Source organism: Pandoraea sp. CB10b_02, assembly GCF_002216225.1.
In the GTDB taxonomy this organism is placed as follows: Bacteria; Pseudomonadota; Gammaproteobacteria; order Burkholderiales; family Burkholderiaceae; genus Pandoraea; species Pandoraea nosoerga.
This window is the reverse complement of record NZ_NJGW02000006.1, coordinates 113942-229284: the sequence shown is the minus strand read 5'-3', so window position 1 is coordinate 229284 and position 115343 is coordinate 113942. Positions and strand designations below refer to the sequence as shown.

Genomic DNA, 115343 nt, shown 5'->3' with positions numbered 1-115343 from the left:
CGCGAGGGCGTCCGACGTGCAACTGCGCGCACGGCGCCGACGCGTTATTGCTCAACGCCCGGCGAATCTTCGCGCAGCGCGGCTTCTATGCAAGCAGCGTTCGGCAGATCGCGGAGGCGTCCGGCGTCGATGCGGCCCTGATCTCGCATCACTTCGGGTCGAAGGAGGCGTTGTGGGTCGCCGTGGTCGACCAGATCGCCACGCTCACGCGCGGGCTCATCGAGCAGACCCACGAATTGCGGCGCAGCGAGATGGAACCGGCCGAGCGTGTCGAGCAGGCCGTGCGCCTGTTCGTCGAAGCCGTGTTTGCCAATCCCGACGTCGGCATGTTTTTCTCGACCGCGGCGACCGAGGAGGGCGAACGGCTCGACATTCTCACGCAGCGGCTCGTGCGTCCGTATCGCGACGCGATGGTGCCGCTCGTGGCCGACTGGCTCGAGTCGCAGAACCGTCCCGCGCAGGATGCGGACGTGATGTACTTCATGCTCACCTCGGCCATCAGCAAGACCGTCTCGTATCGCCACATGATGGGGCCGTTCCTGCCGCCCGAAGGCATGGCCGACCTCAAGCGCACGGTGCTCGATTGCGCGATGGCGCTCATCCGGCAGTGACCGCGTGGCGGGGTGCGGACTGGTAGCAGTACGCACGCGTCGTATAAGATGGCGGCACCCGGGCCGACTCGCGGCCCGTCTCTCACTTCCCCTCTTTTTACGGTGCCCCCCATGTCGAACGAAATCAAGCGTCTGCACACCAACGCCCGCATGAGCCAGATCGTGATCGCCAATGGCGTCGTGTACCTGGCCGGTCAGGTGCCCGATACGGCCAACGTATCGGTGACGCAGCAAACCACCGAGATCCTCGCGCGTATCGATTCGCTGCTCAAGGAAGCGGGCGTCGACAAGACGCGTTTGCTCACGGCCAATATCTGGCTCTCGGACGCGAAGCACTTTGCCGAATTCAACGCCGTGTGGGACGCCTGGGTGCCGCAAGGCCACGCTCCCACGCGCGCCTGCGTGCAATCGCCGCTCATGCGCGCCGGCCTCGAGGTCGAAATCGCCGTGACCGCGCTGGCGTAACGCCACCCCCCGCGGCGGCGCACGCGCGCGACGGATGACGCCCTGGCGTGATCGCGCGCGCTGCGCTGTCCCCTCGTGCGCCCCCTCTCTCCGACGCAAGGCTCATGACGTTCGACGCACTCGTTCTCGGCGCCGGTATCGTTGGCGTGTCGGTCGCCGTGCATCTGCAGCGGCGCGGCATGTCGGTCGCATTGGTCGAGCGCAAGGCGCCGGGCCAAGAAACCTCGTTCGGCAACGCCGGACTGATTCAGCGCGAGGGCGTCTACCCTTACGCGTTCCCGCGCGATCTGGCCACGCTGCTCCGCTATGCGCGCAACGATTCGACCGACGTGCGGTATCACGTGCGCGCAATGCCCGCCATCGCGCCCTTCCTCGCGCGCTACTGGCGCCACTCCGAACCCTCGCGGCATGCGCGCATCGCGCGCGACTACAGCACGCTGATCGCCCATTGCGTGACGGAGCACCGGGCGCTGATCGAGGCGTCGGGCGCCGGAGCGCTGTTGCGCGAGGGCGGCTGGGTGAAGGTGTTTCGCACGGCCGGCGCGTTGGAGGCGGCGCGTCGCGACGCCGAGCGCTGGCAGCGGGAATACGGCGTGCCGTTCGAAGTGCTCGACGCCGAGCGGTTGCGGGCCGACGAGCCGTCGCTCTCGCATGCGCTCGTGGGCGGACTGCGCTATACGGCGTCGGCGTCGGTGAGCGATCCGGGCGCACTCGTGGCCGCGTATGCGCGCTACTTCGAATCGCTGGGCGGGCGCGTGTTGACGGCGGACGCCACGACGCTGCGGCCGCATTGGTCCGTGCAGACGGCCCAGGGTCGTGTCCAGGCGTCGCGTGCGGTCATCGCGCTCGGTCCGTGGGCCGACACCGTGACGCGCGCGTTGGGCTACCGCCTGCCGCTTGCCGTCAAGCGCGGCTATCACATGCACTATCGCGCCCGACCGGGCGCCACGCTGAACCAGCCGGTGCTCGACGCGGAACCCGGCTATCTGATCACGCCGATGACGCGCGGCATCCGGCTGACGACCGGCGTTGAGCTGGGCCTGCGCGACACCCCGCCCACGCCGGTGCAACTGGCGGCGGTCGAGCCGATGGCGCGGGAGACGTTCCCGCTCGGCGAGCGCGTCGACGACACGCCGTGGCTCGGCTGTCGCCCATGCACGCCTGACATGATGCCGGTGATCGGCCCCGCGCCGCGCCATCGCGATCTGTGGTTCGCATTCGGCCACGCGCACCACGGCCTCACGCTGGGGCCGGTGACGGGACGGCTGGTGGCCGAGATGATGACGGGCGAAGCGCCAATCGTCGATCCGCGGCCTTTCAGTCCGCAACGCTTCTGAGCGGGCGAACGACCGCCCGCGCGCCGCGGCTACTGCGGCATGTCTTCCGGCGTATCGGCCGCAGGCGCGTGTTCTGCATCGCCGCCGCCTGTGGGCGCTTCCGCGTCGCTATCGCCGATCACGCTGATCTCGAACAGTGGCTTGGCCGCGAGCGAGCGCGCCTGCGGATCTTCCGGATACGTCTTGAGCAGCGGCAGGATCACCGCGCCGCCGATCACGTTGCGGCGGCTGTTGTCGGCCGGCGACAGTCCCCACACGTTCTGATAGGTCATCGGCACGCTCTCGCCGTTGCGCTGCGCGTTGCCGAGATACAGCATGATATGTCCGTTGATGTGGACGAGCGTCATCAGCGGACGGCCGCGCTCGGCCAGCGTGCGCAGGCGCGTGTCGATGTCGGCGTCGCGCAGATCGGTGCGGCGCCCGGCGCGCAGCTGGTCCGACGAGTGGCGCGGCAGCCACACGCCGAACGGCGCGAACAGGCTGCGCGTCTCGGCGGAGCAATCGTTGTAGAACAGCGTGTTGCCCCAGCCGTAGGGGCGCCCGATCTGCTGCTTCATGACTTGCGCGAGATGGCGCGGCGTGAGGCTCCACGGCATGGCCACGAGGCTCGATGCGTCCAGTGTGGCGGTGCGGATGTGCGCCTGGCCGCGAAGGTCGGCGATCGGAAACAGGGCTGCCGGGCGCCCGTCGCGCGAGCGTGTCATCGGCAGCACCGTGCCGATCGGAGCGAACGTGCGGTAGCGCGGCGCGCTCGCACCCGGCGGCGTGTCGGCCAGCGGCACGTTGGCGCGAATGATGGCGCCGAGCTCCCGCTGCGCGGCGGCCCGCCACGTTGCGACGAACCGTTCGTCGACCGCGGCCACGGTACGCGCGTCGACCCATCCGATCAGATCGGGCGAATAGACGAGCAGCCACGCGCCATCGGCGCTGCGCGCGAGCGTGTACACGGGCGTGCCGGGGCGCAGCGCGGAATCCTGCAAGGCATCGAACGGATACCCCTCGCCCGCTTCGCGGAAGTCATAGAACGCCGGGTCGTGCGTGGGCAGCAGCCGGACGAGGGCATTGTCGACGGTGATGCCGCGACGTTGCGCATCGTAAGGCCAACCGGCGTGACTGGCGTCGAGCTGGGCCAGCGCCATGTTCGCTTCGATGGTCCGGATCCACGCGCTCGTGTGCGGCTGGAAGTTCTCGCCGTAGGTCTTGCGCACGCCCGACGCACCATTGTCGAAGCGCCGCACGCGTCGCGCCTGCGAGTCGGCGATCTGCCGCGCGCCGGCGGCGTTGAGCAGCGACGCGGCGAGCCAGGTGCCGTTCCATGGCGACGGATCGCGAGCGCCGGTGCCGAAGTAGCGGGCGCGCAGCGCGTCGAAGCGGCGGGCCTGCTCCTGCGCCCCGAGCAACGGCCGGTCGTAGTCCGCGGCATCGGGACGGATCCAGTGATCGACGTCCTGATCGTAATGCTCGATGGGAAACCGGGCGACGTTGTAGCGCGTGGCGGGCGCGCTGGCCGTGGCGGGCACGGCAGCCGGGGGCTTTTCCGGGACGCTCGCGCACGCGGCGAGCACGACGAGCACGACGAGCATGACCAGCACGGCGGGCACGGGGCGCACCGGGCGCACGGCAGGTGGGAAAAGCGAGGCGAGAACGGGAATGCGGACCGCGAAACGTGCGCCCATGTTCTGCGAAAGAAAGCCGGAATGCCGCCATGCTACTCCCGCTGATGAAACGTTGAAAACCGGCGCCCCGCATTAGGAATGCCGGCATTAGGGGAATCGGGGTAACTGTACAAACATACAGTACAATCGAGCGCGTGCCGAGCGAAGCCTGGGTACTCTCAGCGACTGTCGTATCGGCCTGATACAGTAGTTTTCCCGAGGCGCGTGCGCGCGCTGCCAGACGTCAACCAAGCGGCTATTCAATTGGATAATTCGTCCTCGAAACCCGATCCGTCGGCCGGCCACGCCATTCGTATCCGTGGCGCCCGCCAGCACAACCTCAAGAATCTCGACGTCGATCTGCAGACCGGCGAGATGACCGTCGTGACCGGCCCGTCCGGTTCCGGCAAGTCGAGCCTCGTCTTCGACACGCTGTTCGCCGAAGGCCAGCGGCGCTACGTCGAGACGTTCAGCGCCTACGCACGCCAGTTCCTCGATCGCATGGACCGACCGCAGGTCGACCACGTGGAAGGCGTGCCGCCGGCCATCGCCATCGACCAGACGAACCCCGTGCGCAGCTCGCGCTCGACGGTCGGCACGATGACCGAGCTCAACGACCACCTCAAGCTCCTGTTCGCCCGGGCGGCGGCGCTGTTCGATCGCGAGAGCGCACAGCCGGTGCGTCACGACACCCCCGAGACGATCTACGCCGACCTCATGGCGCGCAGCGCCCAGGGCGGCGACCCGCGCCTGGCCGTGACCTTCCCCGTGGAGCTGCCAGGCAGCGTGACGGCCGACGAAGTCGAACAGTGGCTCTCCGCCTCCGGCTACACGCGCGTGCAGGCCGAGCGCGAAGTGGCGAGCGCCGAGGGCACCCGCAAGGTGCTCGACGTCGTGGCCGACCGCTTCCGCCTCCAGAACACCGAGAAGGCGCGCGCAATGGAGGCCATCGAGTCGTCGCTCAAGCGCGGCCGCGGGCGCGTGAACGTCTACGTCCTTGCCGACGAAGGCGAGCCCGATATCTGGCGCTATTCGCAGGACCTGCACTGCCCCGAGAGCGACCTGCACTACGCCGATCCGCAACCGGCGCTGTTCTCGTTCAACTCGGCCTACGGCGCGTGCGAAGCATGCCGCGGCTTCGGGCGCGTGATCGGCGTCGATCTCGGGCTGGTGATCCCGGACGAGCGCAAGACGTTGCGCGGCGGCGCGATCAAGACGATCCAGACGCCGGCGTGGAAGGAGATCCAGGACGATCTGCTCGAGTACGCAGGCAAGGCGGGCATTCCGCGCGACACACCCTGGTCGAAGCTCCCGCCGGAGCACCGCGAATGGGTCATCGAAGGCGATCCGGACTGGAAGGGCGAGTGGAACAAGCAGTGGTACGGCATCCGGCGCTTCTTCGGCTATCTGGAGTCGAAGGCCTACAAGATGCATATCCGCGTGCTGCTCTCGAAGTACCGCAGCTACACCACCTGCGAGACGTGCGGCGGCGCGCGCCTGAAGACGGAAGGCCTGCTCTGGCGCATCGGCACGAAGGAAAACGCCGACGCCGTGCTGCCGCCGTCGCAGCGCTTCATGCCGCGCGGCGTGTCGTGGACGCGCGAGCAACTCGAAGCGCTGCCCGGGCTCACGATGCACGACCTGATGCTCATGCCGATTTCGCGCGTGCGCCAGTTCTTCGATTCGCTCACACTGCCGTCGAGCCTGCTCGACGACGCGCTCAAGCTGTTGCAGGAAGAGGTCGGCACGCGTCTGAAGTACCTGTGCGACGTCGGCATCGGATACCTCACCCTCGATCGCCAGAGCCGCACGCTCTCGGGCGGCGAGGTGCAGCGGATCAACCTGACGACGGCGCTGGGCACCTCGCTCGTGAACACGCTGTTCGTGCTCGACGAGCCCAGCATCGGCCTGCACCCGCGCGACATGGATCGCATCGTGGCCGCCATGCATCGCCTGCGCGACGCGGGCAACACGCTCGTCGTCGTCGAGCACGACCCGGCCGTGATGCTCGCGGCCGATCGCGTCATCGACATGGGTCCGGGGCCCGGCGAGCGCGGCGGCCAGATCGTTTTCGACGGCACGCCCGACGAAGTGCGCCAGGCCGACACGCTCACCGGCAGCTATCTCGGCGGGCGCAAGCACGTGGCGAACGCGTCGAACTGGCGTGCGCGCGCGGTGGCCGCCGACACGCCGCGCCTGAGGCTCTGCGGCGCGCGCGAGCACAACCTCAAGAACGTCGACGTCGAGATTCCGCTCGGCCGCCTCGTGTGCGTGACCGGCGTGTCCGGTTCGGGCAAATCGACGCTCGTGCAGGACATCCTCAGCCCCGCGCTCGCACGGCACTTCGGCGATCCGACCGAAGCGCCCGGTGCGCACGACGAGCTCACCGGCGCGGAACAGCTCTGCGGCGTGGTGTTCGTCGACCAGTCGCCCATCGGCAAGACGGCCCGCTCGAATCCCGCGAGCTATGTCGGTGCATTCGACGAGATCCGCAAGCTTTTCGCAGCCGAGCCCGTTGCGCTGCAGCGCGGCTATACCGCGAGCACGTTCAGCTTCAACTCCGGCAACGGGCGTTGCCCGACGTGCGGCGGCTCGGGCTTCGAGCATGTGGAGATGCAGTTCCTGAGCGACGTGTACCTGCGCTGCCCGGATTGCGACGGCAAGCGCTACCGCGCCGAAGTGCTGGATGTGAAGATTCAGCGCGCCGTGCCGGGCGAGGCCATGCGTGAGCTGAGCGTGTCGGACGTGCTGGAGCTGACCGTCAATGAAGCGGTGAAGCTGTTCTCGTCGGATCGCGACGTGCTGCGCGTGTTGCAGCCGATCGTGGACGTCGGTCTGGAATACGTGAAGCTGGGCCAGCCGGTGCCCACGCTCTCGGGCGGCGAGGCGCAGCGTCTGAAGCTCGCCGGCTTTCTCGCGGAAGCGGCGCAGAAGAAGACGGCCAGCGGGCAGAAGGTGGCGCATCGCGGCCGCCTGTTCATCTTCGACGAGCCCACGACGGGGCTGCACTTCGACGACATCGCCAAGCTGATGCGCGCGTTCGGCAAACTGCTCGACGGCGGCAACTCGCTGCTGGTCATCGAACACAATCTCGACGTGGTGCGCGCCGCCGACTGGATCATCGATCTCGGTCCCGAGGGTGGCGAGGGGGGAGGCCAGGTGCTGTGCGCCGGCACGCTGGCCGATGTCGTGGCGTGCGAAGGTTCGCACACGGGGCGCGCGCTCGCCGAGTACGAGCGAACGGTGCTTGCGCCGGCACGCGCGGCCGACGCGGGCGTGCCGCTGCAGACGGCGTTGCGCGCCGCGCGGGCGCATCGCACGCCGGCCGGCGGCGGCGACATTCGCATCGTCAACGCGCGCGAGCACAACCTCAAGTCGCTCGACGTGGCGATTCCGCGCGGCAAGTTCAGCGTGATCACGGGCGTATCGGGGTCGGGCAAGTCGACGCTCGCCTTCGACATCCTGTTCAACGAGGGACAGCGCCGCTATCTGGAATCGCTCAACGCCTATGCGCGCTCCATCGTACAGCCGGCGGGGCGTCCCGAGGTGGACGCCGTGTACGGCATTCCGCCGACGGTCGCCATCGAGCAGCGCCTGTCGCGCGGCGGTCGCAAGAGTACGGTCGCGACGACGACCGAAGTCTGGCACTTCCTGCGCCTGCTGTACGTGAAGCTCGGCATTCAGCATTGCATTCACGATGGCGCGCCGGTTACGGCGCAAAGCCCGGATTCCATCGTCGCGCAATTGCTGCGCGACCGTCGCGGGCAGCACGTCGGATTGCTCGCGCCGCTCGTCGTCGGCCGCAAGGGCATTTACACCGATCTGGCCAAGTGGGCGAAAGCGCGGGGGCATTCACATCTGCGCGTGGACGGCGTATTCCTGCCGGTCGATCCGTGGCCGAAGCTCGACCGTTTCCGGGAGCACACCATTGAGCTGCCGGTCGGCGACGTCGTGGTCACGCCCGAGAACGAGGGGCTGCTGCGCACGCTGCTTGCAGCCGCGCTCGAACAGGGCAAGGGCGTGATGCATCTGCTCGCGCCGCTCGACGGGCTTGGCGACACGATGCACAGCGAACAGCCGGGCGAAGGCGTGGGCGAGATCGAGGTGTTTTCGGTCAAGCGCGCGTGCCCGGTGTGCGGCACCAGCTATCCGGATCTCGATCCGCGCATGTTCTCGTTCAACAGCAAGCATGGCTGGTGCGCCACCTGCGTGGGCACGGGCCTCGCGCTCACGCGCGAACAGCGCGAGGCGTTCGACGACACGGTACTCAATCAGGACAATCGCGGACGCGAGCATTCGCTGCCGTCGCAGGAACAGGAGCCCGAGGACGTGGGCGATCAACCGTGTCCGGACTGTCATGGCGCGCGCCTTAACCCCGTGGCGCGTGCGGTGACGTTCGACGAACACGCGATCTCCGATGTTGCGCAGTGGACGGTCACCGACGTGCGGGAGTGGATTCAGCGTCTCGCGCTGCACGGGCGCGAGGCGAGCATCGCGCGCGATCTGATCAGCGAGATTCAGGGGCGCCTGGCGTTCCTGGAGGAAGTCGGCCTCGGCTACCTCACGCTCGAGCGCGCGGCGCCCACGCTCTCGGGCGGCGAGTCGCAGCGCATTCGCCTCGCGGCGCAGCTCGGCAGCAATCTGCAAGGCGTGTGCTACGTGCTCGACGAACCGACCATCGGTTTGCACCCGCGCGACAACGGCATCCTGCTCGGCGCGTTGCGCAAGCTCGGCGATCAGGGCAACACGCTGGTGGTGGTCGAGCACGACGAAGACACGATCCGTCGCGCCGACCACATCATCGATATCGGCCCGGGCGCAGGCAAGCGCGGCGGCACGCTCGTCGCGCAGGGCAGCGTGAGCGAGCTCGCCGCGCACCCCGAATCGCTGACGGGCAAGTTTCTCGCGCATCCGCTGCAGCATCCGATCCAGCCGCGTCGTGAAGTGATCGCGCCCGCCAAGGGTGTGCAAGCGGTGCCGCCGCACTGGCTCACCGTGCATGGCGCCACGCTGCATAACCTGAAGAACGTGACGGCGTCGTTGCCGCTCTCGCGCCTCACGGCAATCACGGGTGTTTCCGGATCCGGCAAATCGACGCTGGCGCGCGACGTGCTGATGACGAACCTGCTCGACGCCGTAGGCCGCTCGGTGCTGTCGTCACCGGCCGAGCGACGCGCGCGCAAAGGCGCCGTGCGCCACGTCGTGAAGGCCGACGGCAAGCCGCGCGCCACGAGCGAAGCGCCGGCCGAGCCGCGTCGTCCGGTGGTGCACGCGTGGCATGGCTGCGAATCAGTAACCGGTTGGGAGACGATCGATCGCGTGCTCGAAGTCGACCAGACGCCGATCGGCAAGACACCGCGCTCATGCCCGGCAACCTACATCGGCTTCTGGGACACCATTCGCCGGCTGTTCGCCGACACGCTCGAAGCGCGTGCGCGCGGCTATTCCGCGTCGCGCTTCTCGTTCAACACCGGCGAAGGGCGTTGTCCGGCGTGCGAGGGACAAGGCGTGCGCACCATCGGCATGAGCTTCCTCGCGGACGTGAAGGTGCTGTGCGACGTCTGCCACGGTCAACGCTTCAATGCTGAGACCCTGGCCGTGACCTGGCGCGGCAAGAGCATCGGCGACGTGCTCACGATGGAAGTGGACGAGGCCGTCGAGTTCTTCGCGTCGATGCCCAGCATTGCGCATCCATTGCAACTCATGAAGGACGTGGGGCTCGGCTATCTCACGCTGGGGCAACCGTCGCCGACGCTCTCGGGCGGGGAAGCGCAGCGCATCAAGCTCGTTACCGAGCTCACGAAGGTGCGCGACGACATCACGCGCCGCGGCCAGAAGTCGCCGCACACGCTGTACGTGCTCGACGAGCCGACGGTCGGACTGCACATGGCTGACGTGGCGCGGCTCATCAACGTGCTGCACCGCCTGGTCAACGGCGGCCACACGGTGGTGGTGATCGAGCACAACCTCGACGTGATCGCGGAGGCCGACTGGATCGTCGACATGGGGCCGGAAGGCGGCAAGGACGGCGGTACGGTGGTCGCGGCCGCGTCGCCGGATGCGCTGACGAAGGTCCGTGCGAGCCATACCGGCGAAGCGCTCAAGCCGGTGCTGGCGCCCCCGATGCCGTCGTCTGCCGCACCCCGCCCGCGGACGGCTGCCGCGAAGTAACGGCTAGAGAGTCAAGGCTCGAGAGTCAAGGCCAGAGAGTCAACGGCCCGAGGGTCCGGCAAGCCCGGCCCTCGCCGCCCTCTGCAGGGACGCCATCCGGCGTCCCTTTTTTTCGTTTTCGATGCCCGAAAGGGCTGACGTTCGTTCTTATTATTTCCAAAACTGCAATTTAAAATTGGCAATTATCGTATTTATTGCAATAGACGCGGGTAATAGACTGCATCTGTCGACGATGAATTGAACATCGCCTCGTTTCAAACAGACAGGAGAAATACCATGAAGCGCACACTTATCACCTCTGCCCTGATTTCCGCGATGCTGGCTGTCTCGGCCGGTTCGGCTTTCGCCAGCGACGCTTTCGACGGTCCGTCGGAATTCTCGTGGGTCCCGCAGACCAGCGTGCTCTCGCGCGCCCAGGTTCGTGAAGAACTGGCGCAGGCGCAGCGAGCCGGCCTGGTGCAACAACACGACGCCGTTTATCCGAAGTCGGTCGCGACCGTTGGCGGTGCGACTTCGGCGGTGACGCCGGGTTCGGTCGGCCAGATGGTCGCTGCCGGTTCGACGTACTTCGGCAACTGATCCCGCTTCACTGCAGGTCGGCCGCCCTTTGGCGGCCGATTTTGTTTTGTGCGGCCAATTCGCGCGTCAACACGGGGATTTACGTTACGCGCCGATCTTGTGGACAAGTCTGTCGATAAGGCTGTGAACAAGCACCGTTTTGCCTGTGGGCAACCTTGTGGATGACGGCGGGATAACCGGTGGACAGTCGAGGGAAAAGTCGTCGATTCGACGGGGATAACCGGTGAATATCGTGGGGATAGTCGGTGGATATGTCCTGAAAAAACGGGGATAAAGCAGTGGATTTCCTGTGGGAATCCCGGGCTTTTCCTGTGCATAACCTTGTGGAATGCCGGTGCAAAACGCCCTGACCGATCCGTGGAAACACCCGCCAACCGGGGCTTTTGGGGTTACCACCGCAAAAGAAGTGCAACATTTCGATCGCGATTTCCGGGTGCGGGAGTCCGGACGGGAGCCGGTACGTCGCGAAGCCGGCACGGCGACTTGGGACGATGCGATGGACGCCGTGCGAATCGGCGCTCGCTCGGCGCAGCCCTGCGGTGAACGGTTGCGCTCGGTGCGCTGAGCGTGTTGCTAAGCATGTGCCAATCGAAGCTAAAGCGGCGGCAAGCCGGCCCTTAGAATGGGCATCCGAGACCGAACCAACCGTTCCCGCGATGGAGCGTCCTGTTTATCCGGAGACATTCGACATGAGCGACAAGGCCGAAGCCACGCAAGACCCGCAAACCCCGCAATGGCGTCTCGAGACGCTGGCGGTCCACGGCGGCTACCAGCCCGACCCGACCACGCGGGCCGTGGCGGTGCCGATCTATCAGACGGTGGCCTACGCCTTCGACGACACGCAGCATGGCGCCGACCTGTTCGACCTCAAGGTGCCGGGCAACATCTACACGCGCATCATGAACCCGACGCAGGACGTGCTCGAGCAGCGCGTCGCCGCGCTCGAAGGCGGCGTGGCCGCGCTGGCGCTCGCGTCCGGCCAGGCTGCCGTGACCTACGCCATCCAGACCATCGCCGAGGCCGGCGACAACATCGTGGCGGCCAGCACGTTGTACGGCGGCACTTACAACCTGCTCGCACACACGCTGCCGCTCTCGGGCATCGCCACGCGCTTTGCCGACCCGCGCGAGCCCGAGTCGTTCGAGCCGCTCATCGATGCCAACACGAAGGCGATCTTCGCCGAGTCGGTCGGCAACCCGCTGGGCAACATCACCGACATCGCGAAGCTGGCCGATATTGCGCACCGGCACGGCATTGCGCTCATCATCGACAACACCGTGCCCACGCCGTATCTGCTGCGCCCGTTCGAGCATGGCGCGGATATCGTCGTGCATTCGCTCACGAAGTACCTCGGCGGCCATGGCACGAGCCTGGGCGGTGCGATCGTCGACTCCGGAAAATTCCCCTGGGCGGACCACAAGGCGCGCTTCAGGCGCCTGAACGAGCCCGACGTGAGCTATCACGGCGTGGTGTACACGGAGGCGTTCGGCCCGGCGGCCTACATCGGACGCGCGCGCGTGGTGCCGCTGCGCAATACCGGCGCGGCGATCTCGCCGTTCAACGCCTTCCAGATCCTGCAAGGCATCGAGACGCTTGCGTTGCGCCTGGACCGCATCACGGACAACGCGTTGAAGGTCGCGCAGTTCCTGAACTCGCATCCGAAGGTCGAATGGGTGAACTACGCCGGCCTGCCGACGCACCCGGATCACGCGCTCGTGCAAAAGTACCTGTCGGGGCGCGGGCCCGGCATTCTCACGTTCGGCGTGAAGGGCGGGCGCGCGGCGGGTGCGGCGTTCCAGGATGCGCTGCGGCTCTTCACGCGCCTCGTCAACATTGGCGACGCGAAGTCGCTCGCCACGCATCCGGCGTCGACCACGCATCGCCAGCTCTCGCCCGAGGAATTGCGCAAGGCCGGCGTGAGCGAGGAGACGGTGCGCCTGTCCATCGGTATCGAGCACATCGACGATCTGCTCGCCGATCTGGATCAGGCGCTGGGACGCTGAACGGTCGCTGAATGCGGGACACGCCGGCCGATCCCTCATTCGGCGCCAATTCTGGCGGAGTATCATGCGCGGCAACGGGTCGGGGGCAGGCGCCCGGACTGCTGTCATGTGACTGTCACCAGATCGTCACCTGCGCGGCGTAGTGTCCTTGCCCGTCTCTCGAGGAGTGCGCATGGATTATCTGCAAGTACTGGTGCTCGCGATCGTGCAGGGCATTGCGGAGCTGCTTCCCGTGTCGAGTTCGGCACACGTCATCATGGCCGAGAAGCTCATGGGGCTCGACCCGTCGGCGCCGGCCATGACCCTGTTGCTGGTAATGCTCCACACGGGCACGATGCTCGCGGTCATCGTCTACTTCTGGAAGTCGTGGCGAGCGCGCTACTTCTCGTCGAAGCACGCCTTCGTCCACAACGCCAAGCAGGTCGTCATCGCCACCGCCTTCACAGGCGTGATCGGTCTCGCGCTGATGCTGTTCATCGAGAAGGGGCTCATGCGCGGCAGCGAGCACGCCGAGATCGAACATCTCTTCGGCAACCTCTACATCACCAGCGCCGGTCTCGCGATGGCGGGTCTCCTGATCCTGATTTCCGGCCGCAAGCGTGCGCCGACGGACGATCGCCCCATATGTGCTGAGATGACCGCTGAGATGCGCGCTGCGGACTCGGCCTGGATCGGCGCGGTGCAGGGGCTGTGCCTGCCGCTGCGCGGATTCTCGCGCTCGGGCTCCACCATTTCGACGGGCATGCTGCGCGGGCTCGACAGGGTTCGCGTGGAGGAATTCAGCTTCGCGCTCGCCGTGGTGCTCACGCCGCCGGTGATCGTCAAGGAGGCCTATCGGCTGTACAGCTCGGGCGGTGCGCACACGCTCTCGGGGCACTTCGCCACGGTGCTCGCGCCGTGCCTCGCCGGCATGGTCTTCAGCTTTCTCGCGGGCCTGATCGCGCTGCGCTGGCTCTCGCGCTGGCTCGAACATGGCCGTTGGTACCTGTTCGGCATTTATTGCCTGGCGGCGTCCGCCGCCGTGCTCGCCGCCAGCCAGGTGATGTGACGCGCACCGGGGCGCCGCCGGGATCGGCCTTCATCGCACCCGGTGGCGGGCCGTCACACCAGCGCGGCGACCACCTCCAGAAACGACGCGATCACGCGCGCCTCGCGGCGCTCCGCCAGACACACGACGACGGTCGTGGTCTCGACGCGGGCGTCGCCGATCGCCACCGTGGCCAGCCGCTTGTCGGGCGTATGCTCGCGCGCGGACACGGCCGCAACGCCCAGCCCGAGAATCACCGCCTCGCGAATCGCTTCGCGGCTGCCGATCTCCATGACCACGTTCGGCGAGACGCCCGCGTCCTGCATCGCGGCTTCGAGCGCGTGACGCGTGGTCGATCCCGGCTCGCGCATGAGCATCGGCTCGTCGGCCAATTCGGCGAGCGTCACGCTGCGGCGCTTCGCGAACCGGTGCGTGCCCGGCACCAGCAGGACGACCGGGTGCGTGCGATACGGGACCGCGTGCAGGCGCGCGTCGTCGTGGTATCGGGCGAGGACCGCGACGTCCGTGCGGTACGCCAGCAGACTTTCGATCATCTCCTCCGAGTTGCCGGGACGCATCGAGATGCGGATGCCCGGATACCGCGGCTGGAACGCGGCCACGATCTCCATGGCGTGATGCGGGCCCACCGCGCCGATGCGCAGCTCCCCCGTGCGCAGACCGCCGTGCTCCCTGAGCAGGCCGAGCGCCTCGGCTTCATCCGCGAAGATGCGCAGGCTCACCGCGTATAGCGCCTTGCCGGTCGGCGTGAGCGTGAGGCCGCGCCCATGCCGGTAGAACAACTCCACACCATAGGTCTCCTCCAGCGCGCGAATCTGCGTGGTCATCGTGGGCTGGCTCACATGCAACGCCTGCGCCGCGCGCGTCACGCTGCCGTGCCGTGCGACCGCGTGGAACGAGCGCAATTGGGTTATCCGCATCGATGACGCTCCCGTGACGAGGTATAGATTGGACGAATAGGTCGTGGAAAAAATGTGAATTGGAAGTATAGGTCGTCGCTCACCATAATCCAGCTCAATCTTCCTCGATCGGCTGCCGGCGCCCACGCGCGGCGGCACCGCCCACGCCATGACTGCACGCTCACGCTTTCACAATCCGGTCGACGTTCATTTCGGCGCAGGAGCGCTCGCGCATTTGCCCGCGCTCGTCGGCGAACGCCGCGCGGTACTCGTCACCATGCCGGAAGCGCGCGCGCTCGGTATGACCGGACAGGTCGAGGCGTTGCTCGGGCGACGTCTGGCCGGGGTGATCGATCAGGTGAGCCCGAACCCGGACGTGCGCGAACTCGCACCCATGTACGGCCAGTTCTGGCGCGAGTACGCGCATTGCGAAGTGATCGTGGCGCTGGGTGGCGGCAGCGCGCTCGACACGGCCAAGCTGCTGATGGTCGCCGGAGATGACGAGCGCTTCGGCACGCTCGTCGATGCGCTCGAGGCGCGCGAGGCCGGCGGCAGCTTCCGCCCCACGCGCACCAAGCGTCTGATTACCATCCCCACGACGGCCGGCACGGGCAGCGAAGTCACGCCGTGGGCCACGCTGTGGGACCGCCATGTGAAGCGCAGGAAGTACTCGCTGCATCTGCCGCAGACGTGGCCGGAAGCGGCGATCGTCGACCCGCGGCTCACACGCTCGCTGCCGGGCGCCATCACGTTGCAAAGCGGGCTCGACGCGCTCTCGCATGCGCTCGAAGCGATCTGGAACGTCAACGCCAATCCGATCTCCGACACGTTCGCCGTGGCGGCGGCGCGCGACATGATGCACGTGCTGCCGCAACTCATGGCGGCGCTCGACGACGAGGCGCTGCGCAGCCGCGCCGCGCTCGCCGCGTTGCAGGCGGGACTGGCGTTCTCGAACACGAAGACCGCGCTCGCGCACTCGATTTCCTACGACATGACGATCCGTCACGGGCTGCCGCACGGCATTGCCTGTTCGTTCACGCTGCCTGCCGTGATGCGGCTGGCCATCGGACGCCGCCCGGACCGCGACGCCGTGCTCGCGCAAGTGTTCGACGGCGATATCGCCAGTGCGCCGGCGCGGCTCACCGCGTTTCTGAACGGCCTGGGCGTCGCGACGGAGTTCGCGGCGTATGGCGTGAGCGAACCCGAGTCGAGCGCCATGATCGCCGCCGCGCTGGACGGCCCGCGCGGGCGCAACTTCATCGGCGCAGCGGCCTGACCGATCGACGGCTGCCCCGGCCCGGCGGTCCACGGTCGTGCATGCGTGGTTTCGAGCCTTACCAGCAGTCCCCGCAGCTCCAGCATCACCCATCATCAAGAAGAACCGCCGCGCGCCAGCGGCGCGGCATCGAGACATCACAGGAGACAGACGCCCGGCGCAGACCGTGCGTCGCAGCGCGCCGCCACGGCGCGGCGCATCAACAGGAGGCGCAATGGAACAGGTTCTCTCCGGCGTGAGCGGCAGCGATGCGGCGTCCGCCGAAAAAGCGGTGCGCACGGTCGCGCTTGCCAGCCTGATCGGTACGACCGTCGAGTGGTACGACTTCTTCCTGTACGGCACCGTCACAGGACTCGTTTTCAACAAGCTTTTCTTTCCGAGCGGCGACGCATTCGTGGCCACGGCGCTCGCTTACACCGTCTACGCCGTGGGCTTCGCGACCCGGCCGCTCGGCGGCATTCTGTTCGGCCACTTCGGCGACCGGCTCGGGCGCAAGCCCTTGCTCATCGTCACGCTCACTATCATGGGCGTGTCCACGTTCCTGATCGGCCTGGTGCCGACGTACCAGAGCATTGGCATCGCGGCGCCCCTGATCCTGCTGTTCCTGCGTCTGTTGCAGGGCATCGGTCTGGGCGGCGAATGGGGCGGCGCGGTGCTCATGGCGTTCGAGTACGCACCGCGCGACAGGCGCGGGCAGTTCGCGGCGTACCCGCAGATCGGGCTGGCGGTCGGACTGTGCCTGTCGACGGGCGTCGTCGCCCTGCTCTCGTCGACCCTGACTGATGCCCAGTTCATGTCGTGGGGATGGCGCGTGGCGTTCATGCTCAGCCTGTTGCTCGTGGCCGTCGGCATGTTCATCCGGCTGCGGGTGCTGGAGACGCCGGAGTTCGCCCGTATCAGGGACAGTCAGCGCGTGGCGCACGTGCCGCTCTCGGAGATCGCGCGCGACTATCGGCGCAACGTACTGCTGGGCTGGGGTGCGCGCTACATCGACGGCGTGGTGTTCAACGTCTATGCCGTGTTCGCGATCTCGTATCTCGTGGGCACGCTGCATTTCCCGAAAACGCCGATTCTCGTGGCCGTCACGCTCGCCGCGCTGGTGCTCGTGGCGGCCATTCCCTATGCGTCGAAGCTCTCCGATCGCGCGGGCCGTCGCCGCGTGTTCGGCTGGGGGGCGCTCGCCTGCGGCGTGGCCTCGGTGCCGGCGCTCGCGGTAATGCACTACGCATCGAACATCTGGGCCGTATCGCTTGCGGTGATCGTGCCGCTCGGCGTGATCTACGCGTTCGTGTACGGGCCGGAGGCGTCGATGTTCTGCGAGCTTTTCGACACGCGCGTGCGGTACACGGGTATTTCGGTGGTGTACCAGGTCTCGGGCATCGTCTCGAGCTCGATCACGCCGCTGGTGGCCGCGACGCTGCTCGAATACGGCGGCGGCAAGCCGTGGTGGATTGCGGTGTATGTGTTGGCGGTGGGATGCCTGTCCGCGGCGTGCGCGGCGGCGATGAAGCGGACCTACTGAGGGAGGCGATCGACGAAGGGGGTCGAGCGGACGGGGGAAGAGAACGGGGAAAGAGAACGGGAAGAGGACGGAGGTGAAGGGTCCCGGGCCGCGGGAACACGGCAGGCCGGCGGATGGCTCCCCGGCTTGCCGTTCTTTTTGCGCCGCGTCAGAACCGGCGGCGCCGGATGTTGCCGCCGACGCTCATTGGCCGAAGTAGATCGAGCCGGCGCGGTTCACGCGGCCCGGGACTTCGTAGACCGGGGCGACCGTGGTGGTCTGCGGTGCCGCCACCGGGCCCGGCTGGGCCTGCGCCGGCTGCCGGGGCTGCGTTTGCTGAGCCTGCTGCGGCGCGGGGGCGGGTTGCGTGTTTTCGGCGGCGGTCACGGCGCCCGTGCTCAACAAGGCGGCGGCGAAGGCCGAGGCGATCAGCGCTTGCTTCATGTTCGTTTCTCCTGTCTGGCGAGACGTCCACCATGGGCGTCGTCATTGCTGCCAATCTACGCCGGCGAAACAAGGAGAAAAATGCGCGCTCGGAGAAGGGCGCATTGCTGAAAACGAAATAATGACTTGCCGATGACGGCGATAGCGCCGTTTCGTGGTCTGAACGAGCCGCCGCCTCGCCGTCGGGCTCAGCGGCGCGTTACGCGGGCTTCCTGACGGCGCGAGCGGGCGGCACGGCTGCGCAGATACGAGGCCGTGAGCACCGAAGCGCTCGCCAGCAAAAGGAAAGAACCGAGGGCGGCCATTGTCTTGCTCCTGTCTTTGTTGCCGTCGTCGCCGCGGTGCGGCGCACCCTGCGAGCCATGACGACGGGGGACTTCACGATGTCACTCTACTGCTGACGCTCTGTGCAACAAACCCCGTCCGATCAAACAAGCTGTTGCGCGCAGCGGCGTTTGCGGTCGATTTCGCGCCCGAACCCCGCCATTGACCTGCCATATGCCCGTTTCAACGGCGTTAAACGCCTGATTTTCAATAGTTTTTTCGAATCGGACGATCGGTCGCGTTTTGTAGACGATCGGTTGCGAAAAAACCACGGGTTTTCCCTAGGATTCATCCATGCCAACGCGACGGACACCGCGACCCAGCAAAAACGCGGCAGGTGCCCCGAACGCTAGCTGACCACGAAAGTACACAACCATTGACAGGAGTATCACCATGAACACCCGTATCCTTGCTGCTGTTGTCGCTGCTGCCTCGTTCGTGTCGGCCTCTGCATTCGCCGACGCTCGTTACAACGACAACACCCCCGACATCCAGGTCCAGGCCAGCCAGTTGACTCGTGCCGAAGTGCGCAGCGAACTGGCGCAGGCCGCCGCGGCCGGCCAACTGAACCAGGTCGAGACCGGCACGCCGCTGATCGCTGCCTCGCAAGCGCAAAAGGCCGTGCCGGCCAACGCGCTGACGCGTGCGGACGTGCGCGCCCAACTGAGCGAGCGCGCCCTGCTCGACCGGGACAGCCGTTCGTGAGTCGAAGCCGCGGCGCCAGCCCGCGACGCGAAGCCGCCGGCCTTTCGAGGCCGGCGGTTTTTTCACAAGGGGCTCAAACTTTCGACGTCTCGCCCGTCGGTCAGCGCGCGTACAGCTCCGGCGCCTGCGCGATGAGATAGAGCACCGCGCCGATCAGTCCGCCGACGAGGGTGCCGTTGATGCGGATGTACTGCAGGTCCTGGCCGACGCTCAGCCGGATTTGCCGAGACAGATGTTCGGCGTTCCAGCCGTGCACGGTGGCGCGGATGTGTTCCGTCACGAAGTCGGCGAAGCCGGGCGCCATGCGCTCGGCGGCATCGAGCAGTTGCGCGTCGAGCGCCCGGCGCAGCGATTCGCTGCGTGCGAGTTCCTGTCCGATCCACGCTGCCGCGCCGGTGATTTTCGCGCCGATCACCGAATCCTTTTGCGCGAGGTCGCGCTTCACCCAACCGCGCCACTCGTTCCACAGGCCGCCCACGTATGCGTTGAGCGCCGTGTCGCCCTTGAGCTGCGCCTTGAACGCGTCGAGCCTCGACTGCAGTTCGGCGTCATGCTTCAGACGATCGATCAGGCCCGCCACCGCGCGATCGAAGGCCTGACGCAGTTGATGCGACTCGTCCGCCTCCATTTGCGCGAGCAGGCGCATGAGCGCTGCCGAAATCATCTCCGCGCCCTTGTCGCCGATCCACTCCGATGGCAGCACCTTCTCCTTTCTCGGATGATCGGTCTTGAGCCATTCGACGATGCGCGCCGAAATGAACTCGCGCGTGTCCGGCTCGTTGAGCAGCGCGACGAGGTAATCGAGCGCTTCGTCGAGAAGCGCCTGATGGCGGCCGTCGCGCGTGAGCGTGTCGAGGATGGCCGCGGCAGAGCGCGACATGTCGAGCCGGTCGATCATCGTGTCGAGGGCGCGCCGTATGAAGGCCTGCACGTTGCGCTCGTCCATCACGTCGAGCACGCCGGCGGCGACCTTCACCATCACGGCGCTCAACTGACGCGTGTTTTCGTAGGAGCCCAGCCAGTGCGATACCGCGTCGGCCGGGTTCTGCTGCCGGATCAGGCGCACGACCGAGGGGGTATCGAGAAATTTCTCGCGCACGAAGCGCGCGAGGCCGTCGCCCAACGCATCCTTTTTGCGGATGAGGATGTTGGTGTGCCGTGAGAGGCCCGGAATCGGAATACGGCGGAAAAGCGCCTCGACCGCGAACCAGTCGGCGAGCCCGCCCACCATCGCGGCTTCGGCGGCGGCGCGGATCCAGCCGGTGACGAAGTGCGGGGGCATGAACAGCGTGGCAATGAAAACGACCAGCGCCACGAGAAGAAAGGACAGGGCGCGCCGTTCGGCGCGTTGCAGGGCGATGGCGGGGTCCATGCGCGACCGGCTCCTGAAGAAACGAGGACGCCCGACAGGTTACCCCGTCGGGCGCCCGATGATAAGGGCCGCATCGGCCGACGTGCCGACGGGCAGACGGACCGGCGGCATCGTCGCGCGCGATGCCGCCGCCCTCGAGGCGATGCTTACCCGCGTTGCTTTGCCTTCAGCTCCAGGCGGTACTTGTGCAGCAGCGGCTCGGTGTAGCCGTTGGGCTGCGTGAGCCCTTCGAACACCAGCGCGCTTGCCGCCCGGAAGGCCAGCGAGTCGTCGAAGTTCGGCGCCATCGGACGATAGGCCTTGTCGCCGGCGTTCTGCTTGTCGACCACAACCGCCATGCGCTTTAGCGTCTGTTCGACCTGTTCGCGCGTGATCACGCCATGGCGCAGCCAGTTCGCCAGGTGCTGGCTCGAGATGCGCAGCGTGGCGCGGTCTTCCATCAGGCCAACGTCGTTGATGTCCGGCACCTTCGAGCAACCCACGCCCTGGTCGATCCAGCGCACCACGTAGCCCAGGATGCCCTGCGCATTGTTTTCGATCTCCTTGCGGATCTCCTCGGCGCTCCACTCGGCCTTGGCTACCACCGGCACGCTCAGCAGACCAGTGAGAAGGGCGTCGCGCTCTTTCGCGTAGTCGATTTGCTCGAGTGCCTGCTGCACGGCCTGCACGTCCACCATGTGATAGTGCAGCGCGTGCAGCGTGGCCGCGGTCGGCGACGGCACCCATGCGGTGTTCGCCCCCGCCTTCGGATGCGCGATCTTCTGCTCGAGCATGGCGTGCATCAGGTCCGGCATGGCCCACATGCCCTTGCCGATCTGGGCGCGGCCGCGCAGACCCGCGGCCAGGCCCACGAGCACGTTGCTCTTCTCATACGCGGCGATCCACGCCGAGGACTTCATGTCGCCCTTGCGCATCATCGGGCCCGCTTCCATCGCGGTGTGCATTTCGTCGCCCGTGCGATCGAGGAAGCCGGTGTTGATGAACGCCACGCGCGCGGCGGCGGCCGCGATACAGGCCGAGAGGTTCACCGACGTGCGGCGCTCTTCGTCCATGATGCCCATCTTGAGCGTGTTGCGCGGCAGCGCGTAGAGGTCCTCGATGCGGGCAAACAGCTCGTCGGCGAACGCGACCTCGGCCGGGCCGTGCATCTTTGGCTTGACGATGTAGATCGAGCCGGTGCGCGAGTTCAGTCGCAGCTTGCGGTCGTGCAGCGCCGCGAGCACCGTCACCACGCCGTCGAGAATGCCTTCCGGAATTTCGCGGCCCTCGCGATCGAGGACCGCCGGGTTGGTCATCAGGTGACCCACGTTGCGGATGAACAGCAGCGAGCGGCCATGCAGCTTCACGGGCTTGCCGTCGGCGCCGGTGTACTCGCGATCGGCGTTCAGGCGACGCGTGAACGTCTTGCCGCCCTTGCTCACCTCTTCCGTGAGCGTGCCTTGCATCAGGCCGAGCCAGTTGCGGTAGAGCTCGACCTTGTCATCGGCGTCCACGGCGGCGACCGAGTCTTCACAGTCGATGATGGTCGTGACGGCTGCTTCGACGAGCACGTCCTTGACATGGGCGGCGTCCGTCTTGCCGATCGGATGGTTCGCGTCGAACTGGATCTCGAAGTGCAGACCGTTGTGCTTGAGCAGCACGGCCACCGGCGACGCCGCGTCGCCCTGATGGCCGATGAACTGCGCCGGCGTGGCGAGCCCGGTCTGGCCGCCCCTGGTGGTGACGACGAGCTTGCCGCCTTCCACGCGATAGCCGGTGGCATCCTTGTGCGAGCCCTGCGCAAGCGGCGCCGCCTGGTCGAGGAAGCCGCGCGCGAAGGCGATCACGAGTTCGCCGCGCTTCGGGTTGTAGCCGGTGCCCTTCTCGGCGCCGTTGGTTTCGGGAATGGCGTCCGTGCCATAGAGCGCGTCGTACAGGCTGCCCCAGCGCGCGTTGGCGGCGTTGAGCGCATAGCGCGCGTTCGAGAGCGGCACGACGAGTTGCGGGCCGGCCTGCTCGGCGATTTCGTAATCGACATTGGCCGTGGTGGCCTTCACTTCGGCCGGAGCGGGCAGCAGGTAGCCGATCTTTTCCAGGAAGGCCCGATAGGCGGGCGCGTCGGTGATCGGGCCCGGGTTGGCGCGGTGCCAGGCGTCGAGTTCGGCCTGCAGACGGTCGCGCTCGGCGAGCAAGGCGCGGTTCTTCGGGGCGAGGTCGTGGACGATGGCGTCGAAACCGCGCCAGAACGCGTCGACATCGACGCCGGTGCCCGGCAGGGCTTCCTTTTCGATGAACGCGATCAGATTGTCTGCGACCGTCAGGCCGCCACGCAGGGAAGTGGAAGTCATGATGCTGTACTCGAGTTTGAAAACCAGGTTGACGCGACTTCGTCCGCCGATTCGCCGCAGGCCCGGGTCCCGATGCGGGTCACGCCGGCAGTACGACTGACGATAAGGGGCAGTCTTATATAAGACTCTGAGTGTAATCCTTCTGGCGGCGCTCGAAAACCCGGGATTTCGAGTCGCGACACGCCCCCGGGTTATAGGTGGCATAAGGGTTTGCGTATGACGTCCACCCCGCAAGGCTCCGCGCCTGCCGGCCATTTTTCCGTGTGCAATTGCAGCATTCGGTACGGCGTTTCATCTTGTGAGAAATGGCGTCGAGAGATGGCGAAGGGCGGCCCACGAGAGGTCCGGAGAATTTTGACGATGCTCGTTGGCACGGGCGCACGGGTTACGCTATGCGGTTGCATGACGACCCATGCGTGAGCCAACATCCCGGACACCCCGGAAAAGCGCCTGCCGAGGAGGCATGAATCGTGAAACAAATACTGATGATGAGCAGTTCCCGCAAGGGCAACCTCGCCTACATGGAGCACGCCGACGACCAACTCCACGCCGTGCTCAGGGCACGCGCGGGCCGGGTGCTGTTCGTGCCCTACGCCGGCGGCATCACCTTCAGCTACGACGACTACGAGGCGCGTGTGAAGCCGGTGTTCGAGCGTCTCGGATATGAGCTCGAGTCGATCCATCGCCATCGCGATCCGCGAGCGGCCGTGGAGCGGGCGCAAGCCATCGCCGTGGGCGGCGGCAACACGTTTGCCCTACTCGAGCGCATGTACGATGCGGGCATCGTGGACCTGATTCGCGAGCGCGTGAGCGCCGGCGTGCCGTACATCGGCTGGAGCGCCGGTTCGAACGTCGCGTGCCCGACGATTCGCACCACCAACGACATGCCCATCGTGGAGCCGCCCACGTTCAAGGCGCTCGGCCTGATCCCGTTCCAGGTCAATCCGCACTTCATCGGCGGCAAGCCGGCCGGTCACAACGGCGAATCGCGCGAGGAACGCCTGGCCGAGTATCTCGCCATCCATCCGGGCGAGTCCGTGGTCGGTCTTCCGGAGGGCACCGCGCTGCACGTCCAGGGGGAGAACGCCACGGTGCTCGGCGAGTTCGACGTGCTTCACTTCAAGCAGGGCGGCGTCATCGACAGGATCGCGACGGGCAGCACTTTCGCGCTCGCGTCCCTCTAGTACGTGCTGGCGGCGCCGCTTCCGAACGGGACGATCGGCGTCTTCACGCGCATTGGCCTCGAAGCAGGCGCAACGCCCGGGTCGATAGCGTTCTGGAAGTGCTTCGTCGCATTTCCGCTGGTGCTGTCGTACTGTGTGGCGAATCACGAGCTTCACGTGCAAACGTCGAAGCTTGCGCCTCGCTGGCCGCGACTCGTCCGGCGGTTCGGGTTCGGCAGCGTGTTCCATCGAAACCGGCGATCCGCTATTCGCGACATTGTTCGGATTCGCCGTCTTCAGCGAGTCTCTCGGCGTTGCGGGCATTGCAGGGGCGGGCTGCAACATGGCAGGACGCCTGATCGCCATTCGACCACAGTAGACGCGTCGGCGTCGCCGTAAAACGACGCCGCCGCCCGGGCGTGAACCACGGGCGGCGGTCGGACAATGTTGACGGCAGGCGGCGCGCTGCGCAGCCGCTGTCGTGAGTGGCGGCGGCGGTGGCGGCGATCAGGCGTCGTCGTCGAGCCAGGGCACTTCGACGTCGGTCAGGAAGGCGACCATCGCGAGCGGACGCGCCTCGTGGCGGCCCATCTTGCCATCGGCGCGATGCCACTCCACGCGGAACGTCTCGGGGTACCGGTCGGCGATCAGCTGCACGGTACGCAGTTCCTCTTCGTCGGCTTCCTCGATCGGGCCGTCGAAGGACAGCACCAGCGACTGCGGCCATACGCCGTCTTCCGGATCGTAGACCTTGTCGCCGTTCGGCACGTCTACCACCGCTTCGACGCCGATCGTCGCCGAGGCTGCCACGATCATCTCGCCAAGCGCGCGCAGTAGCGCCGTCGCACGTGCGGAGTTGATCTGACGCATGGCGAGGTCGCCGCGCGTCAGGGCTTGTTCCAGCTTGGGATCGGTTTTTTGTTTGGACATGCGGTTCCTCGGTAAAACGTTGACCACCGCGCGGGCGCGGCGCCATGTCACTGCGACACCGCCGTCATGCGCGGGGTTCCGATGCTACCACCGTCGCGCACGCTGGGGCGCATTACAATGCGGTTTTCGTTATCTGCCGCTGCCGGATGCCAGCCGCCCGCCGGTCTGTTCCGCCCGGAGCCCGCCTCGCCATGAATTCGCGCAAGCCCGCCCAGCCTCCCCAAGCGCCTGAAACCTCTGGAGTCCCGAAAGCCGCGGAGGTCCCGGAAGTCCCGGAAGTCCCGAACGTCCCCCATGCCGCGCCGACGGGCGCGAGCGACGTCTATTTGCGGCTGCTCGGCGAGACCGCCAGGATCGACTGGAAGGATCTGGAATCGTTCTTTGCGCGCGGCGTGCTGCTGCACGTGGCGCCCGGCGTGGATCTGGTATCGGTGGCCGAGGCCGTGGCCAACGACGACACGGCTGCCGTCTCGCAATGGCTCTCGTCCGGCATGGTGCAACGCATGCAGGCCGAACAGGCGAGCGATTTCACCGCGCGTAAGCCCGAATTGTGGGCGGTCGTCGTCGCGCCCTGGGTGCTCGTGCAGGAGCGCGGCGCCGTCGCCTGAAACAGCGCGCTTCGTCTTATTCCGTGATGCCGGCTTCGACGAGACGACGCGTGCAATCCTCCAGCAAGTCCTGCGCCACGACTGACGCATACGCGTAGTCCGCGTCGAGCGACTCCATCATTTCATGTGCCGTGTAGAGGCCGGCTTCGCGCGACAGCGCGCCGGCGAGCTCACGCGCGAAGTCGTCGCTCAACGACGACAGCAGGCGGCGCTCCTCCAGCGGCAATTGCAGCCGGGAACGCGATAGCCACATCTGCGCGAGCGTCGCCCCCTGCTTGTCCGTCATCCACTGGCCGTGTTCGTAATACGCCGACAGACGCTCGGCCGTGAGCGCGAAGAGCAGCGCGCGGCGGGTGTTGAAATTCAGACGAATCGGTGAGGCTTCCGGCATGGCGGCAACCGCAAAATGCGGGCAAAAACGGGACGAGGGGGTCGAGGGGGCAAAGGTATCACGCAAAGAGCCGCAGCAGCGCATTGCGCGCGTGGCGGATGAGTTCGGTCTCGTCGGCGCGTCCGGGCAGCAAATGGAATTCGGCACGCGGCAGCGGCGGCAGCCCGAGCGAGGGCGGACACACCACGAGATCCGGCGTAAGCGCCGACTCGTTCAGACACGAGATGCCGAGGCCCGCGCCGAGCGCCAGTTGCATGCCGGCCACGCCGGCGGCAGAGTGCGAAACGCGGTACGGCACCTTGTGTTTTTCCAGCACGGCGAGCACCAGGCTTTGCAGCGCGCATGACGGCGGCAGCGTGACCAGCGGCAACGGTTCGCCGATCGGTTCGGCCAGCGTCGACGACATCGCCCACACGAGGCGCTCGCGGCGCACCAGCGTGCCGGGCGTGCGGTAGCCGAGCGCTTTTGCGCCCTTGCCGACATCTCCGTTCATCAGCCGCAACGCCAATCCCACATCGAAATGCTCGCCGGTGAGCGCGGTGCGCTCGATCTGGGCGCTTTGCATGGCACTCACGTGCAGGCGCAGGCGCGGATACAGACTCGTGAAGCGCTTGAGCACGCGGCCCACGTCGTGCGGACGGTAGTAATCGGTAATGGCGATGCGCAACTCGCCGTCGAGCAGCACGCCTTGCAGGTCCTCGAATGCGGCTTCTGACAACGCCGCAATCTGACGCGCGTAAGCGAGCAGACGTGTCCCGGCCGGCGTGGCGCGCATCCCTTTGCGCGAGCGCACGAGCAGCGGCTGTCCGGCGCGTTCCTCCAGCTTCTTGAGTTGTTCGCTTACCGTCGATTGCGACAGAAAGATCTGCTCTGCCGCCGCCGAAATGCTGCCGGCGTCGTGGATGGCGATGAAGGTACGCAACTGTGTGAGGTCGAACGCGCGAACGGTCATGGCGAGTCTCAGAGGATGCGCCGCGCGAGCGGGCGGGTGGCCGGGCGGCCGAACGGCATTAATCCGGAAAACACGATATAAGGCATCGAATTTTCCCGCTTTTCCGATGGATTGTCCATCGGTACGATGCGCAAGCATGGCGTCGGACCTGTCCGCTGACGGTGTCGCGGCGCCCCCGATCCTCCTTATTGCGCCGCGCGCCCGCGCACCGTGTCACTCATGAGCGAACGACTCTCCTGCACCGCGACCGTCCCGTCTGCCGTCGTCACGGCGACCTCCCCCGTCCTTGACCGCAGTCATCGCTGGAAAGTGCTTGGCGTTGGGGTGGCGGCCAATGCCAGTTTCGCCGCCGCGCTGGGCGGCATTCCCGCGACGGCCGTCCAGATGCGCGCGGCCTACGCGCTGGCGAACGCGGATCTCGGCATCGTGCTCGGCATGATCGGCCTGGGCATTGCCGTCTCGGAACTGCCCTGGGGCATGCTCACCGATCGCTGGGGCGACCGGCGCGTGCTGCTCGCCGGCTTGCTGGCGAGCGCGGCAGCGCTCGTCGCACTCGGTCTGTGGGGCGCGCCTGCGCCGCACTACGTGCCGTCGATGCCGATGCTTGCGGCCGGCATGCTTGCCGTCGGCGTGCTGGGCGGCAGCGTGAACGGATCGAGCGGACGCGCCGTCATGCGCTGGTTTCACGACAACGAGCGGGGGCTGGCCATGAGCGTGCGCCAGTGCGCCGTGCCGCTCGGGGGCGGCATCGGCGCATTGCTGCTGCCGGGAGTCGCGCTGCATCTGGGCTTCGGCGCGGTGTACGGCGGGCTCGCGGCCGCCTGTTTCGCGGCGGCCTTCATGGCGTGGTTGTGGTTGCGCGAGCCGCCCGAGGCGCCGCATGAGACGCGGCGCGACGCGCATGGGTGCGCGGCCTCGGGCTATTCGCCGCTGCGCGACCGCAAGCTGCTCGGCACTGCCCTCGGCATGGCCGTGCTGGCGATGCCGCAGGTGGCGGTGCTCACCTTCGGCACGGTGTTTCTGCACGACTTTGCGCATGTCGACGTGGCCACGATCTCGCTCGCGCTCGGCGTGGTGCAGGGCGGGGCCGCCATCACGCGCGTGTGGAGCGGACGCTATACGGACAAGCGCCGCAACCGTCCTCAGTACCTTCGTGCGTGCACGATTGCCGTGGGCGCGGTCTTTGCCGCGCTGGCCGTGCTCGTCGCGTGGCTGGGGCACCATCCTGAATGGCTGGCGCACGGCACGCCGGCGATGATCGCGCTGCTCGCCGCGGGCGGTGTGATCGCGTCGGCTTGGCACGGCGTGGCGTTTACCGAATTGGCGACGATGGCGGGCGCTTCACGCGCGGGCACGGCGCTGGGCATTGGCAACACCGGCGTATTTCTCACGATGTTCCTCACGCCGCTGTCGATTCCGCTGCTGCTCGCGCTCGGCGGTTGGGGACTGGTGTGGGCCGGCGGCCTGATGTGCGCCGCGCTGGCGTGGCCGCTTTTCGTGTGGTCGCATCGACGCTGAGCCGCGCGCCGCGGTTCAGCGTGGGGTCAGGGCAGACGAATGTTGGCGACGAGAAAGTCGAGGAACGCCCGTACACGGGCGGGCAAGTGTCCGCCCTGTCCGATGTAGACGGCGTGCACCGGCTCGAGATCGCCCGGATTGTAGTCCTCGAGCACGGTGACGAGCCGTCCGGCGCGCAAGTCGGCGTCGACGTGATAGCGCGAATGGCGGGCGAGTCCCAGCCCTTCGACGGCCAGCTGGCGCATCATCTCGCCGTTGCTCACGACCATGTTGCCGATCTGCGGGTAGTGCGTGACGCCGCCGGCGCCGTCGAGAAAAGGCCAGCCCTGCACCTGGCGGTCGAAATTGAACGCCATCACGTTGTGGTGGATCAGGTCGGCCGGCGTGCGCAACGGGCCGTTGCGCGCCAGATACTCGGGCGAGGCCACCACGTGCACGCGGCTCTCGCCGAGCTTGCGGGCCACCAGCCGCGAGTCGCGCAGCGGACCGGCGCGTACCGCGACGTCGGCACGTTGTTCGAGCAGGTCGACGACGGTGTCGGTCAGTGTGAGATCGAGCCGGATCTCCGGATATTGCGCGAGAAATGCGGGGATGACCGGCAGCAGATAGTGCGTGCCGATCGGCACGCTCGAATTGACACGCAGCAGCCCGCGCGGCACGGCGCCTGCCGCCGCCTCGCGCTCGGCCGCCTCGATGTCGGCCAGCACGAGCACCGCCCGCTCGTGAAAGGCCGTCCCCTCGGGCGTGAGCTGCAGACGGCGCGTGGAACGATTGAAGAGCCGGGTGCCCAGGCGCGCCTCGAGCCGCGCAATCAGCTTGCTCACGGCGGACGGCGTCATGTGCAGTGCCCGCGCCGCCGCCGAGAAGCCGCCCAGCTCCACGACGCGCGTGAACACTTCCATATCGCCCGAGCGATTGACGTCCTGTCGACCCATCGGCTGTGCCCTCGACCCTTGCAGTGACTGATTGCGCGCGATCCTGTGACGTTGAGTCACAAATGATTTTCCTTCGCGCAGTCTATTTCATCAATGCGAGGACGTCTATATTCCGCTCATCGGTCGGCCGCCGTCACCCGGCGGGCGTGAACCGTTCCCAACATCAGACAGGAGTTTTTCCGTGCCCATCGCCCTTTACGCCCTGACCGCCGGTGCCTTCGGCATCGGCGTGACGGAATTCGTCATCATGGGTCTGCTGCTCAACGTCGGCGCCGATTTCGGCGTGTCGATCGCGGCGGCGGGCCTGCTGATCTCCGGTTACGCGCTCGGTGTCGTCGTCGGCGCCCCGCTCATGACGACCGCCACCGCCCGCTGGCCGCGCAAGACCGTGCTGCTCGTGCTCATGGCCATCTTCACCATCGGCAACGCGGCATGTGCGCTCGCGCCGAACTACGCGGCGCTCATGGCTGCGCGTGTGCTGACGTCGTTCGCGCACGGCACGTTCTTCGGCGTCGGCTCGGTCGTGGCGACCGGCCTCGTGTCGCGCGAACGCCGCGCCTCGGCCATCGCCGTGATGTTTACCGGCCTGACCGTGGCCAACATTCTGGGGGTGCCGTTCGGCACGTGGCTCGGCCAGCACTTCGGCTGGCGCGCGAGCTTCTGGGCCGTCACGCTCATCGGCGCGCTTGCGTTCCTCGTGATTGCGTGGTTCGTGCCGAAGATCGCCGCGCCCAAGGACGCCGGCGACTGGCGTGCCGACCTGCGTGCGCTGGCCCGCCGTCCTGTGCTGCTCGGTCTCCTGACCACCGTGCTTGGCTGGGTGGGCGTGTTCGGCGTATTCACCTACATCGCGCCGCTGCTCACGGAAGTGACGGGTTTCTCCGAAGGCGCCGTCTCGCCGATCCTGCTGATCTTCGGCGGCGGTCTGGTCGTCGGCAACCTGCTCGGCGGCAAGCTGGCCGATCGGCGCGTGGTGCCGACGGTGCTCGGCAGCCTGCTCACCCTGTCCGTCGTACTCGGCCTGATGACGTTCGCCCTGCACTCGCACTGGCTCGCCATCGTCTTCGTGGCGCTGCTCGGCGCGGCCGCCTTCGCGACCGTCGCGCCGCTGCAGCTGTGGGTAATGGAGAAGGCGTCGGGCGCCGGCGAGAGCCTCGCGTCGAGCTTCAATATTGCCGCGTTCAATCTCGGCAACGCGATCGGTGCGTGGCTCGGCGGCTTCGTCATCGAACACGGCCCGGGCCTGACGGCCGTGCCGTGGGTGGCGGCGCTCGTGCCGCTGGCCGGCGTTGGCGTGGCAGTGCTGAGCCTGCGACTGGATCGCCGCGACGCGCAGACGCTCACGCCGGTTTGCGAGAACCCGGCGTCGTGACCTTCCGCCCGGCCTGATGCGCTCGCGTCAGGCCAGCACCCCGATGATCACACTGGCGGCCGCGAATGCGGCCGTGGCGTCGGCTCCGGGGGCCAGGCCCCGCGCGCTCACCGTCTCGTGCGGCACGACCGCGGCGAGCCGGCTGCCGCCGGGCAAGGCGAGGAGGATCTCGGCCTGACCCCCCTCGTCGGTGATCGCGTCGATCGTGCCCGCCAGACGGTTTGCCGCGGGCAATCCCGCGAGATCGGCGTCGCGCGCCACGTCGATCCACGGCGCCTTGACGAGCGCGAACGCTTCGCCGCCCACCGCCAGGCCGAGCGTCTGCGTGCTGTGATGGGTGAGCGACGCGGTAATCGTCTCGCCGCCAGGCAGTGCAAGCGTTACCTCGTCGTTCACGCCGCACGACCGGATGCCGGAGATCGTGCCGTGCAGCTGGTTGCGTGCGCTCGTCTGAAGGGCGAGTCGCGAAATGAGCGGCCATTGCTCGCCGAACGGCTCCAGGTCGCCGGCCACGCGGGCGAGGAATTGTTGCTGTGCCGCTTCGACGGCACGGAACGCGGCGACCAGCTTCGCGCCGCGCGCGGTGAGCCGGGTGCCGCCGCCGCCGCGCCCGCCCGTGCTGCGCTCCACGAGCGGCTCGCCGGCGAGCTGATTCATGGCATCTACCGCGTCCCAGGCGGCCTTGTAGCTCATGCCGGCCGCCCGTGCCGCCGCCGTAATCGAACCCTGCGCGGCAATGTGCTCGAGCAGCGCGATACGCGCCTGCCCGCCCAGCGACGCGTTGCCCCGATGCAGCCAGAGCGAGCCGCTCACTTGCAAGTTGTCGGTCATTTCGTTGTGTAAAACATCATCCGGCGTTGAGGAAGGTTCGGAAACCATAACGTTTTTATCGTTTCAATACAGCAGGTCGTCGCATCCGAAAGGGCTGGCAAACCGTTCGGACGATCGTGCGGTTTGCCGGTCAGTGCGTCGCCCGGAGCGTATCGCCGCACGAGGCCGGATCGGAAAGTGTTGCGGCGCACCAACGAAGCGCGCTTCGGGCGTCACGGTGGGGGACGAATGGGGGACGTTTCTCCTCTACATTCAATTTGCCGCATGCCCCCCCAGTGCCGGTAATGCCGCATCGGACGGACGTTTCAGTCTCGCGTGCAACCGGGAATGCGACGTTTACCGAAGTGCCCACTCACCTGACACAACAGAAACGGGGTGAAATGATGCGCGTCAGGAATATCAAGGAAACGGTTGACGGGGCCCGATACTATCGTCTGGTTCGCACGCTGCCCAACGGCAAGCGACATCAGATGCAGATTTCTTTTTCCGCCGGTGAAATGCGCTTCAGGCGCTTCGTCGCGCAACGCTTGTGGTTGCTGCGTGCCGAAATGCGAGACAGTACGCGGGCGGCCGCCATGCCCGCGCCACGCAACCATCTGCCGCAACTGGTCTTCTAGTCCAAACCTGGCCTCGCACGCCACCGCCCGGCGGCCTTCGCCGGGCGGTGGCGTTCGTCCGCGACCGCTGCCCGCACGGGGGCCGGAAGGCCCGAGAGGTTCGGAAGGCGCGGGGGACGGCCGGCGACCGGAGGGCGCTCAGCCCGCCAGACGCGGCGTCCTCGCGGAGATCGACGTGACCGAGGCCGAGGGCGGCGACTTGCCGGCGGCAAGGCCCGTGCCGGCGTGCGCGATGGCGAACTGCACGAGTTCGTCGAATGCGATCGGGCGTGCGAACAGATACCCCTGCGCATAGGCCACGTTGCGCTCGCGCAGGTACGCCGCCTGCATTTCGTTTTCCACGCCCTCGGCCACGATGGTCATCTCGAGGCGCTCGGCCAGATGGATGATCGAGTCGCAGATGTTGCGCGTGACGACGTCGTCCGCGGTCACGGGCAGGAATTCCTTGTCGATCTTCAGGTAATTGAAGTCGTAGCGCTTGAGGTAGCCGATGGAATTGTTCTCGGCGCCGAAGTCGTCGAGCGCGGTTTCGATGCCGCGCCGCTGGAGTTCGGCCATCACGTTGCGCGCCGCGGCCGTGTCGCGGATCACGTAACGCTCGGTGATCTCGGCGACGAGCGGATAGGTGTCGTTGAGCGAGCCGTAGTAGCGCTCGATATCGTTGACGATCGTGGTGTCGCGCAAGTGCCTTTCGGCCAGGTTGATGCCGATGTGGAAGCCGGTCGGCAAGGCGCCTTTCGAGACGTCGTTGCGGATCTGGCGCAGCAACGCGCGCGTGAGCTCGATGATGAGCCCGTTGCCTTCGGCGATCGGGATGAAGGCGTCCGGACGAACGAGGCCCGCGACCGGATGGTGCCAGCGCACGAGCGCTTCGCAGCCTGCGCAACGGCCGGTGGCGAGCTCCATCACGGGCTGGTAATACACCTTGAATTCGTTACGCCGGATGCCGTGCGCGATCTGCCGCCGCATGAACTGCGCAGGCCCGAGATGGCGGAACGTCATGATCCCTAGCAGGCACGCGACCACGCTGCCGAACGCCAGGAAGATCGGCGCCTGATTGGCGGCGAGCGATCGCATGAGCGACGGGCTGCCGGCGAGCGACGTCACGAAATGCTCCGACGCGAGCGTGACCTGCGCGCCGCGCGTGGCGACGCCCGCCGACTCGAGGCGGGGGCCTTCCGACGTGAGGGCGACGTTGCCCACGGACATTGCCGTCCATGCGAGATCGCTGCTCTTTACGCTGTGCAGCGTCTCGGTGAGGTACACCCCGTCGACGAAGCCGAGCACGCCGTCGGTGGCCGACGTCGGCACGTAGATCGCCAGCGCCGGCGAATCGCTGACATAGGGCGTCCCGCCCACGAGCAGCGTGCGCGTGCCCGTGAGCATGGGCACGAGGTCGGCGGGCAGCGGCATGTTGATGGCCTCGTGGGTGCGAATGACCGACGAGCAATAGAGCTGGCCGCGCGAGACGAGCCAGATGGAACGGAAGTAGGGACTGAGCGTGCCGGCGGCCTGGAGCGAGCTGCCGACCTCGTTGCATGCGCGGCCGACCCATGGGGTCGCGCCCTGCAGCGTGCTCTCGGCCTGCGAGACGATCCGTTCGAGCGCGTCGCGTTGGCGCTCGGCTTCGTCGCGCAGGATCGACTGCGACATGTGGTAGATGCGCAACCAGCCCAGAAAAAGGACGACGACGAGCGTGACCGCCACGACAAGCCCGGTCACCAGCCACTGCACGACTCTGGAGTGTTGAATCATGTTCTGCTGCCAACCATGGAATGAGTGGGCCCTGGCGTGTGCTTCGTGTTGCACGGCACAACTCGTCAATTGACTCTACACGAATCCCCGACAGCGTCCAACGCCCGATAAACCCGCAGGAGACGGGGACGATCCGAGGAAATGACGGGGCCAGGGGGAACTGCCAGTCGCTGATGGATTTACCGAAGACCGCGTTGCGCGGACCCCGGAACGGCGCAACCGGGGATGGCGGAATCGCGACAAAACTTGGCGCAACAGCGATTTACGCATGCTCTACACTTCACTTATTCAATTTCTGGCAAAAATTGGGATAAATCCCAAGTTTTCTGCATATCTGCACGAACTCCGCCAGGAAGTCCGCATTTTCCAAAGCCATTGACGTCAGTCTGTCCATTCCATGTCGAGTCAAACTGCATCCACCCTTTCCGGCGCCCCCACGCCGGCCGCCCAGGGCGCGGCATTTCGCGTGCTGTCGGCGATCAGCTTTTCTCACCTGCTCAACGACATGATTCAGTCGTTGATCCTTGCCATCTATCCGCTGCTCAAGGCCGGTTTTGACCTGAGCTTCGGCCAGGTGGGCCTGATCACGTTGACGTATCAGATCACCGCATCGCTGCTCCAGCCCGTGGTCGGCCTCTACACCGACAAGCACCCGAAGCCGTATTCGCTGCCGGTGGGCATGGGTTTCACGCTGGTGGGCCTGCTGCTGCTCGCCGTGGCGCCGAACTTCGGCGTCCTGCTCGTGGCCGCGGCGCTCGTCGGCATGGGATCGTCGGTGTTCCATCCGGAATCGTCGCGCGTGGCCCGCATGGCGTCGGGCGGCCGTCACGGCATGGCCCAGTCGTTCTTCCAGGTCGGCGGCAACGTCGGCTCGTCGCTCGGGCCGTTGCTCGCTGCACTCGTCATCGTGCCGCACGGCCGGGGCAGCGTGGCGTGGTTCTCGGTGGCAGCCCTCGTTGCGATTTTCGTGCTGTTCCAGGTGAGCCGTTGGTACGCGGTGCAGCGTGCGGCGAGCCACGGCAAGCCGGCCGCGCGCCGCGGCGGCACGGCGCATCTGTCGCGTGGCAAGGTGATGTTCGCCATCGGCATTCTGCTGGTGTTGATCTTTTCGAAGTACTTCTATCTCGCGAGCATCAGCAGCTATTTCACGTTCTATCTGATCAGCAAGTTCCACGTATCGGTGCAGAGCGCGCAGATACATCTGTTCGTGTTCCTGTTCGCCGTGGCTGCCGGCACGATGATCGGCGGCCCGCTAGGCGACAAGATCGGTCGCAAGTCTGTGATCTGGGGCTCGATTCTCGGCGCGGCGCCCTTCACGCTGATGCTGCCCTACGCGAACCTGTTCTGGACGGGCGTGCTCACCGTCGTGATCGGGCTGGTGCTGGCCTCGGCGTTCTCGGCGATTCTCGTCTATGCGCAGGAGCTGATCCCCGGCAAGGTCGGCACGGTCTCGGGACTGTTCTTCGGCTTCGCGTTCGGCATGGGCGGCGTGGGCGCCGCGGTGCTGGGCGAACTTGCGGATACGACGAGCATCGATTTCGTCTACCACGTGTGCGCGTATTTGCCGCTGCTCGGCATCGTGACGATTTTCCTGCCCGATGTGGAGGGCGCCAGGACGCACAACAAGGCGCACAGGAAGACGACGGCGGCCTGAGCCGTCCGCCGGCGGCGCCGCCTGCCGATGCCTGCGTGCTGGCCGCACCACGAAAGACGCCGGTCCGAAGTCTCGGGACCGGCGTTTTTTCATGCCTGATTCGGTGCGAGCCGGTGCTCGGAATTACGGCGCGGCGCGCTTTTGCAGTTCCCAGCGGCCGTTGTCGCCCTTTTTGCACGCGGGCAGCTTGAGCTCGACTTCCTGACCCTTCGCATTGAGCAGCACGATCAGATCGCGGCAGGTCTTGTCGTCGGTCTTGTGCGTATTGGTCGGCGTCAGCTTTGCCGTGATGGCGACCGGATTGTGGGTCGATTTGCTGTCCCACGTGAGGGACTCGTTGTCCTCCTTCTTCGACAACGCCTCATTGGCGGCCTTGGCGAGCGCTTCGTTATCGGCTTTGCGCAGATACGCGAGTGGAGAATTGCTCATGAAAGTCAGGTTGGAGGCGGCGAACGCCGGCGCGGCGACACTGGCGCCAATGACGAGCGCCGTGCCAAGCACGATCGAGCGGGCACGTGACGAGCGGATTTGCGACATTCGGAGTCCTTGAGATTGTCGACGAGGGACGAAGCCTGCGCGGTATCGCGACGCACGGGGCACACGACGCGAACGAGGTGCCTCGGGCGCGGCCGCCGCAGGGAGCACGTCGATCATAAAAGAAACGGGCGACGGCGTCACCTCAGCGCGCTTGCGCGAGCGAACGCATCACTTCGGCGACCTGCCGCAAGGCGGCTTCCAGTGCGGCGTCGGATGCCGGCGAGCCGAACGCAATGCGAAGCGCGGCCGGCGCCGCCTGCCCAGGAGCGGCGAATGCATCGACCGGCGTGATCGCAATGCCGCGTGCGTGCAGCGCGGCCACGACATCGTCGCACCGCACGTGCGCGGGCACCGGCAACAGACGATGAAACGCGCCTGCGTAGCCGGTCGAGCCGAGACCGTCGAGGCAAACCCTTGCAATGGCCTGGCGCCGCGCGGCCATCTCGCGCTTGCGCGCGATCCAGCCGTCGAGCGTGCCGTCGCCCAGCCAGCGCGACGCCAGTTGCGCCATGAGCGGCGCGGCGCTCCACACGCTCGCGCGCATCGCGGCATGCACGCGCGGCGCGAAGTCGGGCGGCGCAATCAGATAGGCGATACGCAGCCCCGGCGCGGCGGGCTTCGACAGACTGCACACCTCGAACGTGCGCTCCGGCGCGAGCGTGCGCAATGGCGGCGGAGCGTCGGCCACCAGAAAGCCGTATGCGCTGTCTTCCACCAGAAGCAGATCGTGACGTCGCGCCACGGCCACCAGCGCCTGCCGCTGTTCGAGCGGCATGACATCGCCCAGCGGGTTGTGCAGCGTGGGCATGGTATAGACCACGCGCAGACGACCGGCGTGAGTGCGACACAGCCTGTCGAGCGCCGACGGATCGATTCCGGACCCGCCGGGCGCCATGCCGAGCGCGACGAGCGGGATGTCGCGCAACGCGGCCAGCGCCTTCCATCCGGGATAGGTCAATGCTTCCACGCCGACCGGCTCGCCCGCGCGGCATAGCGCCAGTTGTACGACGTCGAGGGCATGCTGGCCGCCGGCGCAGACGACCAGCGCCTCGGGCGACACCGCTGCGCCATCGCGGCGCGAGAGCCACTGCGCGGCCGCGCGCCGGTCGGCGGGATGCCCGTCGTGCGGCGCGTGCGCGAGCAGCGCGTTGAGATCGCCGCCGGCTGCCGTCTCGCGCAACGCTTGCCGGAAGACGTCCGTCTGTTCCGGCAAAACCGGATAGTTGAACGCCAGATCGACGCCACCCACGGCGCCCGGCGCCGGCGCCCATTGCGCGAATGCGGCGGCCGCGCCCACGGCGGGCGAACGCACGAAGGTGCCGCGGCCGACTTCGCCCACGGCCAGCCCGCGCCGCGCGAGCTCCGCATACACGCGGGTCACGGTCGACGTGGCGAGCCCGTGCGCGTCGGCATACTCGCGCTGCGGAGGCAAGCGAGCGCCGGACGCGAGCTCGCCGGCCGCGATGGCAGCAGTCAGACGTTCGACGTGTTCGAGATAACGGGCATGAGCGGCCATGAACGGAAAATTGATCTCAGGACAATTCAATAATTGCACTGACTTCGTGCCCCGACAATACTAGCCGCCGGACGGTATTTTTTCTCGCTCTTGCCGCGCATCGTCGCGCGCGTGCCCTCGAACTTTCCCCGGCGTTCCCTATGCCCCGCTCCTTACCGCACCCCCCGCGATCGTCCTCGATGGACGAGAGCGCCGCGCCTTTGCGCCGTCACGCGCCATGGGCGATCCCGTTGCTCGCGCTGCAGCTTTTCCTCGTGACGTTCTCCGTCAATCTGCAGGCGCCGCTGGTGCCCCACTACGCGGCGGCGAGCGGCTACGGCGCAGGCGCGCAGGCACTGGCGTTTGCGTGCTACGTGGGCGCGCTCGTGCCGGCGTTGCTGTTTCTCGCGGGGCTGTCGGACCGCGTGGGACGCCGATTGCCGCTGGCCGTCGCGCTCGTGCTGGGTGCGGCGGGCACGTGGCTCACGCTGCGTTGGCCGACTCTCGTCGCGCTCGGTGGCGCACGCGCCTGCTACGGTCTGGCGACCGGGCTGGTCGCCGGCAGCGGTACCGCCTACATGACAGAGTTGTACGGTGAACGCGAAGACGCGGCCGCGCGCGCAGCGGCGCTGGTGGCGGCGTCCACGTCGCTGGGCTTCGGCATGGGCGCGCTGGTGACCGGCGTCTGCCTGGTCATGGCGCCGAGCGCGCTCCCGCCGCTGAGCTTGCCCGCCTATCTGCCCTTCGCGCTGGCGGCGGCGGTCGCGGTCGCCGCCCTGCCGGCCCCGGCCCGCAATTCCCGCGCGCCGTGGCTGCGCTGGCCCGTGCTCGCGCCGGGCACGGCGCCGCTGGGTGTGGCGATCCTGCTGGCGTGGGCGGCGGTCGGCGTGGTCATCGGCGTCGTGCCCGCGGCGCTCGCCGCGCACGGGCATGCGGCATGGGCGGGCTTCGCGACCTTCTTCGTGATATCGACCGGTCTCGCGTTCCAGCCCGCGGCGCGGCGCATGAGCGCGGTGCGCGCCGTGCGCACGGGACTGCTGCTGGTGCCGCTCGGGTTCGCGGTGCTGGCCCTGGGCGTGATCCACGCGAGCCTGCCGGCCTTGCTCGCGGGCGCTGCCGTGGCCAGTTCGGCCTGCTACGGCTTCACCTATCTGGGCGGCCTCGCGGCAGTCAACGCGGCCGTTGCTCCGGCGTTGCGCGCGCGGGCGGCGGCGGGCTACTTCCTGTTCGCGTACTTCGGATTCTCGGTGCCCGTGATCACGAGCGGCTGGCTGGCCGACCATTTCGGCATGCCGGTCGCGCTCGCACTGTTTACCGCCGCACTGACTGCGGGCAGCGTCGCATTGGCGGTCACGCTGCGCCGCGCGCAGGCATCGGTCACGCGCCCGGTTTGAGACGCTTGCCGCCCGCGGCATTGCCAGCATTGCCGGTGTTGCCGCCGCTGCCGGGGCTTACGTAGGCTCCGGTGCCGTGCAACTGGTCTTCGGCCAGTTCCAGTGCGCGCACGGCGCCGCGCCCCTTGCGGGCGAGCAGCATCTCGACGAGCGTTTCCACCACTGCAATGCCGGCCGTGATGGACGGGAAGAACGATGGGCTGTCGTGCGAGAAAAGCACCGTCACGTCGGCGTCGAGCGCGAGCGGCGAAACGGTGGAGTCGGTGAGTGCGAGCACGCGCGCTCCTGCCGCGCGCGCGGCGCGCGCGACGATCAGCGCCTCGTTGGAATACGGCGCGAAGCTGATCACCACCACCACATCGCGCGCCGACAGCGCTCGCAACTCCATCTCGAGCGTGCCTGCCTCGCCGCGAATCAGGTGCACCGTCGGCCGGAACAGCCGGTAGACGTACTGGAACGTGAACGCGATCGGGAAGCACGCCCGGAAGCCGGCCACGTGGACGGTGCCCGCTCCCGCCAGCAGATCGACGGCGGCGCTCAGCGATGCGCCCGCGCCCACCTCGGTCAGATCGAGGTTATTGTGCTGCACGCGAAACATCTCCGGCACCATGCGCGCCGCGTCGCCCTCGCGGATGACTTGCCGCGCGCGGCTCGCGTAAGGCTGGGGCCCCAGCCGGATCGATTCGAGGAACAGCTCGCGCAGACCGTGCCAGCCCTCGAAACCGAGATGCTGGGCGAGCCGCACGAACGTGGCAGGCTGCACGCCGGCTTGCGACGCGATGGCCCGCATCGAACTGATGGGCACCTGCTGCGGATGGTCGAGCAGAAAACGCGCGCCCGCCTGGAACTGCGGACTTAACTGAGGGTAACGCTCGCGCAGCAGCGCGTTGAGCTGCTCGAGCGTCTGCGGCAGCGCGGGGGGTTGTGTCATTGGGGATGGCAACACGGCGTCGGAACAATGTAACGATTGTTGCATGAAATTCGCCGCGCGCGCACGCGATTTGTCCGGCGGCAACGCATGGCGGCGACGCCGCGAGTGTGGCAGAGGCGTTACGCAAACTGTTGCGTTCGAGTTGTTAATGAAACATATGTTGCAATGAACCGACGATCGGCATACACTAGGCGGCATCGTTCGCACGCCGGTGTGCCGGGTGGCCATCGGGCGACGGTCATCTTTTCGTCAGAGGTCCAGGCATGACTGCAGGCATGACTCACGTGTTTCACCGCAATCCGCGCCAGACGTTGCCCGTCGCCGTCGGCGGCCAGGGAATCGAGCTGATCGACAGCACCGGCAAGCGCTATCTCGACGCCTGCGGCGGGGCGGCCGTCTCGTGCCTGGGGCACGGTCATCCGCGCGTCATCGAGGCCATGCAGCAACAGGCGGCGCAACTCGCCTACGCCCACACCTCGTTCTTCACGACGGAGGTGGCCGAACAACTGGCCGACACGCTCGCGGCGAGCGCCCCCGGCGATCTGAATCATGTCTACTTCGTGAGCGGCGGCTCCGAAGGCGTGGAGGCGGCGCTCAAGCTCGCGCGCCAGTACTTCGTCGAGATCGGCCAACCGCAGCGTCAATACTTCATCGCGCGCCGCCAGAGCTATCACGGCAACACGCTCGGCGCGCTCGCCATTGGCGGCAATGCGTGGCGTCGCGAGCCGTTCCTGCCGCTGCTCGTGCCGGCGCATCACGTCTCGCCGTGCTTCGCCTATCGCGAGCGCCGCGACGGCGAGAGCGACGCCGCCTACGTGCAGCGGCTGGCCGATGAACTCGAAGCGAAGATCCTCGCGCTCGGCGGCGACAAGGTCATTGCGTTCGTGGCGGAAACCGTCGTTGGGGCGACCGCTGGCGCCGTGCCGCCGGTGGCCGACTACTTCCGGCGTATTCGCGCCGTATGCGACAAGTACGGCGTGCTGTTGCTGCTCGACGAGGTAATGTCGGGCATGGGCCGCACCGGCCACCTGTTCGCGTGCGAGGAAGACGGCGTCGTGCCCGACATCCTCGTCATTGCGAAGGGCCTCGGCGCCGGCTACCAGCCGATCGGCGCGATGCTGTGTTCCGACCGGATCTATCACGCCGTGGTTGGCGGCTCGGGCTTCTTCCAGCACGGCCACACGTATCTCGGGCACGCCATGGCGTGCGCCGCGGCGCTTGCCGTGCAGCGCACGATCGCCGAGGAGAATCTGCTGGAGAACGTGAAGGCGCGCGGCGAGCAATTGCGTGCGGGACTGCGCGAGGTCTTCGCCGACCATCCGAACGTGGGCGACGTGCGTGGACGCGGCCTCTTCGTGGGCGTCGAATTCGTGGCCGAGCGCACGAGCAGGCAGACGCTGCCGGCAGCCGACAAGATGCACGCGCGCCTGAAGGCCGCGGCCCAGGCGCGCGGACTGCTCATCTATCCGATGGGCGGCACGGTCGACGGCGTGCATGGTGACCACGCGCTGATCGCGCCGCCGTTCATCTGCCAGCCGGGTGATATCGACCGTATCGTCGAATTGCTGGCGCTGTCCGTTGCCGATGTGACCGGCGTTCCCGCAAAGGTTGGAGGCGCGGCATGACGCGAGCCTTTGCACTGGCCGTCGCGCCCAACGGCGCGCGCCGCACGCACGCCGACCATCCGGCGCTGCCGATGACGCCGGACGAGCTCGGTGCGTGCGCCAAGGCGTGTCTCGACGTCGGCGCGGCAATGATTCACCTGCACGTGCGCAAGGCCGACGGCACGCACAGCCTGGAAGTTCCCGATTACACGGCGGCCATTGCGGCCGTGCGGCGCGCGGTCGGCAACGAGCTCGTACTGCAGGTGACGACCGAAGCGGTCGGCATCTACGCTCCGGCGCAACAGATCGCGACGGTGCGTGCATTGCATCCGGAAGCAATCTCCGTCGCGCTGCGCGAGATATTGCCGGATGCCGCGCACGCCCCGGCCGCCGAAGCGTTTTTCGAATGGTTGTGGCAGGAACGCATTACGGCGCAGTACATCCTGTACGACACGGAGGACGTGGCGCATTACTGGCGTCTGCGCGCAAGCGGTGCGATCCGGCCGGGACGTCACTGGGTTCTCTTCGTGTTGGGGCGGTACAGCAAGGGACAGTTGTCGTCGCCGGCCGATCTGCTGCCGTTGCTCGCCGCCTGGCACGGAGGCCGGGCGCGGGCGGACGCCGAAAACGACGCCACGCCGTGGGCCATGTGCGCGTTCGGCCCGCGCGAGGCCGAGTGCGCGTTGGCGGCCGTGTTGCAAGGCGGCCACGCCCGGATCGGCTTCGAGAACAACCTCTTCCTGCCGGACGGCAGCGTCTCGCCGGGCAACGAGGCTTCGCTGCGCGCACTCACTGCCGCCGCGGCGCCCCTGGCGCTCGCGCCCATGACGGCCGACGCGCTGCGCGAACTCACGCGCTGACCGGCGCCGCCCGACCAGGCCGCTGTAATAGAATCGGCGTAGCCTCGAAGAGGCTCGCGGCGCCGGGGCCGCGCGCGCACGGGGCATCGACTTCGCCCGTCGATCGGGTGATCGAGCCGGTGATCGAGCCGGCGGATCTGGCGCTGTATCGCGCCAGGCGGCAGGGCAAGCACCGCGCGGAGATGCCGCCGGGCGGTTGGGGGCCGAGAGGGCTCCAGGGAGGACGCATGACCTTCGAGCTGTTCTACTGGCCGGGACTGCAGGGGCGCGGCGAATTCGTCCGCCTTGCATTTGAAGCCACCGGCACGCCGTATGTCGAGATCGTTCGCGGCACCGGGCCCGGACAGGGCCTGGACGGCCTGATGCAGACGATGGACGACCCCGACTGCGTCGATCCGCCCTACGCGCCGCCATTCCTGCGCGTGGGCGACGAACTCATCGGCCAGACGGCCAACATCCTCGCGTATCTCGGGCCGTTGCTCGGGCTCGTCGGCGAGTCGCCGCGCACGCGCCGCTGGGTGAATCAGCTGCAACTCACGCTTGCCGATCTCGTTGCCGAAGTGCATGACGGCCACCATCCGATCGCGAGCCGCCTGTACTACAGCAATCAACGTGCCGAAGCGCGCCGGCGCACGGCCGATCTCATCGAATACCGGTTGCCCAGGTACTTCGACTACTTCGAGCGTGTGCTGGCCCACAACCCCGAGGCCGGCGGCTGGCTCTCCGAAGGGGCGATGTCGTATGCGGATCTGTCGTTGTTCCAGGTCATCGCCGGGCTCTATTACGCATTTCCGCGCGCCATGTCGGGCTTCGCCCGGGCATACCCGCGATGTCGCGCCGTGCATGACGCCGTTGCCCGCCAGCCGCTCGTGGCGGCGTATCTGAAGTCGCCACGCCGCATCGCGTTCAACACCACGGGAATTTTCCGACACTACAAGGCACTGGACCGCACCACGCCGTTCTGAAGCGCGGCGTGGGCGGCGGCTGCCGGATTCGCCGGCAAGGCGGCGCCCGGCCGGTCTTGCCCGCGAGATACGCGCAAGTCGCCCTACTCGGGAAGTGTCGCGTCGCCGGCGTTGAGCGGGCGTTGCATGAGAACAGTATCGACCCAGCGGCCGAACTTGAAGCCGACCGACGCGAGCGTGCCGGCATGCCGGAATCCGCACGCGGCGTGCAGCGCCAGCGATGCGGCATTGCCGCTGTCGCCGACGTTGGCGATGAGCTGCCGCCACGGCCCGTTCTCGCAGCGCGCGATGAGCGTGAGGAGGAGCGCCCGGCCAACGCCCTGCCCGACGGCGTCCGCGGCGACGTACACCGAGTCTTCGAGCGTGAAGCGGTAGGCCGAGCGCGGCCGGTAATGCGTCGCGTAGGCGTAGCCGAGCACCCTGCCCTCGCGTTCGGCGACGAGATACGGCAGCCCCGCCTCGCACACTTTTGCACAGCGCGCGCGCATCTGGGCCTCGTCCGGCGGCACCTCTTCGAACGACGCCGATCCCGTGAGCACGTGATGCGCATAGATCTCGGTGATCGCCGGCAAGTCGGCGTCGCGCACGGGGCGCACCATGCATGCGTTGCGCGCGAGTTCGGTGCCCGGGCGTTGCGCCGCGGCGGGCGCGCCGGGCCCGGCGGACGCAGGAGCGGAAGGCGAGGACGGGGACGGGGACGAGGACGAGGACGGGGGCGGGGGCGAGGACATACGAACGGGCCGGCGTGTCGGGTTTCAGGAAGGTGTCAGGAAGGTTCCTGGACGAGTTCAGGACGATCGCGGGACGATCGGATGGCGGCGTTGCATGTGCCGCACGGTTGCCCGCGAATCCTCATGGCGGGCAGTTTGCACCCCGCCGACCCATAAGGGAAGCTTGTGTTCGTTATAAGATGCATAAGCTTTACTTTGAGACGTCAGGCGGGTCTTTCACTGGCGGCGCCGGCAGATGCCGCCGCACGCGGCGTCTGCGCGTGTGCGTCGTCGGAAGACTGGCCCGCGTTCATGGCGTCGAGCCGCTGTCGCACAAAGCCGATGTGTTCGCGCAGCACGTAAAACTGGTCGGCATACGCGAGCGGAATCTTCAGGCGATTGACGGCCGCCTCGATGGCGTCGAGCCGATGACGCAGACTCTTGTATTCGATGTGAGCGTCGTCGGCGAGCGCTTCGCGTTCGAGCGCAATGAGCGCGCCGTACCAGCGATAGAGCCGCGACTTCACGCGCCAGCTATACAGCGACGGCACCAGCCGGAACGCCGGAATCAACACCACGATGATGGGCACGAGCAGCACGATGATGCGGTCGGCCAGGCTCGCGATCCAGAACGGCAGATGGCGGTACAGGAAGCCCTTGCCCGACTGGTAGTAGCGCGCGGCGTCGTCCGAGAGCGGGAATTCGTGCACCTGCGACGACGGAAATTCCCCGGCGCGCTGCAGCAGGTTCGCCTTGCCGTGCACCTCCCGAGCGGCTTCGATCAGCAGATCGGACAGCGCCGGATGCAGGCTGTCGCGCGCGACGAGCTCGACCGTGGGACTGATCACGTGCACCGGCTGCGCGGGCAGGTTGCGCCCGAGGTCGAATACGCCGCGAGGCAGCGTCAACGGGTTCAGATAGGTGAAGCGGCGCGTGTAGGCGTCGGCCTGCGCGAAGTCCATCAGGCGCACGCCCGGCGTGCGGATGAGCTTGCCCATCGTCGGGCCGGTCGCCGTGTCGCCGGTGAGCATCGCGGCGTCGACGCGGCCGTCGATGAGCGCCTGCGCGGCTTCCTGTCCGTCATACGCCGTGAGCGTGGTTGGCCCGCCCGGCTCGATGCCGTTGGCCTTGAGCAGCGTGAGGGCGAGCGCGCGAGCCCCGCTTCCTTCCCGGCCGATGGCGATGCGCTTGCCCGCGAAGTCCGACAGCTTGGTGACGCGCTCGCCGCGATAGAACACGGAGATCGGGGCGTAGAAGACGCTGCCGAGCGAGACGAGGCCGTCGACGTCGAGCCCGGCGGACACGCCGCCTTGCACGAGGCCCAGATCGACGTTCTGGCGGGTGTCCGCGAGGCGCTCGATATTCTGGCGCGAGCCCTCCGAACTCAGCACGTTGAGCGTGATGTCGTTGCGCGCGAGGATCTCCTTGTAACGCTGCGCGGCGTTCCAGAAGGAGCTGCCTTGCGGCCCTGCGCTTATCGTCACGGTGCGCGGCGGCGCCGGCTGCACGAGCCACACGGCGAGCCAGATGGCCGCGATCGCCACGAGCACGACGGGGCCGAACGAGACGGCGAGATCTCGCCACGAAATCGCCACGAAGCGCGCGCGCAATCGCCGGTGAGCGGGTGGAGTCGAGTCGGTCGTCATTGAGAAGGCTGGCTTGTCCAACACCCGGCTGATCATACGCCATCCGCGGACTTAACCGGACACGCGCGGCGCGAGCCGCCGCATCAGGAAAGATCGAACACCACGTCCCGGTCGAGCGGATACACCGGGCGTCTTACCCGCGAGAACGGAAACAGCGCGTAGTTCGAGCTCGTCACGCCGTTGCTGTCGCACTCGACCAGCCCCGCGGAAATGGGCACGAACACCGGCCGGCAGTACATGCGCGACTTGAGCAGCAGGAAGCGCTCGCTGCGCGGATCCAGCCCGACGCATGTGAACACGCCGTGATCCCACGGCTCGTGGGTGCGCTCCGTCACCACGATGCGAGCCGGTCCAATGTCGAACAGCACCGTGCGCCCCATGCAGCAGCGCTGGCCCGTGTACGTCGGTCCGGTGACGACGTATTCGCCGTTGCTGATCTTGCGCACGATGCCGGTGAGCACGGGCGGCGTCTTCGTGATGCCGAGCTGCGTGAGCGGCCGCTTGTTGCCGAGCGCGAGCGTGACTTCGGCGCCCTCGCCCGCGGCGATCAGCGTCGCCACGGCTTGCGGGTCGCACAGCGGGCCGACACCGATGCCCGTGAGGCCGCCGGCGAGCGCGGCCTCGAGCACGTCCATCGTGTCGCAGGTGCCGCCCGACATGCAGTTGTCGCTGTGATCGAGCAGCAGCACCGGCTTGTCGGCGCCGTCGGCCAGTCGCTTCGCTTCGGCAATCGATTCGGCGAGCGGTGCGCTGCGATAGACGAAGCCGTCGCGCTCGTCCCACGCCTGTGCCGCGATCCGGTCGGCCACCGCTTGCGCGCGCGCCACGCCGTCTTCGCCGTCCGGCGCAGTCACGACGACGCTGATGCAAGGCGCGGCAATGTCGGCGAGCGAGAAGCCCGAAAATACCGAGACGGCCGGGATACCCTCCTCGGTCTCGGCACGTCGCGCGGCGTCCAGCGCGCGCTTCATCGCTCCCCCGTGGCTCGTGCTGCGCAGCGAGTGCACCATCAGCGGCGGCTGGCGCCACACCACCTTCGGGCGACGCTTGCCCGCCAGCATTTCGAAGAGCAGCCGGGCGGCGTGCTCGCCCGTCTCGTACATGTCGACGTGCGGATACGTCTTGAAGCCAACGACGATATCCGCGTTCGCGACGATCTTCGGCGTGACGTTGGCGTGCAGGTCGAGCGCCACGGCAATCGGCGTGCCGGGCGCTGCCGCGCGCACGCGTTCGAGCAGGTCGCCTTCGCCGTCGTCGCTGTTCTCGGCGACCATCGCGCCGTGCAGGTCGAGCAGGATGGCGTCGACGCCGCGCGCGGCCGCCACGATGCGCCGGCACAGTTCGTCATAGGCGCTCGCCGCCACCGGACCGCTCGGGTTGGCGCTGGCGGAGACCGGCGTCACCATCTCGGCGCCCGCGGCGTGCGCGAGGTCGATGAACGCCGACATTGCCGTGCGCATGCCCTTGTTGTCGCGATACGCCTGCTCGTCGTAGGCCGGCCCGTGGTTGCCGAACGCTTCGAGCGGCGTCGGCACCGGAGAGAACGTGTTCGTCTCGTGGTTCATCCGCGCGATCATCACTTTCATGCGACACCTCCCGCGCGTTGCAGCATGGCTTGCAGCAGCACGTTGCACCCGGCCTCCAGGTGCGCCGGATCGGCGTCCTCGATTTCGTTGTGGCTGATGCCGTCCTTGCACGGCACGAAGATCATCGCCGCCGGCGCAATGCGCGCCAGGTAGACCGCGTCGTGCCCCGCGCCGCTAATGGCGTCCATCGACGAGAGGCCGAGGGCCTGCGCGCCCGCACGGACCGCCTCGACGAGCGCCGGCGCGAACGGCTGCGGCGCAAAGTACACCACCTGCTCGATGGCCACGTCGATGCCGTTCGCACTCAGCGCCTTGCACTCGGCGCGCAGCTTGTCGTCGAGCGCGTCGAGCGTGGCGTCGTCCGCGGCGCGCAGGTCGACCGAGAGCTTCACGCGCCCCGGGATCACGTTGCGCGAGTTCGGATAGTTGTCGACCCAGCCGACCGTGCCGCGCGCATGCGGCGCGTGCTCGCACGCGATGCGATTGACGGCCTGAATCAACTGCGCGGCCGCGAGCAGCGCATCGCGGCGCAGCGCCATCGGCGTGGGCCCGGCGTGGGCCTCCATGCCGGTGACGGTAACGTCGTACCAGCGCTGGCCGAGCGCGCCCTGCACGACGCCGATGGTCTTGCCATGCGCTTCGAGCACCGGCCCCTGCTCGATGTGGGCTTCGAAGTACGCGCCCACGGCGCCCGGCTGGCCCACGGCCGGCACCTTGCCGGCATAGCCGATCGCGTTCAGCGCTTCGGACACGCTCACGCCGTCGCGGTCCTTCTGCGCGAGCGCATGCTCCAGGGTGAACGCGCCGGCGTAGACGCCCGAGCCCATCATCACCGGCACGAATCGCGAGCCTTCTTCGTTGGTCCACACGGCGACTTCCAGCGGCGCCTCCGTCACGATGCCGTTGTCGTCGAGCGTGCGCAGCACCTCGAGGCCGGCCAGTACGCCGTAGTTGCCGTCGAACTTGCCGCCGGTCGGCTGCGTGTCGATGTGGCTGCCGGTCATGACGGGCGGCAGCGCGTCGTTGCGGCCGGCGCGGCGCGCGAAGATGTTGCCGATGGCGTCGATGCGCACCGTGCAGCCGATCTCCTTCGCCCACTTCACGAAGAGGTCGCGCCCCTGCCGGTCGAGATCGGTCAGGGCCAGGCGGCAGACGCCGCCCTTGGCGGTCGCGCCGATGCGCGCGAGTTGCATGAGGCTGTCCCACAGGCGCGCGCCGTCGACGCGCACTGCGGCAGCCGGTTGATCGAGACGTTCCATGTTCATGAGTCCTTCAGGGCACGCGCGGCGCTCTCGCGTTGCGCCGACGCATGCGTTGGCCAATGGCGCGCCCGCCCTACGGCTGGACGCGGCGCGCCGGGGAAGCGACAAGCGCGCGGATCACGCCACGCCCACGCCCAGGTAACGGTCCTTGACGACCTCGTCGGCGAGGAACGCGGCGTTGTCCGCGCCATACACGATCACACCCTGCTCGACGATGTAATGCCGGTCGGCGAGCTGGGTGCAGACTTCCAGATTCTGTTCGACGAGCAGGATCGCCACGCCCGCCTGCTTGATGAGCTTTAACTGCGCCACGATTTCCTCGACGATGACCGGCGCGAGACCTTCGACCGGTTCGTCGAGCATGAGCAGGCGCGGATGGTTCATGAGCGCGCGGCCGATCGCGAGCATCTGCTGTTCGCCGCCCGAGAGCTGCGCGCCGCCGTTCTTGCGGCGCTCCTGCAGGCGCGGGAAGATGCGATAGATGTCCGCGAGCTGCCACGGTGAATCGCGGCGCGCGCCGAGCTTGAGGTTCTCTTCGACCGTGAGCAGCTTGAAGATGCCGCGATGCTCGGGCACGAAGCACACGCCGCGCGCCGCGATGCGATGCGCCGGCTGCCCCGCGATGGGCTTGCCGAGAAACGAGATGCTTCCCGCCCGGGGCGCGACCACGCCCGCGATGCTCTTGAGCGTGGTGGACTTGCCGGCGCCGTTGCGACCGAGCAGCGTGATGAGCTCGCCGTCGCCGACATTGAGCGAGACGCCCTGCAGGATGTGGCTCTTGCCGTAATAGCTGTGAATGCCTGCGACCTCGAGAATCATGCACGGCCTCCGGTGATCATGTTGCCGAGATAGGCGGCGCGCACGCGGTCGTCGGCCCGAATGGCGTCCGGCCGGCCCTCGACGAGCACCCGCCCCTGCTGCATCACGGTGATCGTGTCGGAGATGTCCATTACGATGTTCATGTTGTGCTCGATGAGCACCACCGTATGGTCCTCGCGCAGGCCGCGGATGAGCTGCTTCATGTCGTCGAGATCGTCGATGCCCATGCCGGAGGTGGGCTCGTCGAGGAAGATCGCCTTGGGGCGCGCGGCCAGCGCCATGCCGACTTCGAGCCGGCGCTGCTGCCCATGCGAGAGCGAGCCTGCCGCCGTGTCGGCGTGACGCGTGAGCGCGAGACGTGTGAGCACGTCGTCGACCACCGACGCGCACGCACGCGGGCCGTCGGCCTTGCGCCAGCACGAGAGCGCCTGACGCGGCGTGACACCGAGCGCCGCGAGGCGCAGGTTCTCGCGCACCGACAGGTTCTGGAACAGTGCCGTGACCTGGAACGAGCGGGCGATGCCGCGCTGCACGCGCCGGTAGTCGGCCTCGGTGGTGACGTCGTGACCGTCGAACAGGATGCGCCCGCCCGAGACAGGCACCGTGCCCGTGAGCATGTGAAACAGCGTGGTCTTGCCGGCGCCATTCGGGCCGATGACCGAATGCACCGTGCGCGGCGCCACGCGCAGGTCGACGCCGTGCAGCGCCGTGAACTTGCCGTAGCGCTTGACGATGCCCGAGGCGTCGATGAGGGCTTCGCTCATGTCGGGTCTCCCTGCGAGGTCTGCGGTTCGAGTTTGCCGCGCTTGCCGCTCACGCGCTGCCACAGCGATTCGCCCACGCCCCACAGGCCGCGGTGCATGAACAGGCTCACGGCAATGAGCAGCAGGCCGAGCAGCAGCAGCCAGCGCGGCCAGAGCGTGGACAGCCAGTCGGCGGCGAGCACGTAGAATGCCGCGCCCAGCACCGATGCGAACAGATTGCCCGTGCCGCCGATCACGGTCATCACGAGAATCATTTCGCTCGCGTGGTACTCGATGTTCGACAGCGGCGCGATGCCGGTCATCAGCGCGTGCAGTGCGCCGGCCAGGGCGGTGACCGCGCCCGAGATGGCGAACGCCACGAGCTTGAACGTCTTCACGTGATAGCCGATGGCCGCCGCGCGCGTTTCGTTGTCGCGAATGGCGAGCAGCGTGCGGCCGAACACCGAGTCGGCCACGCGCAGCAGCACGGCGAACACGATGAGAAAGATCGCCGCCACGAAGGTGTAGTACTGCCACGGCGTGTCGAGCGGCACGAGCGTCTGTCCGCCGATCGCGAGCGATTTGCGCGGAATATCGAGCAGCCCGTTGTCGCCGCCGGTCCAGTCGGTTGCCGTATAAGCGAGGAAGTAGAACATCTGGGCGCAGGCGAGCGTGAGCATCACGAAGTAAGTGCCCTTTTGCCGGATCGCGAAGCTGCCGACGAGCGCCGCGATGAGCGCCCCCAGCACGATCGAGGCGATGAGCGCGACCGGCATCGGCAGCGCCGTGCGGGTGAGCAAAATGCCCAGCGTGTAGCTGCCCAGGCCGAAGAAGATCCCTTGCCCGAACGACAGCAGGCCGGTGTAGCCGAGCAGCAGGTTGCAGCCGAGGGCGGCCAACGCGTAGACCAGCACCTCGGTGGCCAGCGTGCCCGACGAGAGCGTGAGCGGCAGGATCAGCGTGACGGCGGCCGCGAGCAGCCAAAAACGGTAGCGTTGCAGCATCATCCCCTCCCGAGCAGGCCGTGCGGGCGCATGAGCAGCACGGCCGCCATCGCCACATAGATCATCAATCGTGCGCCTTCGGGCCACAGCGTGCTCATGAGGCTCTGCACGATGCCGATCACGAGGCCGCCCACGAGCGCGCCCGCGAAGCTGCCCATGCCGCCGATGACGACCACCACGAATGCAATGCCCAGTGCTTCGATGCCCATGAACGGCTCGACGCCGCGCACCGGCGCCGCGAGCACGCCCGCGAGGGCCGCCGTGCCGGCGCCGAGTCCGAACGCAAGGCTGAACACGCGAAACACGTTGATGCCGAGCAGCGACACCATCTCCGACGATTCACTGCCCGCGCGCACGGCGCTGCCAAGGCGCGTGCCTTCGAGCAGCCACCACAATACCGCGGCGAACGCGGCGGTAAAGCCGATGAGGAAGAGCCGGTACTTCGGATAGATGAAGCTGCCCCACATCACCACGCCGTCGAGCGTTTCGGGCACCGCGACGTTATCGCCGAGCGGCCCCCACACGATGATGACGAGCTCCTGCACGACGAGCGCCAGTCCGACGGTCACGAGGATGTGGAATTCGTGCGCCTTCTCGTAGATGTGCGAGAGCAGCACCTTCTCGGCGATCCATGCGATGGCGCCGACGACGATCGGGCACACAATCAGCGCGAGCCAGAACGACAGGCCCCATTGCAGCGCCTGATAGCAGAAATAGGCGCCCAGCAGATAGAAGGCGCCGTGCGCGAAGTTCACGAAGCGCAGCAGCCCGAAGATGATGGACAACCCGACGGCGAGCAGGAAGTACAACATGCCGATCCCGACGCCGTTGATGACTTGCAGCAAATAGACGTTCATGCGCGTCCCGTAAAAACTTGGGTGGACGTGGAACCCCGTGCGCCGTCCGCTTGCGCGGGCCGCACAGACGGCGCATGCGGGTGCGCCGGAGCGTCCCCGCGTGCGGTGGTGCCAGTATTGCCGGTACGGCGGCGTGAGGCCGTCAGGCCATCTTGCACTCGGTCTTGTCGAGCGGCAGGAACGACTTGCCCGCACTCACGATGTCGGCGTAGTCGTCCGCATTCTTCATCTTCGACTTCGGCTTGCCCTTGAGCAGATAGTAATTCTTGAGCACCTGGTGATCGCCCTTGCGAATCTCTTCGGGGCCGGTGAGGCCGTCGTACTTCATGCCCTCCATCGCCGCGATGACCGCCTTGGGCTCGGCGCTGCCCGCCTTGACCATCGCGTCGAGCATGAGCTTCGAGCAGATGTAGGAGCCCGCCAGGCTGTAGTTCGGGTTCTGCTTGAAGCGCTCCTGCGTGCGCTTGACCAGATCCAGGTTCAACGGCGAGGCGACCGCGTGCCAGTACTGCGCACCGAAGTACACGCCGTCGCACAGGTCCGCGCCGAGCGTCTCGAACTGCTCCAGGCCCGAGGCCCAGGCCATCAGGATCGTGCAGTTTTTCTTCATGCCGAAGCTCACGGCCTGACGCAGCGTGTCGGACGACTGCGAGCCGAAGTTCAGGATGAGCAGCACGTCGGGCTTGGCGGCGGCGGCGTTGGTCAAGTAGCCCGAGAATTCCTTCTCGGTGAGCGAGTGGTAGCTGTTGCCCACATGCTCGATGCCCTTTTCCCGGAAGATGTTCTTCGCGGCGGTGAGCAGTCCTTCGCCGAACACGTATTGCGGCGTGATCGTGTACCAGCGCTTGGCCTTGGGCATCGACTCGATGAGCGGGCGCACCGTCTGCTCGATCGCACCGAAGGTCGGCACCGACCAGCGGAACGTGGCGCTGTTGCAGTCCTTGCCGGTGATCTCGTCGGCGCCGGCCGTGGTGATGAAGATGCCGCCGGCCTTCTCGGCTTCCTTGCCCATCGCCAGCGCCTCGGACGACAGAATGCCGCCCGCGAAGAAGCGCGCCCCCTTCTGTTGCGCGATTTCCTGCACGCGGCGGATGGCCGTGGCGGGCTTGCCCTCGGTGTCGAGCGTGGTGTAGGCGAGCGGGCGGCCGAGCACCTTGCCGTACTGCTCGACGATGAGTTTCATGCCGAGATCGGCGAACTTGCCGTTGGCGGCGAAAGGCCCCGACATCGGCACCGGGCACGCCAGCTGAATGGCGCCGGCGCCCTGTGCGAACACGTCGCGAGCGGAGAATAGGGAGGCAGGCAAAGACGCTGCGGCGGCGAGCTTCAACAGTTCACGACGATTCAATTTGGTCTCCAGTGAGGGAGCGATCGTTCAGCGGGTGCAAACGTGCAGCGCGTCACGCGCGAGCCGGCCGGCGCCCTGGAAAATCGACTGAGGCGCGAGCTGACAGTAACGGCTTGCAACGTCCGGGGCCTTATCCCTATTCGTCATATTTATAATGATAAATAGGATGAAATCGATCGTAGGTATAATGCCCCGGAGTGTCAATCGGAAAAAATTCCGGGTCGGCACGGCCGACAATGAGCGAGGCGCCACATGGCATTGGATCCGCAAACGATGCGTGAGCCGTTGGAAATCAAGCAGCAAAAGCGCGGCGATCTCGTCGCCGAATCGATCAAGCGTCTGATTACCGAAGGCAATCTGCTGCCCGGCGACCGGTTGCCGCGCGAAGTGGAATTGCAGCAGATGTTCGGGGTATCGAAGAGCACCATTCGCGAGGCGCTCAAGTCCCTCGAGGTCCAGGGGCTCATCAAGGTGAGCACGGGGCCGTCGGGCGGCGGCATGGTGGTGGAGGTGCCGCTCGAGCGCACGTTCCAGCTCATGCAGAACTATCTGTTCTTCAAGGAAGTGAGCATCGACGACATCTATACGGTGCGTCAGCTGCTCGAGCCGGAACTCGCGGCGGGCGCCGTACCGCATCTGACCGAGGCCGACTTCGCCGCGCTCGAACACAACATGGCGTGCTGCAGTCCGGCGTCGCACGATCGGCGAGAACTGCTGCGCCAGCGTCAGGCCGACGTGGACTTCCACGACATTCTCGCGGCCGCCAATCCGAACAGCTTTCTGCGCTTTACCTGCGAGCTCGTCAACGAGATGATTCGCCAGCTGATCGTGTTCGGCAACGAAACGCCGCGCCGCGAGCACGAGAAGTTCGGCACGGCCAACGTCAACATCCATCGGCAGATCACCGACGCGGCGCGTGCGGGCGACGCGCAGCGCGTGCGCGAGCTCATGCAATTTCACATGCAGGAGGCGCGCACCTACATCAAGCGGATGAACGGCAAGCTGCGCGGCCGGCTGATTCTCGACTCGGACATCGCCGACATGCAGCAGCGCGTGCGCTCGCAACTCGGCAACGGGACGGCACAGAAGGCGCGCCGCAAGCCGGCGGCGACAAGCGAGGCGCGCAAGACGCCCGCCAGGCGCAAGGGCTCCGAAGCGCTCGCCGTAGACGTTGGTCCAAAGGCTGCCACCGGAGTCGCGTCCAGGGCCGCACCAAGAGGCGTCCCAAAAGCGGTCCCGAAAACAGTCACAAAAGCAGTCGCAAAAGCAACCTCAAAAACGGCCTCAAAAACAGTCTCAAAGGCCGTCTCAGGGGCGTCCCGCAAGCGCGCGGCGGCGGACTGAGGCCGCGCCGCGGCGCGCACGGGACGGTCAGCTGATCGGTCCATCGATTGCGACGGGCGATCAACGCGCGTGCGCATCGGCCAGATGAACCGTCAGGCGCTCGAGTGCCCGCACCTGGCGCAATGCCACGCGAAGGTCGCACGTCGAGATCAGGCCGATGCCGCCTTCCTCGTCGCCGAGCGGCTGTCCGTCCCGTTCGTAGACGACGAGCGCACCCACGCCCACCGGCGTGTTGTAGAGCTCGTGCCACGAGAACATCACCGCATAGCCGTCGGCGCCATGCGCGAGCACGTAGGCGCGAGTGAAGTCGCGGGCCTGCGGCAATCGCCACTGCGCAAGGTCGAGCAACGCGGTGAGCCGCACGCCCTTGTAGTCGCCCGCGCCGCGCACCTTCCTTCCCGACAGGCATACCACCTCGAGCGGGCCGGTCAATTGGGTTGGCAGGCGCATGAGCGCACAGAGATCGAACGAGTGGCGTCGCTTGACGCAACCGGAGACGATCACTTCACGCGAGACGCGAGCCGGGCGCGAGGACGCAGGGGAGCAAGGCGAGGCGGGGGCCGCGGCGCTCGGCAGCGCACGCGGTGTGTTGCCGGCGGCGATGCGCGGCGCATCGCATGGCGCCGGCGAACGGGGCGAATCGAGAGAGAAGCCGGCGTGCGCGCGCGGGCGGTCGAGAGACATGTCGGGTTCGGCGTATGGGCCTGGGGGGCACGGGTCGCCCCAATATAGCGGGCCGGTCCCGTGTGGACATACGAGCTGCCTGATAGGGGCTATTCGCATGTCCACGCCCGTCCATCATCACCACCATCGCTTCCATCGCCAGCGGGGCGGCGCGCCCGTGCGTCGTCCCGAGACTCGTTGCTCAGCTCCCGTACCGCGCCGCTTGCGTTTGCGGCGCGCGCGCCGCCACGTCGGCCAGCCGGGCGCGCGCTTCCTGCACGTCGGCCAGCGTCTCGCCGCCTTGCAGCGCATCGAGCGCGCCACGCAGCACCGCCACGCATTCGGCATCGAGGGCGGGGTCGTTGCCTTCGAGGCGCAGCAGACTGAGCGCGGCGCGCAGCGCGAGCATCGGCGAGCCCTGGGCTCGCGCGATCTGCAGCGCCTGCTGCAGCCACGGACGGACGGTGTCGTCGGGATGATGGCCCGCGCGCAGGAAGTCGCCCTTGTGTCGCAGGAACTCGGCTTGCCAGTGGGCATCGCTGCGGCGAGCCGCCACGTGCGCGCCGCGCTCGGCGGCGTGCAGCCCGAGGGCGATGTCGCCGGTGCCGGCGCAGGCTTCCACGAGCAGCCCGAAGAAGATGCCTTCGACGCCGCCCATGATCTCGCTCAGACGGCCGACACTGTCGGTGATGCGCTCCAGTCCGCTCACGTCGCCGCGCGAGGCCAGCGCCCAGCCGCGAATCGTCTGACCGGCGAGCGCCCACAGCGCGACGCCGGTCTCCGTCGCCACTTCCGTGGCTTCGCTCGCCAGGGCTTCGGCGGGGGCCACTTCACGGCGCAAGCGGCGCAGCATCGCCGCGAACACGAGCGCGAACGAGAAGGAGTAGCGCTGGCCCTGCTCGCGGCCCATTGCCAGCGCTTGCTCGCTCGCGGCGAGCGAGGCGTCGTGACGTCCCGTGAACCAGTACGCCCACGACAGGAACGACAGGCCCGTGATGCGGGCGTCCTCGCCCAGCCCGGTGTCCGCGCTCTCCGGCCGGTAGTGCGACAGTCCGGTCTCCAGCGCGGTGACCGCCCCGGCGAAGTCGCCGTGGCAGCACAGGCTGTTGCCCAGCGCATAGTAGGCGTGGGCGAGCAGCGGCGCGGCGTTGGCCTGTTCGGCAATGTGAATGAGCTTGCGGGCGAGCTCGATGCTGCGCTCGAAGTCGCTCCACGAACTCGAACCGAGCCACAGGCCCCAGTACACCGGGAACAGCGCGACGTCGTCGCCCATGGGCTGGGCGAGCGCGAGCGCCGTCTCGAAGTTGTGCCGAGCCGGTTCCGAGCCATAGCCATGCAATGCAACGAGCGGTACGCCAAGCGCCATGCGTAATTGCAGTTCGCGCTGTGCCGTCTGCGCGATGGTGCCGGTCTGACGCAGCACGTCGAGCGCGCTCTGGTAGTGCGCGCACGCTTCGCGAAACGCCTGGCGTCCCGTCGCATACTCGCCCGCGAGGCGATAGTGTTCGATGGCGGCGTCGGGTTCGTCGGCCTGACGGAAGTGCCAGGCAAGCACTTCTGGTTCGGTCTGCACGGCCGTCTCGTCGTGCTCGCGCATGGCGATCGCGATGCGGCGGTGCGCGTCCTGACGGCGCTCCTGCGGCTGCGCGTCGTAGGCGGCCTTGTGCAGCAGCGCATGACGGAAGACATACCGCCCGTTGTCCTGGCGCTGCACGAGGGCACAGGCGACGAGCGTGTCGAGCGCACGTTCGACGAGCGCCATCGAGCGTCCGCTCGCGCGTGCGAGCACGTCCGCCTGGAATTCGGGCCCGAGGCACGACGCGAAATGGGCGACCGGCTTGGCGCTGCCCGCGGCGTCGATGCGCGCCATCATCAGTTCCTGCAGGCTCGCCGGCATGGGCATGGCGCCGCCGGTGCCGCGCCCGCCTTGTTGCGCCGCCGTCGCGCGCGCAAGTTCCTGGAGGAACAGCGGCACGCCTTCGGCCAGATGCACGATGCGCTCGCGCAGGGCCGCCGGCAGCGCCACACGCGGCGTGGCCGCGCGGACGATCGACGCGGCCGCGCCGGCGTCCAGCGGTGCGAGATCGATGCGTCGCAAGCCCACGGTGTGGCGCCACGGCAGCTCGAATTCCGGTCGCGCGCAAATGAGCAGCAGGCGTCCGCCCGGCGGATTCTCCGCCATGAGCGCGAGCAACTCCTGCGTGGAAGGATCGGCCCAGTGGGCGTCGTCGAGCATCAGCACGCCGCCGTCGGGCAGCAGTGTCGCGAGCAGGCGGGGCGCTTCGTCGAGCACGACCTGCTTCCACGCGTGCGGCACGTTGCCCTCGGCGTGCATGTCGAACAGCTCGCGCACGCTGCCGTGCGGCGTGGTGGCGATGGCCACACCGATCAGGCGTTGGGTGGCGTCGCAGATCAGCACTTCGCCCGGCAGCGCCATGTCGGCGAGCTGCGCGGCCGCGCGCGAGACGCGCCCGCCGGTGTCGGGGCTGTCGTCGGCCACCGAGCTGATCACGAGGCCGGTGTGAACGCCCACACCGATGCCAACGCGCGCGGTACTCGCCTGCACGCAGCGCATGGCGGCCTCGACCGCATGCCGTCCCGCGCCTTCGAGCGCGGTGGGATAGCCGAAGTAGCCGAGCAGGCCGCCGGTCGGGGTGCGCACCGTATAGCCCCACGACTGGCGCAGAATCGTTTCGCACTGCACGAGCGGCGGGCGCATCATGCCGGCGAGTTGATCGGGATCGTCGATGCCGTTGGGCGCGAGTTCGATGGCGACCACGGTAAGCTGGCGACGCTCCGGCCCCGCGGCGCGCTGTTCCATGCGTGCGGGCGGCGTTTCGAGCAACTGCCTGAGCGCCTGGCCGGGCGACTCGCCCAGTTCCTCATGGAGAATGTCGCACAGGCGGCGATATTCGGTTTCAGCGTCGTCACGGCGGCCGGCGCGCAGCAGCAGCGCGAGCAGGCAGTGCCAGCCCGATTCGTCGAACGGGGCGAGCGCGACGAGCTGGCGGGCGTGCGCGAGCGCCTGATCGAGATCGCCCAGGCGCGCGTAACCGTCGGCAAGCAGACGCTCGCCGAACACGCGGCGGCGCTGGTATTCGTCGCGCTGCAGTTCGATCCACTGTTCGAGATCGGGCGTGTCACGCACGGAGAGCCCGTGCAGGAACGGCCCCTGGTAGAGCGCGACGGCGTCGGCCAGGTGCTGCAGGTGCGCCGCGAGATCGAGGCCGGTGACGGTGTCGAGCGTGCGGCTGGCCTGCTCGATCATGCTTGCGAAGACATGCGCGTCGATCCACAGGCCGGTCTCCGGGCGCAGCCGCACCACCTGACGGTCGGATTCGAAGAGTTCGTCGCCCAGCGTGTCGCGCAGATGGAAGAGCATGCGCTTGAGCTTGTCGCGCCCGCCCTGACCGTCTTCGTCGGGCCAGAAGAGATCCGCGAGCGCACCGCGCGTGTGATAGCCCGGTTGCAGAGCGAGATACGCGAGCAGGCCGCGCGCTTTCGTGTACTTCACGGCGCACGCCTGTTTGCCTTGTTCGACCCGCATCGGTCCGAGCAGGTAGAGCGATCTGGTGGGTTGCATTGTCCCTGGACGGCCAATAGGCAACGCCGGCGCGCTCGCATGAGAGGGGCGCACCGGCGCTGCCGATTCGATGATGTCGTCGTGCCAGGCCGACGCGTCCGGACGATCCGCTCAGCGCGGCATGTGCTGCGCTCGGGTTCGAACGGCCGGCACTCTGGCACTACGCCAAGGCCGTTCCGGGGGGGCTCCGGCCGAATGCTTTATGAATTGCAGGTCCAAGTATAAACATGTGCATGAATTCCGTCGGAAATACCTGAGAAATTCGCAAGAAATTGTGGGCATTGCGCCCACGCGGCCGCCGTCGCGCGGGAGGCGCCGAATTTCCAGGCGAGCGCCAACTCAGGCCGGCGCCTGCCAGATCGTGGCGTCGGCCGCATCCACGCGCCTGGGCAGCAGGCCGGCCTGCGTGAAGACGTCGGCAATGCGCTGCTGCTCGGCAATCGCTTCGCGCACCACCGGCTGCACGTCGTAGCTGCGGCGGCGGTTGGCGGCCTCCACGGTCGCGGCGTCCAGCCCCCAGATGGGCGCGAGCCGGGCTGCGGCTTCGCGCGGATTGGCGCGCACCCACTGACCGGTTTCCCGCAACGTCCGGTACAGCTCGCGCAGCACGGGGCCATGATCGCGCGCGAATGCCGGCGTGGCGAGGTAGTAGCGCTGATAGCCGGCCAATCCGCGTGCGGTGACGAGCGTGCGCACCTTGTCCTGACGCTCCACGCTCGCGAAGAACGGGTCCCACGTCACCCAGGCGTCGACGTTGCCGCTGGCGAACGCCGCGCGTGCGTCGGCCGGCGTGAGGTACGCTGGCTGCACGTCACCGATACGCAGTCCTACGCTTTGCAGCGCCACGATCAGCAGGTAATGCACACCTGCGCCCTTGGTGACGGCGATGCGCTTGCCCTTGAGGTCGGCGAGCGTGCGGATCGGCGAGGCTTCCGGGACGAGGATTGCCTCGGCGTCCGGCGACGGTGTTTCGCGCGCGACGTAGGCAATGCGCGCGCCGGCCGCTTGCGCGAACACCGGCACGGTGTCGGCGACGTCGGCCGAGAAGTCGATGCTGCCGACGTTGAGCGCTTCGAGCAGCGGCAGCCCGCTCGTGAACTCGTGCCAGGTCAGCGTGACGTCATGCGGCGCGAGCGCCTGCGCCAGCGTGCCGCGCGCCTTCGCGAGGACGATCAGCGTGGACGACTTCTGGTAGCCGATGCGCAAGGTGAGCGGACCGTTCGCCGCGTGCACCGGGGCGCTGCGCGTCACTGCGCCCGCAACGCCCAGCGCATGGGCGCCGCCCGCCAGCGCCGCGACGCCGGCGCGCCGAAGGAACTGCCGGCGACTCGGATGGACGGCGAGGCTCGAGGTGGCGACGGCTACGGTTTGGGAAGCGGGCAGGACGCGGTCGTTCTTGATGGACATGGGGCGGGTGGCAAGGGCGAAGGATGACGGAATCGATGGCGGCGGCCGGCAGGCCGCGATGGCGCTCGGCTCGCGCGGGGCGCGCCTCCCAGTTGTATCGCGATGCGCGGCCGGTTCGCCAATAAGCGATTCGCCTTTGCTTATCGCGAGCCGCGTCATATCGGTATGACGTCGTCGCGCGAAGCGGACAGGGAGCAAAGGGGACCGGTGGGCAGGCAAACGGACGAAGGAGGCCCGGCCGCTTTGGGCAATCCAGAGGAATCGTTGGCTGTCGTTGCGCCGGCGGTCCTAGGGAAAACCCGTATTTTCGCGGCAAATCGGGGCCCATCAGCGATTCATGGTCGGCAAATCAAACGTCTTGCTTTCATCGCCTTACTGAAGGCTCGCACTGGATTGGTGCGCACGTATTACGCCGTATTACAGGAAATCTGGCGATTTCCCGGCGTTGCCCGCCGATCCCAGCCTTGTAATGAAAATCATTCCTATTTATATTCGCCGCCCATGCCCGAGGCGGGGAGTGTCGTAGCGAAGCGGAAATTGCCATCCCGCCCGGTTCGCACCGTCGCCGGCGCCGCGGACACCGCTTCCCGCGCGTTGTCCGCATTTTCTCTGTCCACGACGCACTTCGAACTCGATCATGATGCAACGCAAGCCGCTCGCTCTCGCCATGATGGCGCTCTTCGCCGCACCTCTGGCCGTCACCTGCGCCACGCCGGCGATGGCGCAAAGCGCCGCGGACGCTTCGTCCCCGAGCGGGACGCAGTCGCCCGCCGCGACCGCGTTGCCGCAAACCGACGTGAGCGGTGCGGCGGTTCGCGACGACTATCAGCGCGACGTGGCCACCGTCGGCGCCAAGGTGCCGACCGCAATTCGCGACATTGCGCAGTCGGTCACGGTGATCGACAAGGCAGTGATGCAGGCACAGGGGGCGACGTCGTTCGCCGACGCGCTGCGCAACTCGCCGGCCATCACGCTCGGCGGCGCCGAGGGCGGCCAGATCGGCAACAACATCAATCTGCGCGGCTTCACGGCGCGCACCGACATCTACCTCGACGGTTTTCGCGATCGTGGCCAGTACTATCGCGACACGTTCTATCTCGACTCGATCGAAGTGCTCGAAGGGCCATCGTCGATGCTCTTCGGCCGCGGCTCGACCGGGGGCGTGATCAACCAGGTGAGCAAGCAGGCAAACCTGAAGCCGCTCAACGAAGTGTCGGGCACGATCGGCACGAACGACCGCTATCGCGGCTCGTTCGACTTGAACCGGCCGCTCTCCGACACGGCGGCGTTTCGCATCAACGGCTTCGTGCAGGACATCCACACCACGCGCGACGTCATGAACAACCAGGACTGGGGCGTCGCGCCCACGCTCAGGCTGGGCATCGGCACGCCGACGCAGATCACGCTCTCGGCGCTCATCGAACACAACCGCGACATGCCGGACTACGGCACGGTCGGCTACAACGGCAGCCCGCTGCCCATCTCGAAGCATCAGTTCTACGGCCTGACCACGGACCGCACGGTGCAGGACGTGATGAGCTTCACGGCGAAGATCGAGCACAAGGTCGACGACACGCTGAAGATCACCAACCAGACGCAATACAGTCGCTATGTGATCGACGCGATCGAGACCTCCGCGCATGCGGTGGGCGTGCCCAACGGGAACGGGGCGGGCGGTTTCACCACGCTGCCCACGGGCCCGACGGCCGGCATTCCGTCGTACTCGCTCGACCAGCTCTGGGTGCAGTTGCAAAGCCACGATCGCAAGATCACGGACTCCGCGCTGTACAACCAGACGGACGTCGTGAAGTCGTTCGCCACGGGACCGTTGCGGCACACGCTTGTCGCCGGCTCGGAGCTCGGGCGCGACGCTTACGAGAACCAGACCTATCTGCGCACCGGAGCGGGCCAGGCGTCGGGCTTCCTGGGCTGGATTCCGGCGGGCAGCACCGCGTACTACGCGAACCTGCCGAACGTGACGACGACCCAGGGCAACTTCGCGCAGGGCACAGCCGAGACGGTGGCGCTCTACGCCAACGACACGATCGAGCTCACCCGGCAGTGGAAGCTCGTAGGCGGGCTGCGCTGGGACCGGTACAAGGCGCAGCTCTCCAACACGATCAGCTCGCCGGGCTACGCCACGCAGACCGTCAACTATACGAGCGTGCGCACCGGCGTGATCTACCAGCCGAGCGAGGCGCAGTCGTATTACTTCTCCTACGGCACGTCGTTCAACCCGTCGCTCGAAGCGCTGACCGTCACCAACAACACGCAGGCCTTGCCGCCCGAGACGAACGAGTCGTTCGAAGTCGGCAGCAAGTGGAATCTGCTCGACGACAATCTCGCGATCAACACGGCCCTGTTCCAGATCACGAAGAACAACGCACGCACGCAGACCGGCACCTCCGGGCAGTACACGAGCGCGGGCAAGGTGCGCGTGCGGGGCGCCGAAGTGAGCGCCACGGGGCACATCACGCCGAACTGGCAGGTGATGGGCGGCTACATGTTCCTGAATTCGCGGGTGTTGCAGGCCAACGACGGCACGCAGGGCAATGTGCTCGCGAACACGCCGAGGCACTCGGTCACGCTCTGGTCGACGTACACGCTCGGTCATTGGGAGGTGGGTGGCGGCATGAACTACATGTCGATGCGCTATGCGGCAAACACCAACCTCATCCGGGTGGGCGGCTACACGCGCTGGGATGCGACCGTGGCCTATCATCAGCCGAAGTACGACATTCGTTTCAACTTGCTCAACGTCTTCGACAAGACATACTTCGACGGCCTGATTCAGTCCGATGGCGGCCGCGCCGCGCCGGGCATCGGACGCACGGCGCTGCTCACGGGAACGTACCGGTTCTGACCCGCGCGGCGGTGCCCGGCCGCCGCGAGGCTTGCTTGATCCAGCGCAGGCCGGCCGCGCCGGCGTTGAACCGGACGCCGGCAAAATGACGCACAATACGAGGCGCGAGCGGGCAGGCGGCCCGACTCGCGCTTCGCTTTTTTTCACGAGGAACGCTCGCCGATGTTGCTGCATATTCCGAATGTCCTCAGCGCCGACCAGGTGCGCTGGGTCCGCGCCAAGCTCGACGGCGCAGGCGACGCGTGGGTCGACGGACTGGCCACGGCCGGCTACCAGGGCGCACCGGTCAAGCAGAACCAGCAGATCGACGAGCGCGCACCGATCGCCCGCGAACTGGGCGACGTGATCCTCGGCGCGCTCGAGCGCAATCCGACATTCATCAGCGCAGCGCTGCCGAACAAGGTCTACGCGCCGATGTTCAACCGCTACGGCGAAGGCATGCACTTCGGCAATCACGTGGACGGGGCGATCCGCCTGCAGCCGGGCAGTGGCATGCGCATTCGCACCGACGTCTCGGCCACGCTCTTTCTGGCCTCGCCCGACGAGTACGACGGTGGCGAGCTCGTGATCGAGGATCAGTACGGCGCGCACCAGGTGAAGCTGCCCGCCGGCGATATGGTGCTGTATCCGGCGACGAGCCTGCACCGCGTCAATCCGATCACGCGCGGCGCGCGCGTGGGGTGCTTCTTCTGGGTGCAAAGCCTCGTGAAGGACGACACGCAGCGCACGCTGCTGTTCGACATGGACAACGCGATCCAGCGCCTGAACACGACCGACGCCGACGAGACGGCGCGCCGCACGCTCATCGGCTGCTATCACAACCTGCTGCGCATCTGGAGCGAGACCTGAGTGGCGCGCAAGGCTGCCCTCCAGGACTCTCACGCTCTCGTAATCTCGTAATCTCGTAATCTCGCGAACCGAAAAAAACGCCCGGCCCCTGACTGCACCAGGGACCGGGCGTTGCACCATGTGCCGGGCGGGGCGCCCGGCAGCGCTGGCCGCGCGCTTATTGCGACTGACCCGTGGCCGGTGCCGCGGGCGGGTTCGGGGCCTGCGACGGCGCGCCCTTGTGCATCTGCCCGCGACGCTGCGCCGCCTTGTCGTGCCAGGCCTTCATCTTGGCCCAGCGCGCCTTGATGGCGTTGCTCACGAGCGTCTTTTGATCGTTGTTCAGGCCGTTGTACACGTTGAGCCACGCGTCTTCGGTCTGGCTGCGCAACTGCCGGTTCTGATCGAACACCTTCTCGCGCGCGGCGCGCATGCCGGCCAGGTCGAGCACTTGCTGGTCCTTCGCCTGCGCGATCATCTGGCGGAATTGCTCGCCGTTCTTGCGCATGGCGTCACGGTTCTGCCTGGACGTGTTCACCGCCTGCTGCCAGGCTTGTTCCTGCTGCGCATCGAGCTTGAGTTCGTCGTGCAGCTTGCGAATGTCACCGAGCCCCCAGGGGCCGTGCTCGCCGCGCATGTGGTGCATGGCGGCGTGAGGACCCGTGGCCGGCGCGGCGGCGTCGGCGGCATGGGCAACGCCGAACATCGAGGTGGCGATGAGGACGGCCGACGCGGCGGCGATCTTCAATTTGCGCATGGTGTTGACTCCTTTTGATGTTGCCGGAATTGGCAGCCTCAGAGTAAGTCATTGCCGCGGCCAACACGTTGCAAAGTGCTACGGCCGTATTACCTGGCGTTACCACAGCGGGAATTCGCAACATCTCGAAACGACTCGGCCCGCCCATGCCGTCGTTCGGCGGGGCGGGCCGTTGTGCCGGACGGCGCGACACGAGGCCCGCCGTTCGGTTCCCGAAATAAATGCCGCCGGCGATCAGTCCCAGGCGCCGCGGCCGCCCGACACACTGTAGCGGCCCGCGCCGAAGAGCATTACGCAAAGGCCTGCGAAGAGGTAGAAGCCCTGGAGTTCGAGCGCCCAGCCGCCGGTCTTCGCCAGATCGCCGAGCTGGTGCAGGTGGACGAGCGAGAACGCGACGAGCATGTTGGCCACGACGAGCAGGCCGCCCAGGCGCGTGAGCACGCCGAGGATGAGCAGCACCGGCGCGAGCACTTCACCCAGATAGGCGCCGTATGCGAGGAAGCCGGGCAGCCCATGCGAGGTGATCATGCCTTCGATGAAGCCGACGCCATTGATGACTTTGCTCACGCCGTGGAACAGCAGCAGGATACCGAGGGTGAGGCGCAGGATCAGTTTGCCGAGATCGTCTCTGGTGCTCTGCATGGTGATGGCTCCTTCTTGGCTCGCGGGTTCGCGTAAGGGGGCTGACGGATAACGGGGTGGTGCGTCCCGGGTACGGCGCACCGGCCAAATGGGCATCACTGTATCAAATCGTTACGGCGCTGTCTGCGGGGGGACGGCAATCGGGCGTCGGTGTCGTCACAGCGGATGCAGGCCGACGTGCCGGGCAACGTCGGCCCGGAAAAGCGCATTGCGCAAGGCGAAGCGGCCGGCATGCGCGCAGCATCGAGAGAATCGCCAACGCCGGCGCATTCGTCGCGACAAGACGACCGGCAGAATTGCGCGACGACCCTCGAGCCGTCCCCGGGGCCCATGTGCGCGCCGCTCCATGCGGGTGGCGCGCGCGTTTTGGGGCTATCATCGGCGACACGACAAAACAGGAGGACGACCAGGATGGAGTTGGCGCAAGCGCAGAAGATGCTCGAAGAACTCGTGGCCCCGTGGGTGCGGCAGCTTGACCTGCAGGTCGAGGCGGTTGGGCCGGACGAGAGCGAATTGCGGCTGCCGTTCGACGCGGCGTTGAAGCACGGCGGCGGCGTCATCTGCGGGCAGGTGTTCATGGCCGTGGCCGACACGGCGATGGTGGTCGCGCTCTCGGCCGCGCTCGGCGGCTTTCGCCCGATGACGACGGTCACGCTGAACACCCACTTCATGCGCCCGGTGAGCGAGGGCGACCTGCGCGTGATTGCGCGCCTGCTTCGCCGCGGCAAGAACCTGGTGTTCGGGGAGATCGAAATCTTCGACGCTTCGGGCAAGATGGCCGTGCACGCGACGACGACTTACGCGCTGCTCTGAACGGAACACGGCGCCTGGCCGATTGCGGGCCGGGCGCGGGGAGGCACCATGTTCGATCAGATCGTATTTGCCGGCGGCGGCAATCGCTGCTGGTGGCAAGCGGGTTTCTGGGAGCGCGTGACGCGCGAAGTCCCGCTGCGCCCGCGCGTCATCGCCGGCATTTCGGCCGGCGCCGCCACGGCGTGCATGCTGCACATGCGCGAGTCCGACTGGGTGATGGCCTACTACCGCAAGGCCCTCGCGGACAATCGCAAGAACGCGTACTGGGGCAACCTGCTGCGCCGTGAGCGCGTGTTTCCCCATTACCGCATTTACCGGCAGGCGTTGCTCGATATCTATGACGGGCAACTGGACAAGCTGGCCGCCGGGCCGGAGATTCGCGTCGGCGTCTCGCACATCCCGCGCTGGCTCGGGCCGCGCACGGCAACGGCGGCCGGGCTCGTGGCGTACAACATCGACAAGCACGTGCGCCGCACGCTGCCCCCGACACTTGCGCGGCGGCTCGGCTTTCGTCCCGAATTTGTTCGCGCCCAGGATTGCACGAGCACGGCCGAGCTCGCGGATCTGATGCTGCAGTCGTCGTGTACGCCGCCGTTCACGCCGATCCTGCGACGCGACGGGCGCGCGGTGCTCGATGGTGGCATGGTCGACAATGTACCCGTCGATGCGCTCGACGCCACGCCCGGACAGGTGCTGGTGCTCGTCACGCGGCGCTATCCGCGCCCGCAGATCTTCACGCGGCATCACGCCGGACAGGACCGGCTGTACGTGCAGCCCTCCGCGCCCGTACCGATTTCCAGCTGGGATTACACGCGCCCGGACATGATGGCCCCGGCCTTTGAGCTGGGCCGCAGGGACGGCGAAGCGTTCCTGCGGCATCTGGACACGATAACGCCGCGGCGAGGCCCGGCGCTCGCGCATGATGCACGCGGCGCCCACGACTCCCATGACACGCAGGACGCGCATGACAGCGCATGACTTTCGCGGGTGGGGCAGCCGCAGGAGGCGGCCGTCAGGTCCGCGGCCTCAGACCGGCAGCGCTTACCGCCCGAAGCCGAGCAGCGCGGCCGGGTTCACCACGTGGGCGCGATCGCCGTTCAGGAAATCGACGATGTTCTGGAATGCCACGCGGAAATACAGTTCGTAGCTCTCGCGCTCGACGTAGCCGATGTGCGGCGTGCACACGCAGTTCTCCAGGCGCAGCAACGGGTTGCCTTGCAGGATCGGCTCGCTCTCGAAGACGTCGATCGCGGCCATGCCCGGCCGGCCGCGATTGAGGGCCGTGATCAGCGCATTTTCTTCCACCAGTTCCGCGCGGCTCGTGTTGACGAACAGCGCCGTCGGCTTCATCTGCAGCAGGTCTTCGAGCTTGACGATGTGCCGCGTCTCGTCGTTCAGGCGCAGGTGGAGCGACAACACGTCGCTTTGCGTGAACAGCGCTTCCTTGCTGTCGGCCACGCGCAGGCCGTCGGCCGCAGCCGCTTCGCGCGAGCCCTCGCGGCCCCACACCATGACTTCCATGCCGAACGCCTTGCCATAGCCCGCCACGAGCCGGCCGATCTTGCCGTAGCCCCACAGGCCGAGCGTCTGGCCGCGCAGTACCTGGCCCAGGCCGAAGTTCGGCGGCATGCTCGAGGACTTCAGGCCCGACTGCTGCCAGGCGCCGTGCTTGAGGCTGGAGACGTATTGCGGAATGCGGCGCTGGGCGGCCATGATCAACGCCCAGGTAAGTTCCGCGGGCGCCGTGGGCGAGCCCACGCCTTCGAGCACGGCAACGCCGCGCGCGGTGCAGGCGTCGATGTCGATGTGGTTGCCCGCACGGCCGGTCTGACTGATGACGCGCAGGCGAGGCAGTTTGTCGATGAGCTGCGCGGTGATGGCGGTGCGTTCGCGAATGAGGACGAGGACTTCGGCCTCGCCGATGCGGGCGGTCAACTGGCCGACGCCCTTGACCGTGTTGTTGAAGACTTTGACGTCATGGCCGGCTAACAGGGAGAAACAATCGAGCTTGCGAACGGCGTCCTGATAGTCGTCGAGAATGGCAATTTTCATGGCAAAGCGTAATCGGATCGGCGCGACACGAGGACATGCCGCGCAATCGGTACATAAGTCTGAGGCCGCCGCGACGGCGGGCGTACTGGTCGTTGACATGGCCGGTGCGCAGCGGGGCAAACCCCAGCCGACCTTGTTGCGACGCAGCACCGGCGCGGTTTGCGCGGTGGTATGCTGACGCCTCGTTTTGCATAGTATGGCAGGTGTCCTGGCAACCATGGCGAAACCGCCTCAACACGATGGCAAAAAATCGAACCCACCCCGCAAAAACAAGTCGGACCCGGTGAGCGAGACGCCTGATGCGCACCGATCGGTGTGCCCGTTGCCCCCTGCTTTCTCGCGCGTGCCGCAAGACCTGCGACGCGCTCCATGTTTCACGCGGCCTCGGTTCGCGCGCGCCGGTTATCCGGGCGCGGCGGACCTTCGTCGGGGCGGTGACGCCCGCCCGGTATCCCCAACCGGACGGATCGCCCGGCGAAACCAGCCGGAAGGCAAAAAGGCGCCCGCGCGACGGACGGTCGTCGTCCGCTCCGATTTACCGACTCTGCATGGAGACAACCCCCATGACTCAAGCCAGCCTGAGCGCCAACGCGCTCAACGCCTCCTCCTCGTCCAATGTCGCCACTCGTGATCTGCCCTCGTGGGTGCGTCACCGCAAGCTGATCGACTGGGTGTCGCGCATCGCGGCGATCACGCAGCCCGAGCGCGTCGTCTGGTGCGATGGCTCCGAGCAGGAGTACGACCGCCTGTGCGAGCAGATGGTCGCCGCCGGAACGATGAAGCGGCTCAACCCTGCCAAGCGTCCGAACTCGTTCCTCGCGCTGTCCGACCCGTCGGACGTCGCGCGTGTGGAAGACCGCACGTTCATCTGCAGCGAGAATCGCGAAGACGCCGGGCCGACGAATCACTGGATCGATCCTCGCGAGATGCGCGGCACGCTCGACGGCCTGTTCCAGGGCTGCATGCGCGGACGCACGATGTACGTGGTGCCGTTCTCCATGGGGCCGCTGGGCTCGCCCATCGCCCACATCGGCGTGGAGCTGTCCGATACGCCATACGTGGCCGTGAACATGCGCATCATGACGCGCATGGGCCGGGCGGTGTACGACGTGCTCGGCGAAGACGGCGAGTTCGTGCCGTGCGTGCATTCCGTCGGCAAGCCGCTTGCCGCCGGCGAGAAGGACGTGGCGTGGCCGTGCAACAGCACGAAGTACATCGTTCACTTCCCCGAGACGCGCGAAATCTGGAGCTACGGCTCTGGCTACGGCGGCAACGCGCTGTTGGGCAAGAAGTGCTTCGCGCTGCGCATTGCCTCGAAGATGGGCCGCGACGAAGGCTGGCTCGCCGAGCACATGCTGATCCTCGGCGTGACGTCGCCCGCGGGCCGGAAGTACCACGTGGCCGCGGCGTTCCCGTCGGCGTGCGGCAAGACCAACTTCGCGATGCTGATCGCCCCCAAGGGCTTCGAGGGCTGGAAGGTCGAGACCATTGGCGACGACATCGCATGGATCAAGCCGGGCAAGGACGGGCGTCTGTATGCGATCAACCCGGAAGCGGGCTTCTTCGGCGTGGCGCCCGGCACGAGCCAGAAGACCAACCCGAACGCGCTCGCCACGCTCGGCGAGAACGTGATCTTCACCAACGTGGCGCTCACCGATGACGGCGACGTGTGGTGGGAAGGGCTCACCGACACGCCGCCGGCGCATCTGACCGACTGGCAAGGCAAGGACTGGACGCCGGAAATCGCGAAGGAGACGGGGCGCAAGGCGGCGCATCCGAACTCGCGCTTCACGGTGAGCGCGTCGCAATGCCCGTCGATCGATCCCGACTGGGAGAACCCGGCCGGCGTGCCGATCGACGCCTTCATCTTCGGCGGTCGCCGTTCGACCACCGTGCCACTGGTGACCGAAGCGCGCGACTGGACCGAAGGCGTGTACATGGCGGCGACGATGGGCTCCGAGACGACCGCGGCGGCGGCGGGCCAGCAAGGCGTGGTGCGTCGCGATCCGTTCGCGATGCTGCCGTTCTGCGGCTACAACATGGCCGACTACTTCCAGCACTGGCTCGACACCGGCGCGCGCCTGGACAAGATGGGCGCAACGCTGCCGAAGATCTACTGCGTGAACTGGTTCCGCAAGGGCGCCGACGGCAAGTTCGTGTGGCCGGGCTTCGGCGAGAACATGCGCGTGCTGGCCTGGATGCTCGGCCGTATCGACGGCACGGCAAAGGGCGAGGAGAACGCGTTCGGGATCACGCCGCGTTACGAAGATCTGAACTGGAATGGCCTGTCGTTCACGAAGGCGCAATTCGACGAGGTGACGTCGATGGACCCGGCAGCATGGCGCGAAGAGCTCAAGCTCCACGCCGAACTTTTCGAGACGCTCAGGCACCATCTGCCGCAAGCGCTGCTCGACACGAAGGCCGAGATCGAGCGTCGCCTGAACGGGTGACGCCGCGCGCAGCGTCGATCGTCAGGCGCGAGCCATGATCGCGGCCGGGTGAGGCCGCATCGATTGCCGCATGTCACCACCCTCCCATCGAAGGCGACTTCGATGGGATTTTTTATGGAGTGCCCGCCGTCTCGGCGCGGGGGCCTCGGCTCATCGTCGTCGCGCGCCACGTCGGGGAGTTTCGCAACACGGGTGTGGAAGAGGTAGACGCCGTTTCCTCATTGACCGGCGAGCCGGCTGCCGCGCGTGAGCGGGCTTTCAATGCCGTGAAGACGCTCAAAGCGCTCAAAGTGTTCAAAGCGCTCAAAGTGTTCAAAGCCGGTTCTCCACCGCGAACTTGATCAGCTCGGCCTGGCCTTCGATGCCGAGCTTGCGCTTGATGTTGAGTCGATGCGTCTCCACGGTTCGCACCGACAGATCCATCTCCGTTGCAATCTGCTTGTTCGCCAGTCCGCGAGCGATGCGGGAGAGGATTTCACGCTCGCGAGGCGTGAGCGAATCGATCGGCGCGTGTGTCGTCGATGCCTGCACCACCCGCGCGGCGATCGCGGCGCTGTAATAGGCGTCGCCGCGCGCGACGCGTTCGATGGCCGTCACGATCTCGTGTGCGGGCGCGTCCTTGAGCACATAGCCGCGCGCGCCGGCACGGACCGCCTGACGCACGTACTCGGCGTTGTCGTGCATCGAAAGAATCAGCACGGCGATATGCGGGAACTGCTCGCGAAACAGCGCGGTCAGCTCGATGCCGTTCGTGCCGCGCATGCTGATGTCCATGAGCGCGAGATCGGGCGACGCTGTCCGGGCGCGCGCCAGCGCTTCCTGTGCGTTGCCGGCTTCGCCGACCACTTGCAGGTTGGGGGCCGCCTCGAATCGTGCGCGCAGGCCGTCGCGCACAAGCGGATGGTCGTCGATCAACAGCAGTCGGATAGGGTGAGCTTGCGTCATTTGCTGGAGGTGGCACGAAGCGCCGCTTTCGCGGCGGGCGTAAGCGGCACCCACGCACTGATGGTGGTGAGGCCGGGCCAGGACTGGATGCCGAGAACACCGCCCACGGCGTCGAGGCGTTCGCGCATGTTGCGCAGGCCGATGCCGTGCCGCGGATCGTGATGCACGTCGGTCACGTCGAAGCCGCGTCCGTCGTCGGCGATCGACAGATGAATGCCGTCGGGCTTGAAGATGAGCAGGATCGACACGCGCGAAGCCTGCGCATGCCGTTCGATATTGGTCAGCGCTTCCTGCGCGATACGGAACAGCATCGTCTTGATGTTGTCGTCGAGTGCCGGCGCTTCGCCTTCGACGTCCATCTCCACAGGCAGCCCCGCGTGAGAGCCGAACTCCCGCGCCAACTGGTCGATGGCCGCGGCAAGGCCCAGATCGTCGAGCATGGCCGGACGTAGCGCCTGCGAGATGCGCCGGACTTCACCGAGCGTGCCGTTCAGGCGCTCGATCGCCACGCCAAGCGTCGTGCTTGCCGCCGCCGGCGAGCCGGGCAGGCGCATCGACGCCGACTCGAGCAGCAGCTTGACCGAGACGAGCAGCTGGCTGATGCCGTCGTGCAGTTCGCGCGAAATCCGTGCGCGCTCGATCTCCTGTGACTCCACGACCTGGCGCGCGAGCTGGCGCAGCTTCGCATCGGCCGTCTTCAGCTCGGTGATGTTCACGACGAGGCCGCACAACCCCACGATTGCCAGGCACGACGAAGCGATGAGCGTGATCCAGATGAGCGTGCGGTCGATGTTGGCCTGTGCGCGATCGTCGGACTGGCGCAGCGTGGCTTGCACATCGTCGAGGTAAATGCCGGTGCCGATCATCCAGTTCCAGCGCGGCAGCGCGATCACGTAGCCGAGCTTGGGCGCCATGTGTTGCAGCGACGGCTTCTCCCACGCGTACTGCACGTAGCCGCCGCCGGAGCGAGCGGCGCCGATCAGGCGCTGGATCGTGGGTGCGCCGGACTCGTCCTTGAGCGCCCAGAGGTTATGACCGACAAGCTCGGGCTGGCGCGGATGCATCAGGCTCTTGCCGTCGAGGTCATAGACGAAGAAGTAGCCGTCCTTGCCGAACTCCATGCGCGCGAGCGTGGCGAGCGCCGCGTCGCGGGCGGCGGGGGTGTCGGGGCCGTTGTAGAGCGGCTCGATGGCGTTGCGCGCGAGGCCCACGTAATGCAGCAGCTCGGCGCGCTTGTTGGCCAGCAGCGCCGTCTGCACCGCTTCGTGTTGCGCGCGCGCGAGCTCGTTGCCCTGGTAGCGCACGGCCAGTGCGATGGCGACCATCGCGAGCGCGACGGGCAGCAGCGCCAGGACGAAAAATTTCTGTCGGAGGTTCATGGCATTCGAAAGGCCTGCAATGCCGCCGCATGCTGCAGGGGGCATCGGGCAGGCGTTCGCTACGTAATAGCACGTAGTTCGCCTGCGTAGTTCCGCGCTTGTGGCACGGCGGGCAAACGCCAATACTACACGGCGAATCGTGGCTGGGGCCCCCAGGCGCGTCCGCTGGACGCATCCCGGAGCCCAACGTTCGCTTCCGCACATTGCGTACTGGCTGCGTACTGGCTATGTCGCCTCGTCGGCTTTCGCCGCCCCGCACCCCCGCAAAGAGGGGCTAAAGAGGCGCAATACGAGGGCGGATGTGTCGCGGTTCACGGCGTCGTCGCGGCGCCGGTACAAGAGGCGGGACGGTGCCGCAACGGCACGGTCCCGGGGTTGCTGCCCGAAGGAGGCAGTTCCGAGGAGAGACAATGAATCGCATCTGGCAACAACTGCCCTGGGCAGCGGTGGCCATCGTCGGCGCGTGCGCGCTCGGCACGGTGGCTCTATCGCGCGGCGAAACCGTCAGCGCACTCTGGATCGTGATCGCAGCCGTCTGCGTTTACCTGATCGCCTATCGTTTCTACAGCAAGTTCATCGCCACGCGCGTCGCGCAGCTCGACGGCACGCGCATGACGCCGGCCTGGCGCCATAACGACGGGCTCGACTACGTGCCGACCAACCGCTATGTGCTGTTCGGCCACCATTTCGCCGCCATTGCCGGCGCCGGCCCGCTCGTGGGCCCGGTGCTTGCCGCGCAGATGGGCTACCTGCCCGGCATGCTGTGGATTCTGGCGGGCGTGGTCTTCGCGGGCGCCGTGCAGGACTTCATGGTGCTGTTCATCTCCACGCGCCGCGACGGCCGCTCGCTGGGCGACCTCGTGAAGTCCGAGCTCGGCATGATTCCCGGTGTGATCGCGCTGTTCGGCGCATTCCTCATCATGATCATCATCCTCGCGGTGCTCGCGCTGATCGTGGTCAAGGCGTTGACCGGATCGCCGTGGGGCACGTTCACCGTCGGGTTGACCATTCCGATCGCGCTTTTCATGGGCGTGTACACGCGTTTCATTCGCCCGGGCCGCATCGGCGAAGTGTCGGTCATCGGCTTCGTCATGCTCATGGCCGCGATCTACTTCGGTCAGAACGTGCACGACAGCGCCACGCTCGCACCGCTGTTCACGTTCGACGGCAAGCAACTGACCTGGATGCTGATCGGCTATGGCTTCATTGCGTCGGTGCTGCCGGTGTGGCTGCTGCTCGCGCCGCGCGACTATCTGTCGACGTTCCTCAAGATCGGCACGATCCTGGCGCTCGCCGTCGGCATTCTGGTCGTCGCGCCGGAGCTGAAGATGCCCGCGCTCACGCAGTTCCTGGACGGCAGCGGTCCGGTCTGGTCGGGCAAGCTGTTCCCGTTCCTCTTCATCACGATCGCGTGCGGCGCCGTATCGGGCTTCCATGCGCTGATCTCGTCGGGCACCACGCCCAAGCTGCTCGATAACGAAGTCAACGCGCGCTTCATCGGTTACGGCGGCATGCTGATGGAGTCGTTCGTGGCGATCATGGCGCTCGTGGCCGCGTCCGTGATCGATCCGGGCGTGTACTTCGCCATGAACAGCCCTGCCGCCGTGATCGGCACGACGCCGGAAGCCGTGGCGCAGGTCGTCTCGGGCTGGGGCTTCACCATCACGCCGGACGTGCTCACCGCAACGGCGCAGGCCGTGGGCGAGCACACGATCATCTCGCGCGCCGGCGGCGCACCGACGCTCGCCGTGGGTATGGCGCACATCCTGCACCAGGTGGTCGGCGGTGAAGCGATGATGGCCTTCTGGTACCACTTCGCGATTCTGTTCGAAGCGCTGTTCATCCTGACGGCCGTCGACGCCGGCACGCGCGCCGGACGCTTCATGCTGCAGGATCTGCTCGGCACCTTCGTGCCGTCGCTCAAGCGCACCGAATCGCTGCCCGCGAACCTGATCGCGACGGCGCTGTGCGTGGCCGCCTGGGGCTACTTCCTGTATCAGGGCGTGGTCGACCCGCTCGGCGGCATCAATACGCTGTGGCCGCTGTTCGGCATCTCCAACCAGATGCTCGCCGCCATCGCGCTGACGCTCGCTACGTGCGTGCTGTTCAAGCTCAAGCGCGAGCGTTTCGCCTGGGTGACGATCCTGCCCACGCTGTGGCTGCTCGCCTGCACGCTCACGGCCGGCTGGCAGAAGATGTTCGATCCGGATCCGAAGGTCGGCTTCCTTGCTCACGCCGCGAAGTACCAGGCCGCGTTGGCCGACGGCAAGCTGCTCGCCCCGGCCAAGTCGGTGGCGCAGATGCAGCAGATCGTGTTCAACGATTACGTGGACGCGGCGCTCTCCGGTGTGTTCATGTTCGTGGTGGTGGCCGTGGTGGTCTTCGGTCTTCGCACGGTCATCGTGGCACGCAGCGCGAGCAAGCCGACGGCCAAGGAGACGCCGTTCGAGCCGATGCCCGCGGGTCGTCAGGTCTGAGGCGAACGGGAGACGCCATGCTCGACGAAGTCGGCAACGAACTCGGCAAGGTCGGTCGATATCTGGGCCAGGCCATGCGGTTGATGGTCGGCCTGCCCGATTACGACACTTACGTGGCGCACATGCGCGCCACGCACCCGGATCGGCCGGTTATGAGCTACGAGGCGTTCTTCCGGGAACGCCAGGAGGCGCGCTACGGCGGCAAGAGCGGCGGACGCTGCTGCTGACGCCCGCCGTGCGCGCTGCGTCGGCCATGAAGAACGCCCGGGGGCTTCCCCCGGGCGTTTTGCGTTTGGGGGCGCGGCCATCGCGCCCCGTGTGGGCACTCGCTCACATCACCTTCGCGCAACGCGCGTTGGCGGCGCTTTGGCGATAGGCGTCGAACACCTGGGCGACGACGCGCACCAGCAGGCGTCCGGCCGGCAGCACTCGCAAGCCCCGTGCGTCGAGACTCACGAGACCATCGGCGGCCAGATCGGCCAGCTCACCCAGTTCGTTGGCGAAGTAGGCGACGAAGTCGATGCCGTGCATCTGCTCGACGGCCGTGAAGTCGAGCGCCATATGGCACATCAGACGCGAAATGACGTCGCGCCGCAGCCGGTCGTCGTCGGTGAGCCGAACGCCGCGCGCGATCGCCAGGCCGCCGGCGTCGATCGCGTCGTAGTACGCCTTCAGGGTCTTGGCGTTTTGCGCGTAGCTGTCGCCGACCCGTCCGATGGAGGACATGCCCACGCCGATGAGGTCGCAGTCCGCGCGCGTGCTGTAGCCCTGGAAGTTGCGCTGCAGCGTGCCGGCCGTCTGGGCGCGGGCGAGTTCGTCGTCGGGACGCGCGAAGTGGTCCATGCCGATGTAGACGTAGCCGGCAGCGCTCAGCCGCGCGATGATCGTTTGCAGCAGCTCGAGCTTGCGCGCACCGTCGGGCAGGGCGTCGGGCAGGCAGCGCTGCATCTTGAATTGCTGTGGCAGATGCGCGTAGCTGAACACCGACAGGCGGTCGGGCGCCATCTCGATCACGGCGTCGAGCGTGCGGGAGAAGGACTCGGGCGTCTGGTAGGGCAGCCCGTAGATCAGATCGAAGTTGACCGAGCGAAAGCCGCTGCTTCGCGCGGCTTGCAGCGTGGCTTCGACGAGTGCGCGCGGCTGAATGCGATGAATGGCCGCCTGCACGCGGGGGTCGAAGTCCTGCACGCCTATCGACAACCGGTTGAAGCCGAGCGCGCGCAACGCCCGGATCGACGCCGGACCGGCGCTGCGCGGGTCGATTTCGATGGCGTATTCGGCGCTGTCGTCGCTTGCCATCACGAACTGGCGGGCGATGGCGTCGACGAGCGACGCAATCTGTTCCAGCGAGAGAAACGTGGGCGTGCCGCCGCCCCAGTGCATCTGCGCGAGCGCGCGACCCGCGCCGAGCAACGACGCCTGACGTGCGATCTCGGCGTGAAGCCGCTCGACATACGCCTGCGCGTGCGCGCGATTGCCGGTGACGATCTTGGTGCATGCGCAGTAGAAGCACACGGTGTCGCAGAACGGCACGTGGACATAGAGCGACAGCGGCTTGCCGGTGCGTTTGGACTGCGCGGCCGCGCGGGCATAGTCTTCGACGCTGAAATCGTCGCGGAACTGCAGCGCCGTGGGGTAGGACGTGTAGCGCGGGCCGCCTACGTCGTAGCGGCGCAGCAGCCGTGCATCGAAGTGCAGGGGGGCGCATGGCGCAGCCCCGTGCGAATGAGCGGTCGAATGGGCAGTCGAATGGACGGTTTGCGCCGCCGCGGCGCGGGCGCCGCGCGGCGGCATCAACGGCAGGGGATTCATGACGATGCCGGCCCAAGGCCGGTGACGAAGGTGACATGGCACTGTAGCGTCGCGATGAACGCGCCGCCCTGACCTGCGTCAAACATCCGCCGCCGGGACCCGGACGCGCGCGAATGGCGACCGGGTCGGGCCGGTCTGCGTGACATTGCGCACCGCGCCGGCATGCAGATATCGCCGTGCGCCGGCCGCGCGGCGCTCATGCGCCGAAAGCCTTGCCACGTCAGGCAAATTTTGGCCGTGTACGGTAAGCTAACGCCTTATCGAAGTCTCCGCCGCGTCGACAGCCCTGGCGGCACGCGCGGCGCGCCCCCGAACGGTTCGGGGCGGCGGTCCGTCCGATGCCTGCGGGAACCCGCAGAACCGGGGAATCCCCGGCCCGCCCCAGCTGGTCTTTGCCGGAACGACGCGGCACATCACGATTGGAAACAACATGGACCGTCTGCAATCGATGCGCGTTTTCGTCAAGGTGGCCGATAACGGGAGCTTTGCCCGTACCGCTGCCCAGATGGATCTGTCGGCCGCTGTGGTCACGCGGCACGTCGCGGAACTGGAATCGCACCTCGGTGTTCGTCTGCTCAACCGCACCACGCGCAGCCTCTCGCTCACCGGCGCGGGGCAGGTGTATCTCGAGCGCTGCCGTCAGATCATCGATGAAGTGGACGAGGCCGACGCGCTGATCTCCAGCGCCTCGCGCGACCCGAAGGGCACGCTCAAGGTGGTGGCGCCGGTGTCGTTCGGTTTGCGCAACCTCGCGCCGCTCGTCAAGAAATACCAGGAGATGCACCCGAAGGTGGTGGTCGACCTCACGCTGACCGATCGCGCGATCGATCTGGTGGAAGAGGGCTACGACTGCGGCATTCTCCTCACGCGCATGATCAACAGCGAAAGCCTGATTTCGCGCGTGCTCGCCGAGACGCGCGTGATGTTGTGCGCTTCGCCGGCCTATATCGCCGAGCATGGCGAGCCCGTCACGCCGCAAGAGCTGGGTGAGCATGGCGTGCTTGGCCTGCCGAACGATTTCTGGAGCGACGAGCGCGTATTCTCGGGTCCGGACGGCGAAGTGCGCGTGCGGGTCCAGAACAAGTTCATCTGCAACAACACCGCGCTGCTGCGTCAGTCGGTGCTGCTCGGGCACGGGATTGCGTTTTTGCCGTCGTACCTCGTGGGCAACGACGTGCGCGACGGCGATCTCGTTGCGCTGCTGCGCAACTTCACGCAAACGCCGGTCGACGTCTCGCTCGTCTACCCGAGCCGCAAGTATCTATCGGCGAAAACGCGCGGTTTCATCGATCTGACCGTCGAATATTTCCGCCAGAACGAAGGGATTTCCGCCGCCGAGCGCTGGGTGCCGCCCAAGCTGCCGTCGCCGACGACCCCCAATACGGAAATCCCGGTGTGAGGCCGCGCCAAGGGTGAGGCGCGGCCCGGACCCGTCGCGTCCGGCGAGCGTCCGACCTTGCAACCGGACAACAAAACGGCCACTGCCCATAAGGGAGTGGCCGTTTTTCATTGCCCCGCGCGACGGGGCGGGCTCATACGGTCAAGCGCGCTCAGAACGGCGCGTCGTCGTCGTCGAACGAGGCGTCGCCGGACGGTGCCGGCTTGCTGCTCGTCGTCTTGGACTTCGCCGTCGTCTTGCGTGCTGCCGCCTTCTTGGCGGGCGCCTTCGTGGCAGCGCTCTTCGCCGGCGCCGTCTTGCGCGCCGGCGTGGCCTTCTCGTCACCGTCGCCATCGGCTGCCTTCGCGGCGGTCTTCTTCGGCGCCTTTGCCTCGAACTCGAAGCCGATGGTGCCGTCCTTCTGCTTGGCCAGATAGGCCTTGAACGTGCGGCCCGTGCGCGATGACTTGAAGTTCGTCAGCAGGTCGGTCTTCCCTTCGGTAAGCAATTTGTGAATCTGCTCGCGCGAAATTTCCTGCTGCAGGATCACCTTGCCCGAAGTGAAGTCGCATGTCTTCGGGTTGGCCACGGCGTTCTCGCACACGTAACGCATGCCGTGCTCGAACACGCGGCCGCCGCACTTCGGACACTTGCCGACCGGCTCCTGCCCCGTGAAGTCCGGCGCTTCGCCGTCTTCGTCGCCGCTGTCCTGGCCGAAGTCGAACTCGAGCTTGTAGCCCATCTCGTCGTCGGGCGAGAGCTTGAGGATCGCCGAGAACGGACGGCCCATCTTGCTGCGAAAGCCCGAGAGCGGCCCGATCGTCTTGTTCTTCAGCAATTCCTCGACTTCCGGGATTTCGAACTGGCGTCCGCCCGGAATCTTCGAGATCGAGAAGCTGCAGTTCGTACAGGCGAACCGGCGGTAGTTTTCCTTGACCACACCGCCGCAATGCGGGCATGGCGTGGCGAGAGTGGCGTAGTCGCCCGGGATCGTGTCCGAATCGTATTCCTTCGCGCGCTTGACGATGGTCTGCGTCATCTGCGCGATCTCGTGCATGAATTCGTCGCGCTTGAGGCCGCCGCGCTCGATCTGCGAGAGCTTCGCTTCCCACTCGCCCGTGAGTTCGGGCAGCGTGAGTTCGTCCACACCCAGCCCGCGCAGCAGCGTCATGAGCTGGAACGCCTTGGCCGTCGGATGCAGTTCGCGCCCTTCGCGCACGAGGTATTTCTCGGTGAGCAGGCCTTCGATGATGGCCGCGCGCGTGGCCGGCGTGCCGAGCCCCTTGCCCGCCATGGCCTCGCGCAACTCGCCGTCTTCGACGAGCTTGCCCGCGCCTTCCATGGCCGAGAGCAGCGTCGCTTCGCTGTAGCGTGCGGGCGGTTTGGTCTGCAGGCCCACGGCTTCGACCTTGTCCACGCCGACTTTCTCGTCCTTGGCGACCGGCACGAGCGTCGGCTGGTCGTCCTTGCCTTCCTTGCTGTCGCCGGCACTCTCCCTGCCATAGACGGCGAGCCAGCCGGCGTTCACGAGAACCTTGCCCTCGGTCTTGAAGTGGTGCCCCACCACTTCCGTGATGCGGGTCGTCACCTGATACTCGGCCGCCGGGAAGAACACGGCGAGGAAGCGCTTGACGACGAGGTCGTACAGCTTCTGTTCCGGCTCGGAGAGATTCTTCGGCGCCTGCAGCGTCGGGATGATGGCGAAGTGATCGCTGATCTTGCTGTTGTCGAAGATCCGCTTGTTCGGCTTGACCCAGTCCTTGCTCAGGACCTGGTTGGCGAACTGGTGATAGTTGTTGCTCTCCTTGAGCACGGCCATCGTCTCCTTGACGGTGGCCAGATAGTCTTCCGGAAGCGCGCGCGCGTCGGTACGCGGGTACGTGAGCACCTTGTGCTTTTCGTACAGCGCCTGCGCCAGACCCAGCGTGTTCTTCGCGGAGAAGCCGAAGCGGCTGTTCGCTTCGCGCTGCAGGCTCGTCAGGTCGAACAGCAGCGGCGAGAGTTGCGTTGACGGCTTCGATTCTTCGGTGACCGTGCCGTGCTTGCCGCGCACGGCTGCCACGACCGATTCGGCTGCCGCCAGGCTCCACAGACGCGAGTCGCGCTGCTCCGGGTCAAATTCGTTGCGCTTGAAGTTCGGGTCGAACCAGCGGCCTTCGTAGAAGCCCGCCGAGGCGACGAATTCGGCCTTCACTTCCCAGTAGTCGCGCGAGACGAACTTGCGAATCTTCTCTTCGCGCTCGACCACGATCGAGAGTGTCGGCGTCTGCACGCGGCCGACCGTGGTGAGGAAAAAGCCGCCGCCCTTGCTGTTGAAGGCAGTCATGGCGCGCGTGCCGTTGATGCCGACGAGCCAGTCGGCTTCGGCGCGGCTGCGCGCGGCGTCGGCGAGCGGCAGCATGTCGTCGTCGCTGCGCAGGCGCTTGAAGCCGTCGCGGATCGACTGCGGCGTCATCGACTGCAGCCACAGGCGCTTGATCGGCTGCTTCGCCTTCGCGTGTTGTGCGATCAGGCGGAAAATCAGTTCCCCTTCGCGCCCCGCGTCACAGGCGTTGATCAGCAAGTCGATGTCCTTGCGCTTGATGAGCTTGGTGAGCACCTTCAGGCGCGACTCACTCTTGGCGATCGGCTTGAGGTCGAAGTGGGGGGGAATTACGGGAAGGTTGGCGAAGCTCCACTTGCCGCGTTTGACTTCGTAGTCTTCCGGCGCGCCGATTTCGACGAGGTGGCCAACCGCCGACGAGACGACGTAATCGTCGCTCTCGAAGTACTCGTCATGCTTGGTAAAGCCGCCCAACGCCCGCGCGATGTCGTTCGCGACAGACGGTTTCTCGGCAATGATCAGAGCTTTTGACATGACGTTAGGTAATGTTGAGGGGGGTGTCGCCAGGCGACATTCGTTGGCTTTATAACATATAGCCAATCCGGCGTTGCCGTCGGATCGGGCACAAGGCGTGCCCGAAAGCGGCACATCATAAGCGCGCCGCAAGCCGGCGGCAAGGCCGTGCGCCGCCCGGAGGCACCCGTCCGAGCAGACGTTGCGCGCGCGGGCTCGCCACGCGCGAAGGCGGCCCGGCGCGGCCGCGCTCAGCCGAGCAGATGCTCGCGCAGTGCGGGAGCGGCGACGGTGGCGTCGCCCAGCACGCGGGCGTCGAGCATGCGCTCCAGCACCCCGCTGGCCGGCAGCACCGGCCCGAAGAACCGGGCGTGTCGGGCGTGCTGATCGGCGTCCTGCACCAGAATGGTCGGAAAGTTCTCGATGTCGTGATCGTCGAGCCAGTCGGCGTGCGTCTCGATGTCCACCCAGACGAAACACAGTTCGGGATGTTTCGCAGCCAACTGTTCCAGCGTCTCCCGGTATTCGCGGCACGTGCCGCACCACGCCGCACACAGGCAGGCCACGAGGCGCGTAGTGCCATCGGCCAGCACGGCGGCCAGCGCGGATCGGTCGGCGACGGGATCAAGAACGGGCATGGTGTCTGTGGTGTCGTTTCGTGCGGCGTTGGGTGTCCGGCGTCCGGTGTCGGGCGCTGGGCGTTGGGCTGGCGGTGCGTTGCGGCGCCGTTGCTGGCCTCGGTCGCCGATCATCGATCACCGATCGCATCGCTCGCCGACGGTCGGGCCGGCGGTGGCCGGCAGCAGCCCCCCGCGTCGCGACTCCCTTCGCGCGCTCAGGCCTGCCGCCCGTCGAGCCGGGCAAACCGGCCGCCCGGTACGCGAACGACCTGTCCGCCGAGTTCGAGCCGCCCGAGTTGCGCGAGCACCTGGGCCACCGGCAAGCCGGTGCGCTCGCACAGAGCGTCGGCGCTGACCGGATCATAACCCAGCGCTTCGAGAACCGCCGAGGCCGCCGGCGACATCATGCTGGCATGGACCCCCGGCGGGCTCGATGCGTTCCCGGCGGGCGGGGCGAGGTTGGCGGGGGCCACGGGGGCCACGGGGGCGGCGGTACGCCCGAGGTCGTGGGCGTCACGCCGGTTGCTGCGCCGCGCGGGCCGGAGCGCGCCCGCCCGCGCTTCGCTCACTACGCCTGCCGCACCGGTCGACGGCGGTTCGACGCCCAGGGCCTCGAGAATGTCGTCGGGCGAGGTGGCGAGTATGGCGCCGTCGCGAATCAGCGCGTGGCACCCCCGGCTTTGCGGCGCGTGAATGGAGCCGGGCACGGCCAGAACGTCGCGCCCCAGTTCGCCGGCCAGCCGCGCGGTGATGAGCGAGCCGGATTGCGTGGCCGCCTCGACCACCACGGTGCAGCGGGCGAGCGCTGCAATCAGGCGGTTGCGTTGTGGAAAATGTTCGGGCCGGGGCGGCGTGCCGATCGGGAAAGCGGAGATGACGAGGCCGCGCTCGGCGATGCGTGCCGCCAGCTCGCCGTGCCGGGCCGGATAGACGATGTCGGCGCCGGTGCCGACGACCGCGCATGTGCCGCCCGCGGTCTGCGCGGCGCCTTCGTGGGCCGCCGCGTCGATGCCGGCGGCCAGGCCGGAGACCACGGTCACGCCGGCGTCGCCCAGCGCGCGGGCGAAATGCCGGGCGTTCTCCCGCCCTTGCGGCGTGGCCCGGCGGCTGCCGACGATGGCCACCGCCGTCGCGAGGGCGCGGTTGGGCAGGCAAGCGTCGCCGCGGCAATAGAGAATGGGCGGCGCGTCGCCCATCGCCAGCAGCGCGTGAGGGTAGGCGGACTCGCAGAACGTGACCACCGCACAGCCGGGCTGGCTCGCCCACTCGAGCGTGCGGGCGATCTGCCCGTCGAGCTGCGCCGACGCCGGTGCAAGCAGCCGCGCCACCAGTGGCGCCGGGAGAATGCTGCCAAGCCGCGCGGCGGATGTCCCGAAGATGGCTTCCGGGGGGCCGAAGACCGTCAGCAGGCGACGTACCGCGGCGGCCGAGATGCCGGGCGTGTGGCAAAGCCGAAGCCAGTTCTTGATTTCCGCGCGGCTTGCCCCGATGTGTGGCGTGTCGGGCGCGGCGCGCGCGTGCGCATCGACGTTCGGCCCGCTCTGCGTCTCGGTGGGCGCGCCGCCGGGATCCCCGCCGGGCAAGGCCGGCGAGGCGGGAGCGCCCGTGCCGCGCGCCAGCGGGAGCCGGGGCGCTATGTTAAAATTTTTCATTATCCGGTAAGCATTGACCGGGGGGCCAGGGCTGGCAGAACCGGCGGCGCGGATATCGCGACGCAGCAGCCATTCCACGATTGTGTAATCGCGGCCCACGCGAGGCAATGCGGCGAATTCCCGTTTTCATCATGGCATTACTGACAATTCTTCAATATCCCGATCCGCGTCTGCACAAGGTCGCCAAGCCCGTGGCCGAGGTCGACGACCGGATCCGCCAGCTCGTCAAGGACATGGCGGAGACCATGTACGACGCGCCCGGCATCGGTCTTGCCGCCACGCAGGTCGACGTGCACGAGCAGGTCATCGTGATGGACCTCTCGGAGACGCGCGACGAACTGCGCGTCTTCATCAACCCGAAGATCGTCTGGCGCAGCGACGAGCAGAAAGTCTACGAAGAGGGCTGCCTCTCGGTGCCCGGCGTCTATGACGAAGTCGAGCGCGCCGATCGCGTGCGCGTGCGTGCGCTCAACGAAAAGGGCGAGGAGTTCGAACTGGAAGCCGACGGCCTGCTCGCCGTGTGCATCCAGCACGAGATGGATCACCTCAAGGGCCGCGTGTTCGTGGAATATCTCTCGCCGCTCAAGCGCAACCGCATCAAGCAGAAGATGAAAAAGCAGGCCGTGCGCGCCTGATGCCGGGGGCGCGCCGCGTGGGCGCGTCCGGTAAAACCCTCTATACTTGCAGCGCTCGCGGACCTTGCGTCCGCTTTCTGCCGCTGCGACGGGGCGTCTCGAACGTCTGCCGTCGGGCCAATTCCCGACCGTTTGCCGAGATGTCCATCGCCATTTCCTCGTCGTCGTCCCGCACCCGCACGATCTATTGGCTGAGTGCCGCACTGCTGTTCGCCTTCCTGCTGGCGGGGCTGTTCGACCGCGACCCCTGGAAAGCCGACGAACCGTATTCCGTCGGCATGGTGCTCAACTTCTTCCGCGGCCACGACCTGATCGTGCCGCATGTGGCGGCCGACCCGTTCGTCGAGAAGCCGCCTGTCATGTACTGGACGGGGGCGATCTTCGCGCGGCTCACCGCGGGCGTGCTGCCGGTCTTCGACGGCGCGCAGCTCGCCGTGCTCGCCTGGCTCGTGGTGGCGGCGCTGTGCGTGGGGCGTCTCGCGCAACGCCTGTATGGTTCGCAGTACGGCTCGCAGAACGGGCACGATACCGAGACCTTCCAATGGCTCGCGCCGATGCTCATGGTCGGCAGCTTCGGCGCCATCGAAAACATTCACAAGCTCACGGCCGACGTGCCGCAACTGGCCGGCGCCGCGCTGGCTCTCGCCGCGCTCGCGCGTCTGGCGCGCGCGGAGAATTCCGCACGGCTGTGGGGGTGGCTCTTCGGTACGGGCGCGGGCATTGCGTTCCTCAGCAAGGGGCTGCTCGTGCCCGGCGTGCTCGGTCTCACGGCGCTGGCCGTGCTCGCCGTGCCCGCCTACCGCACGCGCCGCTATGGCGCCGCGCTCGCGTGGGCGGTGCTCGCCGCACTGCCGTGGCTCATCGTGTGGCCGGTGCTGTTCTGGCATGCTTCCGAGCCGCTTTTCGTCGAATGGTTCTGGGACAACAACTTCGGCCGCTTCTTCGGCTTCGTTCATCTGGGCGGCGAGCGCAAGTCGTACTGGAACGACCTCACGAGCCTCGTCGGACTGACGTTCCCGGCCGGATGGCTCGCGCTCGGCGCGCTGATCGCGCAACTGCGCGACGGCGGCGTGCGACGCTTCGCGAGCGCGCGTCCCGAGCTCGCCATGCTGTGGCTGTACGTGGTGCTGTTCGTGCTCACGCTCGTCGTGTCGTCGGCCATTCGCGACATCTACATGCTCTCGCTGTTTCCCGCGATCGCGGTGCTCGGCGCGGGCGTGCGCCTGCCGGCGTGGCTGGAGAAGGCGTGGTCCGGCGTCGCGCTCGTGCTCATGAGCGTGCTCGGTCTGTTCCTGTGGGTGCGCTGGGGGCTGCAACTGAGCGGTAACGGTCACGTGGCGGCCGGGCCGATCGGCAAATGGCTGCCGCTCGACTACGTCCTGCCATTCTCGCCGGGCCTTGTGCTCGCGGCGGTGGGCATTGCGGCGCTGTGGGGAACGGCCATCGTCTGGCGCCGGCAGCTGGGCGCGCTGGTGTTCGGTTTCGCCGGGCTGCTGTTCGTGTGGGGCACGCTCTCGACGCTGCTGCTGCCCTGGGTGAACGAGGCGCGCAGCTATCGCACGCCGTTCGCGGCGCTGCATGCGGCGCTCGCGCGCAACGCGCCGCTTGCGGCCGGCGCCTGCGTGGGCTCGTTCAATGTGGGCGAGTCGGAGCGCGCCATGCTCGACTATTTCATCGATTTGCGTCCGGTACAGCTGCCCGATCTCGCGCAGGCTTCGCGCTGCGGCGCGCTGCTCGTGCTGGACAAGGCCGGCGCGCGCGTCGACGCGCCGCACGGCTGGCGCGAGATCTGGCAGGGCGGGCGCGCGGGCGACACCAACGAGCGCTTCCGCGCGTTCGTCGCACCGGGCGCCGGGCGCTGAGCCGGGACGCGGCAAGCCCGGGCCCGTCCCGTCCAGTCACAGCGTTAGCAGGAGGAAGTTCATGACGCTTCGCATCGTTTTCGCCGGCACGCCGGAGTTCGCGCAGACCGCGCTCGCCGCCATCGACGCCGCAGGTTTTTCCGTTGAGTTGGTGCTTACTCAACCCGATCGTCCCGCAGGGCGGGGCATGAAACTGCAGGCCAGCCCAGTCAAACGCTATGCGCAGGCTCACGGGATGCCGGTCGCGCAGCCGCCATCGCTGCGTCGCGGCGGCAAGTATCCCGAGGCGGCCGTGGCGGCCATCGAGCAGTTGCGCGCGCTCGCGCCTGACGTGATGGTGGTGGCCGCCTACGGCCTGATCCTGCCGCAGGAAGTGCTCGACTTGCCGCGCCACGGGTGCCTGAACATCCACGGCTCGCTGCTGCCTCGATGGCGCGGGGCTGCGCCCATTCACCGCGCCATCGAGGCCGGCGACGCCGAGACCGGCATCACGATCATGCAGATGGACGCGGGGCTCGACACCGGCGCGATGATCCTGCGCGAAGCGATGCCGATTGCCGAGGACGACACCACGGCCACCTTGCACGATCGTATGGCGACGCTTGGCGGCAAGCTGATCGTCGACGCCCTGCGGCAGCTCGCGCGCGACGGCCGGCTGAGCGCCGAACCCCAGCCCGACGTCGGCGTGACGTATGCCGAGAAAATCGCCAAGCACGAAGCGGTGCTCGACTGGACCCGGTCTGCCGCGACGCTCTCGCGCCAGGTGCGCGCCTTCGATCCGTTTCCCGGGGCGCTGGGTACGGTGCACGACACGCCGGTGAAGCTATGGCGCGCAAGTCCCGTGGCCGGCAAGCCGGGGGCCGCGCCGGGCACCGTGCTGGAAGTGAGCGCTGACGCAATCGTCATCGCGTGCGGCGACGGCGCGCTGCGCGTGACGCAATGCCAGAAGCCCGGCGGCAAACGGCTCGCGGTGCGGGAATTTCTCGCCGGCTTCACGCTCGCACCGGGCGATGTGTTCGCGTCCGCCGGCGCACGGGACCGATGATCGCCGCGCGCCATGCCGATTTCGCGCCACAAAATGGTGCGCAAACCGCGCAAAACGTCGGTGAAATCGACGGCAACCGGATGGAAACGTCCGAAAAACATCGAAATGGGCGGGATCGCCGTTGAATTTTCGTCGGCCGCCGCCATCTAACGCCCGAGGACACGCGCTGTGCGTGCATTCCTCGAGTCATCAGGATTTGCAGAGGAGAACACCATGTTCAATTGGATGAAGACCACCCTGCTGATGGCGGCCATCACCGCGTTGTTCATGGTGGTCGGCGGCATGATCGGCGGCCGGCAGGGCATGATGCTCGCGCTGGCGTTCGCGCTCGCGATGAATTTCTTTTCGTACTGGTTCTCGGACAAGATGGTGCTGCGCATGTACAACGCGCAGCAGGTCGACGAGACGAGCGCGCCGCAGTTCTACAACATGGTGCGCGAGCTTTCGCAGCGGGCCGGGTTGCCGATGCCCAAGGTGTACCTCATCAACGAGGACGCACCCAACGCGTTCGCCACGGGGCGCAATCCCGAAAATGCCGCCGTGGCGGCCACGACCGGCATCCTGCGCGTGCTGTCGGACCGCGAGTTGCGCGGTGTGATGGCGCATGAGCTCGCGCACGTCAAGCATCGCGACATTCTCATCTCGACGATTTCCGCCACGATGGCCGGCGCGATTTCCGCGCTCGCGAACTTCGCGATGTTCTTCGGCGGACGCGACGAGAACGGCCGTCCGGCGAACCCGATCGCGAGCATTGCCGTGGCGATTCTCGCGCCGCTGGCCGCGTCGCTCATCCAGATGGCGATTTCGCGGGCGCGCGAGTTCGAAGCCGACCGGGGCGGCGCGGAGATCTCCGGCGACCCGCAGGCGCTCGCGATGGCGCTCGACAAGATTCACCGCTACGCGCAGGGCATTCCGTTCGAGGCCGCCGAGCAGCACCCGGCCACCGCGCAGATGATGATCATGAACCCGCTCTCGGGCGGCACGATCGCGAACCTGTTCTCGACGCACCCCGCGACCGAAGAGCGTATCGCACGACTGATGGAGATGGCGCGCACCGGCCAGTATCCGGTCTGACGCGGCGCTCGCCGCGGCCGTCCCGGGTAACGGCGCCGTCGAAGTGAGGACTTGCCTCGCCTGAGGCGGCGCTCGAAAACCGGACGGCGCCTCGCCGGGCCGACGCGCGACAGTCTGCTATCCTGTCGCCCGACAGCCGTCCGATAGCCCCCATGCCCGCCGTCGCGCGGGCATGTTTGTTTGTAGAAAGCCATGCCGCAACCGAGCCTGCCCTCCGAATCCCTGGCCTATGCGCTGCAGCGCGCCGCGCAAGCCCTCGAAGCCGTCCAGAAGGGCACCGCGTTGCCGCAGGCGCTGGCGCAAGCCACCGCGCAGTGCCCGCCCGCCGTGCGCGCCGCCGTGCAGGATCTGGCCTATCGCGCCGTGCGGCGCCTGGGCAGCAGCCGCGCATTGCTTGCCCTGCTCGTCAAGCCGGCGCTGCAGGCCCGCGTGCGCGACATCCTGTTGTGCGCGCTCGCGCTGCTGCAGGACGACGCCAAAGATGCTGCGTACACCGAATTTACCGTCGTCGATCAGGCCGTCGAGGCCATTGCCGCCCAGCGCCGCACCGTGGCGGCGAAGGGGCTGGCCAACGCCGTGCTGCGGCGCTTTTTGCGCGAGCGCGAGGCGCTCATGGCCGAGATCGCCCGGCAGCCGCAGGCGCGCTGGAATTACCCGACATGGTGGATCGACACGGTGCGCGAGGCGTATCCGGACCGATGGGAGACGTTGCTCGCCGCAGGCGAGAGCCGTGGACCGATGACGCTGCGCGTGAATACCCGCCGCATCAGCGTGGCGGCCATGAAGGCGTGCCTGGAGGTCGCCGGCATGGCGGCGGAGGTCATCGGCCCGGTAGCGCTGCGGCTTGCGCATGCCGTGCCGGTGGAACGCCTGCCGGGGTTCGCCGAGGGTTGGGTGTCCGTGCAGGACGCCGGCGCACAGCTCGCCGCGCCCCTCGTGCTCGGCGAGAACCCGCGTGCGGGCATGCGCGTGCTGGACGCCTGCGCCGCGCCGGGCGGCAAGACCGGTCACCTGCTCGAGATGGCCGACGTGCACGTCACGGCGCTCGAGTCGGATCGCACGCGTGTGCCGCGCATCTACGAAAACCTCGAGCGGCTCGGATTGAGCGCCGACGTGCGCATCGGCGACGCGGGCAACCCGTCGAAGTGGTCCGGCGGCGGGTGGGACGGCGTGCCGTTCGACCGTATTCTGGCCGACGTGCCATGTTCGGCGGCGGGCATCGTGCGGCGTCATCCGGACATTCGCTGGCTGCGCCGGGCGGCCGACATCGACGCGCTCGTGCAGGAGCAGCGCCGCATTCTGCTGGCGCTGTGGGACACGCTCGCCGTGGGCGGCGAACTGGTCTATGCCACGTGTTCCGTCTTCCCCGCGGAAAATGAAGCGCAAGCGCAATGGTTTGAACGTGTTCGCACAGATGCGGTACGATTGGACGCTCCCGGGCAATTGCTGATGACCCCTGGCGGCGCCCACGACGGCTTCTATTACGCTCGCTTCCAGAAACGGTGACTTTCTCCCAACGGCTACTGGCTTGTCTGCTGCCGCTGCTGCTGGGCGCACTTGCGCTCGGCTTTGCAGGCTCCGCGCGCGCCGACAACGAAATTCAGGTGCGCGAAGCCCGGCTCGAACCCGCCGACGGCGGCTGGTCGCTGGACGCGCGCTTCGCGTTCGAGCTCAACAGCAGCCTCGAAGACGCCGTCAACCGCGGCATCTCGCTCTATTTCACCACCGACTTCGAACTTACCCGCTCGCGCTGGTATTGGTTCGACGAGAAGGTTGTCTCCACGTCGCAGAGCGTGCGGTTGTGGTTCCAGCCGCTCACGCGCCAGTATCGTGTCTCCAGCAATAACGGCAACAGCAGCAACGGCGGCCTGCAATTGGGCTTCGGTTCGCTGCGCGAAGCGCTGGCGCTCGTGCGCAACGTGAGCGGCTGGCGCGTCATCGACAAGGGCGTGGTCAAGCCGGGCACGCAGTACCAGGCATCCGTGCGCATGCGGCTCGACAACGCGCTCATGCCCAAGCCGTTCCAGATCGACGCCGTCAACAACCGTGACTGGAACCTGAGCTCCGACTGGGCGCGCTTCATGTTCTCGCCCTCGCAGTCCGCCGCCGCGGCGAACACGCCGGTCAGGACCGCCATGGCCGCCATGACCGCCGCAACCGCCACGACTGCCACGACTGCCACGGCGGTGGCCTCGGCGGCTGCCGCGAGCCATGCGAGTCCGCCGGGTTCGGCGGATTCAGCGGATTCGGCGGCAGGCACCGCGGTGAACCTGCTGCCGGCCGACACTTGGGCGCGAGGCGCCATGTCGGGGCTGACGGCTACGGCTACGGCCGCCGCCGTGGGCGCGCGTTCGACCGGCAGCCTGCCGCTCGCCTACAGCGCGGCCCTGCTGCCTGGAGCCGCCCGTGTCAAATAATGGCGGCGGCCTGCTCAAGCGCATCGTCATTCGCACGCTGATCGTCACGATGGCGCTCGTCGCCATCGGATTGTTCGGTCTGCTCGCACTTGCCTCGGCCAACACCGAATTCTTCGATCGCTACTATTCGCTGCTCTATACGGCCAACATCGCGGTCGCGATCATCTTCGTCTTCATCGTCGGCGCGCTCGTCTGGATCATTCTCGTGCGGCTGCGCCAGCGCCGTTTCGGCACGCGCCTGCTCGCCAAGCTCGCGATCTTCTTCGCGCTGGTCGGCGTGCTGCCGGGCGGCATCATCTATCTGGTGTCGCTGCAGTTCGTCTCGCGCAGCATCGAATCATGGTTCGACGTGCGCGTGGAGACCGCGCTCGACTCCGGGCTCGAACTCGGCCGCGCGATCCTGAACAACGGTCTGTCCGATCTGAGCGCCAAGGCGCAGCTCGTCGCCGATAACCTGACCGCCAGCGGCGACAAGGGCGCTACGCTCACCTTGCTGCGCATGCGCGATCAGTTCGGTTTGCAGGACGCGACCATCGTTGACGGCAATGGCCGGGTGCTGGCGTCCGCCTCGGGCAACTTCAACGCGCTCGTGCCCGATCTGCCCACGCCGCTGATGCTGCGTCAGGCGCGCGCGCAGTCGCGCGGCTACACCGCGATCGAAGGGGGCAGCGAGGGCTACGACAAGCACCAGGGCACCGATCAGCTGCGCTGGCGCGTGGTGATGCGCATACCGTCCGGCTTCTCGTCGTCGCTGCAGGACGAAGAGCGGTTCCTGCAAGTCACGCAACTGGTGCCTGCCAACCTGGCGCAGAATGCGGAAGCGGTGCAGAGCGCCTATCGCGAATACCAGGAGAAGGCGCTCGGTCGCACCGGCCTGCGCAAGATGTACATCGGCACGCTCACGCTCTCGCTCTTTCTCGCCACGTTCGTGGCGATGATGCTCGCGCTTGCGCTGGGCAATCAGCTCGCGCGGCCGCTCTTTCTGCTCGCGCGCGGCACCCAGGAAGTCGCGGCGGGCGATCTTTCGCCCAAGGGCGAAGTGCGCACCAACGACGAACTGGGCTTCCTCACGCAGGCCTTCAACGCGATGACGCGCCAGCTCTCGGACGCGCGCGCGAGCGTCGAGCGCAATCGTCTGGCGCTGGAGAGTTCGAAGGCGCACCTCGAGAGTATCCTGTCGAGTCTGACGGCAGGCGTTTTCGTGTTCGATCGCGACTTCCGGCTGACGACGGCCAACGCGGGCGCCGAGCGCATCTTCAACCAGAGCTTCCAGGGCGAGCTCAACCGCTCGCCGGCGCATATTCCGGCGCTGGTGGAGTTCGGCGAGGTGCTGCGCCGCGCCTTTGCCGATCGCGACGCGAACGCCGACCTCGGCCCGGGCGGCCACTGGCAGCAACAGATCGGCCTCACGCTGCCGGGCGAGACCGACGCCGTGACCCTGCTCGTGCGCGGCTCGCATCTGCCCGAACCGATGGTCGCGGTGGCGGGCGTGCCCACGCGTGCCGGCGGCGGCTATGTGGTGGTGTTCGACGACATCAGCGACGTGATCTCCGCGCAGCGCTCGGTGGCGTGGGCCGAAGTCGCGCGCCGTCTCGCGCACGAGATCAAGAATCCGCTCACGCCGATTCAGCTCTCGGCCGAGCGTCTGCAGATGAAGCTCTCCGACAAGCTGCCGCCGGCAGACGCCGAAGTGCTGCGCAAGGGCGCCACGACCATCGTCAACCAGGTGGCGGCGATGAAGCGCATGGTCGACGACTTCCGCGACTATGCGCGATTGCCGCCCGCGATCATGCATCCGCTGCAGCTCAACGATCTGATCGGCGAGGTATTGACGCTCTACGGCGTCGATGAAGGGCGCGGCGCGATTCGTCCCTACCTCGACGCCGACCTGCCGGAGATTCGCGGCGACTCGACGCAATTGCGGCAGGTTATTCATAATCTGCTGCAGAATGCTCAAGATGCCGTGAGTGGAACCGAAAACCCTCTTATCACGGTGGAAACGAAGACAGTAGAATACGCAGGAACGGAGTCCGGCGAACCGAAGCGCACGGCAGTGCGTCTGACGGTCACGGACAACGGGCCCGGTTTCCCGGCACGCATTCTGACCCGCGCATTCGAGCCATACGTGACGACCAAGGCGAAGGGCACCGGACTCGGGCTGGCGATGGTCAAGAAGATCATCGACGAACACCAGGCACGCATCGACATTCGAAACCGGTCACTTCCCGAGGGCGAAGGCAGTGCAGGCGCACAGATTTCGATCTTGTTTACTCAATTGGCTGACGACCAGGACCTGTCGCGCAACAAGCCGGCAGAACACACGAAGGTAGCGTAAATGGCAACCATTTTGGTGGTGGACGACGAAATGGGGATCCGGGAGCTGCTCTCGGAGATTCTGAGCGACGAGGGGCATGTCGTGGAGGTGGCGGAGAACGCGCAGGAAGCGCGTGCCTATCGCGCCACCAACACGCCCGACCTCGTGCTGCTCGATATCTGGATGCCCGATACCGATGGCGTGACCTTGCTCAAGGAGTGGGCGGCGCAGCAGTTGCTGACCATGCCCGTGATCATGATGTCGGGCCACGCCACGATCGACACCGCCGTTGAGGCGACCAAGATCGGCGCGCTCAACTTTCTCGAGAAGCCCATTGCGCTGCAGAAGCTGCTGCAGGCGGTCGAGCAGGGGTTGGCGCGCGGCAAACGCGATGCGTCGGGCGGCGCCCCGAGCGCGTTCGATGCGGGCGACGAAGCGCTCGAAGCGGGCGTCTTCGGCGAGAGCGAGTCGCGTCACGCGGGCGCAGGCCTGAACGGCTCGGCGAGCCACCACGCCTCGCTCGGCGCGCACGACAACGAGGGCGGCGCGGCCGCCGCGGCCGTAGGCGCGTCGTCGGACATCTCGTTCGACGTGCCGCTGCGCGAGGCCCGCGACGCCTTCGAGCGCGCCTACTTCGCCTACCATCTGGCCAAGGAGCACGGCAGCATGACGCGTGTGGCCGAGAAGACCGGGTTGGAGCGCACGCACCTGTATCGCAAGCTCAAGCAACTCGGCGTGGAGCTGTCCAAGAGCAAGACCTGACGGCGATGGCCGCGAAGGGACGCACGCCGCCGCGCCCACGCGCCGACGCGGCCGCGCGCCTCGCGCCGCCGGTTTCCAGCAGGTTTTTTCGACAAAAAGCTTGCGCAAAGCGCATTCAGTCTCTATAATCGCTTCTCTCTTGGCCCGGTAGCTCAGTTGGTAGAGCAGCGGATTGAAAATCCGCGTGTCGTTGGTTCGATTCCGACCCAGGCCACCAAATTCGAAGGGCTTGCGCATCTCGCAAGCCCTTTTTGCGTTTGACCCAGAACGCGCTGCCCGATGGTGGGTATCACGTCCCGGCGATGGCGCCCGGACACATCGCGGTTCAAAATCGCGTGAGTTATCCCGCACGCAGGTTGCCCGGCGGCAACCACACACGCGTGCCCGGCCCCCGTCGCCCCGACGGCGAGGGCGATACTGCTAGCGCACGATCATGACGACAAGCACCGATTCCGCTCTCGTTCTGTTCTCCGGCGGACAGGATTCGACTACCTGCCTCGCGTGGGCGCTCTCGCGCTACGCGCGCGTGGAGACGCTGGGCTTCGACTACGGCCAGCGCCACAGCGTGGAGCTGGAGTGCCGCACCGACGTGCTCGCCAAGCTGCGCCAGCGCTTCGCGCAATGGGCGCCGCGTCTGGGTGACGACCACATGATCGACCTGTCGATCCTGGGGCAGATCAGCGAGACGTCGCTCACGCGCGAGACGACCATCGCGATGGCGGCAAACAACCTGCCGAATACCTTCGTACCGGGCCGGAACCTGCTGTTTCTGACGATCGGTGCGACCATTGCCTATCGGCGCGGGCTGCGCGTGCTCGTGGGCGGCATGTGCGAGACGGATTTTTCGGGCTATCCCGACTGCCGCGACGACACGATGAAGGCCCTGCAGGTGGCCCTCAACCTCGGCATGGACCAGCGCTTCATCATCGAGACGCCGCTCATGTGGATCGACAAGGCCGACACATGGCAGATGGCGCAGGATCTTGGCGGCGACACGCTCGTCGAGACCGTGCGTGAAGACACGCATACCTGTTATCTGGGCGAGCGCAGCGTGCTGCATCCGTGGGGCTACGGCTGCGGCGAATGCCCGGCGTGCCAGTTGCGCCAGCGCGGCTACGAGCAGTGGCGTGCGCGCGCCGGCGGCCAGGATCGCGGCGCGGCCTGACCCTTCGAGAATCGAGACCATCATGACGTACACGGTAAAGGAAATCTTCTACACCTTGCAGGGCGAGGGCGCGAACGCCGGACGCCCGGCGGTGTTCTGCCGGTTTGCAGGCTGCAACCTGTGGACCGGGCGTGAGGAGGACCGTGCCGAGGCCGTCTGCCAGTTCTGCGATACGGACTTCGTCGGCACCGACGGCGAGAACGGCGGCAAATTCCGTTCGCCGGCCGATCTCGTGGCCCGGATCGTGGCGCTGTGGCCCGCCGACGACCGTGCCAATCGCTTCGTCGTGTGCACGGGAGGCGAGCCGCTGCTGCAGCTCGACACGCCGCTCATCGACGCGCTTCACGCCGAGGGCTTCCGTATCGCCGTGGAGACGAACGGCACGCAGGCCGTGCCCGACGGCATCGACTGGGTGTGCGTGAGCCCGAAGGCCGACGCGCCGCTCATCGTCACGCGTGGCGACGAACTCAAGGTCGTGGTGCCGCAGGATCGTCAACGTCTGGCCGAGTACGAGACGCTCGACTTCTCGCATTTCTATCTGCAGCCGATGGACGGTCCGCTGCGCGACATCAACACGAAGCTGGCCATCGACTATTGCAAGGCGCATCCGCGCTGGTCGCTGTCGATGCAAACGCACAAATACCTGAACATTCCCTGAGCCGTTGCCGTGATTACGATTACCCGGAAACTCGAATTCGACGCGGGCCACCGCATACCCGATCACCGAAGCCAGTGCCGCAATCTGCACGGGCATCGCTATGTGCTGGAAATTACGCTCGCCGGCGAGGTGAGCCGTGAGAGCGGCGCGTCGGACAACGGCATGGTGATGGACTTCGCCGACGTGAAGGCGCTTGCCAACGAGCATCTCGTGTCGGTGTGGGACCACGCGTTTCTCGTCTATGAAGGCGACACGGCCGTGCGCACGTTCCTCGAGACGATGCCGGACCACAAGACGGTGGTGTTCGATCGCGTGCCGACCGTCGAGAATCTGGCCGCCGCGGCATTCGAAAAGCTGAGCGGCGTGTTCGACGCGCACTATGGCCGCGATCTGCGACTCGTGCGCCTGCGTCTGTACGAGACCCCCAACTGCTGGGCCGAAGTCACGGCCTGATGCGGTGCCGGCCAGGCCGGCCGCCGGTGCAACGACCGCTCGGCCGCGCCACGCCGGCCGCCTCTTGCTGGGAGCGAGCCCAGAACCGCCCGATTTCGATACTTCGCACCTGAAGTCGACGCCCTGCGTCGGGCCGATGACCGAAAGTGGCAACCCGCCAGACCCCGCGTTTTGGCGGGTTTTTCATTTTCGGAGGGGGTATGACACGAATTTCAGCGTCCAACGGCATTGTCGCGCTCGACGATTCGACACACGTTCGCATCACCCGAATTCACCGCGTGGGTTCGCACGAAGCCCTGCCCATGCTCGAGGGCGTCGCGAACGGCCCCCCTGCCGGCCGCGCAGTGGGGGCATCTTGCGCATCGCGGGCAGGCCCGTCGGGCGCCGCGCGCGAAGCGTTCGGGGACGATCTGCGCGCGGTGCGGCCGCTCGCCGAGTCGAAGTCCCGAAGCCCGCTGCTCGACGTTGCGCCGCCGTCGTCACCGGGCGCCGACGACCCGCCGCCCCCGTATTCGCCGCCAGGGACGAGCGCTCCGTATCTGCCCGCGAGTCCGCCGCCGCCCTATTCGCGGAGTTCGCAGGATTCGCCGGGCGAGATGCACGAGGCGCCACCGATCTATCTGCCGCCGGGCGTCGACGGCTTGTCGGGCGAGACCTGACGCCGGGGCATTTGCGTCTCTGGCGCGCTATGATGCGGACTGCACAACGCAACTAACAGGGGACTCCTCACATGAAGATGCTGCTGCGCGGCCTGTTGACCGCATTCCTGTTCTCCGCTTTTGCACTGCCCGCCACGTCCGCGTTCGCGCGCGACCAGGTCGTGTATCACATCAACGATGCCGAGCATCAGGCGCTTGCCGCGCTGCGCAACATCCGCAATCAGCTCGACACCGTGCCCGACAGCGACATCGTGGTCGTCGCCCATTCACAGGGCGTCGATTTCCTGATGGAGAACTACAAGGACGCCGCAACGGTAGGACCGCTGATCTCGGCGCTGCACGCGCGCGGCGTCAAGTTCGAGGTGTGCGAGATCACGCTCAAGCAGCGCAACTTCAAGAAGGATCAATTCGTGCTCGACGCCGATTTCACACCGTCCGGCGTGGTCGAACTCACGCGCTTGCAGCAAAAGGGCTACGCGTACATCAAGCCGTAAGCCCGTTCGATGCGAGCACCGCCAGACCCCGGCCGCGCGCCGGGGTTTTTCGTTGCCGCAGACGGCCGGACCGCGGGCATTTCCCGTTTGGCGCACAATACGCGAGTGCTCGCTTCGGAGGTGCGCCATGTCGATGCCTTTCGCCGTGCGCCGGCTCATGGCCGGATCGGCCGTCACGCTCGTGAGCGTGGCGTGCCAGCCCACACCGTGCGCCCTCGCCGCCGCGCCGGCGCCGGCCCAGGCCCTCACCGACGAGGCCGTGCATCACTACGAGGCCGGCCAGCAGACGCAGGCGCTCGACGAATTCCGCCGCGCCGCCGAGCAGGGCAACCGGCTGGCGCAGTTCGACTACGCCATGATGCTGCTCAATGGAGAGGGCGTCGCCCCCGATCCGCGCGGCGCCGTGCAATGGCTCGAGCGCGCGGCCAACGCCGGCATGTCGCAGGCGCAATACGTCTACGGCAAGATGTTCGACGACGGCTATGTCGTCGACAAGTCGATTTCGCAGGCCAATCGCTGGTACGAAAAGGCAGCGAAGCAGGGGCACGTGCAGGCGCAGGCGGCCATCGCCAACGAGTACTTCATCGGACGCGGCGTACCGCGCGACTACAGGATCGCCTTCGGCTGGTACGAGAAAGCCGCGCAGGGCGGCGACCTGCCGTCGCAGTACATCGTGGCGAGCTATTACGAGCGCGGCTATGGTGTGGTCACGCCGGACCCGCAGCGTGCACGGCGCTGGTATGAAAAAGCGGCCGCGCAGGGTGACGTGGCCGCTCAGGGAAAGCTCGAAGCAATGAATCGCGAGCGTGCCTTGCCGCCGGCAGCGGCGTCCGCGCCAGCCGGACGGTAGCGGAACGATACTCGAACGATACTCGAATGACAGGGGCCGCTAGCTCTGCATGAGCCGCTTCTCGCGTGCCACGCTCATCAGAATGCCAACGCCGAGGCCGAGCGTTACGAGCGCCGTGCCGCCGTAGCTCATGAACGGCAGCGGCACGCCGACCACCGGCAGGATGCCGCTGACCATGCCCATGTTCACGAAGGCGTAGGTGAAGAAAATCATGGTGACAGCGCCCGCGAGCAGCCGTCCGAACAGCGTCGCGCCGCTTGCCGCGATCATCAGCCCGCGCGCCACGAGCAGCAGATACAGCACGAGCAGCACGCCCTCGCCAACCAGCCCGAACTCTTCGGCGAAGACCGCGAAGATGAAGTCGGTGTGCTTTTCCGGAATGAATTCGAGGTGCGCCTGCGTGCCCTTGAGCCAGCCCTTGCCCATGGTGCCGCCCGAGCCGATCGCGATCACCGACTGGATCGTGTGGAAACCCTTGCCCAGCGGGTCCGAAGTCGGGTCGAGCAGCGTGCACACGCGGTGCTTCTGATAGTCGTGCAGGATGTGCCATTCGACGTCCGGCTGACAGATCCTGTCCTCGAGCGCGAGGATCGTGCCGATGCCGAGCACGCCGGCAATGAGCACCGGCAGGATCAGCTTCCAAGACAGCCCCGCCAGATAGATCACGTACAGGCCGGCCGCGGCCACCAGCAAGCCGGTGCCGAGGTCGGGCTGCTTGGCGATCAGCCCGACGGGCACGCCGAGCAGCGCGAGCGCCGCGAGATAGTCGTACCAGCGGATATTGCCCTCGCGCTTCTGGAAGTACCACGCAAGCATCAGCGGCATGGCAATCTTCATGATCTCGGACGGCTGGATCACCATGCCGACGTTCAGCCAGCGCTTCGCGCCCTTCTTCGTCAGGCCGAACATCGCGACCGCGACGAGTAGCGCGACACCGGCCGTGTAGAGCGGCACCGCAAACTTCATGAGCGTCTGCGTGGGCAGCATGGCGAGCACCCACATCAGCATGAACGTGAGCACGATGTTGCGGATCTGGTCTTCCACGCGGCCCGGCACGTCGATGCTGGCGCTGTAGAGCGTGACCAGACCCACGCACAGCAGCAGGAAGACGATCAGCGCGAGCGGTTTGTCGAAGGCGACGAACAGGCGCTTGACCTGCTCTTTCCACGTATGTTTGTCGAGCGCCATCATGGCGTTCCTCCTTGCGCGCGGATGGCGGCGCGATGGCGGGCTTCGTCGGCGACGGTCGGGCTCACGGCGGGCTGGCGCTGCGGGGCATTCGGCGCTTTCGGCGCGGAGCCGCCGGCCCCCCCCGCCGCTCCCTGTGCCGGCGCGACGCCCGCGGCCGAGGCCTTGCCGTCGCCGGCACGCGCGGCCGGCGCGGTGGCGGCCATGCGCGCGCCAAGCTCGGCGGCGCTCGCGGGCGGCGCATCGGGCGCCGCGGAAACCCCGGCGACGGCGCCTGAGGCCGCACCGGGCGCGGACGCCGCCTGCAGCGCCGCGGCTTCGGCCGCGCGCTCCTTCGGTTCGTCGATGAGGTAGTAGTCGAGCAGACGGCGCGCCACCGGACCGGCCTGCGCGCCGCCCCAGCCGGCGTTCTCGACGATCAGCGCGAGCGCGATCTTCGGGTCGTCCGCCGGCGCGAAGGCGATGAACAGCGCGTGATCGCGCTTGAACTCGGGAATCGCGTTGTGGTTGTACTTCTCGTTCTTGCCGAGCGAGTAGACCTGCGCCGTGCCGGTCTTGCCGCCCGCCTCGTATGGCGCGCCGGCGAACGCCTGACGGCCCGTGCCTTCCTTGATCACGCCGACCATCGCGCGTTTGACGAAATCGACGTCCGCCTGCTTGTACGGCAGACGGGCGCTTTCGTGCGGCACGGTGAGCTGGCGCGAATGCGTGACGGGATCCTCGACGGCCTTCACCAGGTGGGGCTTCATCACCACGCCGTTATTGGCGAGCGTGGCCGTGGCGTGCGCGAGCTGCAGGATCGTGAACGAGTTGTAACCCTGGCCGATGCCCAGGCTGATCGTCTCGCCGTCGTACCACTTCTGCTGCGCGGGCTTCTTGTAGGCCTTGCGCTTCCATTCGGTCGAGGGCAGGATGCCGCGCGCCTCGCCCTCGATGTCGATGCCCGTGAGCTGGCCGAAGCCGAGCGGCGCCATGAAGTCGTGGATCGCGTTCACGCCGAGGTCGTGCGCGAGCATGTAGTAATACGTGTCGTTCGAGACCACGATCGAGCGATACATGTCGATCCAGCCCTGACCGTTGCGCACGTCGTTGCGGAACGTGTGGTTGCCCAGCGTGAACGAGCCCGTGTCCTGGAAGCCCCAGTTCGTCGTGCGTTTGCCCAGTTCGAGCGCGGCGAGCGCCATGAACGGCTTGTACGTCGAGCCGATCGGATACGTGCCGCGCAGCGGCCGGTTGAGCAGCGGCCGGTCGGGCGAGTTGTTGAGGGCGTCCCAGTTCTGCTGGTCGATGCCTTCGACGAACAGGTTCGGGTCGAAGCTCGGCGCCGACACGAACGCCAGCACGTCGCCCGTCTTCGGCTCGATGGCCACGACCGCGCCGCGCCGTCCGGCGAATGCCTGCTCGGCCACCTGCTGGAGCTTGATGTCGATCGACAGCACGAGGTTGTCGCCCGGCGTGGCCGGCGTGCGCGAGATCGTGCGCACCGGGCGTCCGCCCGCGGTGACTTCGATTTCCTCGAAGCCGGTGATGCCGTGCAACTGCGTCTCGTAACTCTGCTCGACACCGATCTTGCCGATGTAGTCGGTGCCCTTGTAATTGTTGGCGTCGCGCCGGATGTCGTACTTCGCGCTGTCGCTGTCGTTTTCCTCGCTCATCGCCTCGATGCGCTGGCGATCGCGCTGCGAGATGCGGCCGATATAGCCGATCACGTGCGCGGCCGTCTCGCCGAGCGGATATTGCCGGAACAGGCGTGCGTGCACGTCCACGCCGGGGAAGCGGAAACGCTGTGCGGTAAAGCGCGCGACTTCCTCGTCGGTGAGGCGCGTGCGGATCGGCAGGCTCTCGAAGCTCTTGCTGTCGTCCATGAGCTTCTTGAAGCGGGCGCGATCGCGCGGCGTGATCTCGATCACGTCGGACAGATCGGTGATCAGGTCCTCGAGCGGACGACCGATCTTCGACGGCGTGATCTCCAGCGTGTAGGCGGAATAGTTGCGCGCGAGCACCACGCCGTTGCGGTCCATGATCACGCCCCGGTTGGGCACGATGGGCGCGAGCGACACGCGGTTTTCGTCGGCTTGCAGCGCGTACTGGTTGTGGCGGAAGACCTGGAGGTAGACGAATCGCACGGCGAGCAGGCTGAAGCAGATCAGCACGAAAAGCGCGGCCGCCGTCACCCGCAGATGAAACGTCTGCAGTTGTTGCTGGGGATTCTTGAACTCGGTCATGCGGGCGGGCTCGGTGGCGCGAGACGGGCGGGCGGCGGGCCCGTCAGATCGGGCGCGTGTCGTCTCGGTCGACGGCGCGCTTTTGTGGCGCCAGCAGCAGGATGCTGATCACCGGCCAGAGTACGGCTTCGACGAAGCTCGCCGCGAGCGGCCACCAGCCCGGGAACGCCGCGCCCGTGGCCAGGCGGATGATGAACGGCACCACGTGCGCGAGCAGCAGCAGCGGCAGCACCGTGAGCGCCTGGCCGAGCAGGGTGAAGAACAGCACCCGGCGGTGAATCATGATCGCGCCGTAGGACAGCAGCGTGTAGGCGAGCGCGTGCTCGCCGAGCAGGCCGGCGTTGTGCACGTCCATGAGCAACCCGACGAGGAACGCCACGCCCATGCCGACCTTGCGCGGCTGGTGGATGTTCCAGAACATGAGCACCAGCGCGACGAAGTCGGGCATGGCAGGCGCGTGGCCCCACGGCATCAGGTTCACCAGAAACGCCACCACGAGACTGAGCGTGATGAAGTACGGATTGACCGGCAGCAGAATGTATTGCGGTCGTGACATGTCGATTCCTCAGTGGCCTTTCCTGGCGGCCGGTGCACGCTTCGGATCGGCGCGGTTGCCGCCCTTCTGGCCGGGCTTCTCGCCGCTCGCGGCCGGATCGGAGGCGCGCGCGAGGTCGGCGGCGGCGTCCGGGTGCAGGGCAAGCGGCGTGGTGTATTGCAGGACCAGCACCTGGCGCTGACTGCGCAGGTTGGCCACCGGCTGGCACAGGATGCGCGCGAACGCGGTGTCCGAGACGCGGTCGACCTTGGTGATGCGCGCCACCGGCAGGCCGGCCGGGTAGATGCCGTCCAGGCCGCTCGTGGCGATTTCGTCGCCGACCTTCACGTCGGCCGACAGCGGGATGAAGCGCAGGTCGAGCACGTCGCCGCGCAGCCCGCCGTAGATCACGCTGTGCACGCCGCTGCGCGTGACCTGCACGGGCACCGCCTGTTCGCGGTCGGTGAGCAGCGTCACTTCGCTTTGCAGCAGGAATACGCGCGAGACCTGGCCGAGCAGCCCCTGCTCGGTGACGACCGGCGCGCCGAGCTTCACGCCGTGCTTCGTGCCCCGGTCGATCACCACGCGCTGCGTGAACGGGTCGCGCGTATCGTATTCGATTTCGGCGGGAATGCTTGGCACCGGCAGCCGTTCGCGCAGCGAGAGCAGTTGACGCAGGTGCTCGTTTTCGTTGACCAGCTGGTTGTTGCGCTGTGCCTGCACCGAGAGTTCGAGATTGCGCTCGCGCAAAACGCGGTTCTCGGTGGTGAGCTGCGATTCGGTGGAAAAGAAGCTCGCGACCCCGAGTATGGCGTCGCGCGGCAGCAGCATGAGACGCTGCACCGGATAAAGGGCGGTGCCGACGACGGCGCGCACGCGCTCGAGCGTGTTGTAGTGCGAGTCGACCACGAGCAGGCCGATGGCGAGCGCGACGAAACAGATCAGCCGGGCCAACGCCGACGGACCCTGTTTGAACAGTGGCGGCGGACTGTACTGCATGGTGGGCCCTTCAGGGAAGCACGCGCAGCGAGGCGCTGCGGTGCGCGTGTGATATCAGTCGGGCGCGACGCTGCGGCGCGGTGGAAAGTGCGACGCGCCCAAGCGTGCGCGGGGTCTTGCTGCGTGGCCGGCCGCGCCGGGCGAGGTGTGGACGGGATTGCCCCACCGCGCCGGACGACGAACCACGCACGTTGGCTTACTCGTAGGAGAAGATGCTGCCGAGCTTGTCCATGCGCTCGAGTGCCATGCCCGAGCCGCGCACCACGCAGGTGAGCGGGTCTTCGGCGACGAGCACCGGCAGGCCGGTTTCTTCGGCGAGCAGACGATCGAGGTCGCGCAGCAGCGCGCCGCCGCCCGTGAGCATCATGCCGCGCTCGGCGATGTCGGCGCCCAACTCCGGCGGCGTCTGCTCCAGCGCGATCTTCACCGACGACACGATCTGGTTGAGCGGATCGGTCAGGGCTTCGAGGATTTCGTTGCTGGAAATGGTGAAGGCGCGCGGAATCCCTTCCGAGAGGTTGCGGCCCTTGACTTCCATTTCCTTGACTTCCGAGCCCGGGAAGGCCGAGCCGATTTCCTTCTTGATGGCCTCGGCGGTCTGCTCGCCGATCAGCATGCCGTAGTTGCGGCGGATGTAGTTCACGATGGCTTCGTCGAACTTGTCGCCGCCCACGCGCACCGAGCCCTTGTAGACGATGCCGCCCAGCGAGATCACGCCCACTTCGGTCGTGCCGCCGCCGATGTCGACGACCATGGAGCCCGTGGCTTCCGAGACCGGCAGGCCGGCGCCGATGGCGGCGGCCATCGGCTCTTCGATCAGGTAGACCTGCGAGGCGCCGGCGCCGTGCGCGGCTTCCTTGATGGCGCGGCGCTCGACCTGGGTCGAGCCGCACGGCACGCAGATAATGATGCGCGGCGACGGCGAGAACAGGCGCGACTCGTGCGCCATCTTGATGAACTGCTTGATCATCTGCTCGGTCACCGTGAAGTCGGCGATCACGCCGTCCTTCATCGGGCGGATGGCCTCGATGTTGCCCGGCACCTTGCCGAGCATCTGCTTGGCTTCCTTACCGACGGCCTGGATCGTCTTCTTGCCGCTCGGGCCACCTTCCTGGCGGATGGCGACGACCGACGGTTCGTCGAGGACGACGCCCTTGCCGCGCATGTAGATGAGGGTGTTGGCCGTGCCCAGATCGATGGCCAGGTCGTTGGAGAAGTAGCTGCGAAGAAAACCGAACATGCAAAATCCTGTGTTTGCGTGAGGCCGTCCCAAGGAATGTGACTGGGACGGCTGCCTGTCATCTGGGTTCCGGCCCGTTCGCAAAAAAATCGCCAGGCGCCAGGGGCGGCTCGCGAAACATGCGGACAAACCGAGGAATGCTGTACCGGGCAGGAGGCGGGGCTGCCGTCATAAATCCGTCGCGTCAGGGTCTTCCACTGGACTGCGCGATCGTCTGCCGCGCCTCCCGGACTCGCCGTGGCCCACCTGCGCGACAGCGGCGAAGGGTGTAAAAACACGCTCCGACGCAAATTTAATGCGCAATGATACCTTATAATTTCGCAGGTTTTGCAGGAAAAACGAGCACGTTGACACCACATTCGACACCCCCGCCGAACGCGCCGGGACCCTTGTGGCGCGGCGCGCCGACCGTCCTGCGCGGCCCGGTGTACGCAGCGAAACGGCAAGCGAATCGACATCCCTTCGCAGATTCGCCGCATTCTGTCCCTAATTTCAGCGACAGGCGTGCGTCCGGCCGCTTCCCCATGCGCATTTTTTCGGGATTTCTTCATGGCTTTGAATCTCTCAGACGTCAAACGCATCGCCCATCTCGCGCGTCTCGAGCTGGCCGACGACGAGGCGGCTCACATGGAAAAGGAGCTCAACGGCTTCTTCGCGCTCGTCGAGCAGATGCAGTCGGTCGACACGACGGACGTCGCGCCGCTTGCGCATCCGATCGAACAAATTCAGGCGGTCGCGCAGCGGCTGCGCGCCGATGCCGTGACGGAGCTCGTCGATCGCGAGGCCAACCAGCGCCCGGCGCCCGCCGTCCAGGACGGCCTCTACCTGGTACCGAAGGTCATCGAATGAGGCCGGCGCCGCGCCTCGCGCCCGTGCCGTCGCGCCACGTGCGACGCGCCTGCCGCGCCCCCCTCATGCCCTCACGCGCTCAATAGCAGCCACCATGGAACAAGATCTGATTCATTTGCAGGATTTGCGCGCCGCGCTCGACGCCAGGCGCGTCTCGAGCGTCGAGCTCACGCAGCACTACCTCGAGCGCATTGCCGGCGCCGCCGACCTGAACGCCTTCGTGCACGTCGACGCCGAAGCGAGCCTCGCGCAAGCGCGCGCGGCCGATGCGCGCATCGCCGCCGGTGAAGGCGCCACGCGCCCGCTGCTGGGCATCCCCGTGGCGCACAAGGACGTGTTCGTCACGCGCGGCTGGCGCAGCACGGCGGGCTCGCGCATGCTCGAGAACTACACAAGCCCGTTCGACGCCGCCGTGGTCGAGCGTCTGGCCGACGCCGGCATGGTCACGCTCGGCAAGACCAATATGGACGAGTTCGCGATGGGCTCGTCGAACGAGAACTCGCACTTCGGCCCGGTGAAGAACCCGTGGGACACGCGCGCCGTGCCCGGCGGCTCGTCGGGCGGCTCGGCCGCTGCCGTGGCAGCACGCCTCGCGCCGGTTGCCACCGGCACCGACACCGGCGGCTCGATTCGTCAGCCGGCAGCGTTTTGCGGTGTGACCGGCATCAAGCCGACTTACGGCCGCGTGTCGCGTTTCGGCATGATCGCGTTCGCCTCCTCGCTCGATCAGGGCGGCCCGTTCGGCCATAGCGCCGCGGACTGCGCCTGGATGCTCAACGGCATGGCCGGCTTCGATGCGCGCGACTCCACCAGCCTCGAGCGCGCCGACGAGGACTTCTCGCGCGGGCTCGGCAAGCCGCTCGACGGGGCCACCGCGGACAAGCCGCTCGCGGGCCTGCGCATCGGCCTGCCTGCCGAATACTTCGGTGAAGGGCTCGATGCCGACGTGCGTCAGGCCATCGACGATGCGCTCGCCGAATTCGAGAAGCTGGGCGCCGTGCGGGTGCCGGTGTCGCTGCCCAAGACCGAATTGTCGATTCCGGTGTATTACGTGCTGGCCCCGGCCGAAGCGTCGTCGAATCTGTCGCGCTTCGATGGCGTGCGCTACGGCCATCGCGCCGCCGAGTACCGCGATCTGCTCGACATGTACAAGAAGTCTCGCGCCGAGGGCTTCGGCACCGAGGTCAAGCGCCGCATTCTGGTGGGCACCTACGTGCTCTCGCATGGCTACTACGACGCCTACTACCTGAAGGCGCAGAAGATCCGCCGCCTGATCGCGCAGGACTTCCAGAACGCGTTCGCGCAGTGCGACGTGATCATGGGGCCGGTGGCGCCGTCGGTGGCGTGGAACCTCGGCGAGAAGAGCGCCGATCCGGTGCAGATGTATCTGGCCGACATCTACACGCTGTCGGTGAGCCTGGCCGGTCTGCCGGGCATGAGCCTGCCCGTGGGCACGGGACGCGACGCGCGCCCCGTGGGGCTGCAGATGATCGGCAACTACTTCGACGAAGCCCGCCTGCTGCAAGTGGCCGACGCGTTCCAGCGCGCCACGGACTGGCACCGGCGCGCGCCGGCGGGGCGCTGATCATGGCCCGCGCGCGCGTGACGACGTTGCCGGGCGGGGCGGCCATGGCCCGACTGACGGGCAGGGCGCTCGTGCTCGCCGGCCTGGCGCTCACGTTGGCGTCCTGCACCCTGCCGTTCAACCGGCCGACGCCCATTGCCTATCGCGAGATCAATCTGTCGGGCTACTGCTCGCAGACGGACGAGGACGGTTTTCGCGAACAGGCGACGCTCAGGGTCGCGGCCAACCAGGTGCAGACGCTGGACTGGCGCCTGTGGGTCGGCAATCGCGGCAGTTGCCACTTCAATCTGGCGGATTTCCACCAGACGCAGTGGCGCCCGAGCATCGAGCTGCGCGCGAACCGCGGCAACTGCAAGCTGCTGATCTGGCAGGATCCGGGCAACGTGACCATCGGGCACGCGAACTGCGAGTCGTATTGCACGCCGGGCATCTACGAAAACGCCTGGCCGGTGAGCTTCGATCCTCGCTCGGGCGTTTGCGCGGCGGATACCCGCCGGTAGGTGGCGGCCGCGGCAGCGGCAGCCCGCGCCGCAGGCGAGAACAGGAACACGCCGGTGGGTCGTCCGAACGGGTGGCGCGCCGGCGGCAAGGGCAGGGCGAGAGCGCCGTGCCGACAAGTTGAGACAGGGTGAACCTTATGCAATGGGAAGTCGTTATTGGTCTGGAGACGCACGCACAGCTCTCCACCGCTTCCAAGATTTTCTCGGGCGCGTCGACGCAGTTCGGCGCCGCCCCCAACACGCAGGCCTGTCCCGTGGATCTGGCGCTGCCGGGGGTGCTGCCGGTGCTCAATCGCGGTGCGGTCGAGCGCGCGATCGAGTTCGGGCTGGCCATCGGCGCGACGATCGCGCCGCGCAGCATCTTCGCGCGCAAGAATTACTTCTACCCGGACCTGCCCAAGGGCTACCAGATCAGCCAGTACGAAATCCCGGTGGTGCAGGGCGGCTCGCTGAAGATTCAGGTCGAGGCCGATCCGCGCACCGGTCGCCAGGCCTACGAGAAGGTCGTCACGCTCACGCGCGCGCACCTCGAGGAAGATGCGGGCAAGTCGCTGCACGAGGACTTCGCCGGCATGACCGGCATCGACCTGAACCGCGCCGGCACGCCGCTGCTCGAAATCGTGACCGAGCCCGACATGCGCAGCGCAGCCGAGGCCGTGGCCTACGCGAAGGCGCTGCATGGCCTCGTGGTGTGGCTCGGCATCTGCGACGGCAACATGCAGGAAGGCTCGTTCCGCTGCGACGCCAACGTGTCGGTGCGCCCGCTGGGTCAGAAGGAATTCGGCACGCGCGCCGAGATCAAGAACCTGAACTCGTTCCGTTTCCTCGAGGAAGCGATTCAATACGAAGTGCGCCGTCAGATCGAGCTGATCGAAGACGGCGGCGAAGTGGTGCAGGAAACGCGTCTGTACGACCCGGACAAGAAGGAAACGCGTTCGATGCGCAGCAAGGAGGACGCGCACGACTATCGCTACTTCCCCGATCCGGACCTGATGCCGCTCGTGATCGACAGCGAGTGGGTCGAGCGCGTGCGTGCGGCGCTGCCCGAACTGCCGGCGCAGATGCAGGCGCGTTTCGTCCAGACGTATGGCCTGTCGGACTACGACGCTGCGGTGCTCACGCAATCGAAGGCGCAGGCCGCGTACTTCGAAGCCGTGGTCGCGAAGGCCGGCAAGGCCAACGCCAAGCCCGCCGCGAACTGGATCATGGGCGAGCTGTCCTCGCAGCTCAATCGCGAAGACATCGGCATCGAGGCGAGCCCCGTCTCGAGTGCGCAGCTCGCGGGCCTGCTCGCACGCATCGCCGACAACACGATCTCCAACAAGATTGCGAAGGAAGTCTTCCAGCTGATGTGGGAAGAGCGCGCGAGCGACGAAGGGGCGGCCGATCGCATCATCGAAGCGAAGGGTCTCAAGCAGATCACCGACACGGGCGCCATCGAGAAGATCATCGACGAGGTGCTCGCGGCGAACGCCAAGTCCGTCGAGGAGTTCCGCGCGGGCAAGGAAAAGGCGTTCAACGCGCTGGTCGGCCAGGCCATGAAGGCCACCAAGGGCAAGGCGAATCCGGCACAAGTCAACGAGTTGCTCCGGAAGAAGCTCGGCGCCTGATCGTCGTCCGATCCCGGCGTCCCCGCCTGCGGGGCTGCCGGACGCAAAGCGCGGCAGCCCGTTGGGCGCCGCGCTTCGTTTTTGGCGGGCCCGTACCCGCGGCCACCGCGCTTGCGGCGGCAGGCTTCGCCCTGTACCTCCTTGTCGCGCGCGGCGATTCGCTTATGCCGCGTTTTTTTGCGCACCCCGCAAATTGCGCCATACTGCCGGTTCCCGCGCCCGGATCCGGGCTCCCAGCGGGACTGGGGGAAGGGATTGAGGGAATCAAGGGGATCAGGGGGATCAGGGGGATTGGCGATGTTCGAGAAATTGCGCGTACCGCTCGGCAAAACGCTCGACCTGTCGGATTACGATCCGGCGGAAAAACCGTTGGCCGGTGAATCCAAGGACGACGACAAGGCCCGCATGGCGGATCTGGCCGTCAAGCTCGACGAACTGCAGACGCTGCTGCACGCCAACAACCGGCACCGCGTGCTGCTCGTGCTCCAGGGCATGGACACCAGCGGCAAGGACGGCACGATCCGTGCGGTCTTCCAGAACGTCGATCCGCTCGGCGTGCGCGTGGCGAATTTCAAGGCGCCCACCCCGATCGAGCTCTCGCGCGACTTCCTGTGGCGCGTACACATGGCCGTGCCGGCCGCGGGCGAGCTCGCCATTTTCAATCGCAGCCACTACGAAGACGTGCTGATCACGCGCGTACACGACTGGATCGACGCGCAGGAGTGCAAGCGCCGCTACGCGCATATCAACAACTTCGAGCGGCTGCTCGCGGACAGCCACACCACGATCGTCAAGTGCTTTCTCCATATCTCGCCGGAGGAACAGCGCAAGCGTCTGCAGGAGCGCATCGACGATCCGAACAAGCACTGGAAATTCGAGCTGGGCGACCTCAAGGAGCGCAGCTTCTGGCCGCAATACATGAAAGCCTACGAGGCGGCGTTATCGGCCACCTCGACGGAATATGCGCCGTGGTATATCGTGCCTTCGGACTCGAAACGCCACCGTAATCTCATGGTGGCGGAGTTGCTCGTTGCCGCCATGTCCGGGCTGAAGCTGTCCTATCCGCCCGCACGGCCCGAGCTGACGGGGATGAAGGTGGAGTGAGCGGGGTGCGCGTTTTTGCGCCGCGCCGCGCGTGAGCGCGCGTTCCGGGGGTTGGGAAGCGAAAGCCGGTGACTGTCGGCAACCGTTGGCAACCGTCAGGAACGGCGCGGGTGCGGCCCCGGCGTTGGCAAGACGCGAACGCCATGGCGCTTCGCGGCTGTTTTGAGGAAAGAAACCGGCGTGGCCGGGAGAGCGGGGGCTCTCCCGGCAATGGGCGCTGCATGGGGAAACGGGGAAGAAGATGAGTCAGGAGAACGCCTGCCGGCCGGCGCCGGAGGATGCGCCGGCCCGCGGGCAGGAGACAGGGAGCGGCAGCGCACCGGTGCGTGCCGCGCAGGCGGGCCACGGTCCGGCAAGCGGCGCGGCGCAGACCGCAAGCGCTCCGGCAAAGTCGGCCGGCGGCCGGCCGTCGCGGCGCCCGCGCCGCTGGGTCGCCGGCGCGCTCGTGCTCGTGCTCGTCGTCGGCGCGGGCCTGTGGCTGGGCTCGCGCGGCGCGGACAAGCCCGCCAAGGCGGCGCTCGCGCCATCCGTGACAGCCGCCACGGTCGAGGTGCGCGACGTGCCCGTGCGACTCATTGCCAATGGCACCGTCACCGCGCGGCAGACCATCGAGGTGCGCCCGCAGATTTCCAGTACTGTCCGCCAGGTCCACATCAAGGAGGGCGACTTCGTCAAAGCCGGCCAGCTGCTGTTCTCGCTGGACGCGCGCATGGACGAGGCGAACCTCAAGAAGACGCAGGCGCAACTGGCAAAGGATGAAGCCGACCTCGCCAATGCTCGCCGCACGCTGGCGCGCACGCGCGAGCTGATCGCCGAGCACTTCGTCTCGCAAAGCGCGCTCGATACCGCGCAGAGCAGTGTGGACAGCCTCACCGCGCAGGTGGCGGCCGACCGTGCCGCGATCTCGGCGAGCCAGGTCGCCGTGGACTATAACCAGATTCGCGCCGGCATCGACGGCCGCACTGGCGCCATCAACGTTCACCCCGGCAGCCTCGTCACGCCCGGCGGCGCCGCGCTCGTGAGCATCACGCAGCTCGATCCCATCGACATCAGTTTCACGCTGCCCGAAGGCGCGCTGGCCGAGTTGCAGGCCGCACGCGCGGGCGGCCCGGTTTCGGTGACCGCCACGCTGGGCACCACCGGCGTGACGGTCACCGGCCAGCTCAGTTTCATCGACAACGCCGTCGACTCGCAGACGGGCACCATTCGCCTGAAGGCCGCGTATGACAATCGCGACGCGCGGCTCTGGCCGGGCATGTATCTGAACGTCGCGGTGATCGGCCGCGTACTCAGGCAGGCCCGCGTGGTGCCGCCGCAGGCCGTGCAGACCGGCCCGGACGGCAAGTTCGTCTACGTGATCGGCGCGGACAACAAGGTCAGCGCGAAGCCCGTGAAAGTGGGCTACGTGGAAGCAACGCTCGCCGTGGTCGAAGGCGTGGAGGCCGGCGCGCGCGTCGTGCAGGAGGGCGCCGAGAACCTGCGGCCGGGCAACACCGTCACGATCGTGAAGGCCTCGTCATGAATCTGTCCGAGCTCTGCATCCGCCGCCCGGTCATGACGATCCTGCTGTGCGTGGCGGCCGTCGTGGCCGGCCTGATCGCGTATGGCCAGATCCCGATTTCCGCGCTGCCCAGCTACAACTCGCCGGTCATTCAGGTGACGGCCACGCTGCCCGGCGCGAGCCCCGAGACCATGGCCGCTTCGGTCGCGGCGCCGATGGAAAAGCAGTTCTCCACGATCGCCGGCGTGGCGGTCATCAGCTCGACCAACACGCAGGGCACCACGTCGATCATCATCGAATTCGACAGCGATCGCGACATCGACGCAGCGGCGGTCGACGTGCAGGCGGCGCTGTTCCGTGCGCAGCGCAAGCTGCCCGTGGAGATGACCACGCCGCCGTCCTATCGCAAGGTCAATCCGGCCGATGCGCCCATTCTGTTCCTTGCGATGAACTCGCCGTCGATGTCGCTCGCGGAGCTCGACGACTACGCGGAAAACCTCGTCTCGCCCACGCTCTCGACGCTGCCCGGCGTGGCGCAGGTGCTGATCTTCGGCCAGAAGCGCTTCGCCGTGCGCGTGAAGGCGCGTCCCGACGCGCTCGCCGCGCGCAAGCTCACGCTCGACGACGTGGCGCGCGCGCTCGCCTCGGCCAACGCCAACAGCCCGGTCGGCACGCTCGACGGCGCGCGCCAGACGCTCACCATCGAGGCCAATCGCCAGATGACGAAGGCCGATCAGTTCGCGAACCCCATCATCGCGAGCGTGAACGGCAACCCGGTGTATCTGCGCGACGTGGCCGAAGTGCAGGACAGCGTGGAGTCGGTCAAGACGGGTAGCTGGGTCAACGGCGAGCGCTCGATCGTGCTCGCGGTGCTGCGCCAACCGAACGCGAACACGGTCGCGACCGTCGATCAGGTCAAGGCGGCGTTGCCGCGCCTGGCCGAGCAGATGCCGCAGTCGATCCAGGTCAGGCTTCTCAACGACCGCTCGGTGTCGATTCGCGAGTCCATCGACGACGTGCAGTTCACGCTCGCGCTCACGGTGATTCTCGTCACGCTCGTGATCTTCCTGTTCCTGCGCCGGCTCGCCGCCACGATGATTCCGGTGATGTCGCTGCCGGTGTCGCTCATCGGCACCGTCGCGCTCATGAAGGGCATGGGGTATTCCATCGACAACATTTCGCTGCTCGGCATCACGCTCGCCGTGGGGCTGGTCGTCGACGACGCCATCGTGATGCTCGAGAACATCGTGCGGCACATCGAGAACGGCGTGGCGCCGCTGCGTGCGGCGCTCGTCGGCTCGCGCGAAATGGGCTTCACGATCCTGTCGATCTCGATCTCCCTCGTGGCGGTGTTCATTCCGATCTTCTTCATGCCGGGCGTGATCGGCCTGATGTTCCACGAGTTCGCCGTGGTGGTCTCGCTCGCGATCCTGGTGTCGGCGGCGGTCTCGCTCACGCTCATCCCGATGCTGTGCAGTCGCTACCTCAGGCACGAGCAGGACGAAGGGGTCGGCATGCGCGCCACGCAATGGTTCGAGGACGGTTTCGTGTGGGTGCAGAACGCCTACGTGCGCAGCGTGGATTGGTGTCTTGCTCACCGCAAATGGGTGATGGCCGCCGCCGGTGCGACGTTCGTGGCCACCGGCGCGCTGTTCGCCACGATTCCGAAGGGCTTCTTCCCCAGCGAGGACATCGGACAGGTGCAGGTGACGGCCGAAGGCGCGCAGGACATTTCGTTCTCGGCGATGTCGACGCTGCTGCGTCAGGCGGGCGAGATCATTCGCGCCAATCCGGCCGTCGACACGGTGATCGTCTCGGCCAACGACAGCAATCAGGGCCGCATGTTCATCAACCTCAAGCCGCATGGCGAACGCGCGCACATGAGCGAAGTGCTCGAGACACTGCGGCGCGACGTCAAGCAGGTGCCCGGGCTGAACGTCTATTTCAACCCGGTGCAGAACCTGCAACTGGGCGGCAAACAGAGCAAGAGCCGCTACCAGTACGTGATGCAGAGCGTAAAGCCCGGCGAAATGCAGCTCTGGTCCGACCGGCTCATGAACCTGATGCGCGCCGACCCGATCTTCCGCGACGTGACGACCGACGCGCAGATGAAGGGTCTGCAGGCGCAGCTCAGCATCGACCGCGACAAGGCCAACACGCTCGGCGTGGCCATCGGCGACATCCGCAGCGCGCTCTACAGTGCGTTCGGCGAGCGACAGGTGTCGACCATCTATACGCCGAGCGACAGCTATCAGGTGATTCTGCAGGCGGCCGACGACGACCGGCGCGACGAGAGCGCGTTCGACAAGATCTACGTGCGCGGCAAGGGCGGGGCGCTCGTGCCGCTCTCGGCGGTGGCGAGCGTCGAGCGCAAGATGGGGCCGGTGTCGGTCAACCACCAGGGGCAGCTGCAGGCGGTCACGCTTTCGTTCAATCTGGCGCCCGGCGCGGCGCTGGGCGACGCCTCGCGCAAGATCGTCGGCTACCAGCAGCAACTCGGCTTCCCGCCGAGCATCATCACGAGCTGGGGCGGCGATGCGGCCGCGTTCCAGAAGTCGCAAGCGAGCCAGGTGGTGCTGCTCGTCGGCGCGCTGCTCGTGATCTACGTGCTGCTCGGCGTGCTCTACGAGAGCTACATCCACCCGATCACGATTCTGGCGGGGCTGCCGTCGGCGGCCGTGGGAGCCTTGCTTACGCTGCGGGTCTTCGGCATGGATCTGTCGCTCATCGCGGTGATCGGGATTCTGATGCTCATCGGCATCGTGAAGAAGAACGCCATCATGATGATCGACTTCGCGCTCGACGCGCAGCGCAACGGCGGCATGACGCCGGCCGAGGCGATCCGCCAGGCGTGCGCGCTGCGCTTTCGCCCGATCATGATGACCACGCTCGCCGCGCTCATGGGCGCGCTGCCGATTGCGCTGGGGCTCGGCGCGGGCGCCGAGCTGCGTCAACCGCTCGGGCTGGCGGTCGTCGGCGGCCTGCTGTTCTCGCAGGTCATCACGCTCTACATCACGCCGGTGATCTATCTCTACCTGGATCGCTTCGCGGGCAGCGGCCCGCTCGTGCTGCCTGGCGATCGCGCCGCCAACGACAGCCCGGAGCGTGACGACAGTTCACCTGCCGGCGGGCACGGCGCCGCGCGCGGCGAGGCGCGCCACGTTCGTCCCGCGCACTGAAGCCGCATCGGCATGCGTCGGCTTGCGCCGACGTATGCCGATTGACAACCGACGCACACCCGACGCACACCGCTCTCTGCGCCGGTACGCGATTCTCGCGCCCATGCCGCATGGCTTGTGAATCGGCTGATTCTCCCGGCGGCCGACCCATTTCTCCAGTCCCCGGTCTGCGTCTAGTCCTCGTCTGAATTTTCTCTTCGGAGCGCGCAAGGCGTTCCAATCCCGAGGCACCCGGCCCGCACCGTTCGACGAGGGAAATCGGAGCCTTTTCCCGGTTGTGGGTACGCGTCTCCGACTATCGGAAATGGCGCGCCTATGGGCCATTTCTTGCCCGTGGAGGATGTCGATTTGCGAAAGAGGCGTGCCGCACGCGACAACCGGCGCGCGCCCATTCGGGCATAAATCGCCCCTGTCGCCGCAGACGAAGTCTCTCGAATCGCGGCGCTCTTTCTCTCAACTCCACAATCGGAATCCAGACATGAACGTACATGCAGCCGTGAGCGAAAACGCAAAATCCGGGACCACGCTCACGCCACGACTGATGCAGCGCTTGCGCCGCCGCCGTCAGCGGGGTGTGACTTTGGTCGAATTGTCGGTCGCCGTGGCCGTGATGGGGCTGATCATGGCGGGCGCCATGGTCGGTGTGCCCCGTCTGATGAATGGCGTGAAGCTCTCGCAGGAAATGAAGGACTGGCAGATGGTGGTGCTGGCTGTGCAGAATGCGGTGGCCTCCGGCAC

Annotated in this window: 92 protein-coding genes, 1 tRNA gene and 1 pseudogene (2 of these 94 running past the window's edge); 54 read left to right on the top strand and 40 right to left on the bottom strand. The window is 67.1% G+C overall.

The window, feature by feature from the left end:
- The 3 genes from CDN36_RS08995 to CDN36_RS08985 all read left to right on the top strand — a co-directional run.
- Positions 1 to 611, top strand: the 3' portion of a protein-coding gene (locus CDN36_RS08995) for a TetR/AcrR family transcriptional regulator (protein ID WP_150555430.1). 58 nt of this gene lie to the left of the window's left edge; only the last 611 of its 669 coding nucleotides appear in the window; the start codon falls outside the window, past its left edge; its stop codon occupies positions 609 to 611.
- A gap of 111 nt (positions 612 to 722) precedes the next feature.
- Positions 723 to 1076 carry a RidA family protein gene (locus CDN36_RS08990; RefSeq protein WP_150555429.1) on the top strand — a complete coding sequence of 118 codons (354 nt, stop codon included), beginning with the start codon at positions 723 to 725 and terminating at the stop codon, positions 1074 to 1076.
- 104 nt (positions 1077 to 1180) lie between these two features.
- Positions 1181 to 2413 carry an NAD(P)/FAD-dependent oxidoreductase gene (locus tag CDN36_RS08985; protein WP_287496537.1) on the top strand — a complete coding sequence of 411 codons (1233 nt, stop codon included), beginning with the start codon at positions 1181 to 1183 and terminating at the stop codon, positions 2411 to 2413.
- Positions 2414 to 2442: 29 nt separating this feature from the next.
- Here the strand turns inward: CDN36_RS08985 and CDN36_RS08980 are convergent, their stop codons facing one another.
- A complete protein-coding gene (locus CDN36_RS08980; RefSeq protein ID WP_287496536.1) occupies positions 2443 to 4089 on the bottom strand; it encodes an SH3 domain-containing C40 family peptidase in 1647 nt (548 codons plus the stop codon).
- Positions 4090 to 4332: 243 nt separating this feature from the next.
- Between CDN36_RS08980 and uvrA the strand changes: the two genes are divergently transcribed.
- From uvrA to CDN36_RS08955, 5 genes are all read left to right on the top strand, one after another.
- On the top strand, positions 4333 to 10239 hold the full coding sequence (gene uvrA / locus CDN36_RS08975) for an excinuclease ABC subunit UvrA (protein ID WP_287496535.1): 5907 nt from the start codon (positions 4333 to 4335) through the stop codon (positions 10237 to 10239).
- Between the two features lie 276 nt (positions 10240 to 10515).
- Entirely contained in the window at positions 10516 to 10818 is a 303-nt protein-coding gene (locus CDN36_RS08970) for a DUF4148 domain-containing protein (RefSeq protein ID WP_287496534.1), read from the top strand.
- Positions 10819 to 11152: 334 nt separating this feature from the next.
- The gene (locus tag CDN36_RS08965) at positions 11153 to 11383 is read left to right on the top strand and encodes a hypothetical protein (RefSeq protein WP_287496533.1); all 231 of its coding nucleotides are present in this window, start codon (positions 11153 to 11155) and stop codon (positions 11381 to 11383) included.
- A 124-nt stretch (positions 11384 to 11507) separates the two neighbouring features.
- Positions 11508 to 12821 carry an O-acetylhomoserine aminocarboxypropyltransferase/cysteine synthase family protein gene (locus CDN36_RS08960; protein ID WP_287496532.1) on the top strand — a complete coding sequence of 438 codons (1314 nt, stop codon included), beginning with the start codon at positions 11508 to 11510 and terminating at the stop codon, positions 12819 to 12821.
- 172 nt (positions 12822 to 12993) lie between these two features.
- Complete coding sequence (locus tag CDN36_RS08955) at positions 12994 to 13869, top strand: undecaprenyl-diphosphate phosphatase (protein ID WP_287496531.1); 876 nt, start codon at positions 12994 to 12996, stop codon at positions 13867 to 13869.
- Positions 13870 to 13922: 53 nt separating this feature from the next.
- Here the strand turns inward: CDN36_RS08955 and CDN36_RS08950 are convergent, their stop codons facing one another.
- Positions 13923 to 14786, bottom strand: a complete 864-nt coding sequence (locus tag CDN36_RS08950) for a LysR substrate-binding domain-containing protein (protein WP_150555424.1) — start codon at positions 14784 to 14786, stop codon at positions 13923 to 13925.
- A 148-nt stretch (positions 14787 to 14934) separates the two neighbouring features.
- On the opposite strand from CDN36_RS08950, the gene psrA reads away from it, so the two are divergent.
- Positions 14935 to 16041 (top strand): iron-containing alcohol dehydrogenase PsrA, encoded by a 1107-nt coding sequence (psrA, locus tag CDN36_RS08945; protein WP_287496530.1) that lies wholly within the window; start codon positions 14935 to 14937, stop codon positions 16039 to 16041.
- A gap of 214 nt (positions 16042 to 16255) precedes the next feature.
- Positions 16256 to 17563 (top strand): MFS transporter, encoded by a 1308-nt coding sequence (locus tag CDN36_RS08940; protein WP_150555422.1) that lies wholly within the window; start codon positions 16256 to 16258, stop codon positions 17561 to 17563.
- Between the two features lie 183 nt (positions 17564 to 17746).
- On the opposite strand, the gene CDN36_RS08935 is transcribed toward CDN36_RS08940, so the two are convergent.
- Entirely contained in the window at positions 17747 to 17986 is a 240-nt protein-coding gene (locus CDN36_RS08935; RefSeq protein ID WP_287496529.1) for a hypothetical protein, read from the bottom strand.
- A gap of 717 nt (positions 17987 to 18703) precedes the next feature.
- On the opposite strand from CDN36_RS08935, the gene CDN36_RS08930 reads away from it, so the two are divergent.
- Positions 18704 to 19015, top strand: coding sequence for a DUF4148 domain-containing protein (locus CDN36_RS08930; RefSeq protein WP_150555419.1), 312 nt, complete (start codon positions 18704 to 18706; stop codon positions 19013 to 19015).
- 100 nt (positions 19016 to 19115) lie between these two features.
- On the opposite strand, the gene CDN36_RS08925 is transcribed toward CDN36_RS08930, so the two are convergent.
- A complete protein-coding gene (locus CDN36_RS08925) occupies positions 19116 to 20387 on the bottom strand; it encodes a DUF445 domain-containing protein (protein ID WP_287496528.1) in 1272 nt (423 codons plus the stop codon).
- A 146-nt stretch (positions 20388 to 20533) separates the two neighbouring features.
- Positions 20534 to 22714 carry a malate synthase G gene (locus CDN36_RS08920; protein ID WP_287496527.1) on the bottom strand — a complete coding sequence of 727 codons (2181 nt, stop codon included), beginning with the start codon at positions 22712 to 22714 and terminating at the stop codon, positions 20534 to 20536.
- 467 nt (positions 22715 to 23181) lie between these two features.
- Between CDN36_RS08920 and pepE the strand changes: the two genes are divergently transcribed.
- Positions 23182 to 23898, top strand: a complete 717-nt coding sequence (pepE, locus tag CDN36_RS08915) for a dipeptidase PepE (protein ID WP_287496557.1) — start codon at positions 23182 to 23184, stop codon at positions 23896 to 23898.
- Between the two features lie 486 nt (positions 23899 to 24384).
- Here the strand turns inward: pepE and CDN36_RS08910 are convergent, their stop codons facing one another.
- Positions 24385 to 24807 (bottom strand): hypothetical protein, encoded by a 423-nt coding sequence (locus CDN36_RS08910; RefSeq protein ID WP_150555415.1) that lies wholly within the window; start codon positions 24805 to 24807, stop codon positions 24385 to 24387.
- Between the two features lie 326 nt (positions 24808 to 25133).
- Between CDN36_RS08910 and CDN36_RS08905 the strand changes: the two genes are divergently transcribed.
- Positions 25134 to 25415 (top strand): DUF2288 domain-containing protein, encoded by a 282-nt coding sequence (locus CDN36_RS08905; protein WP_241014042.1) that lies wholly within the window; start codon positions 25134 to 25136, stop codon positions 25413 to 25415.
- A gap of 16 nt (positions 25416 to 25431) precedes the next feature.
- Here CDN36_RS08905 and CDN36_RS08900 read toward each other — a convergent pair whose 3' ends face one another.
- Together CDN36_RS08900 and CDN36_RS08895 are read right to left on the bottom strand one after the other, a co-directional pair.
- Positions 25432 to 25806, bottom strand: coding sequence for a hypothetical protein (locus tag CDN36_RS08900; RefSeq protein ID WP_150555413.1), 375 nt, complete (start codon positions 25804 to 25806; stop codon positions 25432 to 25434).
- Positions 25807 to 25864: 58 nt separating this feature from the next.
- Positions 25865 to 26758, bottom strand: coding sequence for a LysR family transcriptional regulator (locus CDN36_RS08895; RefSeq protein ID WP_150555412.1), 894 nt, complete (start codon positions 26756 to 26758; stop codon positions 25865 to 25867).
- A gap of 219 nt (positions 26759 to 26977) precedes the next feature.
- Between CDN36_RS08895 and CDN36_RS08890 the strand changes: the two genes are divergently transcribed.
- Positions 26978 to 28276 carry an MFS transporter gene (locus CDN36_RS08890; RefSeq protein ID WP_287496526.1) on the top strand — a complete coding sequence of 433 codons (1299 nt, stop codon included), beginning with the start codon at positions 26978 to 26980 and terminating at the stop codon, positions 28274 to 28276.
- 26 nt (positions 28277 to 28302) lie between these two features.
- Here the strand turns inward: CDN36_RS08890 and CDN36_RS08885 are convergent, their stop codons facing one another.
- Complete coding sequence (locus tag CDN36_RS08885) at positions 28303 to 29211, bottom strand: LysR family transcriptional regulator (RefSeq protein ID WP_287496525.1); 909 nt, start codon at positions 29209 to 29211, stop codon at positions 28303 to 28305.
- 181 nt (positions 29212 to 29392) lie between these two features.
- Between CDN36_RS08885 and CDN36_RS08880 the strand changes: the two genes are divergently transcribed.
- A complete protein-coding gene (locus CDN36_RS08880) occupies positions 29393 to 30583 on the top strand; it encodes an MFS transporter (protein WP_287496524.1) in 1191 nt (396 codons plus the stop codon).
- A 27-nt stretch (positions 30584 to 30610) separates the two neighbouring features.
- On the opposite strand, the gene CDN36_RS08875 is transcribed toward CDN36_RS08880, so the two are convergent.
- The gene (locus tag CDN36_RS08875) at positions 30611 to 31462 is read right to left on the bottom strand and encodes a TOBE domain-containing protein (RefSeq protein ID WP_150555408.1); all 852 of its coding nucleotides are present in this window, start codon (positions 31460 to 31462) and stop codon (positions 30611 to 30613) included.
- 296 nt (positions 31463 to 31758) lie between these two features.
- On the opposite strand from CDN36_RS08875, the gene CDN36_RS08870 reads away from it, so the two are divergent.
- A complete protein-coding gene (locus CDN36_RS08870; RefSeq protein ID WP_150555407.1) occupies positions 31759 to 32031 on the top strand; it encodes a hypothetical protein in 273 nt (90 codons plus the stop codon).
- A gap of 138 nt (positions 32032 to 32169) precedes the next feature.
- Here the strand turns inward: CDN36_RS08870 and CDN36_RS08865 are convergent, their stop codons facing one another.
- The gene (locus CDN36_RS08865) at positions 32170 to 33786 is read right to left on the bottom strand and encodes an EAL domain-containing protein (RefSeq protein WP_287496523.1); all 1617 of its coding nucleotides are present in this window, start codon (positions 33784 to 33786) and stop codon (positions 32170 to 32172) included.
- 397 nt (positions 33787 to 34183) lie between these two features.
- On the opposite strand from CDN36_RS08865, the gene CDN36_RS08860 reads away from it, so the two are divergent.
- Positions 34184 to 35440, top strand: a complete 1257-nt coding sequence (locus CDN36_RS08860) for an MFS transporter (RefSeq protein WP_287496522.1) — start codon at positions 34184 to 34186, stop codon at positions 35438 to 35440.
- A gap of 123 nt (positions 35441 to 35563) precedes the next feature.
- Here CDN36_RS08860 and CDN36_RS08855 read toward each other — a convergent pair whose 3' ends face one another.
- Positions 35564 to 35977, bottom strand: a complete 414-nt coding sequence (locus CDN36_RS08855) for a hypothetical protein (protein ID WP_287496521.1) — start codon at positions 35975 to 35977, stop codon at positions 35564 to 35566.
- Between the two features lie 142 nt (positions 35978 to 36119).
- Positions 36120 to 37493: an aminotransferase-like domain-containing protein gene (locus tag CDN36_RS08850; protein WP_150555403.1), complete on the bottom strand. Its 1374-nt coding sequence runs from the start codon at positions 37491 to 37493 to the stop codon at positions 36120 to 36122.
- Between the two features lie 179 nt (positions 37494 to 37672).
- On the opposite strand from CDN36_RS08850, the gene CDN36_RS08845 reads away from it, so the two are divergent.
- Complete coding sequence (locus CDN36_RS08845; RefSeq protein ID WP_287496520.1) at positions 37673 to 38866, top strand: MFS transporter; 1194 nt, start codon at positions 37673 to 37675, stop codon at positions 38864 to 38866.
- On the opposite strand, the gene CDN36_RS08840 is transcribed toward CDN36_RS08845, so the two are convergent.
- Complete coding sequence (locus CDN36_RS08840; RefSeq protein ID WP_287496519.1) at positions 38850 to 39797, bottom strand: MurR/RpiR family transcriptional regulator; 948 nt, start codon at positions 39795 to 39797, stop codon at positions 38850 to 38852. The genes CDN36_RS08845 and CDN36_RS08840 overlap by 17 nt on opposite strands.
- Before the next feature lie 275 nt (positions 39798 to 40072).
- Here CDN36_RS08840 and CDN36_RS08835 point away from each other — a divergent pair, with 275 nt between their 5' ends.
- From CDN36_RS08835 to CDN36_RS08825, 3 genes are all read left to right on the top strand, one after another.
- On the top strand, positions 40073 to 41422 hold the full coding sequence (locus CDN36_RS08835) for an aspartate aminotransferase family protein (protein ID WP_287496518.1): 1350 nt from the start codon (positions 40073 to 40075) through the stop codon (positions 41420 to 41422).
- Entirely contained in the window at positions 41419 to 42261 is an 843-nt protein-coding gene (locus CDN36_RS08830; protein ID WP_287496517.1) for a beta-keto acid cleavage family enzyme, read from the top strand. The genes CDN36_RS08835 and CDN36_RS08830 overlap by 4 nt, the downstream gene beginning before the upstream one ends.
- Positions 42262 to 42488: 227 nt before the next feature.
- Complete coding sequence (locus CDN36_RS08825; protein WP_150555398.1) at positions 42489 to 43226, top strand: glutathione S-transferase; 738 nt, start codon at positions 42489 to 42491, stop codon at positions 43224 to 43226.
- 83 nt (positions 43227 to 43309) lie between these two features.
- On the opposite strand, the gene CDN36_RS08820 is transcribed toward CDN36_RS08825, so the two are convergent.
- The 9 genes from CDN36_RS08820 to CDN36_RS08780 all read right to left on the bottom strand — a co-directional run bounded on the left by CDN36_RS08820 (position 43310) and on the right by CDN36_RS08780 (position 53201).
- Positions 43310 to 43825 (bottom strand): GNAT family N-acetyltransferase, encoded by a 516-nt coding sequence (locus CDN36_RS08820; protein WP_287496516.1) that lies wholly within the window; start codon positions 43823 to 43825, stop codon positions 43310 to 43312.
- Positions 43826 to 44160: 335 nt separating this feature from the next.
- Positions 44161 to 45582 carry a TAXI family TRAP transporter solute-binding subunit gene (locus tag CDN36_RS08815; RefSeq protein ID WP_287496515.1) on the bottom strand — a complete coding sequence of 474 codons (1422 nt, stop codon included), beginning with the start codon at positions 45580 to 45582 and terminating at the stop codon, positions 44161 to 44163.
- Between the two features lie 83 nt (positions 45583 to 45665).
- Positions 45666 to 47168, bottom strand: a complete 1503-nt coding sequence (locus CDN36_RS08810; RefSeq protein ID WP_150555396.1) for a M81 family metallopeptidase — start codon at positions 47166 to 47168, stop codon at positions 45666 to 45668.
- Positions 47165 to 48427 carry a Zn-dependent hydrolase gene (locus CDN36_RS08805; protein WP_150555395.1) on the bottom strand — a complete coding sequence of 421 codons (1263 nt, stop codon included), beginning with the start codon at positions 48425 to 48427 and terminating at the stop codon, positions 47165 to 47167. The genes CDN36_RS08810 and CDN36_RS08805 overlap by 4 nt, the downstream gene beginning before the upstream one ends.
- A 120-nt stretch (positions 48428 to 48547) precedes the next feature.
- On the bottom strand, positions 48548 to 49249 hold the full coding sequence (locus CDN36_RS08800) for an ABC transporter ATP-binding protein (RefSeq protein WP_287496514.1): 702 nt from the start codon (positions 49247 to 49249) through the stop codon (positions 48548 to 48550).
- A complete protein-coding gene (locus CDN36_RS08795) occupies positions 49246 to 50013 on the bottom strand; it encodes an ABC transporter ATP-binding protein (protein ID WP_150555393.1) in 768 nt (255 codons plus the stop codon). Before CDN36_RS08795 ends, CDN36_RS08800 begins: the two co-directional genes overlap by 4 nt.
- Complete coding sequence (locus tag CDN36_RS08790; protein ID WP_150555392.1) at positions 50010 to 50996, bottom strand: branched-chain amino acid ABC transporter permease; 987 nt, start codon at positions 50994 to 50996, stop codon at positions 50010 to 50012. The genes CDN36_RS08795 and CDN36_RS08790 overlap by 4 nt, the downstream gene beginning before the upstream one ends.
- Entirely contained in the window at positions 50996 to 51853 is an 858-nt protein-coding gene (locus tag CDN36_RS08785) for a branched-chain amino acid ABC transporter permease (RefSeq protein ID WP_150555391.1), read from the bottom strand. Before CDN36_RS08785 ends, CDN36_RS08790 begins: the two co-directional genes overlap by 1 nt.
- 142 nt (positions 51854 to 51995) lie before the next feature.
- On the bottom strand, positions 51996 to 53201 hold the full coding sequence (locus CDN36_RS08780; protein ID WP_150555390.1) for an ABC transporter substrate-binding protein: 1206 nt from the start codon (positions 53199 to 53201) through the stop codon (positions 51996 to 51998).
- Positions 53202 to 53453: 252 nt separating this feature from the next.
- On the opposite strand from CDN36_RS08780, the gene CDN36_RS08775 reads away from it, so the two are divergent.
- Positions 53454 to 54545, top strand: a complete 1092-nt coding sequence (locus CDN36_RS08775) for a FadR/GntR family transcriptional regulator (RefSeq protein WP_502920350.1) — start codon at positions 53454 to 53456, stop codon at positions 54543 to 54545.
- Positions 54546 to 54605: 60 nt separating this feature from the next.
- Here the strand turns inward: CDN36_RS08775 and CDN36_RS08770 are convergent, their stop codons facing one another.
- The 3 genes from CDN36_RS08770 to CDN36_RS08760 form a co-directional block, all read right to left on the bottom strand.
- Positions 54606 to 55229, bottom strand: a complete 624-nt coding sequence (locus CDN36_RS08770) for a molybdopterin-dependent oxidoreductase (protein WP_287496513.1) — start codon at positions 55227 to 55229, stop codon at positions 54606 to 54608.
- A gap of 181 nt (positions 55230 to 55410) precedes the next feature.
- Positions 55411 to 58791: a BTAD domain-containing putative transcriptional regulator gene (locus CDN36_RS08765; RefSeq protein ID WP_287496512.1), complete on the bottom strand. Its 3381-nt coding sequence runs from the start codon at positions 58789 to 58791 to the stop codon at positions 55411 to 55413.
- 339 nt (positions 58792 to 59130) lie between these two features.
- Positions 59131 to 60198, bottom strand: a complete 1068-nt coding sequence (locus CDN36_RS08760) for an aliphatic sulfonate ABC transporter substrate-binding protein (protein WP_287496511.1) — start codon at positions 60196 to 60198, stop codon at positions 59131 to 59133.
- Positions 60199 to 60835: 637 nt separating this feature from the next.
- Between CDN36_RS08760 and CDN36_RS08755 the strand changes: the two genes are divergently transcribed.
- Entirely contained in the window at positions 60836 to 63061 is a 2226-nt protein-coding gene (locus CDN36_RS08755) for a TonB-dependent receptor (protein ID WP_287496510.1), read from the top strand.
- Between the two features lie 162 nt (positions 63062 to 63223).
- Positions 63224 to 63910 (top strand): Fe2+-dependent dioxygenase, encoded by a 687-nt coding sequence (locus CDN36_RS08750; protein WP_287496509.1) that lies wholly within the window; start codon positions 63224 to 63226, stop codon positions 63908 to 63910.
- 157 nt (positions 63911 to 64067) lie between these two features.
- Here CDN36_RS08750 and CDN36_RS08745 read toward each other — a convergent pair whose 3' ends face one another.
- Together CDN36_RS08745 and CDN36_RS08740 are read right to left on the bottom strand one after the other, a co-directional pair.
- Complete coding sequence (locus CDN36_RS08745; RefSeq protein ID WP_150555383.1) at positions 64068 to 64646, bottom strand: Spy/CpxP family protein refolding chaperone; 579 nt, start codon at positions 64644 to 64646, stop codon at positions 64068 to 64070.
- A gap of 234 nt (positions 64647 to 64880) precedes the next feature.
- On the bottom strand, positions 64881 to 65288 hold the full coding sequence (locus CDN36_RS08740) for a DoxX family protein (RefSeq protein ID WP_150555382.1): 408 nt from the start codon (positions 65286 to 65288) through the stop codon (positions 64881 to 64883).
- Between the two features lie 411 nt (positions 65289 to 65699).
- Between CDN36_RS08740 and CDN36_RS08735 the strand changes: the two genes are divergently transcribed.
- Both CDN36_RS08735 and CDN36_RS08730 read left to right on the top strand, forming a co-directional pair.
- The gene (locus CDN36_RS08735) at positions 65700 to 66101 is read left to right on the top strand and encodes a PaaI family thioesterase (RefSeq protein ID WP_150555381.1); all 402 of its coding nucleotides are present in this window, start codon (positions 65700 to 65702) and stop codon (positions 66099 to 66101) included.
- A gap of 48 nt (positions 66102 to 66149) precedes the next feature.
- Positions 66150 to 67079 (top strand): patatin-like phospholipase family protein, encoded by a 930-nt coding sequence (locus tag CDN36_RS08730; protein ID WP_287496508.1) that lies wholly within the window; start codon positions 66150 to 66152, stop codon positions 67077 to 67079.
- Positions 67080 to 67142: 63 nt separating this feature from the next.
- Here the strand turns inward: CDN36_RS08730 and CDN36_RS08725 are convergent, their stop codons facing one another.
- Entirely contained in the window at positions 67143 to 68153 is a 1011-nt protein-coding gene (locus tag CDN36_RS08725; protein WP_287496507.1) for a D-2-hydroxyacid dehydrogenase family protein, read from the bottom strand.
- A 563-nt stretch (positions 68154 to 68716) separates the two neighbouring features.
- Between CDN36_RS08725 and CDN36_RS08720 the strand changes: the two genes are divergently transcribed.
- A complete protein-coding gene (locus CDN36_RS08720) occupies positions 68717 to 70603 on the top strand; it encodes a phosphoenolpyruvate carboxykinase (GTP) (RefSeq protein WP_287496506.1) in 1887 nt (628 codons plus the stop codon).
- Positions 70604 to 70915: 312 nt separating this feature from the next.
- Here the strand turns inward: CDN36_RS08720 and CDN36_RS08715 are convergent, their stop codons facing one another.
- Both CDN36_RS08715 and CDN36_RS08710 read right to left on the bottom strand, forming a co-directional pair.
- Positions 70916 to 71548: a response regulator gene (locus CDN36_RS08715; RefSeq protein WP_150555379.1), complete on the bottom strand. Its 633-nt coding sequence runs from the start codon at positions 71546 to 71548 to the stop codon at positions 70916 to 70918.
- On the bottom strand, positions 71545 to 72927 hold the full coding sequence (locus CDN36_RS08710; RefSeq protein WP_150555378.1) for a cache domain-containing protein: 1383 nt from the start codon (positions 72925 to 72927) through the stop codon (positions 71545 to 71547). The genes CDN36_RS08715 and CDN36_RS08710 overlap by 4 nt, the downstream gene beginning before the upstream one ends.
- Positions 72928 to 73337: 410 nt before the next feature.
- Between CDN36_RS08710 and CDN36_RS08705 the strand changes: the two genes are divergently transcribed.
- Positions 73338 to 75404 (top strand): carbon starvation CstA family protein, encoded by a 2067-nt coding sequence (locus CDN36_RS08705; protein ID WP_287496505.1) that lies wholly within the window; start codon positions 73338 to 73340, stop codon positions 75402 to 75404.
- A 17-nt stretch (positions 75405 to 75421) separates the two neighbouring features.
- Complete coding sequence (locus CDN36_RS08700) at positions 75422 to 75631, top strand: YbdD/YjiX family protein (RefSeq protein ID WP_287496504.1); 210 nt, start codon at positions 75422 to 75424, stop codon at positions 75629 to 75631.
- 103 nt (positions 75632 to 75734) lie between these two features.
- Here the strand turns inward: CDN36_RS08700 and hemN are convergent, their stop codons facing one another.
- The gene (gene hemN / locus CDN36_RS08695) at positions 75735 to 77216 is read right to left on the bottom strand and encodes an oxygen-independent coproporphyrinogen III oxidase (RefSeq protein ID WP_287496503.1); all 1482 of its coding nucleotides are present in this window, start codon (positions 77214 to 77216) and stop codon (positions 75735 to 75737) included.
- A gap of 430 nt (positions 77217 to 77646) precedes the next feature.
- Here hemN and CDN36_RS08690 point away from each other — a divergent pair, with 430 nt between their 5' ends.
- Positions 77647 to 78615, top strand: coding sequence for a LysR family transcriptional regulator (locus CDN36_RS08690; protein WP_150555375.1), 969 nt, complete (start codon positions 77647 to 77649; stop codon positions 78613 to 78615).
- Between the two features lie 151 nt (positions 78616 to 78766).
- Here CDN36_RS08690 and CDN36_RS08685 read toward each other — a convergent pair whose 3' ends face one another.
- The 3 genes from CDN36_RS08685 to dprA form a co-directional block, all read right to left on the bottom strand.
- Positions 78767 to 81451 (bottom strand): DNA topoisomerase III, encoded by a 2685-nt coding sequence (locus tag CDN36_RS08685; protein WP_206111484.1) that lies wholly within the window; start codon positions 81449 to 81451, stop codon positions 78767 to 78769.
- Positions 81452 to 81681: 230 nt separating this feature from the next.
- On the bottom strand, positions 81682 to 82182 hold the full coding sequence (locus tag CDN36_RS08680; protein ID WP_502920349.1) for a thioredoxin family protein: 501 nt from the start codon (positions 82180 to 82182) through the stop codon (positions 81682 to 81684).
- Between the two features lie 83 nt (positions 82183 to 82265).
- Positions 82266 to 83780 carry a DNA-processing protein DprA gene (gene dprA, locus CDN36_RS08675; RefSeq protein ID WP_287496502.1) on the bottom strand — a complete coding sequence of 505 codons (1515 nt, stop codon included), beginning with the start codon at positions 83778 to 83780 and terminating at the stop codon, positions 82266 to 82268.
- Between the two features lie 53 nt (positions 83781 to 83833).
- Here dprA and def point away from each other — a divergent pair, with 53 nt between their 5' ends.
- The 16 genes and pseudogenes from def (at position 83834) to CDN36_RS08595 (ending at position 98090) form a co-directional block, all read left to right on the top strand.
- On the top strand, positions 83834 to 84337 hold the full coding sequence (gene def, locus CDN36_RS08670) for a peptide deformylase (RefSeq protein ID WP_150555372.1): 504 nt from the start codon (positions 83834 to 83836) through the stop codon (positions 84335 to 84337).
- Between the two features lie 140 nt (positions 84338 to 84477).
- Complete coding sequence (locus CDN36_RS08665) at positions 84478 to 86199, top strand: ArnT family glycosyltransferase (RefSeq protein ID WP_287496501.1); 1722 nt, start codon at positions 84478 to 84480, stop codon at positions 86197 to 86199.
- 61 nt (positions 86200 to 86260) lie between these two features.
- A complete protein-coding gene (gene fmt / locus CDN36_RS08660; RefSeq protein ID WP_287496500.1) occupies positions 86261 to 87244 on the top strand; it encodes a methionyl-tRNA formyltransferase in 984 nt (327 codons plus the stop codon).
- Positions 87245 to 87256: 12 nt separating this feature from the next.
- Complete coding sequence (locus tag CDN36_RS08655; RefSeq protein WP_287496499.1) at positions 87257 to 87394, top strand: hypothetical protein; 138 nt, start codon at positions 87257 to 87259, stop codon at positions 87392 to 87394.
- Between the two features lie 63 nt (positions 87395 to 87457).
- On the top strand, positions 87458 to 88318 hold the full coding sequence (gene htpX, locus CDN36_RS08650) for a zinc metalloprotease HtpX (protein WP_150555369.1): 861 nt from the start codon (positions 87458 to 87460) through the stop codon (positions 88316 to 88318).
- 192 nt (positions 88319 to 88510) lie between these two features.
- Positions 88511 to 89824 carry a 16S rRNA (cytosine(967)-C(5))-methyltransferase RsmB gene (gene rsmB / locus CDN36_RS08645; protein WP_287496498.1) on the top strand — a complete coding sequence of 438 codons (1314 nt, stop codon included), beginning with the start codon at positions 88511 to 88513 and terminating at the stop codon, positions 89822 to 89824.
- Positions 89821 to 90423, top strand: a pseudogene (locus CDN36_RS08640) (DUF4390 domain-containing protein); the annotation flags it as partial. The gene rsmB and the pseudogene CDN36_RS08640, both read left to right, overlap by 4 nt.
- A 361-nt stretch (positions 90424 to 90784) precedes the next feature.
- Positions 90785 to 93070: a sensor histidine kinase gene (locus CDN36_RS08635; protein ID WP_287496556.1), complete on the top strand. Its 2286-nt coding sequence runs from the start codon at positions 90785 to 90787 to the stop codon at positions 93068 to 93070.
- Entirely contained in the window at positions 93071 to 93811 is a 741-nt protein-coding gene (locus CDN36_RS08630; protein ID WP_287496497.1) for a response regulator, read from the top strand.
- Between the two features lie 141 nt (positions 93812 to 93952).
- Positions 93953 to 94028 (top strand) — tRNA-Phe (locus CDN36_RS08625).
- Positions 94029 to 94244: 216 nt separating this feature from the next.
- The gene (gene queC, locus CDN36_RS08620) at positions 94245 to 94976 is read left to right on the top strand and encodes a 7-cyano-7-deazaguanine synthase QueC (protein WP_287496496.1); all 732 of its coding nucleotides are present in this window, start codon (positions 94245 to 94247) and stop codon (positions 94974 to 94976) included.
- 22 nt (positions 94977 to 94998) lie between these two features.
- Positions 94999 to 95634 (top strand): 7-carboxy-7-deazaguanine synthase, encoded by a 636-nt coding sequence (gene queE / locus CDN36_RS08615; RefSeq protein ID WP_150555363.1) that lies wholly within the window; start codon positions 94999 to 95001, stop codon positions 95632 to 95634.
- 12 nt (positions 95635 to 95646) lie between these two features.
- Positions 95647 to 96087 (top strand): 6-carboxytetrahydropterin synthase QueD, encoded by a 441-nt coding sequence (gene queD / locus CDN36_RS08610; RefSeq protein ID WP_420874503.1) that lies wholly within the window; start codon positions 95647 to 95649, stop codon positions 96085 to 96087.
- Positions 96088 to 96287: 200 nt separating this feature from the next.
- Positions 96288 to 96746, top strand: coding sequence for a hypothetical protein (locus CDN36_RS08605; RefSeq protein WP_287496495.1), 459 nt, complete (start codon positions 96288 to 96290; stop codon positions 96744 to 96746).
- A 71-nt stretch (positions 96747 to 96817) separates the two neighbouring features.
- Positions 96818 to 97240, top strand: a complete 423-nt coding sequence (locus tag CDN36_RS08600; protein WP_150555360.1) for a DsrE family protein — start codon at positions 96818 to 96820, stop codon at positions 97238 to 97240.
- A 127-nt stretch (positions 97241 to 97367) separates the two neighbouring features.
- Positions 97368 to 98090: a tetratricopeptide repeat protein gene (locus CDN36_RS08595; RefSeq protein ID WP_241014098.1), complete on the top strand. Its 723-nt coding sequence runs from the start codon at positions 97368 to 97370 to the stop codon at positions 98088 to 98090.
- A gap of 39 nt (positions 98091 to 98129) precedes the next feature.
- On the opposite strand, the gene rodA is transcribed toward CDN36_RS08595, so the two are convergent.
- From rodA to CDN36_RS08570, 5 genes are all read right to left on the bottom strand, one after another.
- The gene (rodA, locus tag CDN36_RS08590; protein WP_150555515.1) at positions 98130 to 99278 is read right to left on the bottom strand and encodes a rod shape-determining protein RodA; all 1149 of its coding nucleotides are present in this window, start codon (positions 99276 to 99278) and stop codon (positions 98130 to 98132) included.
- Entirely contained in the window at positions 99278 to 101503 is a 2226-nt protein-coding gene (mrdA, locus tag CDN36_RS08585; RefSeq protein WP_287496494.1) for a penicillin-binding protein 2, read from the bottom strand. Before mrdA ends, rodA begins: the two co-directional genes overlap by 1 nt.
- Before the next feature lie 43 nt (positions 101504 to 101546).
- Positions 101547 to 102059, bottom strand: a complete 513-nt coding sequence (gene mreD, locus CDN36_RS08580) for a rod shape-determining protein MreD (RefSeq protein ID WP_150557491.1) — start codon at positions 102057 to 102059, stop codon at positions 101547 to 101549.
- A 9-nt stretch (positions 102060 to 102068) separates the two neighbouring features.
- Positions 102069 to 103037: a rod shape-determining protein MreC gene (gene mreC / locus CDN36_RS08575; RefSeq protein WP_150557490.1), complete on the bottom strand. Its 969-nt coding sequence runs from the start codon at positions 103035 to 103037 to the stop codon at positions 102069 to 102071.
- 196 nt (positions 103038 to 103233) lie between these two features.
- Positions 103234 to 104277, bottom strand: coding sequence for a rod shape-determining protein (locus CDN36_RS08570; RefSeq protein WP_010805637.1), 1044 nt, complete (start codon positions 104275 to 104277; stop codon positions 103234 to 103236).
- 549 nt (positions 104278 to 104826) lie between these two features.
- Here CDN36_RS08570 and gatC point away from each other — a divergent pair.
- The 8 genes from gatC to CDN36_RS08530 form a co-directional block, all read left to right on the top strand.
- On the top strand, positions 104827 to 105126 hold the full coding sequence (gene gatC / locus CDN36_RS08565) for an Asp-tRNA(Asn)/Glu-tRNA(Gln) amidotransferase subunit GatC (RefSeq protein ID WP_150557489.1): 300 nt from the start codon (positions 104827 to 104829) through the stop codon (positions 105124 to 105126).
- Positions 105127 to 105220: 94 nt separating this feature from the next.
- Complete coding sequence (gatA, locus tag CDN36_RS08560; RefSeq protein WP_150557488.1) at positions 105221 to 106711, top strand: Asp-tRNA(Asn)/Glu-tRNA(Gln) amidotransferase subunit GatA; 1491 nt, start codon at positions 105221 to 105223, stop codon at positions 106709 to 106711.
- A 44-nt stretch (positions 106712 to 106755) separates the two neighbouring features.
- Positions 106756 to 107211: a hypothetical protein gene (locus tag CDN36_RS08555; protein WP_150557494.1), complete on the top strand. Its 456-nt coding sequence runs from the start codon at positions 106756 to 106758 to the stop codon at positions 107209 to 107211.
- Positions 107212 to 107348: 137 nt separating this feature from the next.
- Complete coding sequence (gatB, locus tag CDN36_RS08550; RefSeq protein ID WP_150557493.1) at positions 107349 to 108821, top strand: Asp-tRNA(Asn)/Glu-tRNA(Gln) amidotransferase subunit GatB; 1473 nt, start codon at positions 107349 to 107351, stop codon at positions 108819 to 108821.
- Positions 108822 to 109118: 297 nt separating this feature from the next.
- Entirely contained in the window at positions 109119 to 109925 is an 807-nt protein-coding gene (locus tag CDN36_RS08545) for a polyphosphate kinase 2 family protein (protein WP_150557487.1), read from the top strand.
- A gap of 241 nt (positions 109926 to 110166) precedes the next feature.
- Positions 110167 to 111447: an efflux RND transporter periplasmic adaptor subunit gene (locus tag CDN36_RS08540; protein WP_287496493.1), complete on the top strand. Its 1281-nt coding sequence runs from the start codon at positions 110167 to 110169 to the stop codon at positions 111445 to 111447.
- Positions 111444 to 114605: an efflux RND transporter permease subunit gene (locus CDN36_RS08535; protein WP_287496492.1), complete on the top strand. Its 3162-nt coding sequence runs from the start codon at positions 111444 to 111446 to the stop codon at positions 114603 to 114605. The genes CDN36_RS08540 and CDN36_RS08535 overlap by 4 nt, the downstream gene beginning before the upstream one ends.
- 478 nt (positions 114606 to 115083) lie before the next feature.
- A protein-coding gene (locus tag CDN36_RS08530; protein WP_174966247.1) for a type II secretion system protein crosses the window boundary here: on the top strand, positions 115084 to 115343 show its 5' portion. Its footprint extends 379 nt past the window's final position; 260 of the gene's 639 nt are visible here — the first part of the coding sequence; its start codon is at positions 115084 to 115086; its stop codon lies off the right edge, out of view.

Excerpts from the sequence above, each read along its gene's own strand:
- CDN36_RS08990 (WP_150555429.1), top strand. The coding sequence starts at position 723 with ATGTCGAACGAAATCAAGCGTCTGCACACCAACGCCCGCATGAGCCAG.
- CDN36_RS08985 (WP_287496537.1), top strand. The coding sequence starts at position 1,181 with ATGACGTTCGACGCACTCGTTCTCGGCGCCGGTATCGTTGGCGTGTCG.
- CDN36_RS08980 (WP_287496536.1), bottom strand. The coding sequence starts at position 4,089 with ATGGGCGCACGTTTCGCGGTCCGCATTCCCGTTCTCGCCTCGCTTTTC.
- CDN36_RS08970 (WP_287496534.1), top strand. The coding sequence starts at position 10,516 with ATGAAGCGCACACTTATCACCTCTGCCCTGATTTCCGCGATGCTGGCT.
- CDN36_RS08960 (WP_287496532.1), top strand. The coding sequence starts at position 11,508 with ATGAGCGACAAGGCCGAAGCCACGCAAGACCCGCAAACCCCGCAATGG.
- CDN36_RS08955 (WP_287496531.1), top strand. The coding sequence starts at position 12,994 with ATGGATTATCTGCAAGTACTGGTGCTCGCGATCGTGCAGGGCATTGCG.
- CDN36_RS08950 (WP_150555424.1), bottom strand. The coding sequence starts at position 14,786 with ATGCGGATAACCCAATTGCGCTCGTTCCACGCGGTCGCACGGCACGGC.
- psrA (WP_287496530.1), top strand. The coding sequence starts at position 14,935 with ATGACTGCACGCTCACGCTTTCACAATCCGGTCGACGTTCATTTCGGC.
- CDN36_RS08940 (WP_150555422.1), top strand. The coding sequence starts at position 16,256 with ATGGAACAGGTTCTCTCCGGCGTGAGCGGCAGCGATGCGGCGTCCGCC.
- CDN36_RS08935 (WP_287496529.1), bottom strand. The coding sequence starts at position 17,986 with ATGAAGCAAGCGCTGATCGCCTCGGCCTTCGCCGCCGCCTTGTTGAGC.
- CDN36_RS08930 (WP_150555419.1), top strand. The coding sequence starts at position 18,704 with ATGAACACCCGTATCCTTGCTGCTGTTGTCGCTGCTGCCTCGTTCGTG.
- CDN36_RS08925 (WP_287496528.1), bottom strand. The coding sequence starts at position 20,387 with ATGGACCCCGCCATCGCCCTGCAACGCGCCGAACGGCGCGCCCTGTCC.
- CDN36_RS08920 (WP_287496527.1), bottom strand. The coding sequence starts at position 22,714 with ATGACTTCCACTTCCCTGCGTGGCGGCCTGACGGTCGCAGACAATCTG.
- CDN36_RS08910 (WP_150555415.1), bottom strand. The coding sequence starts at position 24,807 with ATGTCCAAACAAAAAACCGATCCCAAGCTGGAACAAGCCCTGACGCGC.
- CDN36_RS08900 (WP_150555413.1), bottom strand. The coding sequence starts at position 25,806 with ATGCCGGAAGCCTCACCGATTCGTCTGAATTTCAACACCCGCCGCGCG.
- CDN36_RS08895 (WP_150555412.1), bottom strand. The coding sequence starts at position 26,758 with ATGACCGTTCGCGCGTTCGACCTCACACAGTTGCGTACCTTCATCGCC.
- CDN36_RS08890 (WP_287496526.1), top strand. The coding sequence starts at position 26,978 with ATGAGCGAACGACTCTCCTGCACCGCGACCGTCCCGTCTGCCGTCGTC.
- CDN36_RS08885 (WP_287496525.1), bottom strand. The coding sequence starts at position 29,211 with ATGGGTCGACAGGACGTCAATCGCTCGGGCGATATGGAAGTGTTCACG.
- CDN36_RS08875 (WP_150555408.1), bottom strand. The coding sequence starts at position 31,462 with ATGGTTTCCGAACCTTCCTCAACGCCGGATGATGTTTTACACAACGAA.
- CDN36_RS08865 (WP_287496523.1), bottom strand. The coding sequence starts at position 33,786 with ATGATTCAACACTCCAGAGTCGTGCAGTGGCTGGTGACCGGGCTTGTC.
- CDN36_RS08860 (WP_287496522.1), top strand. The coding sequence starts at position 34,184 with ATGTCGAGTCAAACTGCATCCACCCTTTCCGGCGCCCCCACGCCGGCC.
- CDN36_RS08855 (WP_287496521.1), bottom strand. The coding sequence starts at position 35,977 with ATGTCGCAAATCCGCTCGTCACGTGCCCGCTCGATCGTGCTTGGCACG.
- CDN36_RS08850 (WP_150555403.1), bottom strand. The coding sequence starts at position 37,493 with ATGGCCGCTCATGCCCGTTATCTCGAACACGTCGAACGTCTGACTGCT.
- CDN36_RS08845 (WP_287496520.1), top strand. The coding sequence starts at position 37,673 with ATGGACGAGAGCGCCGCGCCTTTGCGCCGTCACGCGCCATGGGCGATC.
- CDN36_RS08840 (WP_287496519.1), bottom strand. The coding sequence starts at position 39,797 with ATGACACAACCCCCCGCGCTGCCGCAGACGCTCGAGCAGCTCAACGCG.
- CDN36_RS08835 (WP_287496518.1), top strand. The coding sequence starts at position 40,073 with ATGACTCACGTGTTTCACCGCAATCCGCGCCAGACGTTGCCCGTCGCC.
- CDN36_RS08830 (WP_287496517.1), top strand. The coding sequence starts at position 41,419 with ATGACGCGAGCCTTTGCACTGGCCGTCGCGCCCAACGGCGCGCGCCGC.
- CDN36_RS08825 (WP_150555398.1), top strand. The coding sequence starts at position 42,489 with ATGACCTTCGAGCTGTTCTACTGGCCGGGACTGCAGGGGCGCGGCGAA.
- CDN36_RS08820 (WP_287496516.1), bottom strand. The coding sequence starts at position 43,825 with ATGGTGCGCCCCGTGCGCGACGCCGACTTGCCGGCGATCACCGAGATC.
- CDN36_RS08815 (WP_287496515.1), bottom strand. The coding sequence starts at position 45,582 with ATGACGACCGACTCGACTCCACCCGCTCACCGGCGATTGCGCGCGCGC.
- CDN36_RS08810 (WP_150555396.1), bottom strand. The coding sequence starts at position 47,168 with ATGAAAGTGATGATCGCGCGGATGAACCACGAGACGAACACGTTCTCT.
- CDN36_RS08805 (WP_150555395.1), bottom strand. The coding sequence starts at position 48,427 with ATGGAACGTCTCGATCAACCGGCTGCCGCAGTGCGCGTCGACGGCGCG.
- CDN36_RS08800 (WP_287496514.1), bottom strand. The coding sequence starts at position 49,249 with ATGATTCTCGAGGTCGCAGGCATTCACAGCTATTACGGCAAGAGCCAC.
- CDN36_RS08795 (WP_150555393.1), bottom strand. The coding sequence starts at position 50,013 with ATGAGCGAAGCCCTCATCGACGCCTCGGGCATCGTCAAGCGCTACGGC.
- CDN36_RS08790 (WP_150555392.1), bottom strand. The coding sequence starts at position 50,996 with ATGCTGCAACGCTACCGTTTTTGGCTGCTCGCGGCCGCCGTCACGCTG.
- CDN36_RS08785 (WP_150555391.1), bottom strand. The coding sequence starts at position 51,853 with ATGAACGTCTATTTGCTGCAAGTCATCAACGGCGTCGGGATCGGCATG.
- CDN36_RS08775 (WP_502920350.1), top strand. The coding sequence starts at position 53,454 with ATGGCATTGGATCCGCAAACGATGCGTGAGCCGTTGGAAATCAAGCAG.
- CDN36_RS08770 (WP_287496513.1), bottom strand. The coding sequence starts at position 55,229 with ATGTCTCTCGACCGCCCGCGCGCGCACGCCGGCTTCTCTCTCGATTCG.
- CDN36_RS08765 (WP_287496512.1), bottom strand. The coding sequence starts at position 58,791 with ATGCAACCCACCAGATCGCTCTACCTGCTCGGACCGATGCGGGTCGAA.
- CDN36_RS08760 (WP_287496511.1), bottom strand. The coding sequence starts at position 60,198 with ATGTCCATCAAGAACGACCGCGTCCTGCCCGCTTCCCAAACCGTAGCC.
- CDN36_RS08755 (WP_287496510.1), top strand. The coding sequence starts at position 60,836 with ATGATGCAACGCAAGCCGCTCGCTCTCGCCATGATGGCGCTCTTCGCC.
- CDN36_RS08750 (WP_287496509.1), top strand. The coding sequence starts at position 63,224 with ATGTTGCTGCATATTCCGAATGTCCTCAGCGCCGACCAGGTGCGCTGG.
- CDN36_RS08745 (WP_150555383.1), bottom strand. The coding sequence starts at position 64,646 with ATGCGCAAATTGAAGATCGCCGCCGCGTCGGCCGTCCTCATCGCCACC.
- CDN36_RS08740 (WP_150555382.1), bottom strand. The coding sequence starts at position 65,288 with ATGCAGAGCACCAGAGACGATCTCGGCAAACTGATCCTGCGCCTCACC.
- CDN36_RS08735 (WP_150555381.1), top strand. The coding sequence starts at position 65,700 with ATGGAGTTGGCGCAAGCGCAGAAGATGCTCGAAGAACTCGTGGCCCCG.
- CDN36_RS08730 (WP_287496508.1), top strand. The coding sequence starts at position 66,150 with ATGTTCGATCAGATCGTATTTGCCGGCGGCGGCAATCGCTGCTGGTGG.
- CDN36_RS08725 (WP_287496507.1), bottom strand. The coding sequence starts at position 68,153 with ATGAAAATTGCCATTCTCGACGACTATCAGGACGCCGTTCGCAAGCTC.
- CDN36_RS08720 (WP_287496506.1), top strand. The coding sequence starts at position 68,717 with ATGACTCAAGCCAGCCTGAGCGCCAACGCGCTCAACGCCTCCTCCTCG.
- CDN36_RS08715 (WP_150555379.1), bottom strand. The coding sequence starts at position 71,548 with ATGACGCAAGCTCACCCTATCCGACTGCTGTTGATCGACGACCATCCG.
- CDN36_RS08710 (WP_150555378.1), bottom strand. The coding sequence starts at position 72,927 with ATGAACCTCCGACAGAAATTTTTCGTCCTGGCGCTGCTGCCCGTCGCG.
- CDN36_RS08705 (WP_287496505.1), top strand. The coding sequence starts at position 73,338 with ATGAATCGCATCTGGCAACAACTGCCCTGGGCAGCGGTGGCCATCGTC.
- CDN36_RS08700 (WP_287496504.1), top strand. The coding sequence starts at position 75,422 with ATGCTCGACGAAGTCGGCAACGAACTCGGCAAGGTCGGTCGATATCTG.
- hemN (WP_287496503.1), bottom strand. The coding sequence starts at position 77,216 with ATGAATCCCCTGCCGTTGATGCCGCCGCGCGGCGCCCGCGCCGCGGCG.
- CDN36_RS08690 (WP_150555375.1), top strand. The coding sequence starts at position 77,647 with ATGGACCGTCTGCAATCGATGCGCGTTTTCGTCAAGGTGGCCGATAAC.
- CDN36_RS08685 (WP_206111484.1), bottom strand. The coding sequence starts at position 81,451 with ATGTCAAAAGCTCTGATCATTGCCGAGAAACCGTCTGTCGCGAACGAC.
- CDN36_RS08680 (WP_502920349.1), bottom strand. The coding sequence starts at position 82,182 with ATGATCGGCGACCGAGGCCAGCAACGGCGCCGCAACGCACCGCCAGCC.
- def (WP_150555372.1), top strand. The coding sequence starts at position 83,834 with ATGGCATTACTGACAATTCTTCAATATCCCGATCCGCGTCTGCACAAG.
- CDN36_RS08665 (WP_287496501.1), top strand. The coding sequence starts at position 84,478 with ATGTCCATCGCCATTTCCTCGTCGTCGTCCCGCACCCGCACGATCTAT.
- fmt (WP_287496500.1), top strand. The coding sequence starts at position 86,261 with ATGACGCTTCGCATCGTTTTCGCCGGCACGCCGGAGTTCGCGCAGACC.
- CDN36_RS08655 (WP_287496499.1), top strand. The coding sequence starts at position 87,257 with ATGCCGATTTCGCGCCACAAAATGGTGCGCAAACCGCGCAAAACGTCG.
- htpX (WP_150555369.1), top strand. The coding sequence starts at position 87,458 with ATGTTCAATTGGATGAAGACCACCCTGCTGATGGCGGCCATCACCGCG.
- rsmB (WP_287496498.1), top strand. The coding sequence starts at position 88,511 with ATGCCGCAACCGAGCCTGCCCTCCGAATCCCTGGCCTATGCGCTGCAG.
- CDN36_RS08635 (WP_287496556.1), top strand. The coding sequence starts at position 90,785 with ATGGCGCTCGTCGCCATCGGATTGTTCGGTCTGCTCGCACTTGCCTCG.
- CDN36_RS08630 (WP_287496497.1), top strand. The coding sequence starts at position 93,071 with ATGGCAACCATTTTGGTGGTGGACGACGAAATGGGGATCCGGGAGCTG.
- queC (WP_287496496.1), top strand. The coding sequence starts at position 94,245 with ATGACGACAAGCACCGATTCCGCTCTCGTTCTGTTCTCCGGCGGACAG.
- queE (WP_150555363.1), top strand. The coding sequence starts at position 94,999 with ATGACGTACACGGTAAAGGAAATCTTCTACACCTTGCAGGGCGAGGGC.
- CDN36_RS08605 (WP_287496495.1), top strand. The coding sequence starts at position 96,288 with ATGACACGAATTTCAGCGTCCAACGGCATTGTCGCGCTCGACGATTCG.
- CDN36_RS08600 (WP_150555360.1), top strand. The coding sequence starts at position 96,818 with ATGAAGATGCTGCTGCGCGGCCTGTTGACCGCATTCCTGTTCTCCGCT.
- CDN36_RS08595 (WP_241014098.1), top strand. The coding sequence starts at position 97,368 with ATGTCGATGCCTTTCGCCGTGCGCCGGCTCATGGCCGGATCGGCCGTC.
- rodA (WP_150555515.1), bottom strand. The coding sequence starts at position 99,278 with ATGGCGCTCGACAAACATACGTGGAAAGAGCAGGTCAAGCGCCTGTTC.
- mrdA (WP_287496494.1), bottom strand. The coding sequence starts at position 101,503 with ATGACCGAGTTCAAGAATCCCCAGCAACAACTGCAGACGTTTCATCTG.
- mreD (WP_150557491.1), bottom strand. The coding sequence starts at position 102,059 with ATGTCACGACCGCAATACATTCTGCTGCCGGTCAATCCGTACTTCATC.
- mreC (WP_150557490.1), bottom strand. The coding sequence starts at position 103,037 with ATGCAGTACAGTCCGCCGCCACTGTTCAAACAGGGTCCGTCGGCGTTG.
- CDN36_RS08570 (WP_010805637.1), bottom strand. The coding sequence starts at position 104,277 with ATGTTCGGTTTTCTTCGCAGCTACTTCTCCAACGACCTGGCCATCGAT.
- gatC (WP_150557489.1), top strand. The coding sequence starts at position 104,827 with ATGGCTTTGAATCTCTCAGACGTCAAACGCATCGCCCATCTCGCGCGT.
- gatA (WP_150557488.1), top strand. The coding sequence starts at position 105,221 with ATGGAACAAGATCTGATTCATTTGCAGGATTTGCGCGCCGCGCTCGAC.
- CDN36_RS08555 (WP_150557494.1), top strand. The coding sequence starts at position 106,756 with ATGGCCCGACTGACGGGCAGGGCGCTCGTGCTCGCCGGCCTGGCGCTC.
- gatB (WP_150557493.1), top strand. The coding sequence starts at position 107,349 with ATGCAATGGGAAGTCGTTATTGGTCTGGAGACGCACGCACAGCTCTCC.
- CDN36_RS08545 (WP_150557487.1), top strand. The coding sequence starts at position 109,119 with ATGTTCGAGAAATTGCGCGTACCGCTCGGCAAAACGCTCGACCTGTCG.
- CDN36_RS08540 (WP_287496493.1), top strand. The coding sequence starts at position 110,167 with ATGAGTCAGGAGAACGCCTGCCGGCCGGCGCCGGAGGATGCGCCGGCC.
- CDN36_RS08535 (WP_287496492.1), top strand. The coding sequence starts at position 111,444 with ATGAATCTGTCCGAGCTCTGCATCCGCCGCCCGGTCATGACGATCCTG.